Raw genomic sequence first — 106366 nt, 5'->3', positions numbered from 1 at the left:
TGAACTACCAGCCCGAACCAACGACGCAAACCGCGCCACAACAGCAGAATCCGGAACCCATTTCGACTCCACACAATCACCTAACCCATGTCAGGTGTTTCCACGACCGCTAGAAATCAAGATGTGCGAGGTATGGCAATAAGCCGCGTGAGTTAAGACAAAATTGCGGATACGCAATCGCGCTCGACGGTGGTCACGCTAGTCGGTGCGGGGTGTGGTTGAGGCTCCGCGCAGGTCGCGCACGCATCGGTTAGCCACAACCGGGGGCAGCGGATCTACATGTTGTGGTGGACATAGCTGTGGGCCACAAAGCGGGGCCTTGAAGGACTTGGTGGGTAGGGTTAAGGCCGCGTCCGAGGCTCGCGCGGGGGTACTAAATATGGCATGTCCCTTTTTTGATCTCCACAACATGATGTGGTGGTTCGTCTGGTAGATGTTTGCGGAACCGCAAACATGCAGGCCATATAAGAAATTCCTGCGAAGTTGGCGGTGTGAGGCCACCTGCTTGCCAGATTGCAGATCGGCAAACAAGACTATGTGTAGCGGAGTGCACTGCGTGGCCTAGCTACGTAGCATCCACTACACCGCCCCATTCCACTGCGATCGTGCCGACGAAGGAAAGGCCCATGTCCAGTAACTACACCACCGCCGACTATGAGGCGATCATCGCCAACTACACACCACACGCCGTGCGCTCTGAGCCGTGGAGCCACGTTGCCGACTTCACCCGCGAGTGCGTGCGCGCACTTAACATCACCCCGGATAACACCAGCCCCGACGCACTGCGCAACACGCTCAACTGCGTGTCCAAGCTCGCCGCCTGGGTCTGGGTGAGCTACGGCGTGGTGACTGTTGAGACCGTCTTCCACCCCGACATCATCGGCAACTACTTCCTTGCCGGAGATGGCGCAAAGCTCAGTCCGTCCACCGCTGGAACCCAGCGCTCACTGCTGTGCCGGGTGGCAGAAGCGATCAACGACGACTGGAACCCTGACTACCAGCACCCGATCGCTTACGAGCCAACCCTTGAACCCTATGACAGTTATGCCTGTGACCGGCTGTGGGACTGGGCCGAGTCGCAACCCACCGCTGCCCGCCGCCGCAACTTCACCACGGTATTAGCTCTTACCCTGGGTGCTGGGCTGCGCGCGGGAGAAATCTGCACGCTGCGCGGCAAAGACGTGCGCGTTGACGGCGATGGGGTGCTGCTGTTTCCGCACGGCTACCGCGGGGCTGGCCCGCGCGAGGTGCCACTTTTGAAGTCGCACATCGAGCTTATCCAGCCGGTCATTATGGCTACCCGCCCGGAGGACTACCTGTTCAGGCCGGGCCGGGGCAACGAGAACGTTAGCCAGCTCTCTGCCTACCTGCGCCGGGTAACACCTAGTTCGTCCCCGGATATGGTGCCGGATACCCGCAGGCTGCGCAATACGTGGATTATCGACCGTATTGCAGCAGGAGTGCCCACTGATGTGCTGTGTGCTGCGGCAGGACTAAAGTCTTTGCACCAGTTCGAGGACTATGTGGTTGAAGCCGGAGCTAACCGCCGCCATGCCTACCGGATTCATCTACCCATGGCACCCCAGGTGGAGGCCTGTACGTGCTGTAGCTCGTCTCACGGAGGCTCCCTGAGCTATCCCTGGCGATTGCATATCTGCAAAGTTAAATTGCGGATACGCAAAACTGGTCTCATGGCGCACAGAACCCACCAGGGACGAACCACCCTGTGACCTGCGGGTTTGCTCATGGCCTGAGGTAAGAAGGCACCGCCACCTATTTCGTGGTGTAGGTGTGCTCACCTCTCTAGCCATGAATGACACGCCTGTAACTAATACCCGACTCACCAGTGTTGGAAACATGCAGTTTCCAACACTCGGGTCACTGACTGCCGTATCGGTTGCTGCGATGGTAAGGCCACAAGGCCTTGCCTGTAGTGACCTCGATATTGGCAATGACACGTCCCGTCGGGATCATCTCGCCGCGGATGATTCGGGTGATGGTGGAGGCGGGGATACCGCAGGCATCAGCCAAGTGCTTGGCACTGGGGTAGCTCCCGTTCAGGGTGAGCTGCTGGACGTTGCGGGCAAAGTCCTGCAATTTCCGCATGACCGGATCGTGGGCCTCGATATGGGCATTAGGCCAGTTGGCGTAACGCCTGACCGGAGCTTCGGCGGGAAGGTCGGAAGCCACGAGACCACTTCCTTTGAACCAGATGAAAAAGACGAACCACCTCAGTCTAAATACAGTGAGGTCTACGCTGTGATCGACACACTGACGACACGCGGATTACTCCCACCCACAACTCCTACCGTTGAGCGCAACCGCGAGCGAGTACTCGCGACATACTTTTGCTACATGCGCGATCGCTGGTACGACGACATCGACGTGGATGGTTGCATCTACCTGCTGCGCGATGGCGGGAAGATCCGCACCTACCTACAAGCCCGTACAGAAGATTTATCCAAGCCCAGCCTCAACGCCACCCGTCGGATCCTTAACCGCTGCGCAAGCCATGTCATTGGCCTCAAAGGCGCACTGGAGTGGGCAGAAGAATTGCCGGAGGTCTTTTATCCGGCAGCTAAGGCCCCGCGCCGCGCCTACAACGCCAGCGAACTTATCCGCATTGATGATTGGGTTCACTCCCGCCCGCGCCGCTCGTCGCGGCGCGTGGCCTGCATCATCGTGTCACTGGCCCTGGGTGCTGGCATGTCCACCGAGGAAATCTATCACTGCCGCTATGGCGACTTCACCGACTTTGGCGCGGTACTAGCAGTTCGTGCTCGTGGTGGTCGTGGTATTACGCCGCGTACCGTTCCGCTCACGGCACCTTTTGACGACCTCATGCGCCAGGTGCTTGATGGTGTGGGCGAGGATCGCAGGGACGAACCACTTGTCAAGCCCAACTCAGCGCGCCGCCGCAATGACGCCACAGGCCCGCACCTCATATCTGACTTCATTCACAAAACCAGCGAAAACCCATCGAGTACCGGCCTTGCCCCGACACTTCCTAGGCTGCGCTATACCTGGATCGCCGACCATGCCGCCGAGCGCGTTGACTTTAACCACCTGATCTATGCCACCGGAAGCATCCAGCCGTTCACCCACACTTTTCGGAACATGATAATCGAATCCGGCGCACTGACTGAGGTCGAGTACCGCGAGTGGGCCAAGGGCAACAGGGACGAACCAGACTACCCGCCGCTTCGAGTCGTCGAACCGAGAGCAGGAGGCGAAGTCTAGGTGGCCCACTTCAACACCACACCCACCCCGCTGCTTCGCCTGGACGGAGCTAGCGTCTCTTGGGCATTGACCATCATCGACCGCACCGACATATGCCACCATCTTGACACCTGGCGGCGCGTAGACGGCTACGACCCCACCAAAGGAGGCAGGCCCAAATCCGTTAACGACCGCACCATCCTCGCGCTCTACCTGATTCTGGCGCGCTCTGGTCAACCCATGCACTTGACCACCATGACGACGCTCCTGGCCTCGCCTGATACGACAGACAAGGCTTTAGAACTCCTTAACCTGCCCAGCCGCGATAGGGCACGACGGGTAGGTGACTCTTACGCAACCCAGCACAACAACTGGTACCACCGCCTGTGGCGCGCGCTGCACAGCTTCCTTGATGTCGTTGATCCATTCGACAACATCCCGCATCGCGCCAGGCTTACCCGTGCTGAATTCAACCGGCTGATGGACGAACAAGACCCTGAGCGCCGCGAGGAAAAATGGCAGCGCGCCACCTACGTGTTCAATGAGCTGGTTATGGCTAGCACTCAGGACATGCCCGAAGAATACCGAGCCAACTGGCAGGGAGACCTCACCCTAGACGGAACACTTATTCCAGGCGTGCGCCGTGGAAACAACCGCTGGACGAACAGGCCGGACGATCTCATGTCCTCCGAGCCGGAGGCAGGCTGGTACTCCCGTGACGAGCGACAGGAAACACATGGCGAATCAAAGCGTCGGAGAAACGCCAAGCATGTCTGGGGCTGGGAGGCCACACTTGTTGCCGGAGTCATCCGCGACCAAGGCCCCTATGCTCAACCGCACCTGATTATGGGCATGGCTTTCGACCGGCCCAGCCACAACCCTGCGATCCGTGGGTTGGAAGCCATGCGGCATTTAGCGGAAGATCCTGAGACACCTAAGGGCATAGCGGTGGGCGATCGTGCGTACTTCGCGGTGGCTAAGACCAAAGACTTCCATGAACCACTGCGTAAAAAGGGATACACGCTGGTGGGAGACTACAAAACCAACCAGCTGGGAAAGCGCGGATCCTATGAAACCATGGGGTTAGTTGAAGGTCACTGGTATTGTCCTGCCATGCCGAAACCTCTGGTGGAAGCCACCGAAGACTTCTATGCCGGACGTATTGATGAGGCCACCTACAACCAGCGGATCAACGAGCGCCGCGCCTTTGCCATGCGGCGAAAAGGCAAGGTTCTCCCCGGTGAGAGTCAGAGGTTTATGTGTCCAGGACGAGGTAAAGGAAAGACACTGGCATGTCCCTTGGTGGAAAAGAGTCAGCGCCAGGACGCGAGAGACAGAGGACTACCCTCTATCTCCGGGCCAAATCTATCTACTGCGCGCAAGGCAAAAGGCAAGTGCTGCACTAATAAGGACTCGGTAACCATCCCTAATAAAGAGGGAATGCGCTACCGACAGACTGGCCCTGCTTTTAAGACACCGGAATGGAAGAAAGTGTATGGCACGTGGCGCAACGTGATTGAAACGCGCAACGACTATGTGAAGAACAATCGCGGCGGTGCTGCTATTGGTGACCATACGAGAAGACCTGTACGCGATTTTGCTGCGGCCTTCTTCTATACAGCTCTTGGTGTGGTTGCGGCCAATGTATCTATGATTCGGCGTTTTCTTGGCCGGGTGGAAAGGGACGAAAAGACCCCGCCACCTGGCACGCGAGATCCGCATCCGCCGCGCGATCCGGCGCGCGAGAAGGCAAGCCCGAACGCACCGCCTGCGCGCGAGGCGGCTTAAGACCAACTGAATACTTTTATCCATCTAGCTCGGAAAACCGATAAAGGGTTCCGGGCTATTAGTCGTTTTAGAGGGGACGAACCATGCTGTGTTTGTTATTGGTCAACGCCTGGATCAGAGCGAAAACGACTAAACCCACCGCATCTAAGCGGTGGGTTTATCTGTCGGAGACGGTTTCACAAATGATTTAAGCTAGATTCGCAAAACCGTCGCGGGCTGTTGGTCGGGATAACAGGATTTGAACCTGCGACCTCTTCGTCCCGAACGAAGCGCGCTACCAACCTGCGCCATATCCCGGCGTTCCGCCTTGAAAAGCGGTACCTGGATACTTTAACGCAAGCTGAGCATAATCAACAAAACGGCAGGTGGCTGGGTTTAGTCCACCTCGGTGATTTTCAGCAGAGTGGCGGAAGGGCGGCAGAAGATGCGTACCGGGGCGAATTTGGAGGTGCCCAGACCATTGGAAACATGCATCTTCATCGGGCCGAAGTCGTGGAGGCCCTGCACGCGGTCGCGGTCGATGCCGCAATTGGTAACCAGTGCGCGGGAGCCGGGCAGGCAGATCTGGCCGCCGTGGGTGTGGCCGGACAGGGAAAGTTGGTAGCCATCGTCCGCAAACTTTTCCAGTACGCGGGGCTCGGGGGCGTGGAGGAGGGCCAGCGACAGATCCGCGTCCTCGTTGGGCGGGCCGGCGATTTCGGAGTAGTCATCCAGATCGTGGTGCGGATCGTCCACGCCGGCGGCGGCAAGGCGGACATTGCCCACCTTGAATTCATGCCGGGCCTGGTTGGCATCGCGCCAGCCGTGCTCCAAGAAGGCGGCGCGCATACCGCGCCACGGCAAGTCCACATAGGAGGGCTCGCGCTTTTTGCCCAGCAGGTACTTGAAAGGGTTGACCGGCTGCGGTGCCCAGTAATCATTGGTGCCGAAGACGAAGAGGCCGGGGCGGGCCAGCAACGGGCCGAGGGCACGCAACGTATCGGGAACGGCCTGCTGATCGGAGAGATTATCGCCAGTGTTGACCACGAGGTCCGGCTCTAGGGCGTCGAGGGCAGAAACCCAGGCAATCTTGGTCTCCTGGCCGGGGATCATATGCAGATCAGACAGATGCAGCAGCCGAAATTCTGGCTTGCCACGCAGCGTGCCCTTGGGTAGGAGGGGGAGCGTATATTCCTTGAGCTCGAATTTGGTCAGTTCGCTATAGCCCCATGCCGCGGCGCCCAGGCCGGCAGCGGTGAGGCCGCCAAGAATACGTAAAAGTTTCACGGCTACCACACTACCTGGCGTACATTGATAGGCATGAGCGAGCTAAAGCAAACCATCCGTGCAGATCTGAAAACCGCAATGAAGGCCAAGGAGAAGCAGCGCACCAGCGCCATCCGCGCCTTGCTGGCTGCCATCCAGGCCGAGGAGACTAATGGCTCCCGGCATGAGCTGGAGGACGCCGATATCCTCAAGGTGATTGCGCGCGAAATCAAAAAGCGCCGCGAGTCCGCCGAGGTCTATGAAGAAAATGGCCGTCCAGAGTTGGCTGAAGCCGAACTTGCCGAGGTCCCCTTCTTCGAGGCCTACCAACCCCGCCAGCTGGACGAGTCTGAGCTTAAGGCCCTAGTGAAGGAATCTATCGCGGAGGTTGAGACCGAAAACGGCGAAGCACCCACCATGAAGCAGATGGGTGCAGTAATGAAGGTGGCCAATGCCAAGGCCGCCGGCCAGGCAGATGGCAAGCGCCTGTCCGCCGAGGTCAAGTCCCAGCTGAGTTAAAGCGGGCCAGACCGCAATGGGCGAGGCCTAGCGGCCAAGGAGGCTGCGGACGTCGTTGGCAAAGCTATCGATGTCCTCTTGGCGGATGCCAAAGTCTTCCGGCGAGAACCCGCCACCGGTACCGCCACCGCCGTTGCCCGTTTCGTCGCCTGTGCCGCCAGTCGAGCGGCCCGGGCTCGTAGCACCGTCGGCATTACCGCCGCCGGTGCTATTTTGTGCGCCGGTGGAGTTGGCGTCGGCCACGCCGGAGGAGGGGGATTGGGAGGCCCCGGCGCCGTCGGAAAGCTGCAGCGTAATCTCCGCGCCCTTCTTCTTGCCGTCCTTGCCGGTAATCGCGCGAACCACGCGGCCATAAGGAACATTTCCGCCAATGACCCGGGAGGTCTTGACCACGTAGCCCTTGGACTCCAAGGTCTGGCGGGCCTCGGCCTCGGACTTGCCGCGCAGGCTATCAAGGGTCTTATCGGCCGTGGTGCCGTTGTCGTACTTCTTGTTGTAATTCGGCAGCCCGGCCTTGGTCGCTATCGGCAGCTGCGTAGCCATGCTGAAGAAGGTCTGCGCCGGCTCCAAGCCGCCGTAGAGGTTGCCCCAACCCGCGCACTGGCGCACCGGCCCGGTACATAGCGGGACGGTGGAGGTGCCATCGTTATAGATATACGGCGCGGCGGAAATACCCTCGTTGAATCCCAAGAATGCGGAGGACTGGTTGGACTCGGTGGTACCGGTCTTGGCCGCGATTGGGCTGGAGTAACCGGCCGCTTGGGCGGCATCCTTGGCGGTGCCTTGCTTGGCGTCCTCAGACAAGGCATTGCTCATCGCGCGGGCTACGTCCTTATCAACGGCCTGCTCACACGGGGTTTCCTTGAGATAGACCTCGTTGCCTTCCTTATCCGTGACCTGGGAGATGGGGTTGGGCTCGCACCACTTGCCATCCGCGGCCAGCGTGGCACCCACATTGGAAAGCTCCAGCGGGTTGACCTGGTCCGGGCCCAAGGTGAAGGAGCCGGAGTTGGCCTCCTTGGTGTGCTGGGCAATCGAGGTGTCTTTATCAAAGCTGCCCTTGTCCTCGTAGGAGCGCAGGCCCAAGCGCACGGCCATATCGACGATGGGTGCCACGCCTACCTGCTCCGTGAGCTTGATAAACGGCGTATTGGGGGAGTGTGCCAGCGCTTCCTGCAGCGTCATCGTGGCCTTATAGGCACCAGCGTTTTCCACGCAGTAGCGGTCCGCCGGGCAGCCGGCGGCGCCACCATGACCCAGGCCCTCCGCCTCGTAGCGGGTGGGCACATCCACGGTGTTTTTGATGCCATAGCCCGCTTCGAGCGCGGCCGCGGCGGTAAAGACCTTGAAGACGGAACCTGCACCGTTGCCCACCAAGGAGTAGGGCTGCGGCAGGATGGTCTCATTTTTATCCAGGTCCAGGCCGTAATCGCGCGAGGAGACCATGGCCAGTACCTTGCGGTCCGACCTGCCGGGCTTGATGACGTTCATGACTTCAGCCACGCCCGGGGCATCAGGATTGGTATGGCTTTGGACGGACTCGAGGGCCTTATCCTGCACCGTTGGGTCCAGGGTGGTCTTGATGGTGTAGCCACCGCGCGCCAGCTGCTCCTCGCTAATGCCCTTCTTATCCAGGTATTTCAGCACATAATCACAGAAGAAACCGCGGTCGCCGGCGCCGATGCAGCCATTGGCTAGCGTATTGGGCTTCTTGCCGACGCCCAGCTTCTCCCCCTTATACTTATCCGCTTCCTGTTGCTTGATATAGCCGTTATCCGCCATGGATTGCAGGACCAGGTTGCGCCGGTCGGTTACTTCCTCGGCGTTGGTATAGGGGTTGAGGCGCTCAGAGGATTGGACCATGCCGGCCAGCATTGCTGCCTGCGGCACCGTGAGTTCAGAAGCGTGCGTGCCGAAGTAAGTGCGGGCCGCCGCTTCGACGCCATAGGCATGGTTACCGAAAGACACCAGGTTGAGATAGTTGGTGAGGATGTCATCCTTTTCCAATTCCTCGTCCATCTTGGTGGCCATGCGCATCTCGCGCAGCTTGCGGGCCACGGATTGTTCGGTGGCCGCGGCGCGCTCTTCATCGGTGGTGGCAGAGACTAGCAAGAGGTAGTTCTTGACGTACTGCTGATCGATGGTGGAAGCGCCCTGGGAGACGCCGCCCGACGTCAGGTTGGTCCACAGGGCGCGGAAATTGCCTTGGAAGTCCACGCCTTCGTGATCATAAAAGCGCTCGTCTTCAATGGAGACGATGGCGTTTTTCATGGCCTTAGAGATCTTCTTGCTTTCCACCGGGTGGCGGCGTTGGCTGAAGACATAAGCCATGTCCGTGCCCTTGGCGTCTTTGATCGTGGTGACGCCTGGAATATTGCCGGCAGTCAGATCTTGCAGGTCAGATTGCATGGTTTCGTTAGTGCGGGCAATCGCCACGCCGGAAATGCCCGCGAAGGGGGCAAGAGCCAGGGCGATGAGCGCGCCTACCAAGACCGTAGACAGGGCTATCTTGGCCAAAGATTTGATGACAGTCACGCCCCATACCCTACGTGGTCGCCCTTGGTAGGTGGAAGATCACTCGCACCCCCTAAAGTGTGACGTGTTAGACAATCTTCTACCTGGATGAATAGACTTAGATGCGTTACATAGTATTCCGTCTGGGAAGGAGCACACTCACCCATGACCGTTCGTGTGAAGACTGCTGGAATGTCTAATACAGCCCGAAATCCCGAGCGTGGTGAGTGGGTCACCCAGGCCAAATGCCGCAAGGGCGACCCGGATGCCCTCTTCGTTCGCGGTGCGGAACAGCGCAAGGCGGCCGTCATTTGCCGCCACTGCCCGGTACTGACCGAATGCCGCGCTGATGCCTTGGATAATCGCGTCGAGTTCGGTGTATGGGGCGGGCTGACCGAGCGCCAGCGCCGAGCCCTGCTGCGCAAGAACCCCCACATCACGGATTGGGCTCACTACTTGGCCCAAGGTGGCGAGCTCGTCGGGATTTAGGAATTTAGACGGCGTGGGGCGTATTTAATAGTTAGAATGGGCCCATGACTAAATGGGAATACGCAACCGCACCTGTTCTTACCCACGCCACCAAGCAGATCCTCGATTCTTGGGGTGAAGATGGCTGGGAACTGGTCACCGTCACCCCGGGTCCTAACCCGGAAAACGTCGTGGCCTACTTCAAGCGCGAGGTGGCAGAGTAAATGGGCTTTCATGCTCGCTTGCGGGAGCTGGGGTATGAGCTACCGGGCGTCGCCAAGCCGTTAGCTTCCTATGTGCCGGCCGTGCGCGTGGGTGATCAGGTCTGGACCTCTGGCCAGCTTCCCCTCGTGGAAGGCGCCCTGCCGCTCACCGGCAAGGTTGGCGCCGAAGTCACCACGGAACAAGCCCAGGAACAGGCACGCATCGCGGCGCTGAATGCGCTTGCCGCTATCGATGACGAAGTTGGCCTGGACAATATCTCCCGCGTGGTAAAGATCGTAGGGTTTGTGGCCTCCGATCCGTCCTATGAGGAGCAACCGGCAGTAATCAATGGTGCCTCCGATTTCATCGGTGAGGTCTTTGGGGATGCTGGAAAGCATGCTCGCTCCGCTGTGGGCGTGGCCGCGTTGCCTAAAAACGCCCCGGTAGAGATCGAACTAATCGTAGAAATTACTGCTTGATCGGATAGGCTAGTAACTATGGAGCACCCCGCATATAGTCAATTGCGTCCCGTCAGCCAATCCGTTGGCGTAGTCCTTTGTGATAACCCCAGCTACACCGCCCTTGAGGGTACGAATACGTGGATTATTCGCGCCGCTGAAGACTCTCGGGCGATCGTCGTAGATCCGGGTCCCGAGGATGAAGGCCATCTCAACGTTGTGCACCGCAACGCAGGTGAGGTGGCTTTGATTTTGATTACCCACCGCCACGATGACCACGCTTCGGGCGCACAACGCTTGCGGCAGATGACCGGCGCCCCCATCCGCGCCTTCGATCCGAGCTACTGCAATGGTGCCGAGGCCCTTCAGGACGGCGAGCACATCTCCCTCGATGGCATCACCCCAAGTCTCGAGGTCGTGCACACCCCAGGCCATACTGCGGATTCCACCTGCTTCTTTGTGTGGAGCGAGGAGGTAGGAAATTCCCGCCTCGAAGGCATTATCTCTGGTGACACCATCGCCGGCCGCCACACCGTTCTCCTTTCGGAGACGGACGGTAACTTGGCCGATTACCTGCACACCCTCGACACCTTGGAAGAGCGTGGTAAGGATATTGCGCTGTTCCCAGGACACGGTCCGGACTTGGATGACACCTCTCAGGTGGCCCGCAAGTACATTGACCGCCGCCACTACCGTCTTGACCAGATTAAAGAGATCCGCTCCCGCCTAGGCGATGATGTGGATTTGAATACCCTGGTCAACGAGATGTATGACGATGTGGACCCAGTGCTGCGCCACGCTGCGGAGCAGTCCACGCGCACCGCGCTGAAGTACTTGGACGGCGAGGCTAAATAAGCCTATCTCAGTTTGCCCCTCTTCCTCTTTGGTGGGAAGAGGGGCTTAATTGTGCTGTGGGCTGAGGCAGGAGGCGCGCAGTGCCGACGTACGGCCGCGGTGGGGCCCGCAGGCGGTGCGGAGTGGAGCGTACCGTGGCCACAAGTGCGGTGCGGAACTGGTTAAAAGGGGGTAAAACCAGCGAAACCCCGCCGGAGCGGGGTAGCGAACTGGCGCGGTCTTAGCGAGCGCGGCGGGCGAGGTGCTCGGTATCGACGATGAGCACGGACTTGCCCTCGAGGCGGATCCAACCGCGGTGCGCGAAGGTGGCCAGCGCCTTGTTGACGGTCTCACGGGAAGCGCCCACCAGCTGGGCAATCTCTTCCTGGGTCAGGTCGTGGTTTACGCGCAGGGCGCTGCCTTCCTGAACACCGAAGCGGTTAGCCAGCTGCAGCAAGGTCTTTGCCACGCGGCCCGGAACGTCAGTGAAGATGAGGTCAGCCAGGTTAGCGTTGGTGCGGCGCAGGCGGCGTGCCAGCACGCGCAGCAGCTGCTGGGCGATTTCGGGGTGGTCACCAACCCACTTCTTGAGCAGCTCGGAGTTCATGGTGGCGGCCTGAACCTCGGTCACGCACACGGCGGAGGAGGTGCGCGGGCCCGGATCGAAGATGGACAGCTCGCCAAACATATCGGATGGGCCCATGACCGTCAGCAGGTTTTCGCGGCCGTCCGGGGCGTGGCGGGCGAGCTTAATCTTGCCCGAGGTGATGATGTACAAGCGGTCACCGGGCTCGCCTTCGTCGAAGATGGTGGTTCCGCGCGGGTAGCGCACGGTCTCCATCTGCTCGATAAGGTGCTGCACTGCAACGGGATCAACGCCTTGGAAGATTCCGGCGCGGGAGAGGATGTCCTGTACGCCTTCCACGTTTTACTCCTTGGATGTCGACTGCGAAAGTCCATAGATGAGCCTGTGCCACATCTGGGTGCGGTCTTTCATGCACTCGACAATGCGGAACAAGCGGGGTCACTGTGTACCGCGTTTCATCTTACAGTGTAATTGGTCACTTTTGGTACTTCACAGAAATTTTGTCACACTATAGAAACTCTACTCGTGCTAGTGCACGGTTCAGGCCAGCAGTTTTGCGGCCTAGTCAGCAAAAACGACTGCCTCGAGCTTTTCCATCAGGAGGGCGAAAAGGGCGATGGCAAGTGGTACCAGAATCACGAGTGAAATCATGTTTTCCTAGTCTACTAAGCTAAACCCCATGAATTCAGCACTGTCAGCGGCCAGCGCGCCGGAGTTGCGCGCACCGGAGGTAAATCGGCGTTTGGCGCAGGAGTACCCGGATGCACGGTGTGCCTTGGATTATGACTCCCCGCTGCAGCTGCTCATTGCCACCGTTCTTTCCGCACAATGCACGGATGAACGCGTGAATTCGGTGACCCCTGAACTCTTTGCCCGCTACCCCGAGGCGGCGGATTATGCGGCCGCGCAGCGTTCGGACTTGGAGAGCATCCTGCGGCCGTTGGGCTTTCAGCGCGCCAAGGCGGGACACCTTTTGGGCATCGGGGAGAAGCTGGTGGCAGATTTTCAAGGCGAAGTCCCGCGCACGGTCAAGGAACTGACCAGCTTGCCCGGTGTTGGTCGCAAGACCGCACTGGTGGTGCTCGGAAATGCCTTCGGGATCCCCGGACTGACCGTGGATACGCACTTTAGCCGCCTCATGCAGCGGCTCGGGCTGACGGGGGAGAAGACGCCGGTAAAGATTGAGCGGGACATCGCTAAGCTCGTGCCAGAAGAAGAGTGGACGATGTTTTCACACCGCGTCATCTTCCACGGGCGCCAGGTATGTCATGCGCGCACGCCGGAGTGCGATGCATGCGTTCTGCGGGATATGTGTCCAGCCGCTCGTGGGCGCTAGGCTAACGGTATGAAGAACTACGTCCTTGGCACGGTGATTGCCGCGATCCTCATCGCCGTCATTGCGGTAGCTGGGGTCTCGCAGTTGCGGGGCGGGGACGGATCCGAGGAGGCGTCGCCAAGCGAGGCTCCTTCGCAAGAAGTCCCGCAGCGCCCGGACTGCCCGGCCGGCACCGTGGCCGGGGTGGAGCTGGAATGCTTGGGCGGTGCGGCCGCCGGAAAGCCCGCCGATGAGGGCATAGCCGTGGTTAACGTGTGGGCGTGGTGGTGCGAGCCGTGCCGCGCGGAACTTCCCTACCTGCAGGATGTGGCGGAAGCGCATCCGGACTGGCAGGTCGTGGGCGTGCACGCGGATAAGAACGCGGGAAACGGTGCAGCTTTCTTGAATGACTTGGGCGTCGAGCTGCCGAGCTTCCAGGATTCGGATAATAAGTTTGCCGGTGAGCTGGGCCTGCCGGGCGTGGTGCCGGTGACGGTGGTACTCAAGGACGGTGAGGTGCGCAAGCAATTTGCGCAGCCGTTTAGCTCCGCAGCGGAGATTGAAAAGGCCGTGGAGGAGGCGATTGCGGCATGAGTCAACTCCTTCCCGAGCGCACGCCAGAATGGCTCAAGCCGGCGCTGGGGGTAGACCCCAGCCAGGTGCAAGAGCTCATTGGCAACCGCCAGGCTTCGTCCCTCAATGGCACTAATGTGCAGGTGCCGGTCAAGCGGGAAGCAGCCGTGCTCATGCTGCTGAGCGGCCAGAGCGCGGAGGAGGCCAGGATTTTGCTCACGCATCGCTCGCCGTCCATGCGCTCGCACTCGGGCCAGATTGCCTTTCCCGGCGGACGCCGGGATCCCGCCGATACCTCCTTGGTGGATACCGCGCTGCGGGAAGCCTGGGAGGAAACGGATCTGCAGCGCAACTCCGTGACCCCGCTGGAGCAGTGGGAGCAGCTGCATATCCGCGCCACCGGCAATCCGGTGAGCCCCATTTTGGCGCATTGGACCCAGCCGGGGGAGGTCTATCCCGCCAGCCCCGATGAAACCGATGACGTGTTTCTCGTGCCTATCCGGGAGCTGGTCGATACGCGCAACCGCTTCATGGTGGGCTTTAGAAAATGGCAAGGACCAGCATTTCACGCCAATGGTTACGTCATTTGGGGCTTTACCGCCGGCGTGCTCTCGGCACTATTGCAGCACGCCGGGTGGAGCGTTCCATGGGATAACAATTCAGTCATGGACCTGCGTGACTCCCTCACAAACTCCCGCAATAATGAGAAGATGTCCTAACCGCTGGTGCCGCGGTACGTATACGTCTTAAACCCCAGATAGAAAGAACCCATAGCCATGACTCCTGCGCTCATCGTTGACGGCCTGATTGTGGTCGCCGTCCTCATAGCGCTCCTGAGCGGGTGGCGCAATGGCGCCCTCGCGGCGGTATTGGCCTCCATAGGTGTGGGCGCTGGGGTAGTGCTAGGCATTGCCGTGGCCCCGGCCGCCCTGCGCCTGGTGGATCAGCCCTCGCTGCGCTTGCTGCTATTGGTGGGAATCCTGGTGCTTTTTGTGGGCATCGGGCAGCTCATTGGATCTTCGTTGGGCGGCAGCGTGCGCGATCGCATGAAGGCGCGCAAGACGCAGCGCCTTGATTCCGCCGTGGGTGCGGTTTTTCAAGCCTTTGCCGCCTTGGTGGTTATTTGGCTCATTTCTATCCCTGTGGCCACCAATTTAGGCGGTGCGGCCGGCCAGGGCCTGCGCGATTCCCGCATCTTGAGCAACCTCAATTCGGCCGCGCCAGCGCGGGTAGCGGCGTTGCCCAATGGCGTGGCGGCGATGCTCAATGAGTCCGGCTTGCCGCCGCTGGTCTCGCCGTGGCAAAACTCGATTAGCACCGAGGAAGTAGAAGAGCCGGACCCAGACGTGGAGGATCCGGAGATGGTGCGGCGCATGCGGCCGTCTATCATTCACGTGCTTGGCGACGCCGAAGAGTGCTCCCGCCGCCTCATGGGTTCCGGCTTCGTGGCGGCCGATGACTACGTGATCACCAATGCTCACGTAGTGGCCGGCACGCAGACCGTGCGCTTGGATACCAAGGTGGGCCTCAAGGACGCGACCGTGGTCTACTACAACCCGGATGTGGATGTGGCGGTGCTGCACTCGCGCGACCTGGGCATCGATCCGCTGCCCTGGGCCCAGGCCCCGGCCCAGACGGGCGATGATGCCATGGTCATGGGCTTCCCGCACTCCGGGCCTTTCGACGCCGAGATGGCGCGCGTGCGCGATCGCATCACCATTTCCGGCCCGGATATCTACTCGCATGGTCGCGTGGAACGCGATTCCTACACCGTGCGCGGCAAGATCCAACAAGGAAATTCCGGCGGACCGCTGGTCAACACGGCCGGCGAGGTCCTCGGTGTGGTCTTTGGCGCCTCGGTGGATGATTCCGAGACGGGCTATGCCTTAACCGCCGATGAAGTCAACGCCCAGATCGGAGACATCACGCAGCTTACCCACCCGGTTGATACCGGGGAGTGCGTGGCGCACTAGCAGTGTTCTTGTAGCCAGGCCGCTAGCGTGGAAACGAAATCCGCCGGTGCTTCCAGGTGCGGAAGGTTCTTCGCGCCGGGGATGGTCGTGGTGGTAAATCCGCGGCGGGCGCGCGAGGCGGCGCGGCGGACCACGGGGTTCCACAGTCGCTGCTGGGCGTGGATGAAGAGCACGGGGCGCTCTACTGCTAGTTCCACCCAGGTCAAGGGAACCACGGCGGTGCGCATGCGGTGGTTCCACAAGATTCCACGGCGGACGCTGCCGATGCGGGAGGCGCGCAGGCGGAGATCGAGGATGCGGTCTAGGGTAGCGTCGGCAAGCGAAGGCCCCGTATCCAGCTCCAGCTCTTTGCGGTAGGCGCGCGGGCTAAGTAGTAGGTTCTGGGCGCGGGTAACGCGCGGCAGGCGGCACAGCAGCGAGCGCAGGTTAATCCAGCCAAAATCCCACGGCCGGGCGGCAATCGCGCGGCGCAGATCCACCGGGTGGGCGGCGGAAATGGAGGCCAGGCCGCGCACCCGCTCAGGGCGTTCTGCGGCCAAACACCATGCCACGGCGCCACCCGTATCGGCGCCCACCACAAAGGCATCGTCATGGCCCAAGGCCTGAATGAGCCCGCTAATATCGCCCACCAAGGTGCGGATATCCTGCCCCGCATCAATGGGCGGCTTATCGGACATGCCAAAGCCCCGCATATCCACGGCCGCGACGTGGAAGCCACGTTGGGCAAGCGGCGCTACGACGTCCTGATAGTCGAACCACCCGCCAAAAGCGCCGTGGATGAGCACCACGAGTGGTTGCGTGCTATCGCCCGCCGTGGCGACGTGCAGGCGGATGCCGCGGGTGTGGACGAACTCATGCGCATAAGGTCCATCCAGCTCCACCGTTGAGGGAGGCAGGGGTGCGAAGGCCATGGTGCCGCCTTTCTATAGTTGGGGCAGAAACGGTAGAGAAAAGGGGGAGGAAGTACACAAAATCCGCCCCAGGCTAGCTAGGGCGGATAGAGGGGTGCACGTACGCGTGGCGCCTGCCGGTTTAGGTGTAGAGGCCGTGGGTGTTCTTACGGTCCAGGGACTTCTGCGCCTTGCCCGGAACCAGGTTCTTGAGCTCCTTGGTGGAGTCAATGGTCTTTTGCGGGGCCTTGACCTGCTTGACGTTCTTCAGACCAACGAAAGCCAGGATGCCGGCGAGGACGATCATGATCAAGAAGACGATCAGGAACGCAGCCCAGCGGTCCAACCAGACGGCGAGAAGCTCGGCCAGGAAGAAGAAAAAGAAGAAGGAGCTATACAGCGCGATGGTGCCTGCGCCGCCGAAGAGGCCTGCACCGATGCCGCCCTTCTTAGCGGACTCTGCCAGCTCGGTCTTGGCTAGCTCCACCTCGGAGCGCACGAGCTGGGACATCTGCTCGGTGGCGTTGGAGACCAGCTGGCCTACCGAGGTCTCGGACGAGGACGTATCCACGTCACTCAAAGGGATAGAGTTCACCTTCGGTGCAAATTGATCAGTACCGTCGGTAAAAAGTCCGTCGTTGCTCACGATTAATTCTCCTCGCGTTTATCTAAACCTTGTAATGTCCCCAATAATAATGGAATCACTATTATCCCATGGTGCCACGCATACTTAGGGACTTCCACGGCTATCCTAATGGATATGTCAGAAAATGACGCGTTATCCCCGCTGTTTCGCCTGCCGGGGGTGAAAGAAAGTGCAGAAAAGGCCGCCGCTGCCATTGCCCGCGCACACCGCCGACCTGCAGGATTGCGCAAGTTTGAGGTCATCTCTGCGGAGTCCCTCATGCGCGGCGCCCGTGCCAGCGTGGCGCTGGACGGCCACGTCATCCCCCCACATCCGGGACCGGAAGATATGGAAGAAGGGCCGCTGGCCAGCGCTGTCAGTGCCTATTCCGTGGCCGCCCCGGAACTCTTAGATGCCACGGTGCGCTCCTTTGCCCGGGCACCGCTGCAGGTGCTGGCCCGCATCGATGTCGCGGCCGGCGGTACCGGCATTCCGGCCGGCGAGAGTGCGCGCTTGCAAGGGCTGGGCCGGCTCATCGCGCAGGGTGGCGGTCCTGCCTTCGATCTCTTGCTGCCGAGTGTGGTCCATGCCGAGATTGCCGCCGGCGAGTTCTTTGGCCCTCGCAGTGGCCTCGTCGCCCGCGTTGCCTCCCGCCTCGCCGCGGTGCATACGGGCTTTGACCCGCGCGGTTTCGCCGTGCCCGAGGTTTACTACACCCGCCACCGCGCCGAGTATGCCGCCGCGGTGGGCAATTACCGCACCGCGCTTGCCGACGCCCTCTTAACCCACCTCGCCGCCTGGACCGCCGGCGGCCAAGAAGCCGACGCGATTGCCCGCGCGGCCTAAGAGACGCGCCGTGGGCCCCGCTTGGGCGGGCCGGGGCGGCCCGGGTGCTGGGCGAGCCACAGGCCAGCGCCGATAACTGCCGCGGTACCTGCCAGAACGGAGGCGCCGATTCCAATTTCTTTGGCGGTCGGTGCAGGCAGGAGCGGCACTGGGTCCTTAAAGAGGCGGATCTCCCACTCGTGGGCGAGGGCGTGGCGCTTTAGTTGCTTGTCCGGGTTGACGGCGACGGGGTGGCCTACCTTTTCCAGCATCGGGATATCCGTAGCGGAATCCGAGTAGGCGTAGCTGGCATGAAGGTCGAGGTTTTCTGCCGCTGCGGTCCGCTCCAGTGCCTCTGCTTTAGTAGGACCCTTGCAATAGAAGAGCACCTCCCCGGTAAAGCGCCCGTTCTCCTCTGCTAATTCGGTGGCGATGACGTGCTCGACGCCGAGTTCCTCTGCGATGATGTCCACCAGCACGGCCGCGGAGGCAGAGACGATGACCACGTGGTGGCCAGCGGCGCGGTGGGCGCGGATAAGCTCGCGGGCCTCGGCATAAATGGAGGGCGTGACCACGTGGTGCATGGTCTCGCGGGCGATGGCGCGCACCTCGTCCACGGACCAGCCCGTGACCAGTGCGGTGAGCTGGTCGCGGGTGGAATCCATGCCTTCGCTGGTTAGACCAGAAAACATATAGGTGGCCTTAGCAAGTGATAGCTGCAGTGCTTCGGCCGGCGAGATGAGCCCGTTGTGGAGGAATTCGCGACCAAACGCATAGGCCGAGGAGGTGGCGATGATGGTCTTGTCCAGATCGAAAAACGCCGCGGTGCGTGCGGGGTCGCCGCCAGCGCGGGTGGTGTCGGCGCGGCGGGGATGACGGGGCTCGCGGGAAGTAGTCATGATGTGCTGCCGAGTGTAGCCGCCCTCAGCGCTTGCTGGTGTAGAAGTGGCTGACGTTAACGGTGATTTGTATGCCACTAATGTGGGATTGGGAACCCGCGTGGGGGTGGCGCTGAGTGAACATGCATTCGGTGCAGGTCAGCGCCGTGACCGTGGAAATCTGCTGTTAGCTGTTGTGATTGGGTGGCGAACATGTCATAATAATGCGTGCAAGGCCCCGATATACTGTGCGGCCTGCCCCGGCTCACCCCCCCGAGGCCGGGTTACTGACGGCCCGCGCGCACACCCCCCCGATGCGCGGGCCGTCACCTATATCTACCGCCGTGCGGTGCCGGTTATCCACAGAATTTTGGTTGAAACGACAACCAAATCGCGCCTACATGGTGACGTCTGGCGGGTTATCCACAACGCTGCTGCCAGAGCCTCGCTGCGGTTGCGCGACTGCTTCAGGCTATGAGGCATGAACGCATTACACCCTGATTCCGCCGTCATCGTTGTCGCCATTGGTGACGAAGCGCTGCGCGCCGAGGCCGTTCACGCTGCGGCTGCGACCAGCCACGATGTGCTGACCGTAACTGATCCCCGTGATATCCCGCGCAGCCTGCCCGGGGCCTATGCGGTGCTGGTTGATTCTTTGATGGCCCGCGTGGTGGCAGCAGCGCGGCGCACCCATACCGCGCCTGCGCCCGTGCTTTTCTTGGCCGCGGACCCCGGACCGATTGACTACGAGGCGGCGCTTGCCTGCCACGCGGAGAGCGCCTTTATTATCCCCGCCCAGGTGAAGGAGTTGCTGGCGAGCATTGCCGCGGCGGGCGCGCCGCAGGAAGCGCGGCCGGGCAGTGCGACCATCGCCGTGGTTGGCGCGAGCGGTGGGGTGGGTACTTCGACCTTCGCGGCCGCGCTGGCCCGCACCCAATGCGCAGCCGACGGTCGCGCCCTGCTTGTTGACGCCCACCCATACTCCGGCGGCCTCGACCTCCTGCTCGGCGTAGAAGCGGAACCGGGGGCGCGCTGGCCGGAGCTTACCGTGGGCGATGGCAGCATCGATGCCGCCGATCTCTACCGCGCGCTGCCATCCACGCCTGATGGGGTAGCAGTGCTCTCGGCCGCGCGCAGCACCGTCGCGGATCCCTTCCGCTTGGACAAGGACCTGCTTGCCCGGGTAGTAGGGGCGGCCCATGCGGGCGAAGGGATATGCGTGGTGGATTGCACCCCGGAGACCATCCCGGATGCCTGTACCCACGTGGTCATTGTGGTGGCCGCGGAGGTGCGATCGGCCGCGTCGGCCGCACAACTTCTGGTGCGTCTCGATGCCGCGCGGCGCAGGTGCGTGGTGGTGCTGCGGCAACGCCAGTGGGCGTCGTTAAGCGCGGCGGAAATAGAACGCATCGTCCACAGCACGGTGCTGGCAGAATTGCCGACGCTCCGGGGCCTCACCCGCGCGGTAGAAATCGGCGGCCTGCCGCAGCGCCTCCCCGCACCCCTGCGCAAGGCCGCCCGCGCGGTTCTCGAGGAGGTCGGCGCATGAGCGAACACACAGCAGCACAAGAAACGCTAGAAAAGATGCAGCGCATCATCGCCGCCGAGCCCAACTTGGTGAATGATGCGGCAGCCCTGGCCCGGCGCATTCGCGCGGAAGCTGGCGTGATTAGTGACGTCGCGGTGCTTGATCTGCTGCGCCGCCTGCGCCAAGACGCCACCGGCATGGGCCCGCTCGATGCGGTGCTGGGGCGCGAGGGCGTTACAGACGTCGTAGTCAACGGGCCACACGCGGTATTCATGGACCGCGGCGAAGGCCTTGAGCGCACCGATATCACCTTCCGCGATGATGCCGAGGTCCGCCAGCTGGCCAGCCGGCTTGCGGCAGCCTCAGGCACGCGCCTCGATGATGCGCAGCCCTTTGCCGATGGCCGCGTTACTCGCCCCGATGGTGTCGTGCTGCGCGTCCACGCCTTGCTAAGCCCGCCCGCGGTTGCCGGGACTTGCCTGAGCCTGCGCGTACTGCGCCAAGCGCAGACCACCCTGCCCCAGCTTGTAGACAATGGCACGCTGCCTGAAGACATCGCGGCACTGCTGCGCGCCGTGGTGGACAAGCGGATTTCCTTCCTCGTCATCGGCGGCACCGGTTCCGGCAAAACCACCCTGCTCTCCGCGCTTTTGGGAACCGTCTCCGAGCGCGAACGCATCCTTGTTATTGAGGACACCGCCGAGCTCTCCCCGCACCACCCGCACTGCGTCAGCGTGGTCTCGCGCCGGGCTAACGCGGAGGGAAGCGGCGAGGTCACGATGTCACAACTGCTGCGCCAAGCGCTGCGCATGCGGCCGGACCGCATCGTGGTGGGCGAGATTCGCGGCCGCGAGGTGGTGGATCTCCTCGCCGCGCTCAACACCGGCCACGACGGCGGCGCCGGCACGCTGCACGCCAATTCCCTCTTTGAAGTACCAGCCCGCATGGAGGCCCTCGCCGCCCTCGGCGGCTTGGACCGCGCGGCGCTGCACTCGCAATTGGCGGCGGCTGTGCACATGGTGCTGACCATGGAGCGCACCCCGCAGGGCCGCCGCCTCGCCCATATCGGTGTGCTCGAGGGAAACCCAGTGACCCCGCGCATCATCTGGAGCGCTGAAGATGGCCCGGCAGACGGCTTCGCGGAATTCTCCGCGCAGCTGCTGGGAGAACATGCCGGGGAGGCCAGCCATGCTTAGCTACCTCTTCCTTGCCGCCGCGCTCCTTATACCCGCGCCCTCGAGTGCCGGCCGCTTGGCCTCAGCCACGCGCCGGGCACAGACCAGCTCCGTGGTTATCCTAGGTGCAGTCTTTTGCGGCAGCCTGGTCTTCTACTCAGTGGGCCGCATCAGCATCGCTTTCGCCGCCGCCATTATCGCGTGGTGCGTGTCCTGGTACGTCAAAGACCTAGTGGCCGCGCGGGCAGAGCGGCGCGGCCGCGAGGGACTGGCCGCCTACCTGGGCGTCGTCACCGCGGACCTGCGTGCGGGGGCGACCCTGGCTGGGGCGCTCGCCCGCGGCGTGGAGTCCTTGCCAGCCACCACCCCGCGCGAGGTATCCACAGCACTAGAGTCCACGGCCGCCCTCGCCGCGCGCGGTGCGCCGCCGCACATGGCGCTGATAGAAGCGCAGGGCGGCAAGGCCCTGCCAGAGCTTCACCGCTTAGGTCACTTATTAGAGCTTTCCACCTACCACGGCATTGCGGTGGCCAGCTTGCTCGACCAAGCACAAAGCCGCCTCGACGCTTCCCGACGCCACCAGCAATCCACCGCCGCTAGCCTGCAAGGTCCCCAAGCCACCGCCACGGTGCTCGCGTGCCTGCCCATAGCCGGCATCGCCATGGGCGGCGCTATGGGTGCTAACTCGCTCGGCTTCCTTTTAGGCGGTGGAGTAGGCGGCATTCTCCTCGTGGTGGGCGTGGCGCTGGCCTGCGGCGGGTTCGCCTGGTCGCGCGTCATTATCCGGAAGGCGGCCGCATGACCCCGCTCATCTTTATCGCCCTCGCCGCCCTCATTGGCCTGCCGCCGCACACCGCCCGCCTGGCACCTGCCAGCGCAACCGAGACCACCGCCAAGACCCCGCGCGATGGCCCGACCGCGCGCGGGGGACTGATAAGCAAGCTCAAGCCGGCCGCACCGCTGGACCCACTGGCAGTAGCTGGCGACGTCGAACTTTTCGCAGCATGCCTGGCCGCAGGGCTATCCGTGCACGGCGCCACCACCGCGGTGGCCCGCACCGCGGATGCCCAGACCAAGGAGCTGTGGGAGACCGTCGCCGCGCTGCTCGGCGTGGGCGTTCCCGCGCAGTCCGCGTGGGGCCACATGAAGGGCCATGCGGGGCTGGAGGACTTAGCGCAGCTTGTCATCATGTCGGGCCAATCCGGCGCTACCATCGCGGCCGGATGTCAACGAATCTGTACTTCTTTGCGCGCGGAAGCATCCGCCCACGCCACGGCGCAGGCGGAGCGCGCAGGAGTATTTATCGCCCTCCCGCTGGCGGTGTGCTTCCTGCCAGCATTCATCGTTCTAGGCCTTGCGCCCGTAGTCATCAGTTTGGGCGCACAACTTCTCTAAACCTCATGTGAAAGGACACTAATCATGCACGCACTTAATAAGTATTCCCAGCTCATCCGCAATGACGAGGGGATGAGCACCATCGAATATGCCATGGGATCTCTGGCGGCCGCCGCGCTTGCCGGGGTGCTCTACATGGTCATCAACGGCGGCGGGGTGGTCGATGCCATCGAGGGCATCATTACCGACGCCCTCTCGAACACCCCGAGCTAGCGCCGCTCTTTAACCGCGGCCGGCGGGCCCAGCCTGCCGGCAGAAAGGAGGAAAGATGCACAGGGTATTTGATGACGATGGCTCCGTGACCATCGAGGCCGCCTTGGCTTTAAGCTCCCTGGTCTTGGTCGCGGCGGGAATCGTGGGTGCCATTGCCACGCTGGCATCTTATATCGCCGCGGTGGACATGGCGGGCGCGGCCGCGCGTTCGCACGCCATCGGCGTCGAATACCATCCCCCGCGCGAGGATGCCCAGGTCAGCGTGGAAGAAAGCGGTGGGTTGGTGAGGGCGTCGGTAAGCGTCGATGCCCCCGTCGGCACCATGCGCTCCGAGGCGGTATTTCCGGCCGAGGTGGGCGGAAATGAGTAGGCCGCAGCGCTGCGGCGAGGAAGGCTATGCCACCATTGCCGCGGCCGGCATCATCGTCGCCATCGTGAGCCTGCTGCTTATCGTGGCGGCAGTGGGCTCGCGGGTGGCCGCGCGCCACGAGGCTCAGGTGGCGGCCGACCTCGCGGCGGTTGCCGGTGCCTGGGCCCTCGCTACGGGTGAAGATGCTTGCACCGCCGCGCGCGATACCGCCGCGCTTAACGACGCCGCCTTAGAAACCTGCACCGAATCCGGCCGCGACGTCATCGTCACCGCCACGGTCCGTGGACGGTCCACTCAAGCGAAGGCCGGGCCGGTATGACCTGGCAAGAAGCAGTAGTGCGCCTTATCCCCACCGCAGTGGCAGCCGTAGCAGGCTTTATCGCTTGGCGGGAATACCGCCGAAAGGTACGCGAAGAAATCAAATCGGATCATAGGCGGGAACAAGATAGATGGTGGGGAATTGTGCAGTGGTGTATCGATAAGACTGACTCGGCGGAAAGCGCCGAAAGAATTACTGGATGGTATTTTCTCCCCACAATTCTGGGATTATTATCGGACGTTGAAGGAGATTCCCCTTTTATCAACACGCTGTGGGACTTTGCCCAAGAGTTTAGAGAGGGTGAGCTCGACAAATCTGCCCCGAAAGAAGAAAGAGGCGATGCTCCATGAGGCATCCGCAAGGCTCGCCTTTTTATGAGCCGAATCCGGAAGTGCGGCGCACTCGCGCACGTGCAGCGGCGGAAATTCAGCGCATCATATTGGAGCGGTTTCCTCATCGGCGTGAGGAGCTATTGCAGCGCAGCGCCGACTATGAATACGCGCGGGCGCAGCGAGTAAATGAAGAAGAAGGCAAAACCGCTTAAGTTGAGGCTAGCCCTGCGTCATGGTGACCAGCGCACCCAGTAGCTTGATGGCGCCGTCCTTGCTCAGCGGATTGTTTCCGTTTCCGCACTTGGGCGATTGCACGCACGACGGGCAACCGGCTTCGCACGGACAAGAGCGCACGGCCTCGAAGGTGGCAGCGATCCATTCGGGGAAGCGGCGGAAGCCTTCCTCAGCAAAACCGGCGCCGCCGGGGTGGCCGTCGTAGACAAAGACGGTAGGTAGCTGCGTATCGGGGTGCAGTGCGGTGGACACGCCGCCGATGTCCCAGCGGTCGCAGGTGGCGATAAGCGGTAGCAGGCCAATGGCGGCGTGCTCGGCCGCGTGCAAGGTGCCGGGCGTATCGGAGGCGGTAACCCCCATCGCGGAAAGCGCCATCGGATCGATGGTGTAGGCCACCGCCCGGGTGACCAGGCGTTGTTCGGGGAGATCGAGGGGGATATCGTCGCCAATGGTGCCGTCGGCAAGCCGCACCTGGTAGCCGGTGACGCGGTCGGTGACCTCCACCTCCACGTCCGCCACCCACAGCCCTGGGGAGTAATTGACCAGGTTATCGGCCTCGCGCAGGATGCGGATATCCGTGGTGGAGCGCGGAGTCGTGGAATAGTCTGGGGTCTCGGGCCGGGCCAGGGCCAGGTAATCGCTGAGGATGAGCTCCTCGATGACAAAACTCTCGCCTTGGTGCAGGTACACCGCGCCGGGGTGGACCTGGCTGGTAGCGCGGGCGGCGTCGATGGTGCCGAGCAGGCGGCCGTCGGAGGAATCCACAATCATGACTTCCTCGCCCGCCCCGCCGCGCAGCGAAACCGCGGTATGCGCCGTTTCGGGCGAGAGTTCCTCCGGCGCATGGGCGGGGATGGGCACGGCGAACCAGCCGCGCTCGCGGCGGCGCAGCAGGCCAGACTCGGCCAGCTGGTGAACCACATCCTGCGCACCCCAGGCGGCAATCGTGGCATCATCCAGCGGCTTTTCCACCGCGGCGCAATAGACGTGGCCGAAGAGGATATACGGATTGGCCGGGTTGAAGACGCTGGCCTCCACCGGCCGGCCCAGCAGGGCCTCGGGGTGGTGGACCAGGTAGGTATCCATCGGCTCATCGCGGGCAACGAGCACCACGAGCGAGCCCTGCCCGCGGCGGCCGGCGCGCCCGGCCTGCTGCCAAAAACTCGCGACGGTCCCCGGGAAGCCGGCCGTGACTACGGCATCGAGCCCACCGACGTCGATACCCAGCTCAAGGGCGGAGGTGGTGGCGACGCCGAGCAAGGAGGCGTCGTCAAGCGCGTGCTCCAACTTGCGGCGGTCCTCGGCCAGGTAACCGGCGCGGTAGGCGGCGATGCGCTGGGCAAAATCGGGCCGGCCAAGGCTACCGGAGAGCACCTCGGCCGCGCGCATGGCCACTACCTCGGCCGAGCGGCGCGACCGCACAAAGGTCATGGTGCGCGCGCCCTCGGCGATGAAGGAGGCCATCATCTCGGCCGCCTCGGTGGTTGCGGCGCGGCGCACCGGCGCCCCGTGCTCGCCCTCGGCCCCCTCGATAAAGCCCGGCTCCCATAGCGCCACGGTGCGCGCGCCGGTGGGGGCGGTGTCCTCCGTAATCGCGCGGGCGGGCCGGCCGGTAAGGCGCTGCGCATGCCGGCCCGGGTCCTTCATAGTGGCCGAGGCATAAATTACCGTCGGCCGCGAGCCATAGTGCGCGCACAGGCGCAGCAGGCGCCGCAGCACCAGCGCCACGTTCGCGCCAAAAACGCCCCGGTAGGAATGGCATTCATCGATGACGATGAACTCCAGGTGCCGCAGCAGCCGCGCCCACCGCGCATGCGCCGCAAGCAGCGACATATGCACCATATCCGGGTTGGAGAAAATGAACCGCGAATGATCGCGCACGCCCGCGCGGGATTCCTGCGGTGTATCGCCGTCATAGGGCGAGGGCACCACGCCCTTGAGCGCCGGAATGCCCCGGCACAGCTCGAGCACGGCTTGCAGCTGGTCCGATCCCAGCGCCTTGGTGGGGGTGAGATACAGCGCGCAGGCGGTCGGCTCCTGCGCCAGCCGGCTCAAAATGGGCAGCTGGTAGCCCAGGGACTTTCCCGAGGACGTACCGGTAGAAATCACCGCATCCTCGCCGGCCCAGGCCGCCTGCGCCAGCTCCGCTTGGTGGCTATACAGCTTGCCGACGCCCCCTTCGACCAGCTTGTCCTTCAATTCCGGCAGCACCCATTCGGGCCACTCGGCATACTGCGCGCGCTGCGGCGGCAGGGTGGTGTGAAATGTGAGAGTGGACTCATCGAGGCGGCGCTGGATGAACTCGAGCAGCTCTTCTCCCAGGGGATTATCCGTTTCCGGGTGAGCCAATTTTTACCCCCTCGTGAGTTAGGCCTATCGCTTTGGCGTGGAACGTGTCACACTGATATGAGGCCAATGATGTCTTGGTGCGGTGTTTACACTTTAAGGTACTGCTAAAGGACGCATTTACCGAACCCCTCGGCGCGGAATCGCCGCACCGCCAATTAAGAAAAGGACTGCACACCATGGCACAAGGAACCGTTAAGTGGTTTAACTCTGAAAAGGGCTACGGCTTCATCGAGCGCGCGGACGGCGAAGGCGATATCTTCGTCCACTACTCCGAGATCCAGGGCAGCGGATTTCGCACCCTAGAGGAAAACCAGCAGGTCACCTTCGAAGTAGGCTCCGGCCCGAAGGGCGAGCAGGCCCAGTCCGTGTCCGTCATCTAGGCGGCCGGCTTCCTCGCTCAGGCCTTCCCGCTTTGGCCTTTCTGCTACGGCGTTTCGGCGTAGCCGCGGCGGGTATCCCACCACTCGGTGAACTTATTCTGCAGCTTCTGCAGGCCCACGCCGATGATGACGGCGGCGATGATGCTGACCACCACGGCCAGCACGGGCGAATTGGAAAAGGCCATGCCGCCCAGGTAGCCAATGGCGAGCGCCTCGGCTGCCCAGAGAGCGACGCCGATGGTGTCGAAGAAGACAAAGACGAGCCACGGGAAGCGCATCGACCCCAGCAGGATGGTCATAAACAGGCGCGCTGAAGGAATGAAGCGGGCAATAATAATGGCCGCACCGCCGCCGCGACGCATATTGCGCTTGACCCAGTTGAGCCCCTCGTAGGCCTTCGATCCCTTAGGTACGCGCTGAAGCAGGGGCATGAAGCGCGTGCCCAGCAGGAAACAGAGATTATCGCCCATCATGGCGGCAATGAGCGCCACGAAAAACATGGTGGGCAGGTGCGGAAAGCCCTGGGAGCCGGACCAGGCGCCGGCCATATTGAGCGGGATTTCAGAAGGCAGCACGGGGAAGAAGCAGTCACCAAAGATCAGTACGCCCACCAGCGGGTAGATCCACTCTGTGGACATGACGGTTTCGATCCACATAGTGATGGTGTCAACCATGAATCCTCCGCGGGCGTTGTCTTGGGTGTGCTATCGTGCCCCACAATGCTTTCACAGCTACTGGGCGTTCTAAGTAGGCCAGTATAGACCCGTTCCGTGGGGGTACATAGTGCCCCTGAAAACGGCCTTTTGGCAGAACCGCGTATATGGTGCGAGAAAGGAAACGCAGATCAACTGTGTACGCTAGGGGCGATTGCTGAAAGCGTGCAAACCTTATTGTTCGCATCATCGAAAGGGATGAAGTCGAAGTGGCAGAAGCAGCCGGGCCGGGAAAGACCTTGGTGATCGTCGAGTCGGCGACGAAGGCGAAGAAGATTCAGCCTTACCTCGGAGATAACTACATCGTGGAGGCCTCCGTGGGCCATATCCGCGATCTTCCCCGTGGCGCTGCGGACGTGCCGGCTAAGTATAAGAAGGAATCCTGGGCGCGCCTCGGCGTGAACCCGGAGGATGACTTCGCCCCGCTGTACGTGGTGAGCCCCGATAAAAAGAAGAAGGTCGCGGACCTCAAGTCCAAGCTGAAGCAGTGCGACCAGCTCTACCTCGCAACAGACCCTGACCGCGAGGGCGAGGCCATCGCCTGGCACCTGCTCGAGGTGCTCAAGCCCAAGGTTCCGGTGCGCCGCATGGTCTTTAATGAGATCACCAAGTCCGCGATCCTGGAGGCCGCGGACAATACCCGCGACCTGGATTACAACCTTATCGACGCCCAGGAAACCCGCCGCATCCTCGACCGCCTCTACGGCTATGAGGTCTCCCCGGTGCTGTGGAAGAAGGTCATGCCGCGGCTTTCTGCCGGCCGCGTGCAGTCGGTGGCCACCCGCGTCATCGTCGAGCGCGAGCGCGAGCGCATGGCGTTCATCCCGGCCGACTACTGGGACCTGGCCGCCACGCTAGATACCGGCGCTGCGGACGCGGACAACCCCGCTACTTTCGACGCCCGCCTCACCGCCGTCAATAGCAAGCGCGTGGCCTTGGGCCGCGACTTTGATGACCGCGGAAACGTCAAGAGCAAAGACGTCATCGTCATCACCGAGCCGCAGGCCAAGGCGCTAGAAACCGCGCTGCGCGGTGCGGATATGCAGGTCGCTGGGGTCGAACACAAGCCCTATACGCGCAAGCCCTATGCGCCGTTTATGACCTCCACGCTGCAGCAGGAGGCCGGCCGCCGCCTGCACTTTACTTCTGAGCGCACCATGCGCATTGCGCAGCGCCTGTACGAAAACGGCCACATTACTTATATGCGTACGGACTCCACCTCGCTCTCTAAGCAGGGCTTGTCCGCCGCGCGCAATTCCGCTACCAGCATTTATGGCGCAGAGTACGTCTCTGATTCCCCGCGCGTATATGACCGCAAGGTGAAAAACTCCCAGGAGGCCCACGAGGCCATCCGCCCGGCCGGCGAGTCCTTCGCTACCCCGGGCCAGCTCTCCGGCCAGTTGGATGCGGAGGAGTTTAAGCTCTATGACCTGATTTGGAAGCGCACCGTCGCCTCCCAGATGGCCGATGCCAAGGGAACCTCCATGAAGGTCACCGTGGCCGGCACCGCCGCCACGGATAAGGGCAGCTATGACGTGGAATTTTCCGCCACCGGCCGCACCATTACCTTCCCCGGCTTCTTGAAGGCCTACGGCGCGGACGACGCCAAGGGTGACAAGAAGGGCGAGACCCGCCTGCCGCACTTGGAGGAGGGCCGCGGCCTGACCGCCAAGGAGGTCTCCGCCGAGGGACACTCCACCAACCCGCCGGCGCGCTATACCGAAGCCAGCCTGGTCAAGAAGATGGAGGACCTGGGCATCGGACGCCCGTCTACCTACGCGTCCATCATCAAGACCATCCAGGACCGCGGCTATGTGGTCTCGCGCGGCAATGCGCTGGTGCCATCCTGGGTTGCCTTCGCCGTCGTAGGCCTATTGGAGGAAAACTTCACCGAGCTGGTGGACTATGACTTCACCTCTTCCATGGAAGACGAGCTAGACCAGATTGCCACCGGTATCGAGGACGGTACCGCCTGGCTAAACGGTTTTTACTTTGGCAACGCCGAGGCCAACGAGCAGAAGGCGGCTTCCATTGCCCGTCACGGCGGCTTGAAGTCGCTTATCGACGTCAACCTGGAAGCCATCGACGCCCGCAAGGTCAACTCCCTGCGCCTTTACACCGACACCGAGGGCCGCGACGTCTTTGTCCGCGTAGGCCGTTACGGCCCGTACATCGAGCGCGCCGTTGGCACTAATGACGACGGCAGCATCGAGTATCAGCGCGCTAACCTGTCCGAAACCGTCACCCCGGATGGTTTGAACGAGGAGCTGGCGGAAAAGCTTTTCGCCACCCCGCAGGGCGGCCGCGAGCTGGGCGAGAACCCAGAAAACGGCCGCATGATCGTGGCCAAGGAAGGCCGCTTCGGACCCTATGTCACCGAGGTCGTCCGCGAGGATGAGCGGGAGAAGGCCGAGGGTGAGGCCGAGGAGATCGTCGCCAAGGAGCGCGCTGAGGAGGACAAGCAACGCGCCGAGGAAGGCAAGCGCGCCAAGAATTGGGAAACCAAGACGGCCGCGAAGCAGAAGGAAAAGCGCGTCAAGGAGTACATCGAGAACAAGCTCAAGCCGGGTACGGCTTCGCTGTTTAGCTCCATGGAACCCTCCACTGTGACTTTGGAGGAGGCCCTCAAGCTGCTTTCTCTGCCGCGCGAGGTGGGCGAGGACGACGGCGTGATGATCACCGCGCAGAACGGGCGCTATGGCCCGTACCTGAAGAAGGGTACCGATTCGCGCTCGCTGGCTAAGGAAGAGCAGATCTTCACCATCACCTTGGACGAGGCCCGCCGCATCTACGCCGAGCCGAAGCGTCGCGGCCGCGCCGCGGCCCAGCCGCCGATTAAGCAGCTGGGCGATAACGACGTCTCCGGCAAGCCCATGACCGTCAAGGACGGCCGCTTCGGCCCCTATGTCACCGACGGCACCACGAATGCCTCCCTGCGCCGTGGCGATGACCCGGAGCAGCTTACCGACGCTCGCGCGAACGAACTCCTTTCTGAGCGCCGCGCCAAGGAAGCTTCCGGCGAGACCAAGAAGAAGTCCACCAAGAAGTCCTCTAAGAAGACGACGAAGAAGAAGGCAACCAAGAAGGCCACCAAAAAGTCCACGAAGAAGGCTGGCAAGAAGGCAACTAAGAAGCCCTCGCCCGGCACGAAGAACGTGGTAAAGGCCGGCTCGCGCAAGAAGTAACCGCGTAAGGTGGCGGGCATGAACGATTTTCTTGCCCGCACCCAAGAAGGCGCCGCGGCCCTGCGGCGCGCCGTCACCATCAAAACGCGGCCGCAGCTTTTGGCCTCGGTACGCGAAGAGCCCGCCGTTGGCGCCGGAGTCTTAGCCGGGGCTATCGCCCAGGTGGAAAAGGCCCGCACCCTGACCCGTCCTTCGGTGCTCGGCGTGGCGGCCGTAACGGCGAGCCATGCCGCCTATGCGTGGAGCCTGTATCGCCGCGGCGCGCGCAATGATGCTCTGGGTTGGGGCCTGCGCGCGGCCGCGTGGGGCGCGGGCGTTGCCGCCACTCGCACACAGCCGACGGCCGCTGCGGTCGCGGTGGGCGGCGCGGCGGTGCTTGCCACTTCGGCGCTGGCGGGAGATCCAGCGCTGCGCACCGATGCTGGCAAGGGCATGAGCCACGGCGCCAACCTGCTCGTCGCGGCCGAGGGGCTGACGGCCCTGCGCGCGGCGCTCGCGCAGCACTATCGCGGTAAGCGGAAGCAGGGGGCGCGCCTCGTGGGCGCGGCCGAGGCGGGCGCCCTAGTTGTCGGCCACCTGCTGCTTATTGATGGCCTGTGCCGCACGCGGTAGCTGCGGCTGCATCGTCGGACCGTAGGACAGGCGGCGGTGCACCGCCTCGAACGGCCCGCGGAGGTCGAAGACTTCCAGCACGCAAGCCCCGATAAGCGTGGCCAACCACACCGCGAAGGCCAGCGCGGCCTGGCCGAAGGCGCCCAGATCGTGGCCGAAGTTCAGCGTGAACGGGTGCACGAGGAAGAAAAAGAGAATGGACTGCCCCACGTAGCCGCTCATGGAGCGCTTGCCCAGCGCCGCAAAGGGCCACAGCATCGCGGGCAGCGGCGCGCCGGCCGAGAGCCGCTCCTGCACCGGCTGCAGCAGCAGCGCGAGCCCGGCCAGGATGCCAGGTCCGGTAAAGACTCCGATGAAAGCGTTGGCATTATTGGCCGCATTGGCCCAGCGCTGCTCGATGACCCCCAGCGTACTCAAAGACCACAAAGTACCGATAACCACGGTAATGGCCACCGCAATGGCGACCCAACGCATGAGGGTGGGGCGGTGAGAGGGGACGTCGGCAAGCACGCCCTGGCGCGCCCACACAAAGCCCACCAGCATGACGGGCAGGTACATCAGCACAATGATCGGCGTGGCAACGGCCTGGCTGCCCAGGGTAATAAGCTGACTGAGCAGCAGATCTGGATAAGACTCGATGGTGCCAATGCCCTCCGTGGCCACCACGCCGAGGGGATCCATAGCGCCGGAAATGAAGGCTACCACCCCGCCCAGCGCGCACAGCGCAAATAAAATATAGGCAATGAGCATGAGGGTAGAATCCCGTTTGCGCAGCAGGAATGCGATGATAATTCCCGCCACGCCATAGAAGAACATAATGTCGCCCCAAAACAGCAGCACCAGGTGCACCGCGCCCATCACCGCCAAGAAGGCATAGCGCTTGGCGATGACCCCGCGCGCCGCCCGCACCGGAAACCCGCGCCGCCACAGACTCATCGCAATGAGCCCCACGCCAAAGCCGAGCAGGGTAGAAAACATGGGCAGGCCGCGGTTGTGGACAAAGAAGGCGCCAAAGACGACGGCCGCCTTATCCCACGCGCTGCCATCGATGATGCCGCCGAAATAGCTGCCCGGCCGGTCGGTGGTGATGATCCATGCCGTGGTCATATTGGCCATGGCGATGCCTAGAAGGGCCATGCCGCGTGCCACATCGGGCACGATCATGCGGGGCCGGGGAGCTGAGCTCACTTAAAAACCTCGTTATACCTCGGAACGTTCTGCCAGGGTAGCGCGGATAGGGCGAGCCAGTTGGGTCATGCGGTGACGCCCGCGCAGCTCAATGGATTTCATCATAGTCCAGCGGGCCTGCTCGGCCTCATTGGCGGTCTTGAGCGTGGCGGCGTTGGTAAGCACCTGGCCCGGGGTGTCCTTAGCGAGCTCGGTCAGGCGCGCGGCCTCGTTCACGGCGTCACCGATGACGGTGTATTCGAAGCGATCCGCGCCGCCGATGTGCCCGGCAACGACGTGCCCCGCCGCCACGCCAATGCCCGCCTGCAGCTCCAGCCCGCGCAACTCGCCGCGCAGCTCGCGGGCGGCCTGCAGGGCCATGGAGGCGGAATCATAAACGTTGAGCGGCGCGCCAAAAACGGCGAGGGCGGCATCGCCTTGGAACTTATTAATGATGCCTTTATTGCGGTGCACCACCTGGACAACGTGCTCGAAGAACTTATTGAGCTCCTCCACTACCTCCTCGGGGGAGTGGTTGACGGCGAAGGTAGTAGAGCCGATGACGTCAATGAAGAGCACCGCGACCTTGCGGTCCTCGCCGCCCAACTCGGGGCGCTCTTCCAGGGCGCGCTGCGCCACCTCGGCGCCGACGTAGCGGCCGAAGATATCGCGCACGCGCTGGCGCTCGCGCAGGCCGCGCATCATCTCGTTGAAACCGGCCTGCAGTACGCCCAGCTCGGAACCGTCATAGATATCGACCTCGACATTAGTCTCGCCGCGGCGTACCCGGTTAATGGCGTCTTGGAGCTCCACGATCGGGTCCACCACGCTCATCACCGCGAAGCTAGTACCGATAAACCCGGTGCCTAGGGCGGTAAGTGCGAGGGCTGTGATGGCGGGAACCAGGTCTCCTGCGGTGCCGGAGAAGAGCCCGGTGCGCTGGGCGATGAGTACGAGCAAGATGCCCACCAGCGGCACGCCGGAGGTCATCAGCCAGGTCGAAATGAGGCGGTACTTGATGGGCGGCTCCAGGGTGGCATCCTCGAAGCGGCGCGCCACGGCTTGGGCGGCCACCGGGCGCACCAGGCGCTCTGCCTGCAGGTAGGTCAAGATGACCACCACAAGGCCGGCCAGGGTGGCGGATACACCCACGACGAGCCCGAGGCGGCCGGATTCCCGGCCGGAAATCACCACGGCCAGGATGATGCCGATGAGCCATACCGCGGCCGCCACCACGGATTGGTAGACGGGGATGCGCAGCACTAGGTTGCGCACCATATTTGGGTCGTGCTCGTCCGGGTTGCGCTGCCAGTCCAGCACCGGGCGGAAAAGCAGCAGGGTGACGGCGATGCCGATGACCACGGCAAAAATGAGATATACCGCGGCGACGCCCATCAGGCTGGGCAGCTCGGCGGCAAAATCCTTAATCTCCGGCATCGGTAGGAAATAAAGGACAAAGGTCATGATCGCGATGGCACCGATGAGGTTCGCGCCAAGGACTAAGGCGGCGTAGACCGGCCATTGGGTACCCATGAGCCATCGTGCGCCGCGCAGTAGTCTGTTCATGCTTTCATACTTTAGTAAGACCAGTAGGCTAGGGCGAGTGAATACCGGAAGCGTTGCGCAAAGATTGGCAGATACCCCAGGTGTGGCCCGCACTATCCTGGGCGCCGCCCGGGCAGCTCGGGGGATGCCGGGGGCAGACCCGCGGGCGATGAGCCATTCCTGGCTATTTACCGGCCCGCCGGGCTCCGGCCGTTCCTTGGCCGCCATCGATTTTGCGGCCGCGCTCATGTGCACGGACCCAGAGGAACCGGGCTGCGGCCGGTGCGAGGCCTGCCGCGCGGTGCTAGAAACCAAACAGCACACCGATCTGGTCCTCGTGGATCCGCAGGAGGTCATCATTCCCGTGGATACGGTGCGCGAGGTCATCGGCCGCGCGGCGAGCCTGCCCACGGTGGCGCCCTGGCGCGTGGTGATCTTCAACAACGCCGACCGCCTGAACAATAACGGCGCGAATGCCCTACTCAAGACGGTAGAGGAGCCGCCGGCGCGCACCGTGATCATTATGTGCGCGCCTTCCGACGCCCCCGAGGACTTCTCCCAGACCCTCCGCTCGCGCTGCCGCCACCTCTACATTCCCTCCCCGTCGGTGGAGAGCATTACCGCCCAGTTGGTCAGCGAGGGCGCCTCGGATCACGACGCCCACTTGGCCGCCCTCACCTCCCTTCGCCACGTCGGCCGGGCGCGGCGCCTGGTCAACGATCCGGCGGTGCAAAAACGCCGCGCGGTGGCCATCAACTTGGCAGAGGACGTCTTCCACGGCTCCCAAGGCTTCCAGGCGGTGACCTCGCTATTGAAGCTGGTGGACGCGGAGGCGAAGGAGTCGCATAAGGAACAAGAAGAGGCCGAGCTGGCGAAGCTGGAACAGACCCTCGGCGTGGGTGCGAAGGGCAAAGGCGCGGCCAAGGCGCAACGCGACGCCCGCTCCGCCATCAAGGATCTGCAGGACCAGCACAAGAAGCGGGCGAAGCGCCGCGTGATCGACAACCTGGACCTCGTGCTTGTTGATCTCTCCGGCGTCTACCGCGATGCACTCATGCAGAAGGTGGGCGCGCAGGTGGATCTCACCCACCCGGATTTTGCTGGACTTTCTGGTGAGATCGCGCAGCGCGTGAGCGAGGAAGGCCTGCTGGACTGCCAGGCGGCCATTACGCTGTGCCGCGAGCAGCTGACCCAAAACGTCGGCACGCAGATTGCCTTCGACGGGCTGGTGGGCCGCCTGCGCCGCGCGTGCCTGTAGGTGGGGCCCGATTTCTATTCCGCGGCGCCCCTAGGTTAAACTCTCTCTTGCTGCACTGGCGCATGCCGAGCAGCGCGCCGCCTTAGCTCAGTCGGTAGAGCATTTCACTCGTAATGAAAAGGTCGCGAGTTCGATTCTCGCAGGCGGCTCCACAATGGCCGCAGGTGTATAGCCTGCGGCCTTTCGCGGTTTTAGGGAAAGCGCGTTGTGGGGGGCGGCGTGCTAAGCCTCGCCGTGGTTATTGAGCAGGCGCGGGACCACCTTGCCGGTGGCGTTGCGCGGGAGCTTGGCCAGGAAGTGCACGTCGCGCGGCACGGAGTGATCGGCGAGCTTGGTGCGGACCCAGTCGCGGATGGCGTCGGCGGTGAGGGCCTTTCCGGCGGCGTCGGCAGTAGGCACCGCCCACACGGCGATGCGCTGGAAGGTCTCGCTATCCTCCACGCCGCCGGCATGCACCTCGTGGATGCCGGGCATGGCCTCGAGAACCTCGGTGACGGACTGCGGGTGGACGTTTTCGCCGCCGACGATGATCATGTCATCGGCGCGGCCCACCACGTGCAGGAAGTCGTGCTCGTCGATGTAGCCCAAATCGCCGATGGAAATGAGCCCGTCTACCTTATTGAGCCGCAGGTTTGGGTTGGTGTAACCGGTCATTGCGGTGGAGTTGGTGAGGTAGATCTCTCCCACCTCGCCGCGCGGAACCGGGTGGCCCTCCTTATCGAGGATGCGCAACTTCGTGCCCGAGGCCACGCGCCCGGCGATGGTGGGGTTGGCGGCGACCTGATCCATGGTGGCGGTCGTCGCGAGCGCGAGTTCGGTGGATCCGTACACGTTGCACAGGATGGCGCCAAAGCGCTCATTGGTCTCCTTGACCACCTCCGGGGTCAGCGCATTGCCGGCCGAGGCGATGAACTGCAGGCTCGAGGTATCAAACTCGCCAGCTGGGTCCCGCTCCACCAAGCGCTTAAAGAAGATGGGGGAGGAAATCATGCCATCGAGGCGGTAGCGCTGGACGTCGTCAAGCACCTGCTCCGCGTCGAATACGCGCCGGGTGACGATGGTATTGCGCAGGCCCAGTGCAATATTGATGCAGGCCCAGCCCCAGGTGTGAAAAATGGAGGCGGTCAGTTGCAGGCGCTGGTCGGCGCGCCACGGAATCGTATCCACGATGGAGGCCAGCACCACGGGCAGGGTAGGCTCCGGCCGCACAATGCCCTTCGGAATGCCGGTGGTGCCGGAGGACATGAGCACGATTGCGCCGTGCTTGGGGAAGCGCGGCAGCTCCGCGGCCGGTGGGTTCTTCACAATTTTATCGAGTTTCGGCAGATCGCTTGCGCCCGTATCGTGCGCGATGATGACCGGGATATCGGTGTCCACGCGGTCAATGAACTCGTCATCTACAACCAGCACGTTGATGCCGTTTTCCTCGATGCAGCCGGCCAGCTGCTCCGGGGAGGAGCCCACGTTGAGCAGGTAAATAGAAGCGCCCACATATCCCTTGGCACCGAGCGGAATGATGATGCCGCGGCCGTTGCGCGCCATCACGCCGAGGCGAATCTCGGGCAGGTCCAGCGAGCGGAGGTAGCGGGCGAAGCCTTGCGTGTGGGTGCGCAGCTGGCGGTAGGTGAGGGTGCCGTCGTCGTCGATAAGCGCCAAGCGCTCGGGGCAGGCAAGGTAGCCCTGTTCGATCTCGCGCGCGGTGGTGAAGCGGTAGCGGGCCAGGTTTGGCAGCAGATTGATCTGGGCCTTCGTGCCGCCTTGGTGGCTGACGAGTCCGGCGTTGAGAAGCGCCGGCACGAACCGGCCGAGGGCTGCGGCGTGGAACTTGAAATCAGAGAAATTCACGGTTGGGATAGCTCCAAATAAGCAAAGATAACAAAAAGGTAACCATGGACGATATCGTGAGAGAGGCGGGCGGTGTTGCCGCCAACTCGAAATATGTTACAGAAGTGACTACAGTTACCTGAAGTTACTGGTGTTTCTAGAAAAGGATCTCATGAAATCTCTGCAGCTCAAAGTCCTCTCCGTGGTGGCGTCCGCGCTGGCCGTCGTAGGCGTGGCTGTCGCACCGCAGGCCACCGCCGCGGAGCGCAACCTGGTAGCCTTCGGCGATTCCGTCTTGGCGGATCCAGACGCCGGCTCCTACCTCGCCCACCGCTACGACCCCTCTAAAGGCGTGGGCGTAGATTGCCCGACCTCCAATAACTACGCCAAGCGCGCCGGCGCCAAGCTGCGCCTTCCGGTGCGGGACTTCTCCTGCTCCGGCGCCGTGTCCATGTCCCGCGGCCCGCAGATCTTCCAGCAGGTGGATGCGGCCATCCGTACCGGCGCGCTGAGCCCGGCCACTAACCGCGTGGTCATCACCACCGGCTTTAATGACACCTACAACCACCGCGATATGAGCCTGCCGCAGATTCGCAAGGAGTTCGCGGACCGCACTGCCCCGCAGATTGAGCGCATTAAGCGCGCTGCCCCGAATGCCCGCGTCCAGATCGTGGGCTATCCCACCATCGGTTCTGGCCCGTACTACTGCCTATTCCACTTCGGCCCGCGCCCGGCCGATTCGACCTTCCTGCCGGGCATCCAAGACTTTGAGAATAAGGCCCAGTGGATGCAGGTGGACTTGGCGGCGCGCACCGGCGTGCAGTTCTTGGATATGAAGCCTTCCACCCGCAATAACGGCATGTGCGCCGATGCAAACCAGCGCATGTGGGCTGGTCTGGTGGACTTTACTGCTGGCGATGGCAACCTTCCCATCCATATGAACCAGCGCGGCCACGAGCACACGGCCAACGTCATCGCCCGCTCCTAAAAAGAGTTTTCAATAATGCGCCGATTTTGAAAATATCGGTACGCTCGGGCGCATGACTGTAAAAGCTGTTATCGCCCGTTCCAAGGGCGCGGAAGTCGAAACCGTCAATATTGTCGTTCCCGATCCCGGCCCTAACGACGTCATCGTGCGCGTCCAGGCCTGCGGTGTATGCCACACCGACCTTGCCTACCGCGATGGCGATATTGAAGACGCCTTCCCCTTCCTGCTCGGCCACGAGGCCGCAGGCGTAGTAGAGACCGTAGGTTCTGCGGTCACCCACGTGGAGGAAGGCGACTTCGTCATTTTGAACTGGCGCGCCGTGTGCGGCGAGTGCCGCGCCTGCAAGAAGGGCGAGCCAAAGTACTGCTTCAATACCCACAACGCCTCCAAGAAGATGACCCTCGAGGATGGCACCGAGCTCACACCTGCGCTGGGCATCGGTTCCTTCGCTGAGAAGACCCTGGTCCACGAGGGCCAGTGCACCAAGGTAGAAGACACCGACCCGGCTGCCGCTGGCCTGCTGGGCTGCGGCATCATGGCGGGCCTCGGCGCGGCCGTGAATACCGGCGATATCCAGCTCGGCGAGTCCGTTGCCGTCTTCGGCTGCGGCGGCGTTGGCATGGCCGCCATTGCGGGCGCCAAGCTGGCGAGCGCGGCCAAGATCATTGCTGTGGACATCGACGAGTCCAAGCTGGAGACCGCCTGCGAGTTCGGCGCGACCGACACCATCTGCTCCAAGGATCTGTCGGAGCAGGAGGTTATCGACGCCGTCCGCGAGCTCACCGGCGGCTTCGGCACCGACGTCTCTATCGACGCCGTGGGCATCCAGCCCACCTGGCGCCAGGCCTTCTACTCCCGCGACCACGCCGGCCGCATGGTCATGGTGGGCGTGCCGAACCTCACCGACCACGTGGACATTCCGGCCATCGACCTCTACGGCCGCGGCGGCTCCATCAAGCCTGCGTGGTACGGCGATTGCCTCCCAGAGCGCGATTTCCCCGCCTACGTAGCGCTGTCCAAGGCCGGCAACTTCCCGCTGGACAAGTTCGTCTCCGAGCGCATTGCGCTTGACGACGTCGAGCAGGCCTTTACCACCATGAAGTCCGGCAAGGTTCTGCGTTCCGTGGTGGAGTTCTAATGCGTATCGATAGCACGGTTACTTCTGGCAAGTTCCGCCTCGATGGCGGCGAGTGGGACGTGGACAATAACGTCTACGTCGTGGGCGATGACTCCAGTGTGTACGTGGTGGATCCCTCCCACGATCTCGATGCGGTAGCAGAGCTCGTTGGCGATCGCCGCGTGGAAGGCATCTTGCTCACCCACGCGCACAATGACCACTGCGAGCTCGCCCCCGAGGCCGCCAAGCGCTTCGATACCGAGGTCTACCTGCACCCGGACGATGACATGCTGTGGCAGGAGTCCAATGGCGATGCTCCGTACACGCCATTGGCGGACCGCGGTCAGTTCGATATTGGCGGCGAGAAGATCACGGTCTACCACACCCCGGGCCACTCGCCGGGCTGCGTGGTGCTGCACGTGGGCGAGACGCTGCTGTCGGGCGATACGCTCTTCAACGGCGGCCCTGGTGCCACCGGCCGCAAGTACTCCGACTTCGATGTGATCATCGAGTCGCTGAAGAACGTCGTCTTCACCCTGCCGGAGGACACCAAGGTCCTGCCAGGGCATGGCGATGCCACCACGGTGGGCGCGGAGGCCGCGCGCATCGACGAATACATCGAGCGCGGCTACTAGCCTCTAGTACGCCCGCAGGTACTCGCCGTAGCCGGACTTAAGCAACGGCTCGGCGAGTTTTTCTAGCTGGGCGCGGTCGATGAAGCCGGCTTCGAAAGCGGCCACTTCTGGTGAGCCAATAACGATGCCGGTGCGTTTTTGCATCACCTCGACGTAGGCGGAGGCCTCGCTCATCGAGTCCACCGTTCCCGTATCGAGCCACACGCTGCCGCGGTGCAGGCGCTGCACATTGAGCTCGCCGCGGCGCAGGTACTCCTCGTTTACCGCCGTGATCTCCAGTTCACCGCGGCCGCTGGGCTGGATGCCCTTGGCTATCTCCACCACCGAGTTGTCATAAAAGTACAAGCCCACCACCGCGTGGTTCGACCGCGGTACTTCCGGCTTTTCCTCGATGCTCAGTGCATGGCCTGCGGCGTCGAATTCCACGACACCATAGCGCTGCGGATCCGAGACTTCGTAGGCGAAGATGATGCCGCCCTCCGGATCTTGGCAGTGCGCGAGCTCGCCGCCGAAGCCGTGGAAGATATTATCGCCGAGCACCAGCGCGACGCTGTCGTTTCCAATAAACTCCTCGCCGATCAAAAAGGCCTGCGCGAGCCCCTCCGGCCGCGGTTGGACAGCGTAATCGATCATGAGTCCGAGCTGCGATCCATCGCCAAAGAGGCGCTGGAAGGCCCCCGCATCCTCCGGGGTGGTGATGATGAGGATTTCCCGAATACCCGCCTGAATGAGCGTGGTGAGCGGGTAATAAATCATCGGCTTGTCATAAATGGGCATGAGCTGCTTCGAGATGCCCTTGGTAATCGGGTAGAGCCGCGTGCCGGAACCGCCGGCCAGGATGATGCCTTTCATTTAATCCTCCGGGTACAGCGCCAAGTACAGGGCAAGGGCCGCGCGCCAGTTCTGCGGCTTGAAGCCCGTAGCCTCGATTTTATCTAGCGCAAGCGTCGACTCCTTGGGGCGCGGCGCCTCGGGGCCCGCGATCTCGCGGTACTGCTCGGTGCTTACCGGGGTAACCTCGGCCGGGTCGTGGCCGAGCCCGATGAACACGGCCATGGCGATCTCATCGCGGCCCACGGTATCGCCCGAGTTGGAGAGGTTATACACGCCGTACTCCGCGTCGGAATTGAGCAGGTGGACGATGCCCTTGGCCAGGTCCTCGGCAAACGTGGGCCGCCCGCGCTGGTCATGGATGACCTTCGGTTCCACGCCCTTAGTGGCCAGCCGGCGCATGGTGGACATGAAATTCTCACCATCGCCAAAGACCCAGGAAGTACGGATGACGTAGTGCTGCGGCGCGGTCTGCGCGGCGGTATCGCCCGCGGCTTTCGACGCCCCATACGCACTCAGCGGCGACGGCAGCTCCTCCTCGGTGTGGACCTCGTTAGTGCCGTCGAAGATGTAGTCGCTCGACACATGCACCAGCGTGAGTTGGTTCTCCGCGGCGATGCGCGCCAGCCGTGCGGGCGCTTCCGCATTGACGGCCCAGGCGGCGGCGCGGTCGTTTTCGGCACCGTTGACGTCGTTATACGCCGCGCAATTGATGATGGCGGAGTACTGCTTCCAATTCCGCTCTGGTGGGTCGGTGATGTCGAAGTCGGCGTGGGTGCACAATTCGGCGTCGGCAAGCAGGCGTTTGAGCGCACGCCCCAACTGCCCGTTCGCGCCGGTGACGAGGATGCGCCGGGCGGGCATCGGGCTCACCTCCGCAAGAGCGGGGTGCTGCTTGTCCTTCTCCGAAACCTCGGTGGGCTCCAGCGGCCAGTCCACGATGTTGAGGTTCACCGCGGCGTAGCGAGCCTCGGCCGACCAGTGCTCATTCACCAGGTAGCAGTAGGAGGTTTCCTCCAGCGCCTGAAAGCCATTGGCGACGCCCCGTGGGACAAACACCGCAGTCTCCGGCCCCACCTCGTGGGTGACGACTTCGCCAAAGCTATCCGACCCCTCGCGCAAGTCGCACCATGCGCCGAAAATCTTGCCCTGCGCCACCGAGACGAGCTTGTCCCACGGCTCGGCGTGCAGGCCGCGCGTAGCACCGGCGTGGTTGAAAGAGATATTGTTCTGCACCGGCTGGAAGCCCGCGAGCTCGGGTGCGAGGCCGGTGAATTTTTCGCGTTGCCAATTCTCTTTGAACCAGCCGCGGTTATCGCCGTGCACGTCGAGGTCGATGATGAGCAGCCCCGGGATGGCGGTTTCGGTAATACGCATATCTACTGTCCTTGCTGCTTGTAGCGGGCTTCCACGTTTTCTTTCTCGGGCTTCCACCAGCTTTCGTTCTCGCGATACCACGCGATGGTGTCTTCGAGACCGGCGCGGATATCCGTGAACCGCGGGGTCCACCCCAGCTCGCGGCGCAGCTTGGTGGCGTCCATCGCATAACGCTGGTCGTGGCCGGGGCGGTCCGCCACGTGTTCATAGAGCGCGCGCCCATTGCGGGTGTGGCCCATGATTTCGCAGATCAGCTCAATGACCTGCTTATTATTAATATCTTCTTGGTCCGCGCCGATATTGTAGGTCTCGCCGATGCGGCCCCGCTCGAGGATGGCGAGCACCGCCTCGTTGTGGTCATCGACGTGGATCCAATCACGCACCTGCTCGCCCGTGCCATAGAGCTTGGGCGAGTGTCCGGAGAGGATATTGGTGATTTGGCGGGGGATGAACTTCTCGATGTGCTGGTAAGGCCCGTAATTATTGGAGCAGTTTGAGATGGTCGCGCGCAGTCCGAAGGAACGCACCCATGCCCGCACGAGGTGGTCAGACCCCGCCTTGGTGGCCGAGTAGGGGCTGGAGGGAGCGTAGGCGGTGTCCTCAGTAAATTTGGTCGCTGCTCCTATCTCGAGGTCGCCGAAAACTTCGTCGGTAGAGACATGGTGGAAGCGCGTATCGTGCTTCCGGCATGCCTCCAAAAGGGTGAATGTGCCTACGAGGTTCGTGTGGATGAAGGGCGAGGGGTCGCGCAAAGAATTATCGTTATGGGACTCGGCGGCAAAATGAACCACTGCATCGGTAGCGGCGACGAGCGGTTCTACGGTGGCGGGATCGGCGATATCCCCCTCCACGAGGTCAATATCGAGGCCGGCGAGGTTGGCGCGGTTTCCGGCGTAGGTGAGCTTATCGAGCACCGTAACGCGGGTATCGGGGCGCGCCTGGCATATTAGGCGCACGAAATTGGCGCCGATAAAACCGGCGCCGCCAGTGACGAGCATCGTTTGCATGGTTATCCAGTGTAGGGCAGTCGGGCGCGCGGCTGTGGCAGGCCGCGGGCCCGGTCAGGCCGCGCCCGGGGGCGAGGGTGGTGGCGAAGGCGGATCGGTGAGCCTGCGGGCCGGGGCTTGTTCTGCGGCGGGGTGGTCGTTGACCTCCACGGTGGGCGATAAGCCGTTGGTGTGGGCGGCCCGATAGCCTACCCGGCCCGTGTCGGGGTCTCGTTCGGCGTGTCCCATTCCGTTGCGGCCATCGCGGTAATCGTTATTGTCCACGTGGTGCCGGCGGCACAGGAGAGTGAGGTTCTTGAGGTCGGTGGCGCCGCCGTGGGACCAGGCCTGGAGGTGGTGGACGTCGCAGTCCTGCCACGGGCGGTTGCATTCTGGGTGGGTGCAGACGAGTTCGGAGGCTGCGAGAGCGAGCTTCTGCCAGAGGGACGCGGTGCGCTTGGTGCGGCCAAGCTCGAGGGGGAAGCCCTTGTCGTCCACGGCACAGAAGAAATCGTGCCGCGCGCCGCCTAGGCGGAGGAGGTCGAGCGGGGTGAGCTCGATGCCGGTACTGGTGGCGAAGCGGGTATCGCCGCCCATTGCCTCCAGTTCTTCCAATGTGGTGGCGACGAAGAAGGAACCGAGGCCGTCGGAGTTATTTTGGGTGGCGGAAAGATAGCTCGATAGCGCAGCGGTCAATTGGTCCGCCATGCGTTGGGCATAGGTGCGGGTATCGTCCTCGGCACTGAGGTCCGCGCTGCCCTTATTCTTTGCGGGCGCGAAGGCGCTGGCGAGGATGGCCGCTGCGGAGGCATCGAGGTAGCCGGAGATGTGCACGCCGCCATCGGCGTCTTGGCGGGAGATGCTAAAGCGGCGCTTGCGGGTAGCGGCGTGCGGATCGGGCTCGCCGGCTGGGTTTAGGGCGTGCTTATTCGCTTTGCGGATGGCCTTGCGCAGCCACTCGCGCAGGGAATCGAAGGAACGACGCTTGGCCTGCTCGAGAGCCTGGTTGCGCAGTTCGCTCGGGCCGGGGATGGCGTACTTGCTGAGGCTGCGCAGCTCGTTCTCGATGAGGTTGAGGATGCGCTCGGGGATAGGATCTTCCTCAAAGAGCTTCTTGCGACGCTTCTCCTCTTCGCGGCGCTCGCGGTCGGCGCGGCGGCGGGATTCCTCCTCGGCTCGGGCGCGTGCGGCATCGTCCGCATCGGGGTCCGCAGGGGGAGCCGGCTCCGGATCGGGGATGGGTGCGAAGAGGTTGCGTCCATTGCGGAGGCGGGCGGCGGCCTCGGCATCGGTAAGGCCTAGGCGGGTGGTCAGGTAGTCCTTGGCCTTGGAAGAACCAACGCGGCGGCCGGCGTCATCCCGCTCCGCGATGAAAGCGAAGGCGGCGTCGATGGTGGACTTATTGCCTAGCGCCCGCTCCAAGTGTTCGAAATGCGAATGAAGAAGCTCGAAGGACAGATCGGAAGGATCCTGCATGAGGCTGCGCAGCTGGGTGAGGCCAGTGGCAACCTGTGCGATGGCGGAGTCTATCTCCGCGTGCTTGGTGGTCGGCATGATCCCTCCCTTCCGTATCGTTTACATGTTCTATCTTACCCAGATAAAACACCCCGTCAACAGGAAAGAAGGAATTGATCAATAGATTAGACATTCCCCAAACAAACGCAGTCAAAACCCCGCAAATCGGGGCCAAAACCACTAATTCGGGAAGGGAGGAAGGGCCTTCTGGTTAAGCCAGGCGTCTACGGTGGCGTCGAAAAGCGCGGCGTCAGGAGCGGCGGCGCGGAAGGCATTCAGCAACATGGAGGGCTCTACCACCGAGTGTTGGTGCTCGGTGAGGTAGCTGCGGAGGGTGGTAAAGAAGGCGTCGCCAAGCAAGCGGTGGATGGCGTGCACGGTCAAGGCCCCGCGCTTATATACGCGGTCATCGAACATATCGCGCGCACCCGGATCGGAAACGGTGAGGTTCTGAGCCTTGCGTCCCAGGACGTTGTAGTGGGAACGCGCCGCCTCGCGTGCGGTGGTCTCGCCCTTGTGCTCGCCCCATAGCCACTCGCTGTAGCAGGCAAAACCCTCATTGAGCCAGATATCCTTCCACTCGCCCAGGCCCACTGAATTGCCAAACCACTGGTGGGAAAGCTCATGGGCAATGAGGCGCTCGAAGGCGTGGTCGCCCTTGATGTGGTTGGAGCCAAAGATGGACAGACCCTGTGCCTCCAGTGGAATCTCCAGCTCATCTTCCGTGATGACTACCTGATAATCCGCAAATGGATAGGGGCCATAGAGGGAGGAGAAGAAGTCCACCATTTCCTGCTGCTGGGCAAACTCATTCAGCACGCGCTCGCGCAGCGCGGCCGGCGCCCAAGCGCGCGTGGAAGGGCCCAAATCAAAACTAGAGAACTCTCCTACCTGCACCGTAGCCAGGTAGGTGGCCATGGGCTCGCGGGTGCGGTAGTGCCAGCGCGTGGTGGAACCGCCCGCCCGGCGGGAGACAAGGTCACCATTAGATACCACGATAAAGGGATCATCGGCCGTAATGATGATGTCATAGTGTGCCTTTTCAGACGGCGTATCGTCACAAGGGAACCAACTCGGCGCGCCGTTGGGCTGGCTGGCCACCAGCGAGCCGGATTCGGTTTCTTCCCAGCCAATCTCGCCCCAGGTGGTGCGGATCGGCCGCGGGCTGCCGCCATAGCGAATAACAAGCTCAAATTCCGTACCAGCGGCAATCTCCTCAGCAAAACGCAGGCGCAGCTTGCCGGAAGACTGACGGAACTTAGCCACCCGCGGCGCACCCTTTGCGGTCACGCGCCGAGCCACCATCGCCCCGCCCAGATCTAGGGTCAGGGACGCCAAATCTTCATCGGCCCGGATGGCCAAAGTAGCCTCGCCGTGGAGCAGGTTGGGTTCCACGCGGTAGGTCAAATCCAGCGTGTAGTGGGAAACCTCGAAACCGAGGTTAAAATCCACGCCGGTATAAGGATCAGTGTGGGCACGCGAAAGGGCGGTAGGAAGCAACTTCATAATGCTGCAAGCCTACCGCCCTTTTAGCCGTGGAAAGAAACGAGCTTATTTATTGAAAGCGCGCTCGAAGACCGGCCAAGAATCCTTAAGGTCCGCAATCCAGTGCGGCCAGGAGTGGGTGCCGGTATTGCGGAAGTTGTAGGTCGCCGGGATGCCAGCCTGGTCCAGCTTGGCCTTAAAGTTGTGGGTGCAGTAGTTCACGCCAGCCTCGATAGCGCCGCCTTCAACCTGCAGCTTTGCAACGCCACGGGCTGCGGCCAGTGGATGAACTCCCTGATTCGTATAGTAAGAATACGTATCGGTTTCTCCGGCCAACCCAGAACCGGAGGAGATGTACAGCTCCGTGCCACGCAGCTTCTCGTGGTTCATCATCGCGTCGTTGTAGCGGTTGGTGGGGGAGCCGAATGGGCCCCACATCTGCTCCGCGGTCGCACCACCGCGGTTAACGGTGAGCTCAACGGCCTTGTGCTCTACCGGGTAAGCGGTAGCCGCGCAGCCGGCGTAGGAGCCGACGGCGTCGTAGAAGCCCTGGTTGTGTTCCGCCATCAGCAGGGAGGAAGTAGCGGACATGGACATGCCCGCGACAGCGCGGTGGTTATCGGCCTTGATGTGGCCCTCGATGGCACCCGGCAGTTCCTTGGTAAGGAAGGTTTCCCACTTCTGCGGGCCCTTGAGGTACTGAGAGTTCGGCTCGGATACCCAGTCGGTGTAGTAGGAGAAAGCACCGGCCTGTGGGACGACCACGTTGACGTTCTTGGAGTGGTAGAAATCGACGGCGTCAGAAAGCTTCAGCCAGTCCATGTCCTGCTCCGCGCCGCCTGCACCGTTGAGCAGGTAGATGGTCGGGCGGTTCTCATCCGTTGCGCGAATGACGGCCAGCGGAATCTTACGGCCGTTCATGGCAGGGGAGGTGGCCTGCAGCTTTTCGACGCGCGGATCGTCCTTGTACTTCTGGTACCAGGTCTGCTGCTCCAGCTCTGGGGTGACCTCCAGTGGGGCCAGGGTGGACTGGGCGGCGTTGCCCGCTACCTGTTGCGGGGTGAGCTGTGCGGCTCCCGCCATTGGGGCGCAAGCCAAGCCTGCGCACACTGCGGTGCCGGCAAGGATGGAGCTAAGGCGCTTCATAGTGCTTCTTTCCTGTAGTTAATGAATTCCTGATTATTCGGCAGCGACGGCAGCCTCGGCGGCCGCTGCAGCCTCCGCAGCGTTTGGAGCCGCTGCGCCCTCTGCGTCCTTGCCCTCGACAAAGTCCTTGTCTGGGGACTGGTCAGCGGCGCTCGGGGCGTCCTTAACCTGCGCATCTTCCTCGGCCTGCGGTGCCTCGATGGAAAGCTCGTTGGGCTTTACCTCCGGCTCGGCCGGTGCCTCTGCAGCGTCCTTGGCAAAGCCGCGCTCGAAGGTTGCCCAGGAGGTGAAGAGGTCATTGCGCCAGCCCGGCCAGGAGTGGGTGCCGGTATTGCGGAAGTTCCAGTCCGCCTTCATGCCCTGGGAGTCCATCTTGGCCTTGAGGTCATGAGTGCAGGAGTTCATCGCGGCCTCGATGACGCCGCCCTCAACGATGAGGGTGGAAGACCCCGGAACGCCCCAGTCATTGGCGCCGCCCAGACCGGAGTTGACCGAAACATAGGTCTCGGACTTGCCCAGGTTATTCGGGTTAGCGTTCACCAAGGCATCGTTGTACACGTTGTACTCGCTGCCCATAGCGCCCCACATCTGATCGGCCGAGCCACCGCCGCGGTTGACGGTCAGCTGGGTGTATAGGCGCGGCAGCGGGCGAGAGGTGGAAGCGCAGCCAGAGAAGGAGCCCACGGCGTTGTAGAAGCCCGGGTTGTGCTCCGCCAGCAGCAGGGAGGAGGTGGCGGACATGGACATGCCGGCAATCGCGCGCTTGCCATTGCCGCCGATGTGCTCTTCCAGTTTGCCCGGTAGCTCCTTGGTGAGGAAGGTTTCCCACTTCTGCGGGCCCTTGAGGTAGCCGCTATTCGGGGAGGATACCCAGTCGGTGTAGTAGGAGAAGGCGCCGGCCTGCGGGATGACCACGTTGACGTCCTTGGACGTGTAGAAGTCCACCATGTCCTGCACGCCCTCGGCCTCAGGGTCGATGTCGTGGTTGGCGGTGGCGGTCAGCCAGTCCATGCCCTGCTCGGCGCCGCCCGCGCCATTGAGCAGGTACAGGGTGGGGCGCTTCTTATCAAAGTTGCCGTCCGGGGTGATGACCGCCAGCGGAACCTCGCGGCCGTCCATGGCGGCGGAGGTGGCGGTCAGGGCCTTAACGTGGTTGCCGTAGTGCTTGCCTTGGCCGCTCTTGTGGCCGAAGGCATAGCCCTTCCACTTGTCCTTATCTTTCAGCTTGGCAATATCCACCACGCGGTTTTCGCCTTTGGTGGTGATGGCGTAGTTGATGTTTTCCGCATCCGCCGAGTCGGTGAGGTTAACCTCGCGAATGGTGGACGGGGTGGCGTCGCCCTGGATCTCGGCCGGCTCGACGGCGGAGGCGATAGGGGCGGAGAGGACTCCTGCCGCGATGGCGATGCCTGCGACGCTGGAGCCGATAGAGCGCAAAGTATGCATATTTTAGCTTCCTCGAGTTAAGAGAATCTTCTCAGTAGGTATCGTTCCGCAAAGCGGGAATGTTAGCAAGACTCTATGCCTTAATAGCCCTTTTAATGTAGCAAAACCTGTGACGCATGTGGTTTGTGTGTCATAATTCTGAACGCGGCGCGTATGTAACGGTGACGCTACAATCTCCGCTAGTACTAAACGTGTGAATAATGCGGTCCCCATCCGCGGACCCATCCCTCGCTCTAGGCAAGTAAAAACACAGAAAGAAGCATAATGAACGTTTTCGATTCCATCCTCGTAGCCATCAACGAAGTTCTGGGCCAGTTCCTGCACACCGGTTCCTCCATGTCCTCCGCCGCTGCACTGGCTCTCGGCCTGTTCTAAAACACCGAGCCCTTAGCCCTGCCTGGGGGCGTCGCGCGCTTGCCGACGCCACCGTGCAGGGCCTTTGCGCGTTTTACCCCCGAAGCGTGGGGTACTCGGGCACAAGAGTGTGACCCAATGCGCGACATGGAGGGGAAAGTTACGTATCCTAAAGGGCGTGACTAATGAACATTATGACGTAGTAGTACTCGGCGCGGGCCCTGGCGGCTACGTGGCCGCCATCCGTGCAGCTCAGCTTGGTAAGAAAGTTGCCGTAATCGAGAAGCAGTACTGGGGCGGTGTCTGCCTCAACGTAGGCTGCATCCCTTCCAAGGCGCTGCTGAAGAACGCTGAGGTTGCCCATACCTTCAACCACGAGGCCAAGGACTTCGGCATTTCCGGCGATGTCTCCTTCGACTTCGGTGTTGCCCACAAGCGTTCCCGCAAGGTTTCCGCGGGCATCGTCAAGGGTGTCCATTACCTGATGAAGAAGAACAAGATCACCGAGATCAACGGCCTTGGCTCCTTCAAGGACGATAAGACCATCGAAATCACCGATGGTGACGACAAGGGCAAGACCGTCACCTTCGATGACTGCATCATCGCTACCGGCTCCGTGGTCAAGTCCCTGCCGGGCGTAGAACTCGGCGGCAACATCGTCTCCTACGAGGAGCAGATCCTCAACGATGAGGCCCCGAAGTCCATGGTCATCGTCGGCGCCGGCGCCATCGGAATGGAATTCGCTTATGTTCTGTCCAACTATGGCGTGGACGTCACCATCGTGGAGTTCATGGACCGCGTCCTGCCGAACGAGGACAAGGACGTCTCCAAGGCCATTGCCAAGGAGTATAAGAAGCTCGGCGTCAAGCTGCTGACCGGCTACAAGACCACCTCCGTGAAGGACAATGGCGATAACGTCACCGTTGAGGTTGAGTCCAAGGACGGCTCCAAGCAGGACACCCTCACCGTGGACCGCGCCATGATCTCCATCGGCTTTGCACCGCGCACCGAGGGCTTCGGCCTGGAGAACACCGGCGTTGAGCTCACCGAGCGCGGCGCCATTGCCATCGATGACACCATGCGCACCAACGTCGACCACATCTACGCCATCGGTGACGTCACCGCGAAGCTGCAGCTCGCCCACGTTGCTGAGGCCCAGGGCGTTGTCGCCGCAGAGACCATCGCCGGAGTGGAGACCCAGCTGTTGGGTGACTACATGAATATGCCGCGCGCTACCTTCTGCAACCCGCAGGTCGCTTCCTTCGGCTACACCGAAGAGGCTGCCAAGGAAAAGTTCGCGGACCGCGACATCAAGGTCGCTACCTTCCCGTTCTCCGCTAACGGCAAGGCTGCCGGCCTCAATGAGACCGCGGGCTTTGTCAAGCTCATCGCGGACGGCGAGTACGGCGAGCTCATCGGCGGCCACATGGTGGGCTCCAACGTATCCGAGCTGCTGCCGGAGCTGACCCTGGCGCAGCGCTTCGACCTCACCGCTGAGGAAATCGGCCGCAACGTTCACACCCACCCGACCCTCTCTGAGGCCATGAAGGAAGCTGCCGAGGGCATCGGCGGGCACATGATTAACCTCTAAGCAGAGCTGCTTGCCGACGTCGCCTTTGAGCGCGACGCCAGCGGCACCGCACCGTTCGCTCCCTCGTGGGAGGGAGGCGGACCGCGGTGCCGCTTTTTTATGTGCGTTCCACCTGGGCGGCAGCGCGTTAGTACGGTGCCACGGCGGAGCGGTGGGCATCGACGTTGATGACCTCGTTGATCGGTGGGAAGGCGCGCTGCGCGCAGTTCTCGCGCGGGCACGTGCGGCAGCCGGAGCCGATGGGGGTGGCAGTGGAGAGATCTGAGAGATCGAGGCCCTCGGCGTAGACGGTGCGGTCGGCGTGGCGGGCCTCGCAGCCTAGGCCGATGGCAAAGAGCTTATCGGTATCGCCAAAACGCCCCTGGTGGTGCTGGACCGCGCGCGAAATCCACAGGTAGTTGCGGCCATCGGGCATTTGGGCCAGCTGGCGGGAGATAATGCCGGGCTGGGTGAAGGTCTCGTAGACATTCCACAGCGGGCAGGTGCCGCCGTTATTGGAAAAGTGCACGCCGGTGGCGGATTGGCGCTTGGACATATTGCCTGCGCGGTCGACGCGGACAAAAGTAAAAGGAATGCCGCGGAGGTTATCGCGCTGCAGGGTGGATAGGCGGGAAGCTACGGATTCATAGCCCACGCCGAAGACCTGGCAGAGGTATTCCACGTCGTAGCCGGAGCGCTCGGCTTCGGAATGCATCAGTGCATAGGGCATCACGGTGGCGGCGGCGAAGTAGCTGGCCAAGCCGCGCCGTGCGAGGTTGCGCGAGGCGTCCGAGGTAAACGGCTCCTCCTCTACTAGGGAAGCGATGTCGTCCCCGGCCTCGAGGAAGCTCAGCTCCGCGGCCATGCGGAAGGCGCGCTGGCCTTCGCTCAGGCGCGACGCGAGCCGGAACTCGCCGGTCTCGCGGTCAAAGCTGTGCAGCGTGCCGTCCATCTGTGAGGTTATGCGGATGTCCACGTTGTGGCGATCGCGCAGGTGCTGGGCCAGGGCATGTTCGGTGTCGCGAATGCCGAAGTGGGTGACCGATAGGGCGTCGGCAAGCTGCTCTGCATGGTGGTCCAGGTTGTCCAAGTAGTTCTGGCGAGCGTAGAAGAAGTCGCGCACCTCGTCGTGCGGCATGGATAGGGCCTGGGTGGCCTCGGTGGTGCGGCGGGCATCGGTGGCCAGCGAAAGCTTATCGCGCACATTGCGGTAGCGGCGGTGGACGTCTACCAGTGTGCGAGCCACGGTGGGGTGGTTATAGACCAGCTCGGAGAGCTCCTGCAGCTCGACAGGGGAGGGGCAGAGCTCCTTGTCCTGGATGACGTCCTGGATCTCGGCAAGAAGGCGGGAGTCGTCATCACGGGAGAAGAAGGTGGCATCGACGCCGAAGACCTCCGTGATGCGCAGGAGCACCGGGACGGTGAGCGGCCGGACGTCGTGCTCGATCTGATTGACGTAGCTGGCGGAGAGCCCCAGCGTCGCAGCAAGGGAGGCCTGACTGAGATCGCGCTCACGGCGAAGCTGGCGAAGGCGAGATCCCACATACGTCTTACTCATGCCGGCAAGGTTACTGGCTGGCCTGCGGGTGTGCACCTTAATCGCAAAGATCTTGTGAAGAATGTTCACCCGCCTGTGGGCTACATGTGGGTTTCATGCGAAAGTTTGACACATAAAGGGGTGAGAGGATCACTCCTGTAACACTGGGTGACCAAGTTCACATGTGGGAAACAATTTACGCAACGTCAATATTGCGGAATTCCGAGCAGCCAAGGTAGTGACGTTTTGCCCCAAGGCTTCTAAGGCAACCCTTACCTAAAAGAATTATGACTTTAACCGTACCGCCGTACCGTTAGGTGAAACGCCGCAGGAATTGACTAGTAACCAGCGGTTAAGCCCAGTTAAAGTGAGGGCGACAATGGAGGTGTCATGACTTTAAGAAATCCGGACCGTGAGGCAGTAACTCACGGCCACATTACTAACGAACCAATCCGCCAGAAGCCGGGAGTGCCCTCCTGGGTTCTGAAGCTCATCATGGCCGTCACTGGCCTGCTCTTCGCCCTCTTCGTTGTTGGCCACATGGCCGGCAACCTGAAGTTGTACTTGCCGGCGAACGGCGGCGAAGAAGCACTAGATGAATACGGTGCATTCCTGCGCTCCATGGGCGAGCCGTTGTTCCCGCATGAGGGCGCATTGTGGATCATCCGCGCCGTCCTGCTGGTTGCCATCCTTGCCCACATCTACGGTGCGATCGCTTTGACTGCCCGCTCCAAGGCATCCCGCGGCAAGTTCAGCCGCAGCAACCTTATGGGTGGCCTAGATTCCTTCGCCACCAAGACCATGCTGGTCTCCGGCCTGGTTTTGCTGCTGTTCATCATCTTCCACCTGCTGGACCTGACTATGGGTGTACAGCCCATCGCCCCAGGTGACTTCGCAGAGGGTGCGGTGAAGGCCAACATGATTGCTACCTTCAGTCGCTGGCCGGTCACCATCGTGTACGTGATCGCCATGTGCTTCCTGTTCCTGCACCTCACCCACGGCATTCGCCTTGCCGCCTCTGACCTGGGTATCACCGGTGCGAAGTGGCGTCAGACCTTCCTGATCTTGGCGTACGTCATCCCGGCCGTTGTTTGCATCGGCAACATCGTTATGCCTTTGTCCGTTGCCCTGGGCTTGGTCAGCTAAAGGAGTTAGAAACCCATGACTAATACTGAACTCAAGCGCGAGCACCCCAAGTTCTCGCACCCACAGTCCATCGTTCCGGGCGTATCCGCCGGCAACATTCTGGAATCCCACGAGCCGCACGGCGTGCCAATGAAGGACATGTGGTCCCACCAAAAGGACCACATGCAGCTGGTTTCCCCACTGAACCGCCGCAAGTTTGAGGTCCTCGTTGTCGGTACCGGCCTATCCGCCGGCGCCGCTGCGGCCGCACTGGGCGAGCTGGGCTACAAGGTAAAGGTATTCACCTACCACGACTCCCCGCGCCGCGCGCACTCCATTGCCGCGCAGGGTGGCGTCAACGCCTCCCGTGCCAAGAAGGTGGACAATGACTCCGCCTACCGCCACACCAAGGACACCGTTAAGGGCGGCGACTACCGCTGCCGTGAGTCCGACTGCTGGCGCCTGGCAAACGAGTCCGTTCGCGTTATTGACCACATGAACGCCATCGGCGCCCCGTTCGCTCGCGAGTACGGCGGCACCCTGGCTACCCGTTCCTTCGGTGGTGTGCAGGTCTCCCGTACCTACTACACCCGTGGCCAAACAGGTCAGCAGCTGCAGCTGTCCACCACCTCTGCGCTCTACCGCCAGATTGGTTTGGGCAATGTGGAGCTCTTTGCCCACAATGACCTGCAGGACATCATCGTCTACAACGACAATGGCAAGAAGCGCGCTGGCGGCATCGTTACCCGCAACCTGATCACCGGTGAGCTCAAGGCCTTCACCGGCCATGCAGTCGTGCTGGGTACCGGCGGCTACGGCAACGTCTACCACATGTCCACCCTGGCTAAGAACTCCAATGCCAGCGCCATGATGCGTGCGTATGACAGCGGTGCCTACCTGGCCTCCCCGGCCTTCGTGCAGTTCCACCCGACGGGCCTGCCGGTCAACTCCGATTGGCAGTCCAAGACCATCTTGATGTCGGAGTCCCTGCGTAACGACGGCCGCATTTGGTCCCCGAAGAAGGAGGGCGACGACCGCGACCCGAATACCATTCCGGAAGAAGAGCGCGACTACTTCTTGGAGCGCCGCTACCCGGCATTCGGCAACCTGGTTCCGCGCGACGTTGCTTCCCGTGCCATCTCCCAGCAGATCAACGCCGGCCTAGGCGTTGGCCCGCTGCACAACTCGGTGTACCTGGACTTCCGCGACGCCATCGAGCGCCTGGGCAAGGACAAGATCCGCGAGCGCTACTCCAACCTCATCGAGATGTACGAAGAGGCTATCGGCGAGTCTGCTTATGAGACCCCGATGCGCATCGCCCCGACCTGCCACTTCACCATGGGTGGCCTGTGGACCGACTTCAATGAGATGACCTCCATCGACGGCCTCTTTGCCGCCGGTGAGTGCTCCTGGACCTACCACGGTGCTAACCGCCTGGGTGCTAACTCCCTGCTTTCGGCTTCCGTCGACGGCTGGTTCACCCTGCCGTTTACCATCCCGAACTACTTGGCTGACCACCTCAACGAGGAGAAGCTGGCCGAGGATTCCCCAGAGGCACAGGCAACCCTGGCGCAGTCCCAGGAGCGCATCGACCGCCTCATGGGCGTGCGCGGTGAGAACCCGCACGGTCCGTCCTACTACCACCGCCAGCTGGGCGATATCCTCTACCACGGCTGCGGCGTCTCCCGTAACGTCGAGGACCTCAAGACCGCGATCACCAAGATCCGCGAGCTGCGCGAGGACTTCTGGGCTAACGTCCGCATTCCGGGTGAGTCCAACGACATGAACCAGGTGCTGGAGTACGGCCTGCGCGTTGCCGACTACCTGGACTTGGGCGAGCTCATGTGTGTTGACGCTCTGGACCGCGATGAGTCCTGTGGTGCTCACTTCCGCGAGGACCACCTCACCGAGGACGGCGAGGCAGAACGCGACGATGAGAACTGGTGCTTCGTTTCCGCATGGGAGCCGGGCGCAAATAAGAACGAGTTCATCCGCCACGCCGAGCCGCTGTACTTTGATTCGATCCCGCTGATGACAAGGAACTACAAGTAATGAAACTGACACTTGAGATCTGGCGTCAAGCCGGACCGACCCAAGAAGGCCACTTCGAGACCGTCCAGGTGGATGACGCCTCTGAGCAGATGTCCATCCTGGAGCTGCTGGACCACGTCAACGAGGGCTACATTGAGCGCGGCGAAGAGCCCTTCGCCTTCGCTTCCGACTGCCGTGAGGGCATCTGCGGTACCTGTGGTTTGACCGTCAACGGCCGCCCGCACGGCCCAGGCCAGAACACCCCTGCCTGCCAGCAGCGCCTGTTCAACTTCACCGATGGCCAGACCGTCAAGCTGGAGCCATTCCGTTCCGCTGCCTACCCGGTCATCAAGGACATGGTCGTAGACCGCGCGGCTCTGGATCACGTCATGGAACAGGGCGGCTACGTCTCCATGGATGCTGGTACCGCTCCGGATGCGGATACCATGCACATCAACCACGAGACCGCCGAGTACTCGCTGGACCACGCTGCCTGCATTGGCTGCGGTGCCTGCGTTGCTGCCTGCCCGAACGGTGCGGCCCACCTGTTTACTGGTGCGAAGCTGGTACACCTCTCCCTCATGCCGCTGGGCAAGGAAGAGCGTGGCCGCCGTGCCCGCAACATGGTCGACGATCTGGAAGCCAACTTTGGCCACTGCTCCCTCTACGGTGAGTGCGCCGATGTCTGCCCGGCCGGCGTTCCGCTGACTGCAGTTTCTGCGGTTACCCGCGAACGTGCACGTGCTGCTTTCCGTGGCAAGGACGACTAAGCTAAGGTTATTCCGTAGGAATACTAGGAACGAGAGAAAGACAGAAAGACTCCGCCATGAGCGATAACACCCACGCAGTCGCTGACTACGCCAGCGAGACCTACCCGGAGTTCTCCGGCAAGATTCAGGACACCTACATTGAGGGCTACGATCCAGTATCCTTCGGTGCTCCTCACTCTTCCCTTCTGCGCACCTCCACCTGGGTGGGCATGGGTCTAATCCTGTCTTGCCTCCCGGCCGCCGGCATCCTCATCTGGGGCCTTGGCGTGTGGGACAACCCCATCGGCACTGCCGGTGAGGGCAACTACTCCCTGACCATCATCATCGGCATTATCTCCCTGGTGGTTGTGGCCATCGCCGCCTTCGGCACCGTCCACTACGGCCGCCGCTACTACCGCAAGTACCGCAAGGAAACCGGCCGAGCCAACTAAATCGTTTCTTTAGTACGCAACCCCCGCTTCCACCAGCATGCATGACATGCAGGGAGGCGGGGGTTGTTGCATATCTGCTCCTTCCAGCGACAATTTGAGTCTGGTGGCTAAGTCCAGAAGCTCTTCAGGAATATCTGCGGGCCGTTGTTGAGACAGATTTCTTTGTGCTGCGCGCACAAACTTAGCGAGTATGCCGGCGTCGCGGGCCAGTGGGGAAGTAGCAGACAACTCCGCTTGTATTACCTGCAGGTGCTTGGCGGCACTGTTGGCGGTGTCTAGTGCGTACTCGTAGTCTCCAGTATCCCCGTGCGCCCCAATAAACAAGGCACACAGGTGCGTGTCCTGGGCTTCATGCACAATGCCAGCCATTCCTTCCCCCCTCCCCTTAGCCTCCGACCAACGACAACGCGTGCTTAACCCCAACATTAGACATATTCTTTATGAATGGGCTACGGCAAAAATACACCTAGCAAGAAAACGCACTAAGAGACCTTTCCCAAAAAGAACAAACAGCACCTCTCCAGAGCATTTCGACGTGGCTCCGCTTAAAAGGGAAAACTCTCGTCAAAATTTCGACGATGGTGCGTCGACCCTGGGACGACGCTCCTTGCGCCCATAATCGCGGGTCTTATCTTTATGCTGGTGCAGACTTGGGCCTCTGACAAACAGGCAGACACAGCACTTCGTGGGTTGATCCGCATCAGACGGACAATCTGGCTCGGTGGGCCGTCCGTGAGGGGTTTGAGTGCACGATGCATAGGCTTACGCATTCGGATGTGGCGATTCGGCGCAAGAATGTGAATGTGGGTTTGGAGGCGACGAGTCTATGTCCGGTGTCACCGGAAGCGCTGGAGGAGATGGTGACTAGGGCAGTGCGGTTAAGGCCGTAAACAATACACAGCTCTCTTGCCTGTTTTGGCAGTAAGGTGTTCTAGGAGTACTCCTTCCTTTGAATCCACTGGTTGCAAATGTTGCTGTCTGTGGGGTGAATTGAACTGTTCGCTTGTTTAAGGTATTGTTTAGATCAAAGGAAGCTAGAGATAGAGACTCCAGCCGGTTCATGTCCGGGAGCTTTCACGGAAAAAGGAGATCTGGGTTCGATTCCCAGCCCCCTTACGGGGTGTAGCTTAACGGTAAAGCGCCCTTTTTTCATATCTACCACTGGGCTCTAGTCCAGTGGCCTTCTTCGCGAGCAACTGTTTCCAGTTGATTTAATCCTTTGGGGAAAAGTCTTTTCGTTAGCCGCTCGAGGCTTCTCTTCCATCCGTCGCTGTTCTTTTGTTTGCTTGTGGAGCGAACAAAGTGTTCTATAGATACTTTTGCGAAGTACTCTTCGGGCATGACTTCAATAAAGGATCTTTGAGCTAATCTTCCTAACTGTTTAATGACGCTGAATTCAGTGAATATATGTTCCGCAGTGAGGGAGATTTTTCCGTCATTCCCTTGGATATCCTGAGGGGTTTTCCCTTGGTTTATTTTTTTCCAATGAGAAAGGGCGTCCTCACTGAGCGAATCCATATCATTTTGGATTGATGAGCTGACTCGTCCGCCACTGTGGGTGTTTGCGTTTCTTATTCTCCTGAGAAGATGGAAAATTTCTAGCATTGAAGATCGTGAGTCTACATCGCTGGTAGCTCTCCCTACGTGCACATCACAGGTGTGGAAAAAAATCTCATGGAGGTTGGAAGCGTTGAGCCTGTTAGTTGGCGCGCCTTCAGGATGAGAAAGGTCCAGTCCGTGATCCTGTAGAACCTTAATGGTTCTTTGGAGATGATCTTCTTGTAGAGATTGTGCATAAGGAATCGCTAGATTAGCTAGATGCCTTTCTGCATCTAAAAGGATGTTTCGTGCATCCTCTACGACAAGATTGAACCGCTCGACATGCGTTACTGCTGGAAACATTTCAGATAAGGGAACCTGTGACCCTTGGGAAAGCTGGAGGGCATTTGTTGCGAGCCGTGATCCTGCCAGAAGTCCGACTATCGCGTTATTGGCTTCAATTCGACGTTGATCAAACTCTGAGTATTCAGGGTAATGATATTTACCTATGGAAGGCTCACTTGAGTGCATAACTTTACACTACCCGTAAGGAATAGGGTTTCGTACGGCTATGATAAATGTAAATATGCGTACACTTCTCCGCTACAGTGGAGTTACATTCTCGACCTCCTGCCAACAGCGATGGCGGGAAGATTGGCGGTAGTAAATTGCGCACTTCCATCAAAGGCGGAGAAAGATGCGGATTTGTACACGAACTTATTCGGAGACAATGTGCATAAAAGACACTGCTACCCTCAGCCTAGGTATACAAATTCTGGAGCTTTCACTGTAAACGGTGATCCGATTTAATATGTTGGGCGAAACTCTTCTTTTTACAACTTACTTCCTCGCTCGAGAGTCTGACCTTGAACAATTCCATAAGCAGTATTTAAAAAGGGTGGATAAGGCTCGAGATATCACAGAGATACTCTATGTAACTGACGAAATTACACATGGGGGAGACGAAGTAATTCGCGAAGTCATGATGCAAGATTTCCGTAGGGATATGCGAGACTTTGGAACTTACCCATTTGATGAATCTGAATGGGGTTTGTATAGCCTTTCATGTGTGGCTAAAGACGTTGACGAACCCGCGATGGAAGGGGCTGGTGTCTCTCGGCTATGGCGTGATTTGGCATTAGGTGAAGAGACAGTACCTAGGGAATTTACCAGTCATGTAAAAGCCGTTAATGTGTCGAGCGATGGCAGAGGGTTCCCTCTGGGATCTATTTGTGCTTGATTGTGATCCAGAAATTCAACGGAATATCCATATGATAAATGCCGTCACCTCTTGATTAAGGCAGAGGGTGTACCAGTGTGGTACACCCCACTTTTACAATAAGGTACATGTTTGAATTTCGCGTATATTCGCCGACTTTAAAGACAACGTTCTTCTACGGTAGGGAGCCAAGCTTTGAGCAGGCCTGGGACAAGGCCGTGGTCTACATTTTGAATGATGCCCGTTGGAAAGACCAAAGCAATATCATTGATGCCATAGCTGCAACGGAGACAAAGTCAGAACATGCCACAAATGGGTGGATAGACGTCAGCCTTGGCCGGAATATGCAAAATGTTTACGAGCAACACGAAGTTGCGGTCATGATTGATAAAACTGCACGTGTCATGAACAATTTAGGACACTGAGTTAAGTCGGTTAGGGTACACCACGTTACGAGATAATCTTCCAACTCTTGCTCAAGCAGTCAGTCCGGTAGAAGTGATAACTCACGTCCCCTCTACCAACCGCAGTCCCGGACGCGACCGTGGGGCACTTGCTAGTGCCCTCAATTCTGCTCTCGGTCATATATCCGAAATCGTCTCACACCAGCGGCTTTAGAATCTTCAGGTGATAACACCGGCGCGTCCCACACAATAAGCCCAGATCGTTTTTCAGTGATAGATCCTGCTGCAGTCGCCGGTCGGCACGTGCTGCTAGTGGAGGACACTTGGGTCAGCGGAGCCAGTGCGCAATCAGAAGCGGTATCTCTGCACCGAGCAGGCGATCACCATGTCACTGTCATGTGTATCGCCAGGATGCTGAAAGCCAAGTGGGAAGACGGGACTTACTTGGCATCTCAATACGCCACCTTGCTGCCTCCACAGCAAGACACTACAGTTTTCAATCCTTAAACAAGGAGATCTGAACATACTTTTAGACGGCGCTGTTGCAAAGTTGGGCCAGGGCACGATGTTTACCTACGGGCACCCGAACCCAGACGCGGTGATCGTCAGCCGGATATTCGAGACAGCTTAAGCACCCCGGAGCAAGGACAACTAATGTCTTGAGGGTAGGCTTTTCGACCCTGGCCCAACTTTGCAACAGCACCGCGTAGGTAAAATAACGGGTTAAGTGACAATTTTCGATTATGTGACCTTGGATGACTGTGTCGTTTTGAGGAGTCGTCTGCACGGATTTCAGAAGTCCTCTGCACTATCGCCATCCACTCCGGAGAGGCCGCGGGCGTTCGTCCACTTCATCTGGAACGCGACTCGACAGAGCGCATTCAATCGGATGGTCTCTTTCTCCCTGCGAAGGATGGGGGCACTTTAGGGTGCCAGGGTGTTGACCAGATCGAGGAATTCCTCAGCGTAGGCAATTTGCTTGCGTAGCTTTTCGTAGCGGGTGCGCGTCTCCTCACGAATGTCGGCAAGGGTGGCCTTGGCATTACTCCGTGCCTGCTGTGCGGGATCACTGTCCTGCCCGCCATCTGAACTATGAAGAATCTCCGCAGCTTCCAGGAATTCTCGCATCTGATCCAGAGTAAACCCCAGCGGTTTCATCCGTCGCACCAGCAAAACACGACGTACATCAGCCTCACTATAAAGCCTGAACCCACCAGGGCTACGCCCCGATGGGGTAATCAGGCCGACGTTGTCATAATAACGCAAGGTGGGAATCGACAACCCAGTCTGGTCAACGACCTCGCCGATCTTGAAATTACTGTTTTGCATTGCCTGTTCTCCTTCACGGTGATGTTGCCCACGGGTTCCTGTGCCTGGGTTGGCGGTTGAGTAAAACTCCCGCTACCATGACCACCATCACCAAACCTAAAGTTACTAGAGGGTTGGATTCCTTTCGGGCGTTCGCCCAGTTACCTATCCCCTCAAAGATTGGACATCTATGACTGAAACTAGCACGGCGGCCCCCCGCCCCCTCCTGAGTCCAGACGGCGCTGATGCCCCTACCGGGATCATCGCATCCTTCCGTTACGCATTTTCTTCCCCCGCCCGTATCCGTATAGAGATTCTGGCCGGACTGGCGGTATCCCTGGCGCTGATCCCTGAGGCCATTGCCTTTTCCATCCTTGCCGGTGTTGACCCAGCCATGGGTCTGTTTTCCTCGGTAGTCATGGCCATTGCGATCGCCTTTACCGGTGGCCGCCCGGCAATGACCACCGGCGCCACCGGGGCTATTGCCCTAGTCATTGCTCCTGTGGCGCGTGGTTACGGGATGGATTATTTCATCGCCACCGTCTTGTTGGGCGGTGTCCTACAAATCGTGCTCGGAGCCCTCGGTGTGGCGAAACTTCAGCGTTTTATCCCCCGATCGGTGATGCTGGGTTTCGTCAATGCACTGGGCATTATGATTTTCACCGCCCAACTCGAACACCTCATTGATGTGCCTTGGATGGTCTACCCACTCGTCGGCTTGGGTGTGGTGATCATGATTTTCTTCCCCAAGCTCACCAGTGTGATCCCCGCCCCGCTGGTCACGATTATCGTGCTCACCGGTTTGGTCATTGCCGCCGGTTTGACTGTCCCGACGGTCTCGGACATGGGCAAGATGCCGGAGACCTTACCGTCCCTGTTTATTCCGAACGTGCCGTGGACGTTGGAGACCCTGCAGATCATCGCGCCTTATGCCCTGGCCATGGCCGTGGTCGGTCTCATGGAATCGTTGATGACCGCCAAGCTCGTCGATGACATCACCGACACTCATTCCGATAAAACTCGCGAATCCTGGGGACAGGGGGTGGCTAATATTGCCTCCGGTTTCTTCGGCGGCATGGGCGGCTGCGCGATGATCGGTCAAACCATGATCAACGTCCGCGAATCCGGGGCACGTACCCGCCTATCCACCCTGTTAGCCGGTGTGTTCCTGCTGGTCCTGGTCCTGGCACTGGGCGACATCGTTGGCATGATCCCGATGGCTGCGCTGGTGGCAATCATGATCATGGTCTCGGTCGGCACCATCGACTGGCACTCGGTGCATCCACGCACCCTTAAACTCATGCCGGTCTCTGAGACCATTGTTATGGCCGTGACGATTATTGCGACCCTAGCCACCAGCAACCTGGCCATTGGTGTGGTGCTGGGTGTGGTCACCGCGATGATCATGTTCGCCCGTCGGGTGGCACATATCGTTTCCATTGAAAAGGTCTCCGATATCGACGGCGACGGCGATGGCGAGATTGATACTCGTACCTACCGGGTGCATGGCCAGTTGTTTTGGGCATCAAGCAATGACCTGGTTTATCGCTTTGATTACACCGATTCTGCCCGTCATATCACTATTGATCTCACTGAGGCGGAGATCTGGGATGCCTCCACGGTCGCGACCTTTGACGCGATTACGCAGAAGTTCCAGGACAGAGGCAAAACCGTGTCCATTATCGGGCTCGACGGTCCCAGTCAGGACCGGCTGAACCGCCTGTCTGGCCGGCTTGGCACCGGCCACTAACATCCCCCGACTCGAGCACATCGACTTGGCGCCCCAACTTATAACCGGGGCGCCAGTTTATTGGTGCTGTTGCACAGTTGGGGCAGTAGGAAGAGTGACGTGAAATAGTCACAGCCATGGGTATCTTCTCCGGTCGTCATTTCCCCCGTGACATCATTCTATGGGCAGTGCGGTGGTACTGCCGCTACGGGGTGAGCTACCGCGATCTGGAGGAAATGATGACTTCAGCGGGGCGTGCCGGTCGATCACACCACGATCTACCGCTGGGTCCAGAAATACGCCCCTGAGCTGGACAAGCAAACACGGTGGTACCGGCAGGTACCTGACTGCCAGGCCAGTTCCTGGCGGGTCGATGAGACCTATATCCGAGTCGGCGGCAGGTGATGCTACCTCTATCGGGCGATCACCGCCGGTGGCCAGACCGGTATAGGATAGTCGCTTTATAGGTCCATGCTGATTCGCGCTCTGGGGTACACCCTATTGTTACGCCGGTGTGCGACAGAATGTTTACTGTAAAATAGGGCCGTTCCTAGCATTGTTTTACACGTTTCTAGCGGGGTCTAGGCCTTATGTTTACAGAAAGTGGTGAGTGTGGTGTTATCGTCGGATGGTTTCCATATTGAAAGTCATATTGACTCTGTGCCCGCGTTGGCGCGGGTGAAAGATCTGCATGGTGGGTTGTCGTCGGGGCAGCAGGCGTTGGGCAGGATTGTGCAATCTTTGCTCGCTGACGCTGATGGTCTCGATGGTGTTCAGCTTTATGCCCTCTCGGATGCAATCGAGTCGTATCGTGATGTGGTCATTGCCCAGAGAATGCTGCCTTTAACCCTTCGCGGGGCGAAGACTAATGGGCAATGACTCTGGTTCGCATGGGCAGCGGGTGGGCTATATCCGTGTCTCCACGGTGGAGCAGCATAATCAGCGCCAGAAAGAACTACTCAATACGTCTGGAAGTATTGACCGGTTCTTTGAAGATAAGATTTCCGGCCGCACCAAGACTGCCCGCCCTGGGCTTGTCGAGTGCATGGCGTATGTGGGCGACGGGGACGAACTCGTCGTGTCGTCGATTGACCGCCTCGCCCGATCGCTTACAGATCTTCGCGGTATTGTAGATGAACTTACCGGCAAAGGTGTGACTGTTACTTTCCTGCATGAGAATCTTGTCTTTGCGAAAGACACTACAGATCCGCGCGCGGATTTAATGCTGGGTATTTTGGGTTCGTTTGCAGAGTTTGAGCGGGCCATTATCCGGGAACGCCAGGCGGAAGGGATTGCGTTGGCGAAAAAGGCCGGCAAGTACAAAGGTCGCAAGCCTGCTCTTAGCCCGCAGCAGGTGGCGGAGATTAAGCGGCGCACACTGGCGGGGGAGTCGAAAGCAGCCTTGGCGCGGGAGTTTGGGGTGACCCGTCCTACGGTGTATCGCGCGTTGAAAAACGCCTAAAGCGGCGCAGTCGTAACGGTAAATCAGCGTGCCCGTTAGTCCTGTCATATGTCTTGTCATATGGCGGGACATATGTTTAGGAATATGTCATAGCGTATGTTCCGTCATATGCTAAAGCATATGTTTCCGATAATGTAGAACTACCTGCACGTTCCCCATCTGAATGACGTTCGTCGAGCAAAGAAAAAGAGCGCCCCACAATCGAGAGCGCTCCTATTTTCCCTTTTTAGACGGGGAGTTTGAGACCGGGGATAAGGCCCGCGAAGGCTGCACCGCCAATGGACAATGCAATGGCGAGTACTGCGCCGATAACACCGGCGATAATCCCAGCAGTAGAAGAACCACCACTAGCCACAGGGGAAGAAGGCTTATCATCATTTACAGGGGACGACGGATTAAAATCGTCGTTTCCAGGGCGCACAGGATTATCGATGTTCTTGGGGGCTTTTTCTGCCCACACATCGCTGGTGACAATCTTAGAGGTTCCGTCAGAGAAAGTTACCTTGTAGACAAACTCCCCGTTTCCCTCGACCGGAGGAGTGACAGTAAACGCATTTCCCTCCTGTTTTACATTCCAGTCTTCGGGCGGCCGCAATAGGGACACCGTGGCAGAGGACGGAATTTCTGAAACCTCCAGGCGGGTGTTCTGACCTACCTCAATGAGGTTATTTTTGATTTCAGGAAGGTATTGGTGCCTTTCCGCTGGATTAATAGTGAAAGTATGTGTAACGACCTCAGTTGATCCATCGGGATAGTTCACCGCAAGATCAATGGTTTTCTCAAAAATTTTGTCATAGCTTCTATTTTCCGGAAAGATCTGGAGCCAGAAAAATGATGAGAAGACGTCGATAAGTAACTTGTTTCCCCCCTCCATCATGTCGGACAAGGGTGCTGAGTTAATCCTTTCTAGCGTTGTCCCCTCGGGAACCCCAGAAAAGTAAACTTTTTCTACAGTTTTATCGTCATTGGTTCCGAATGGAGTGTGTAGTTCAGGGAAAGTGGGCTGGTATTGGTCAGCCATTGTCTTGTTCGCGGTTGCGGCCTGGGCCGTAGCGACTGGGGCAGCAACAGCTGTTGTTGAGGCGGTAGAGAGGCAGCATAGAGCAGCGACGAGTGCTCGCTTTTTCATGAGAAATCTCCTTGAGAGAACAGGGGATGGAAGAATTTTATAATACCCCGGCATTGCGCTTTTCTTTACTGCTCACCCCCAATTCCACCCGTTAAAAGAAAGCACATCCCAACAAGAAACCGAACAGCCTTGAAGCAGAAACTATGTAAAGCCGAGGGACGACTTATGCACATATTTCAGGCCGCTATATGGCAGGACATATGCTTTAGCATATGTCCGTCGGTACGTAGTGTCATCTGCTGGTTCTTACGTTTAGGCGAAGGCCAAAAATAGTAGTCCACAGGACTAGCAGCCCGAGGGAAATAATTAGCGCGGTGAGAATTAGCGGAAGCTTTGCGAGGGTGAAAAGGATATAGGCTCCCAGGATCATGGCCACGCTTGTTCCGCCTCCAATCGCAGCGACTCGCATACGGTTTTGCGGCTGTTCGCGGCGGATGGTCTGGACGGCCAGGACGGCGGCACACACCAGTGCAGCCAGGACGATGATTATGTACATTGCTTCTCCTTTCTGGCGCTGGCGCTCATCTTATCGGGAGGACGCGCACGGCTTGTGTACTGCATTTTCCAAGAGTCAGGGTGTGTTAGTGTTACCTCTCGTAAGATCCTGATGCGCAAAACGCACAGTCTCAGTAGGAAGTCTGAGCGATAACACTAGCTAGTGCTATCCGTCGCTTTAGCTCTTGCTCTCATGAGAGCTAAGGAATCCAGCGTCGTCAGGTCCGCTTTAGCGTACCTGGAGACAACTATGCCTGCTCAATTCACCCTTTTCCACGATGGTCAATTTTGGTGCGGAGTCTACGAGACTTCCAGCAACAACCAGCTCCGCGCCGTCCGAGTAGTTTTCGGTCCAGAACCTAATAATGCCGAACTCTATGAGTGGTTACTCGTCAATGGTTCTTCCCTAGTCAAACGGGCCCATCGTTCCGTACCTATATCTGGCACTATTGAAGCGCCACAGCGAGGAAATCCCAAACGCCTGCAGCGGAAAGTCAATAAGGAGCAACGTAAGACTTCAGGTGTGTCCTCGAAAGCCCAAGAAGCAACAAAGTTAAATTTCGAATTAGCTAACGCAAACAAGAAGAAAGCTTCTCGGATCGCTCGGCGCGAAGAAGCACAACGGAAATTTCAGATCCGTGCCGCTAAAAAGAAGGCCAAACATAAAGGCAAGTAACCGAAGGCGTCAAAGCGAAGTTGCCATACTGCGGGAGTAAAGCTGTGTAGCCGCCTATCAAGCTATACGCAGTCGTCAGGCCTGCCGTATGGCGCAACATATGTCCTGCCGTATGCCTCAACATATGCTTTAGCATATGTTTAATTACATATAGTTCTACCTGCATTTATATAGTCCTACCGAGAAATAAGAATCACTCCGCGAGAGGGATACGAGCGTTCTCCACTACGCGCATAAAGCAGAAAAGCAGATCCCTGAGGGCGCTTTTAGGATTGGAGAAGATTTCTTCGAAAACGGAAAAACTTCTCGCGCGGTTGGGTTTTGTTTTGAATAATGGCGCTATGGACATGGACAAGGTGCAGAAGATAAAAATCGGAGTTTTGCTCGCCTTGGCGGTTGGCTCTTTGGCGCTCTTCGTTTTGTGGCTGACTGATGTAATAGGGCTCGGCTTAGCGGTTGTTCTCGTTATTGTTCTGACTGCTGCTTCTGTGGGAGTGCGTGTGTGGGCAGAAAACGCAGGGCGCAAACCGGAGTAAGCGAGATACCGCAGTGGTAATAGATGCGCCCCCTTTTTCTTCTACAACCACCACAAGACGCGGGGTGTGGGCGCGACAGCTCCGCAGGCGACCACACCCCTTTTTTCTAGTTGTCCTCGCCCAGAAGGGTTTTCACGGCTGTGTTCATCGGCTCGGTGATCCCGGCCTTGGCGAGAGCGTCGCGCACAAGTCGGCGGTGTTTCTGGAAGCCGTAGTTTCCCGCGTCCACTCCGGCTGCGACTTCCTCGGCCCTGGAGGCGAGGTCAACCAGCTGCATGTGCAGTGGATCAGCTGGGGAGAATTTCGGGATTGGCAACCGCCACACATTCTTGTCAATATGCCTACCGCCGAACAGTCCACGGGATTGGTACTCCGCCGTTAACTCGCTTGTCACCGGTGCGTTAAGGACTGCGGTGAGGTATTTCGCTTCATCCTCCCCACTAGCGGGAAGCCAGTACAGAGCGTGCTCTGTCAGCGCGCGGGGATTAACGAGTCGTGCTGCCGCAATAGCATTTCCCGATGCTGTGTAGACCACCCGATGCTTTACGGCATTGAGCTGCTTTGACAGTTTGCGCTGGTAATCTAGATTCTCCAGCAATGACAGCTTGGATTGCTTGGTTTTGTTGGTCTCCCAGCGTTGGGACACGTCACGCCACCAGTCCCGCATACTGTTATCCGCGTTGTTGATCTGCTGCTCGTCCATCAACTGCTGGCGATCAATAGGCAATACGGCTCGCCACGGTTCTAGCAGGCCAAATGGGATGGTCGTGGAGCCAAGATGAACGTCGAAAACGTACCTGCTGGGCAGGGTCGCTGACCAAGATGGTTGGGACTTCCACGGTTCTTTTTCCAGCGAGGTGCGGTAGGACTCCACTGTGGTGGTTCCCTGCGTTCTGCCTAGCCGGGAGGTTGTTTGGGTCTGCTCCTCGACGAAAAACAGCATTCTCGGGAAGATCGTGGCTCCGTTGACGACGAGGTCGTTGTAGGGGGAGCGATCACCAGGGTCAGTGCTCAGTTCGACGTTTTTTACCTCGGTGATGGTCAACGCCTCGTAGGTGGCCGGCCAGTCGTTGCGGACTCGCAGGCCTGACAGCACCTTCTTGGTTGGCGGGAACCCGCAGGCGGGTTCTTCGCTGCTCTTGGTGGGGTCATGGAAGGTATGCCGGGTGCCAAAGACCACTGCTGATGGGACAGGGAAGAACCCGCGTGGGCGCATCTTGTCCAGGTCCCAGGTTTCGGTGAACTCACCGCGTAGATACGTCCCCCATCGACCGGCCCGGAAGCCTTCGTAGGCTTTCCGCGACAAGACAGCCAGTGGAGTGACGAAGCCGAAGGTTCCACCGTCGTTGAGGTACTTGGCGACACTGCGGGTGACAAACAGTCCCACCAGGTCTTGTTGGGTGGCGACTTCACCGCCGTGCCATAGGTTGTAGCGGTCGGCGAAGGCTCGGTATTTATCTTGAAGGTCAGGGGTCATGTACCGGTAGGCCACCCACGGTGGATTGCCGATGAGTACATCGACTCGCCTGCTGGGCATGGATAGCCACAGGGGGCGGACTTGGTTGCGGATGTAGAAGCCCCAGATACTGTCGCGGCCTTCGGCATTAAGCTCACAGAGGGTGGTGAAAGTTTCCGCCAGTAGGCTGTAGTCCTTGCTGCTCGGGGTGATTCCGAACTTCTTGAGGACCGAATTAATCTCGGGTCGCGGTGCTGTGGGGTCGGTGTGTTCTTTCGCCCGATCGGTCATGGCGGTGACCAGCTGGTCGAAGGTGTCCGTGTCGCCCATTGAATCTAGGGGGAAGGTCAGGGTGCGGGCGATGGAGAACAAGGTGGCGTTTTGAACATCGGCAAGGTCAACGCCTTCGGTGTTGATGGTGACGACGTTTTCCTCGTGGTCGCCGGGTTGGTACCACTGCATCGAATCCCCCAGGTGTACCGGTACCCACACGTCCCCGCGGTCGTGGAGGTGCTCGCCGAGCGCAAGTAAGTAGGTTACACGGGCTAAAAGTACGGACACGGGGTGGATGTCGAGGCCAAAAACGTGGCTTTGGACGTGCTCGACGATTGTGGGAGAGTCCCACCCGGCGGCTTCGGCGGCAGTGATAATCCGCCGGATTGCTTGGAAGAGGAACGTGCCTGATCCGCAGGCCGGATCGAGGGCGGATTGTTCCAACGGTTTATCCAGCACCTTGGCGGTGACCCCTTCGGCCAACCAGTCGGGGGTGTAGTACTCGCCCATGCCTTTACGCACATCGGCGTTGATTACCGACTCGTAGAGGATTTTCAGCGCATCGTGGTCAATGCCTGACCAGTCGAACATTTGAATGCGTTTCACGATGCGGGAGAGGTACTGCTTACCTCCCTCGGCAAGAAGAATCCAGTCGAAGAAGCCGGACTCGATAACATTATAGATCCCGGCCTGTCGGAACTCGTCACCACTAAGCAGGCGCTCGGGGTGTTGGAGCAAATCGTCGAGGGGAAGCTCCATCACGGCGTGACCGATCACAGAGGCTTCAACCACCAGCAGGGTGTGATCAATGAACAGTTTGTCGTTGTCCGTATCGAAGCCGGTACCCAGCGCACTGCGCAGCAAACGTGCCCACAGGTCGCGTTTCAATCCCACAGTAGGGTTGGTGCGAACTTGGGCATACAAGTCCAACAGGTAGGCCACGTCCTGGCCGTAGGCGGGAGAGGAGGCTCCGAGCAGGCTTTCAATGTTGGCGTGGGTGGGGGTGATATTGCTCCGAGTAGCCAGCACGGCTTGGAGCCATTCAATAAGACCGACCCCGGTGGCTCCAGGGGCAAGCTCGAAGGTGCTGCGCCGAGCGAAGGAACCATCGGCAGGGGACTGCTCGAACAGCCACCAGGTTTTCCCGTCGGTGAGGATTCCGTTGTAACGGGAACCATCTTGACTCATGCGGGTAGTGACGTAGCCAGCGAGTTGGTTGATGTAGTCCGCGTCGGCACTCTCATTGGTGAGCCGCTTTTTTACTTCGATAACAGTGGCGCCGGTGGCGATGTCGATTCGTCGGCGAGAACCATCACCTATCTGCTCTTCCAACCGTGGGGTGTCCAGGTCGAAGTCGGCGGTAATCAGTAGGGTCTTAATGTCGGACTGAATGTCGGCTTCAGTGCGCCCCGTGGCGTCTGGAGACGCCAGGCGAGTGATCAGGGATTCTGGTGTAGTCATGGCTTTCTAAGGTGGGTAGGTAAGTCTTAGTTGTTAATTCTTTCACGACGTACCTGTAATGAAGGGCGTTTGGTGGCAACCAAATCTATTGATTTGGGCGGCAGCCTAACGAGCCGTTAGGCCAGGCCCAATAATTGCTTGGCAAGGTCAATGGCGTCAATGAACGGGAAGAACTCGTCCGTGGCATCGTCGACACCGGACGTGCGGGCTGTTTCCGTGAGGATCAATTTTGAACTCGAAGAGGGCATTGACAGGCGTCCATAATTAATGAACCGAGTTCTAGCGAAAATGTGGTTTCCTGAACCCCTAGGTACTCTAGGACGCCTTCCAAGGAACCTGACTTCAGGATGATGCTCACATTCTTCGTTCATAAACTTAACTACTGAAGGCAGAGGTCGAGTGCTTTTAAATACGCACTAGGCTTAATAGCCGAAATCCGAATGCACCTTCCCAACCCAAGGAGAACTCATGACGCACCGCGCGGACGAAGGCCTCGAATCCGCAGCCGCATCGGCACTGGAGCCGGCATCGTCGGGTGCTGCTCCCGTGCCGCAGGCTGGCAATCAGGAGGCTCGGCGTGCGGACCTGCGCCGGTGGAAGGCGATTGCGCTGTCGTTCCTGATTGGTGCGGCGGTGATCTTTTTGGGGTGTTCGTGGTGGCAGGCGTCGGAAAGCGGGGCTCCGGTATGGGTGGGCTACGTGCGTGCAGCGGCCGAAGCCGGCATGGTGGGTGGCCTGGCGGACTGGTTTGCGGTGACCGCGCTATTTCGCCGGCCGATGGGTCTTCCCATCCCGCACACGGCGCTGATTCCGAATAATAAGGACCGCGTGGGCGATGCCTTAAGTGACTTCGTAGAGGAGAATTTCCTGACCGCGGATGCGCTTAGCGCCAAGGTGCGGGAGGCGGAGCTGCCGCTGTGGCTGGCACGCCAGGGCGTGGAGCCCGGCAAAGCGGAGGAGGTCTCCGCGTGGATTGGCGAGCGTGCCGCCAGCGTGGTGGAGGACCTCGACCCCGAAGAAGCAGAGCAATTCATCCGCACCCAAGTCATGGACCGCCTGGCCGAGCCGGAGTGGGGTCCGCCGCTGGGCAGGTTGCTGGAGGGCTATATTGCTGACGGCAAGGCTCGTCCGCTGGAAGACGACCTCATTGAGTGGGCGCATGGCAAGATTCTGAGTATGGAGCCCACCGTGGTCACCGCCATCGACGAGCGTATGCCGGGGTGGGCGCCGCGCTTTGCCCGCGAGATGGTGGGGGAGAAGGTCTATACCGAGCTCGTGGAATTCGCCGATGAGGTGCGCCGCAATGGTAACCACGAGGCTCGCCTGGCCATTCGCCGCAACCTGTCCAAGCTGGCCGCGGACCTGCAATGGGACGAGGACATGCGCGGGCGCATTGAGGGCATCAAGCAAGAGATGCTCGCCTCCGACCAAGCCCAGCAGGCACCGGCGGCCATGTGGCGCACGGTATCCACCACGCTCATTGACCAGCTCAATGACCCAGAGTCTTTCCTGCGCCAGAAGATTACGGCCAAGGTAAAGGAGCTGGCGCACCGCCTGCTCGAGGACTCCGAATTCCTGGCCCAGGCCAATGCGCTCGTGGACAAGGCCGCGCGCTACGCGGTGGAGAAATTCGCCCCGGAAATTATCGCGATTATCCCGGAGACCATCAAGCGCTGGGATGCGGAGGAAGCCTCCCAGAATATCGAGCTCATGGTGGGCAAGGACCTGCAGTTTATTCGTTTGAACGGCACTATCGTCGGTTCCCTGGCAGGATTGGTGATATTCGCGATCAACCACCTTATCTTTGGTGCATAGACAAAAGGAGAAATGAGCAATGAGCGATAATAAGAAGATTTTCGATTCCCTGAAGGATGCCGGCAGCGCTGCTTTTGAGGTAGCCAAGGACTTCGGCGGACGCCTGCAAGAAGAGCGCACCCAGCACGCTCAAGGTGCGCAGGCACACAGCCCCTACGGCGCCACCGGCAAGGATGGCTTGGTGGACAAGGCCACCGCCACCGCGAAGGAATTTGGGGCTTCCTTGAAGAAGGCCGCGGACGGCACCCGCGAGTCCGCGTCTTTCGCTGATGCCAAGGGCAAGTTCACTACCGCCTATAACGAGACCCGCGAGGGCGTTATGGACGCCTATAATTCCGCCCAGGCCCGCCGCGCGGAAAAGAAGAACGGCCCGCGCCCCGGCCAGAATTCGGCTCCTTCGCAGGGCGATAATATTATCGATGGCGAAGTAATCGACACCGACGACCCACAGAATTAATCTGCATGTATTTCCTTTATGAACTTGCCTGGAATCTAGACAGCTACATCTTCCGAATCCTCACCCTGACCGCCATCGTCGGTGCGGTGCTCGCTGCTATTACGCGCGAGGATGCCTTCCGCGCCGGCGACCGTCAGGGCAAGTGGGTGTGGGTTGGCCTGCTGGCGGGCTCGGCGGTAGCGATGGCCACCGGCATGCCATTCCTGTCCTGGATCGGCACGGTCATTACCGGCGTGTACTGGTTTGATGTGCGCCCGCAGCTCAAGGCCATCATCAACGGCGATTACAGCTACTAATGCTTAACCTGCTTGCTGCCCCGGCCGCGACGGTCAAGGACCGCGCCGCCGATAACACCGTCGTGGTCTCCCCGCACCATGTTTCCATTGCCGCGGGGGCCGGCGCGGCCGATATCATCTCCGTCGCCGGCTATCCCACCGGCCGCCACCACACGCTCATCAAGGCCTCTGAGGCGCGCTTGGCCATCCAGTCGGGCGCCAGCGAGGTGTGGGTCAGCCTTGATGAGACCGTGACGGATGCCAATGCCGTGCTCTCTGAACTCATCGCCATCCGCGAGGCCTGCCCGGATCCGGCCCGCTTAGGCCTCATCGTCCCAGACGCCCCGCTTGCCGACGCCGCCCTCAACGCCGCCCACCAAGCCGGCTACCAGCGCCTCATTGTGCGCAGCTCCGCGGCCGCAGGCGCGGACCGCGCGGAATCCGGTGCCGGTGAAGAAGGCATGAAAAAAGGACCGGCGTTGGCCGCTGCCACGCTTCCGGTCCTCGAGTTTCCCGCTGCTTTGGTTTAGGCGGCTTCCGTCTGCGCGTCTTGCTGCGGCGCGCCATTGTTGGCCCCACCATTGCCGGTGGCGCCCTCGCCACCGGCCAGTTTATCCATGTCGTTCATCGGAACATCGGTGCCGGTAATGGTGAGCTTGAGTTCGCCATCGAGCACCTCTACGGTATAGACGTTGATGTCCGAGGCCACGAACTTTGCCGACTTGCCGTTTTGTAGCGCGGAGGAGATGGCTTCGGTGGCCTGGTCCGGCAGCTCGAGGCCGAAGATAGAGGCCTCGGTGGCGCGGATATCGAGCTTTCCATCGTGGGCAGTGGGCTCCAGCGACAGGTTGGCCAGGCCGCCGGCGAACTTCACGTCCAGCACATGGTCCTGTTCATTGGCGGTAATCTCCGTGACCACCATATTGCCCACCTTGTCGCTGCCGGCTTGCTCGGAAATGCCCTTCTGGAAGGAGGCCAGCAGGTAGTCATCCGGCACGGTGGTAGAAGCGCGCAGCTTGCCGGCCACCGGATTGTCCTGGTCGGTGCTCATGTCTTCCACGTGGATCTCGGAGGCAGGTTGGCCTTTGATCTCGGTGCCGTCGATTTGCAGGGTGGACGGCGTGGTCATATCCATCTGGGAAATGGAGCCCTTAAACAGCCCCAACAGGAGCGGGCTGCCGCCGAAGCTGACGGAGGGGTCCTCTTTGACCTGAATGCCCTCTTGCTCAGCGGCCTCGTTGAACTGCGAGGTCATCTGGTGGCCGATGAACCAGCGCAGGCCGAACTCGGCCAGCAGGATGAGCACGAGGAGTGCTACGAGGATGCCAATGATGATTTTCCAGGCGAGCGAACCCGCCGATTTCTTCGAAGCCATGCGTACCAGTGTGGCGCATGAGACGGCGCGGGGCAAAGTCTGCGGCGAAGTTAGCAGGACATTTTTAAGCTTGCGGCGTCACCGATTCCCAGTCCACGGTGAGCACATTATCGCGCAGGCGCCGGCGGACGGGGTGGATGTTAAAGGGGGCGTCGGCAAGCATGGCGCGTGCCCTACGCCAGCGCACGCGCGGGCCGTAAGGCGCCCAGCCGGCAGCGCGATCCCAGGCCTCGTCGGCGGCCTGAAGCAGCTCGTGGATGGGCTCGCCGGGCACGTTGCGGTGGATGAGGATTTTGGGCAGGCGCTCGGCAATATCGGAAGGGCGCGCCACATCGAACGGATCCCACGCCAGGGTGAGCGTCCGCGGACCGTGGGCATCGAGCAGCAACCAGGCCGCGCGCCGGCCCAGCTCATCGCAGGTGCCCTCCACAAAGAAGCCGCCGGGTGCCAGCCGAGAACACACCGTCTGCCAGGCCTCTTCCACCTGGTCCACGTCATACTGGCGCAGCACATTAAACGCGCGCACCAGCTGCGGCCGGTAGCCTGCCAGCTCAAAACCGCCCAGCTCGAAGCGCACGCCATCGCGTGGCGGCAGCACCCGGTCCGGGTGGATCTCCAATCCGCACACGTCTACCCGCGGATTCGCCCGGCGCAGCCACCCTGCCCACTCCACGGTGGTCGCATGCGAGGCCCCGTAGCCCACGTCGAGCGCCAGCGGCGTATCCACATGCCGCAGCAGCGCGGAAATCTCCGGGTGCGCGAGCATCCACCTATCGCAGCGCCGCAGCCGGTTGTGGTTGGTGGTGCCGCGGGTAATAACGCCAAAAGGCCGACCCGCAGCTGCGCTAGCGCGCAGATTATGTGCGTGGTCGGCCATAGATATTGGGTTTTGAGAACTTAGGCGTTCTCAGAGATCCACTGTTCGGTCAGCTTGCCCTCGTTATCGAAGAGCTCGCCCAGGGACTCGCCCACCTTCGGCTCGATGGCGGCGCCCATCATCGGAATGTTGACGGAAATCTCGTTGACGTAGGACAGCTTGGTCATCTCGCCCTCGCCAGCCAGGGAGATATCGCCCTTGAAATCAACCGGGGTGCCCTTGACATCCGCGGTGTAGTTGACGTCAGCAGCCTCGCCGTTGAGCTCGCCCACGGTAACCACGCGCTTGACCTTCAGGTCCTGGGAGACCATGGCGCGCACTGCCTCTGGCAGTAGGGTGGTCGGCAGAACCTCGAAGAGGGTGGCTACGTTATCGCTGAAGTCGTGCACCTGGCCCGCCTCAGGGGAGAGGTTGGCCACGATGTACTCCCAGTATTCCTTGGTGAGCAGCGCCTTGTGAACCTTTTCGATGGGCTGATTGATGGTTACGGTGTTTTCACTACGGGTTGACATGCCTAACAGACTACCTTGGTAGGCGTGCTTGATAAATCTTTGACGCAACAGCTCACAGCGATCGACGGGGTAGAACTGGACCCCACCGCCACCTTCGCGGACCTGACTACGCTGCGTGTAGGCGGAAAACCGCAGGCCGCACTGCGCTGCTCGCAGCCAGAGGCCGCCGTTGCCGTGGTGCGTGCCCTTGATCACGCCGAAGTGAATTTCATCGTCGTTGGCGGCGGCTCCAACCTCTTGGTGGCCGATGGCGCAGTGGATCTCGTCGCGGTGATCCTCGACTTCGACGAGGTCTCTATGGACACCGAAACCGGCGTGGTGCGTGCACAGGCGGGCGCCGTCTGGGATGACGTGGTGGCTCGCTCCGTGCAGCTCGGCCTAGGCGGCATCGAGTGCCTCTCCGGCATCCCTGGCACCGTGGGCGCGGTCCCCGTGCAGAATGTGGGTGCCTATGGTGCGGAGATCTCCGAGGTCCTTAGCCGCGTGCGCCTTTATAACCGCCGCACCGATACCGATGAGTGGGTCCCCGCCTCCGATCTAGAGCTGGCCTATCGCTATTCCAACCTGAAATTCACCGGCCGCGCCGTGGTGCTGGAGGTGGAGCTGCAGCTCGATACCGAGGGTCTTTCCCGCCCGCTGCGCTTTGGCCAGCTCACCCAGAATCCGGGTGAGCGCCGCCCCGTGGCCGAGGTCCGCGAGGAGGTCCTCAAGCTCCGCCGCGGCAAGGGCATGGTGCTCGACCCCACCGACCATGACACCTGGTCCGCCGGCTCCTTCTTCACCAACCCGGTGGTGGACTCCGCTCTTGCCGACGCCGTCCAGGCCAAGGTCCGTACCTCGCTTGGCGACGCCACCGCAGACTCCATGCCCCGCCACCCCTCTGCCGAGGCCGGCCGGGAAAAGCTCTCCGCCGCCTGGCTCATTGACCGCGCCGGGTTTGCCAAGGGCTACCCGGGCTCCGGCAGGGCCACGCTCTCGACGAAGCACACGCTGGCGCTGACCAACCGCGGCGAGGCCACGGCCGCCGATATCGTGGACCTCGCCCGCACCATCCGTGACGGCGTCCACGAGACCTTCGGCGTGGAACTCGTGCCCGAGCCCGTGTGGATCGGCCTTTCCCTCGACGCCTAGCGCACGACCGCGCTGTCGCTCCGAGTCTCTGGGGCAAAAACCTGCAAAGCAGCCACGATTGCGCCCTTAACCGCACGGTTTTCGGGTCTATCGTGGCTGCTTTTCAGTTCGACGCCTAGCGCGCCGGCGACTTGCTTAGGCGGCCATGACCTGGAGCCACTCATCCTTAGCGCCCAGGAATGCGCGGGCCGCCTCCTGCGCGCCCTCCAAGCTGTGGTGCGCACCCCAACCGCACTGCTCTTCGTTGGCGGCCGGTACCTCGGTAGCGTTAAGAATATCGTTGAGCGCGCCTTCCACCGCGCGCAGCAGCTCATCTTGCTCCATGCCGTTGGTGATGGCGTAGAAGCCGGTGCGGCAGCCCATCGGGGCGAAACCGATGAGCTTATCGGTGTAATTGCGCATGAAGTTTGCCATCATGTGCTCCACCGAGTGCAGCGCCTTGGTATCCAGATGATCCTGGTTGGGCTGGCAGAAACGCAGATCGTACTTAATGATTTCGACGCCGCCGCCCAAATCCGTGCGGTCGGCTACGCGAATATACGGCGCGCTGACGAGGCGGTGGTCGAGTTCGAAGGACTTAACGTTGAGCTTCTTTTCATCCTGTTCAGTCATGCTTCTCCAGTGTAATCACAGCTGAGTGTCACTTCCTGAAATAGATTCTTTACCGCATACGCTGGGATAATATGAGCACTCTCGACGACGCCGCCGAGGCCCCCGGCGCCGCACGCACCCCTGGGGACTTGCCTTCTGCCGTACAGCCTGACGGTGAGCGGCCCGCCGGCGAGCAGCCCGCCGGCCGCCAGCCTGCCGGCACTCCGTCGAGCGCCGCGGCCACTCCGGTGAGCGAATCCGAGTACGAGGGGGCGGATAAGATCGTGCCCAGCACCGCGCCCACCGTGGTCAAGATTGCGGGCCATACCGAGGAAGTAGATCCCCTGGCCCGCGGCAACCGCTTGCGTAAGGAAAGCTGGGGGCTGGTGGTGCGCCGCGTGTGGGCCGATTTCTTTCATGATGCCTTGATGGATCGTGCGGCCACGATGACGTACTTCACGCTTATGGCCTTTGCCCCCACGGTGCTGGCCGCCTATTCCATCGCCACGCTCATTTTCTCCTCGCGGCGTGCCGAGGTACACGAATTAACCTCGCAATTCATTGCGGACTACGTGCCCAGTTCCATGACGGAGCAGGCCGAGCACCTCGTGGGCTCCATCATTGGCTCCACAGCCCAGGGCACCTTCGCGCTGGTGGTTTCCGTGCTGATTTCGCTCTTTGCGGCCTCGGCCTATGTGCGCGCCTTCTCGCGCACGGCCAATACCGTCTATGGGCGAGTGGAAGGCCGCGGAATCATCCGCACCTGGGCGCTGATGTGGGGGCTTACCATTGTTCTCGTCATCGGTGCGGTCATCGTGCTCTTTGCTAACCTGCTGCGCGATACCATCGTGAGCGGCGTTATCGATCCCCTCGCGGGCAAGCTGGAGATGCAAGGCACCGCGGACTTTCTAGGCGGAATCTTCATGCCGGTGTGGAATTGGCTGCGCTTCCCGCTCACCGTGGTGATCGTGCTGAGCTTGATCGCTATCTTGTATCACTTTTCCCCGAACGTGCGGCCGGCGCGCTTTCGGTGGATAACCCTAGGCTCCGTCGTAGCGCTGAGCACCAATGTTGTGGTGTGGGGAGCATTTGCGCTGTATACCCAGCGCTTTGCCGGCGCCAGCGTCTACGGCGCCTTCAGCCTCATCATGGCCGTATTCATGGCCGTGTGGCTATCTAATACGATGCTCATCCTGGGTATCAAGCTCGATGCGGAGATCCTGCGCGCCAAGGAACTGCAATTGGGCCTGCACGCCGCGCGGCATATCCAGGCCCCGCCGCGTTCCGACGCCGCCGCTAAGTCCCAAGCCCGCGCCCAGCACGACCTTGAGGAGCGTTCTGAGCGCATCTACCAACAGGCGGTGCGCCGGGGAGAGCGGGAAGAAGGCTAGCCCTGGCTGAGCAGGGCGAGGAGATCGCGCTGGACATCGCGGCGGCGCAGCTTGCCCAGCTGATCGCCGGCGAGCTCATCCATGGCAAAGAAGCGCTGCGGGACCTTATAGCGCGCCACCAACCCGCGGCAATGGTCGCGCAAGGCGGACTCGTCGAGCTGCGCGCCGGGGGCAAGCACCACGCAGGCGGCTACATCCTCAGAACCATCGGAGCGAGGAAGGCCCACGACCGCGGCCTGGGCGATGTCGGGATGGGAGGTTAAAGCCTCCTCGACCTCGCCGGGATAGACATTGAAACCACCGGTGATGATGATTTCCTTGATACGGCCCACCAAGCGGATATGGCCGTCAGGCTCGCGCACGCCCATGTCCCCGGTGCGGAACCAGCCGTCATGGAAGGCGGCGGCGGTGGCGGGGGCGTCGGCAAGGTAGCCGCTAAAGACTTGCGGGCCGCGGGCGAGGATCTCGCCGGCCTCGCCATCCGGCTGGGTGCGGCTGAGGTCGTGAGGATCGCCGATGCGCAGCTGCGTATCCGGCAGCGGCAGGCCGATGGTGCCGGCGCGCCGGGTGTCATCGAGGGGATTGATGGTCAGCACGGGAGAGGTCTCCGTAAGCCCATAGCCTTCCACCAGCATGCCGCCGGTGCGCGCCTCCCACGGCTCGATGATGCGCGAGGGGAGGGAAGCCGCGCCCGAGATGGAGTAGCGTACCCCGCCGAGATCCGTAGGCGCCTCAGAAGCGGTGGTGGCTGCGGCCGAGGGCGTGGCCGCCATGGCGCGCTCGTAGATGGTGGGCACGCCCGGCATCCAGGTGGGGCGGCGGGCGGTAAGCGCCTTGGTCACCGCGTCGGTGTGTGGGGCAGGCAGCAGGATGATCTCGGCCGCGCAGCGCACCGCGAGGAGCACGCTCATCGTCAAGCCATAGGAATGGAACATGGGCAGCGCGGCCAGAAAGCGCTCGTGGCCAGCGCGCAGCGGGGCCTGGGTTTCCAACTGCAGGCAGTTGGCCGCGAGGTTGCCGTGGGTTAAGACCACGCCCTTGGGGCGGGCGGTGGTGCCGGAGGTGTAGAGGATAAGGGCGGCGTCGGCAAGCGTGGCCGGGTACGGCTCCACCGGGGTGCCGTTTAGCGGAAGCGGTGCGCTCAGGGAAACGGAAATGGTGGTCTCTACCTGCGCGGAGACGGTGGGGGCAATGTCCTCCCAGGCAATCGCCACGCGGGCGCCATGGTGGGCGAGCAGCGGGGTGAGCTCGTGCGCGGTATAGCGCGGATTGTGCTCCACCACCACCGCACCCAGGCGCAGAATGGCGAAGAATGCCACCACATGCTGCGGGCAATTGGGCAGCAGGAGCGCCACGCGGTCACCTGGGCGCACGCCCATCTCGTGCAGGGCCCCGGCCGCGGCCGCTACTTGGGCATCGAGCTCGCTATAGGTTAGCGTGTGGCCGGCGAAATAGGTGGCCGGGCGCTGTGGAAACTTGGCGACGGCCGCCATAAGGAAATCCGTCAAGGTAGCGCCATAGTGAATTTCTGCCATAGCCGATAAGTCTATGCCTTTGCCTCCAGCAGCTCGAGTAGGTCCTTGCGCACCTGGTGGCGGCGGATTTTGCCCAGGTGGTCGCGCGCCAGATCTTCGAAGTGGTAGAAGGTGCGCGGCACTTTGTAGCGGGTTAAGCGCTCGCGGCAGAATTCCTTCAGGCCTTCTGGATCGAGCACGGCGCCATCGCGCAGGGTGACGCAGCCGACGACATCCTCGGAGCCATCCTGGCGCGGGCGGCCCACGGCGGCGACATCCACGACGTCGGGATGCTGGGCAATCGCCTCTTCCACCTCGGCGGGGTAGACGTTGAAGCCGCCGGTGATGATGATTTCCTTGATGCGGCTGACCAGCTTGATATAGCCATCCGGTTCCATGAGTGCCATATCGCCGGTGCGGAACCAGCCATTGTGGAAGGTCTTTTCGGTAGCGGCGGCATTGCCAAAATAACCCTGGAAAATCTGCGGGCCGCGCGCGAGCATCTCGCCCGGTTGGCCATCGGGTTGGGTTTCATCCAGATTCTCAGGGTTGGCAATGCGCACCTCCGTATCCGGGAAGGGCACACCCACATAGCCGGGGCGGTGCTTGCCGTTCATGGGATTGGCTGTAAGAACCGGGGAAGTCTCCGTCATGCCGAAGCCCTCCACCAGCCGGCCGCCGGTCAAGGCTTCCCAGCGCTCCACAATCTCTACGGGCAGCGTGGCGGCACCCGAGAAGGCATTGCGGATGCCGCTTAAGTCGACGTCCTTTTCTTCTGCCGCGTCCATGATCTTCTGATACAGCGTGGGCACGCCGGGCAGCCAGGTAGGCGTGCGCTTCTTTACGATGTCCATAATCAGCGGCATCTGCGGGGAGGGGACCAGGATGAGCTCGGCACCAAGGTAGATGCTGAAGATGCACAGCGTGGTCATGCCGTAGGCGTGGAAGATGGGCAGTGCCGCGAGGAAACGCTCTTGTTGCTTGCCCATCTGCGGCACCCAGGCCTTGCCCTGAATGGCATTGGCAATGAGGTTACCGTGTGAGAGCAGGGCACCCTTGGGCTTTCCGGTGGTACCGGAGGTATAGAGGATGAGCGCGATATCGTCCTGGGAGATCTCAGGGACGTCGAGGTCCGAGCCATCGCCGCCAATCGCCGCGCCGATGAGGGTGGACCACTCCACGGTATTGGGCGCGGGGCTGGTGAGCTGTTCGCGCTTGGCGGCCAGCGGTGGGAGGGGCAGGTGCAGTGCGAGGCGCTTGAGCGGTGGCATGGCATCGACCATGTTGACGGAGACGATGGTCTCCAGCGGGGTGGTCGAGCGCAGCTTTTCCAGCGTGGAGGCGGTTTTATCCCAGGAGATGGCCACGCGCGCGCCGTGGTCATTGAGCAGGCCTTCCAGCTCCGGGGCGGTATAGAGCGGGTTGTGTTCGACCACGGTGGCGCCAAGCAATTGCACCGCGTAGAAGGCTGCGACGTGCTGGGGGCAGTTAGGCAGCACGATGGCGACCTTGTCACCGGGGCGAATACCAAAAGCCTTGAGCCCGGCCGCGGCGGCACGCACCTGGGTATCGAGCTCCGCGTAGGTCTGCGTCTTTCCAAAGAAGTAGGTGGCGGATTTATTGGCGTTGACCCGCAGGTTATTGCGGTAGTAGTCGACGATGGTTTTATCGCCGTAGTCCAGCGTGTGTGGGGTCCAATCGCTGTAGTGCTCGAGCCAGGCTCGGGAGGTGGAAGCGGACACGCGAAAAACCTTTCGTTTGGCTACAAAAACTATTTCTGAGGGGATAGCATATCCCAAATATGAGGAATCCCTCTAGTTTTCTTCTAGTGTCAGCAAAAAACGTTTGGCTTTTAGACCGCCCGCATAGCCGCCGAGCCCGCCGTCGCTGCGCAGCACACGGTGGCATGGCCGTACGATGAGCAGGGGATTGGCGCCGCACGCACTGCCCACGGCCCGCGTCGCGCCGGGCCGGCCTAGCAGCTTGGCGACGTCGCGATAAGTGACCGTCTCCCCATAAGCAATCTTCATCAACTGCGCGTGGACTGCGGCGCGAAAGTCCGTCGTTCTGGGCGGGTCTAGGGGCAACTCGAAGGCGCGGTGCCGGCCAGCGAAATACTCCGCCAGCTGTGTCTGTGCCGCATCGAGCACAGCTGCGCTGTGCTTTTCGGAGTCCCCTTTAACCGCGCTGTCCGCCGCTTCCTGCAGGGCGCCGGTTGCGGTGAATTCCACACGGGAAAGCCCCCGCGGGCTCGCCTGCAGGCGCAGGGGTCCGAGGGGGCTATCGATGAGGCGGAACATGCTAGTTCTTTTCGGCCTGGAGGCGGCGGATAAGGTCTGCCTGGACCTCGCGGCGGCGGATCTTGCCCATCTGATCCTTAGCCAGCTCTTCAAAGTGGTAGAAGGTGCGCGGGACCTTGTAGCGGGTAAGGCGTTCGCGGCAGTATTCCTTGAGGCCCTCTGGGTCGAGAGCGGCACCATCGGCCAAGTCGAGGCAGGCTACGACGTCCTCGGAGCCGTCCTCGCGCGGGCGGCCGACCACGGCGACGTCATCAATGCTTGGGTGCTCGCGCAGGATTTCTTCCACCTCGCCCGGATATACGTTGAAGCCGCCGGTGATGATGATCTCTTTGATGCGGCTAACCAGGCGAATGAAGCCGTCTTCTTCCATGACGCCCATGTCTCCGGTGCGGAACCACTCGCCGTGGAATGCGGCCTCGGTGGCCTCTTCATTGTTGAGGTAACCCTTGAAAATCTGTGGTCCCCGCGCCAAAACTTCGCCTTCGGTGCCATCGGGCTGGGTTTCATCGAGGTTATCCGGGTTGGCAATGCGCACCTGGGTATCCGGGAACGGAATACCCACGTAGCCGGGGCGGCGGTCGGTGCTCATGGGGTTGCCCACGATAATCGGCGAGCACTCGGTGAGGCCGTAGCCTTCCACCAAGAGGCCACCGGTATAGTTCTCCCACTTCTTGACCGTGTCCGAAGGCAAGGTAGAAGCGCCGGAGAAGGCTGCGCGCACGCCCTTGATAGGGATCTGCTGCTCGTCGGCGGCTTTGACGATTCGCTCGTAGAGCGTCGGCACGCCCGGTACCCAGGTCGGGGTGTGTTTCTTCATCAGCTGCATAATGAGCGACATATCCGGCTTCGGCAGGAGGACCAGCTCGCCGCCGATGAACTGCGCAAGGGTGACGTTCATGGTCAGGCCATAAGCATGGAAGAAGGGGAGGGCGGCGAGCATGCGCTCGGGCTTATCGCCCAGGCCAGGAACCCACGCCTTGCCCTGCATCAGGTTAGAAAACAGGTTGCCGTGCGAGAGCATGGCGCCCTTGGGTTTTCCGGTGGTGCCGGAGGTGTACATGATGAGCGCGATGGTGTCCTTATCCACGTCCTCTGGCGTGGTGATATCGCTGCCGTCGCCGCCGATGGCATTGCCCACCAGGGTCTCCCACGGCACGGTATTGGGCGCCGGGGACGATAGCTGCTCCCGCTTGGACTTCAGTGGTGGGATGGGCAGGCGCAGGGCGGCGCGCTGCAAGGTAGGCATGGCGTTGATCATGTTGATGGACACGACCGTTTCCAGGTTGGTGGTCGCGCGCAGCTTCTCCAAGGTCGGCGCTGCCTTATCCCAGGCGATGGCGATGCGCGCGCCGTGATCCTGGAAGAGACCCTCCAGCTCGTGGGCGGTGTAGAGCGGGTTGTGCAGCACCACCTGGGCGCCCAGCTTCAAGATGGCGTAGAACGCCGCGATGTACTGCGGCGAGTTCGGCGCCACGATGGCGACGCGGTCACCGGGGCGCACACCGAAGGCTTTCAAGCCAGCGGCCGCAGCGCGCACCTGTCGGTCCAGCTCCGCATACGTTTGGGTGCGGCCGAAGAAGTAGGTGGCCGATTTATCGGCGTTGACCTCAAGGTTATTGTCGTAGATATCCAGCAACGTGGTGTCGCCGTACTCGAGGTGGTGCGGTGTCCATTCCGGGTAATACTGGAGCCAAGCCTGTGATTCGTATGCGGACAAAACTTTACCTTTCGGTGGCGTAGGTTTCTGGCAGGGGCCAGTATAGCGTCGGTAGAATTGAGCGCCATGCGCATCGCCATGATCTCTATGCATACCTCGCCGATTGAACAGCCCGGCTCGGGGGACGCCGGCGGCATGAACGTCTATGTCCTCAATAGTGCGCGTCAACTGGCTCGCCGGGGAATCGAGGTGGACGTCTACACTCGCGCGACGCGGCCTAGCCAGGGCGAAATCATTGAGGTTGAGCCCCACCTGCGCGTCATCAATATCGTCGCCGGGCCGTACGAGGGCCTAGATAAAGAGGATCTGCCTACCCAGCTGGCCGCCTTCGCGGGCGGCATGGTGCAATTTGCCAAGTGGCAGGGCAAGAAATATGACCTTATTCACTCGCACTACTGGCTCTCCGGCCAGGTGGGCTGGCTACTGCGGGATCTCTGGGGCATCCCGCTCATCCACACGGCCCATACCCTCGCCGCGGTGAAGAACGCTTCCCGGACCGCGGACGACACCCTAGAGTCCGAGGCCCGCCGCATCTGCGAGCAGCAATTGGTGGATAACGCGGACCTGCTCGTGGTCAATACCGAGCAAGAGGCCCGCGACTTGGCCGAGCACTACGACGCCGAGTGCGACATCATTCGCGTGGTCTCGCCCGGCGCCGACGTCGAGCTTTTTACCCCTGGCACGGACCGCAATACCGAGCGCTCCCGCCGCGAGCTGGGCATTCCACTGCACACCAAGGTGGTGGCCTTTGTGGGGCGCCTGCAAAAATTCAAGGGCCCAGAGGTCCTCATCCGCGCCACGGCCGAGCTCTTCCGCCGCGAACCGGCCCGCAACCTGCGCGTGGTCATCTGTGGCGGACCATCGGGGGCCAATACGGCGCCGGAGGCCTATAGGGAGTTGGCGCGTGAGTTGGGCGTCGATAAGCGCGTGCGCTTTTTGGGCGCCCGCCCGCCAGAGGAGCTGGTGGGGGTCTACCGCGCGGCCGATATCGTGGCGGTGCCTAGCTATAACGAGTCCTTCGGCCTGGTGTCGCTGGAGGCCCAAGCCTCTGGCACGCCGGTGGTAGCCGCGGCCGTTGGCGGGCTGCCCATCGCCGTGGCCGAAGGGGAGACCGGCCTGCTGGTGCACTCGCATGACCCATCCGACTGGGCCGATGCTCTAGCCCGCCTGCTTGACGACGACCCCATGCGCATCGCCATGGGCGAAGCCGCCGTCGCCCACGCCGCGCGCTTTAGCTGGGCCAGCTCCGCCGCCGCGCTCGCAGAAATCTATGACGAGGCCAGCCGCATCGAGGTCCCGGATTGCCATCAACGGCGGGCGATTGGGGATTAAACCCTGACGCCGGTAATAATTTCGTGGCATGCTGGAGGCATGACTAACGGAAAACTGATTCTTCTTCGCCACGGCCAATCTAAGTGGAACGAGTCCAACCAGTTCACTGGCTGGGTTGACGTAGATCTGACCGAAAAGGGCGAGGCGGAAGCCAAGCGCGGCGGTGAGCTGCTCGCGCAGGAAGGCATTCTGCCCGATGTCCTCTATACCTCTCTTCTGCGCCGTGCCATCCGCACCGCAAATATCGCACTCAACGCCGCCGACCGTCACTGGATCCCAGTAGTGCGCGATTGGCGCCTCAACGAGCGCCACTATGGCGCCCTGCAGGGCCTGAACAAGGCCGAGACCAAGGAAGAGTACGGCGAGGAAAAGTTCATGGCATGGCGCCGCTCCTATGACACGCGCCCGCCGGAGCTGGCCGATGACTCCGAGTACTCCCAGACCAATGACCCGCGCTACGCGGACCTGGACAAGGTCCCGCAGACCGAGTGCCTGAAGGACGTCGTCGCCCGCTTCGGGCCGTACTTCGAGGAAGAAATCCTCCCACGCGCTAAGAAGGGCGAGACCGTACTTATCGCCGCTCACGGCAACTCCCTGCGCGCACTGGTCAAGCACCTGGACAATATCTCTGATGACGATATTGCCGGCCTGAATATTCCGACCGGCATCCCGCTGGTCTATGAGATCACCGAGGACGGCTCCGTGGTAAACCCAGGTGGCACTTACCTGGATCCGGAAGCCGCCGCTGCCGGCGCCGCCGCCGTTGCTGCGCAGGGCGGTAAGTAAGAAACTGCGCTAAAGTCCCCGGGGAGTATTCCCTGGGGACTTTGTGGTGGATAGGGTAGACACGTGGAATTGATTCTTTCCTTTGCCGCCGGCGTGGTGGCCTGCGGATTGGCGCTGCCGGTGATTTCCTGGTTGCGCGGGCGCATTGCGCGCTACCGCCAAGCCACCGATGCCGAGGCCAACCAGGTCACGACGGTCAGCCAGGTGCTGCACTTGGCCGTGCAGGGCTCACCGACGGCCCTGGCGGTGTTGGACCGCAACCAAGAAATCGTCATGTCCAATCCCGCCGCCCACGAGATGTCCCTGGTTCATGACCGCGCCGTGAACCCAGACGTGTGGCAGACCGCGCAGGAGGTCTTCGAGGACAAGGAGACCCGCACCGTCGACCTGGCCATTCCCAAGCGCCGCACGGGCCACCGCGTCACCCAGTTCAAGGCGGTCATTAAGCCGCTGACGCTTAACGACGGCCGCTTTGTCATCATCTACGGCACCGATGAGAGCGAAAACGTCCGCATGGAATCCGCCCGCCGCGACTTCGTGGCAAACGTCTCCCACGAGCTCAAGACCCCCGTCGGCGGCATTGCCCTGCTGGCCGAGGCCCTGCTCCAAGACCCCGGTGACCCGGAAACCGTGGAGTACTTCGGCAACAAGGTCTACAAGGAAGCCAACCGCATGGCCGATATGGTCAGCGAGCTGATTTCCTTGTCCAAACTGCAAGGCGCTGAGGCGCTGCCAGAGATGGAACCGTTGGCCGTCGATGACCTCATCGAGGAAGCGCTCTCGCGCAACCAACTGGCTGCGGAGGCTCGCTCCATCGAGCTCAACCGGGGTGCCTCCGTCGGCGTGCAGGTCAAAGGAGATAGGTCCCTGCTGGTTACCGCACTGTCTAACCTCGTCTCCAACGCGATTAACTATTCGCCGGAGAAAATGCCGGTATCGGTCTCCCAAAAAGTGGTGGATGGCGGGGTCGTGCTCATCCGTGTCACGGACCGCGGCATCGGTATCGCACCGGATGATCAAAAGCGCGTCTTCGAGCGCTTCTTCCGCGTAGACCAAGCCCGGTCGCGGCAGACCGGAGGCACTGGCCTAGGATTAGCAATTGTTAAACACGTGGTGGCCAACCATGGCGGCAACATCAAACTGTGGTCCCGGCCCGGTACGGGTTCTACATTCACCATTGAGTTGCCTATCTACAGGGAAGAAAAGCCAGCGCCGGATGCTGGCATGAAGGATAATGAGAAAAAGGATGCCGTCACTGCGGCGGCGCCTGGGCTCCCGCGTGCGGTAGCACGCGTTGCAGCACGTCGAAAGGATAAAGCACAATGACCACCATCCTCATCGTTGAAGATGAAGAGTCGCTGGCAGATCCGCTGGCATTTCTCCTCCGCAAGGAGGGCTTCGAGCCGATCATCGCGCACGATGGCCCCACCGCGTTGGAAAAGTTTGCCGCTAACGACATCGATATCGTTCTTCTAGACCTCATGCTGCCCGGCATGTCCGGCACCGAGGTATGCAAGCAGCTGCGCACCACCTCGTCCGTGCCGGTCATCATGGTGACCGCGCGCGATTCCGAGATCGACAAGGTCGTCGGCCTCGAGCTGGGCGCCGATGACTACGTGACCAAGCCCTATTCCTCCCGCGAGCTCATCGCCCGCATCCGCGCGGTCCTGCGCCGCGGCCACGATTCCGGCGCCGGTGCCGATACCGAGGCGGAGGAAGAAGTAGCCGAGCAGATCCTCGAGGGCGGCCGCGTCAAGATGGACGTGGAACGCCACACCGTTACCGTCGCGGACGAGCCGGTATCCATGCCTCTTAAGGAATTCGACCTCTTGGAGTACCTGCTGCGCAACGCCGGCCGCGTACTCACCCGTGGCCAGCTCATTGACCGCATCTGGGGCGCCGATTATGTTGGCGACACCAAGACGCTCGACGTTCACGTCAAGCGTCTGCGCTCCAAGATTGAGGAACAGCCCTCCCGTCCGAAACACTTGGTTACGGTGCGCGGTCTGGGCTATAAGTTCGAGCTCTAGCTCTCCGCCCGTTGGTTTTCTGCCTGTAGGCTCCCGGCCTTCACGCTGGCCGGATGCTGCGTGAGCTGGACGCCGTGCTCGGCCGCCGCGGCGCGGGCCTTGCAGTGCGCGGCCAGAATCTCATAAGACTCTCGGCCCATGAGCGCTACCAGCTCGTCCTCGTGCGACTGCCACATCGGCAGCGGGTTGGCATGGCAGGCAGCATCGGCCGAACAATACCAATCAAAGTCCTCGCCGCCATTGCCCCAACCGCGGCGGTCATACTCGCCGATCTGCGTGCGCAAAATCTCCTGCCCATCCGGGCGCTCTTCATAGTCTTCGTACCGGCGCAGCGGCAGCTGCCAGCACACCTCGGGTTTTACCACCGTGAGCTCCTCGCCGGTATCGACAGCCCACTGGTGTAGCGCGCAGCCCGTACCCGTTGCCCAGCCGGCGCGGTTGGCAAAAATGCACGCGCCATCCACAATTGGCGTCTTTAGGGCCGGTTCCGGTTCGCCGTCCTCGCCGTCGAGTTCGTCCCACTCCAGCCATGGCTCCAACTCGCCCGTAGCGTCCTGCGCGAGGAACTCATCTACCCCCGCTGGGCGCAGCTGCCAATACTTGGCGGGCATGTGCGAGACGGCGTCGTAAAGCTGATCGCGGTCTTCCTCATCGGCCATATAGGCGCCATGCACGCAGCAGCCCACCTCGGGCTGGCTCTTATCGATGCCCCGGCATGCCGACGTCCCAAATTGGCAGCTGTAGTGCGATTCCACCCATGTCAGGTCGATGGAAAAGACGTGGTGCGGGTCGTTCGGGTTGGTAAATTCGAACCACTCCCGCGGGAAATCGGGGGCCTCTTCGCGGCCCGCTCTTATCGACGCCGCCGCGGGCGAGCTCGCGGGAAAACCTAGGTATACCGTGTCAGATTTTGGGCGATTCACACCTAACCACGGTAGACCTACTACGCTATTAGTGTGCGATTAGGTGTATTAGACGTCGGAAGCAATACCGTCCACCTCGTTGCGGTCGATGCCGCGACGGGCGGACGGCCCACTCCGATGAGCGATTGGAAGACCCCGCTCCGGCTGGTAGAACAGCTGGACAAGAAGGGCAACATCCATGAAAAGGGTGTAAAGAAGCTGGTCAGCGCCGTAGCGGAGGCGAGCGAGCTGGGCGATAAGCTGGGCTGCGCGGAATTTATCGCCTTTGCTACCTCGGCGGTGCGCTCCGCGCCCAATTCCGAGGCCGTGCTCGATGAGGTGGAAAAGCAGACCGGCGTACGCCTGCAGATCCTCTCCGGCGTGGAAGAAGCCCAGCTGACCTTCCTCGCTGCCCGTCGCTGGTATGGCTGGTCCGCCGGCCGTATTACCAACCTGGACATCGGCGGCGGCTCGCTAGAGCTGTCCACCGGTACCGACGAGCACCCCGACCTTGCCTTCTCCCTCGACCTGGGTGCTGGCCGGTTGACCCATAATTGGTTCGACACCGACCCGCCAGAGAAGAAAAAGGTAAGCGCGCTGCGCGATTTCATTGATGCAGAGCTTGAGGACGCCGCCCAGCAGATGAAGGCCATGGGCCCCGCTGGCCTTGCCGTGGGTACCTCCAAAACCTTCCGTACGCTGGCGCGCCTGACCGGTGCCGCACCCTCGTCTGCCGGCCCATACGTCAAGCGCACGTTGACTGCACCGGGTCTGCGCCAGTTGATTTCCTTCATCTCTCGCATGACTGCGGCAGACAGAGCGGACCTAGAAGGTGTAAGTTCTAACCGATCGCACCAAATCGTTGCCGGCGCTCTAGTGGCCGAGGCATCCATGCGAGCCTTGGACATCGAGAAGCTGGAAATCTGCCCGTGGGCGCTGCGTGAGGGCGTCATTTTGCGCCGGACCGACAAGGGATTGGAATAGGAAGAGATCATGGCTGACAAGAACAAGTTGACCGTGGCAGAGCTGCTGGCTCGCGATAAAAAGGCCCGCGGCGAGAAGGGCGGCAAGGACGACAAGCGTTCGCGCCGCCACCGCCGCAGCCTCGATGAAGGCGGCATCTCCGTTGCCGAGCTAACCGGCAACCTCAAGAAGGTCAAGGCTTCGCCTGCAGAGGCCAAGCACACCTCCGTCTCCATCGACGAGGACGCTCCCGTCATCCGCGCCCCCAAGGCTGCCGACGCGACCGATGCCGACGCCGCAAAGAAGTCCACCGACAAGCCAAATTCTCAGTCCGCAGCCACGACCGCCGCTCAGCCTGCCGCGCCGAAGGCTGCACCCAAGGCTGCACCAAAGACCGCCGCAGAGGCAGCACCAAAGGCTGCTCCTAAATCCGCGGACAAGCCCGCAGCCAAGTCTGCTGCCGCTGCGGCACAGGAGGCGCCGAAGAAGAATCAGCCTTCTGCGGATGACACCGCGGTAATCCAGCGCGTGGGTAAGGCGAAGGAGGAGGATGCCAAGACTGCTGCCGCCAAGCCTGCCGGGGCTGAGGCAGCTGCCGCGAAGCCCGTTGCCGAAAAGCCGAAGGCCGACAAGGGCGCGAAGGTGGCCGGAGCGGGAGCTGCGGCAGCTGGTGCTGGAGCGGCCGCTGCAGCGGCGGTGCCGGCGTCTAAGAAGGCGGGCGTCGCTAAGAATGCCGAGGAAACCGGCAACCTGCCCAAGGTCGAGGACGACGAAGAGTGGATCGAGGAAGAGCACGAGAAGCTCAACCCAGTTTCCATCCTGCTGATGATTGTCGCGGGCATCCTGCTGGCGATTGTCATCTTCAAGGGCTTTGAGATTCTGTGGGATAGCTTCCCACGCCTGGTCGTCGCCATCCTGGCGCTGTGCGTCACCGCAATTATGGTGGGCGTGACGCACGCCCTGCGCACCGCGCGCGACGGGTTCTCTATGTTCCTGGCCGGCTTTACCGGCCTCGTCCTTACCTTCGGCCCGCTGCTGTTGGTTATGCTCTAAGCCCCCGCTTGTCGACGCCCCGGTTACCCCACGTGGTAGCCGGGGTTCCGCATTTTTGGCATGGTGGAGGCTATGACAAAGATTGCAATTTTAGGCGGCGGACAAATCGGTGAGGCTTTGACCTCGGGACTCGTAGCATCGGGTTTTGCGGGCTCGGATATCACGGTCACCAACCGCACCGAATCCCGCAGCAAGGAACTTCAGGATGCCTATGGCGTCACCACCACCAGCGATAATGCGGCGGCGGTGGACGGCGCGGACTATATCTTCGCGTGCGTGAAGCCCTACGCCATCCTGGACCTGCTCGAAGGCCTTGAACCGGCCAAGGATGCCGTGGTCGTGTCCATGGCCGCAGGTCTGACGCTGGAGCAGCTGCAGGGTGCGGCGGGCGAAGGCGTGCCGGTGGTGCGCGTTATGCCCAATACCCCCATGTTGGTGCGCCGCGGCATGTGCACCTGCGCGGCCGGTGAGCACGTGAGCGATGCCCAGATGGACGGCGTGCGCGAGCTGCTGGAGGCCGTCGGCGAGGTAGCGGTCATCCCGGAGAAGAATATCGACGCCGCCACCGCACTGGCGGGCTCCTCGCCGGCCTATTTCTTCCTCGTGGCAGAAGCGCTTGTCGATGCCGGCGTGCAGCTCGGCCTTCCCCGCGACGTCGCCGAGAAGCTTGCCGCCCAGGCTGCGGCCGGCTCCGGCGAGATGTTGGCCAGCTCTGGCCGTTCGGCCACCCAGCTGCGTGCCGGAGTGACCTCGCCGGGCGGCACCACCGCGGCCGCTGTCCGCGAGCTGGAGGAGTCCGGCCTGCGTGGAGCGTTCTACCGCGCGGCAGAGGCCTGCTCCGACAAGGCTAAGGAGCTTGGCTAAAGCTTCCGTGCGCGACCTTCCCGTGGTGGGGGTGTACCCGCCCGGGAGCGCTGGGGCGGGTGTTAAGCAGCGCTTTCGGGGTAAACCCTAATGAATGCTGTGAAGAAATTTGGCACTTGGGTCGCATTAGTCACATGTTTCACGATAGGCTAGGACAAGCACGTGCGTGAAGTCCTGTGGGAGGGGAAGCCTACAGCGCGTAACGAGCTGAAGGGTTAGATATATATGGCAAATGAAGAAAAGGGAACCTTTCTGACGATCGCGGAGGTCGCCGAGATTATGCGCGTCTCCAAAATGACCGTCTACCGTTTGGTTCACGCAGGCGAAATGCCGGCTGTTCGCGTCGGACGCTCCTTCCGCGTTCACGAGTCTGCCGTCAACGAGTACTTGGAGGCTTCCGTTTACGGAGCCTAGGCTCGCGCCGCACAGACAGCGCCCACCTCTGTTGGCCCTCGAGGTCAGCGGTGGTGGGCGCTGTTGTTTCGCATAGGCCCTTTTTGGTCACGGGCTGGGTGCTGGGTAAGATGGTGTGCATTCGTGTCGGCTCGCTGATGTGGCCCGCGGTCCGTGTGGCCACGGCGGCAAGAGTGCACCTTCGCCGTTTTAGCGCTGACAAGTTTGACAGTACGTACTACACGAAAGTGAGGACTCCATGGGTTCCGTCATTAAGAAGCGCCGCAAGCGCATGTCCAAGAAGAAGCACCGCAAGATGCTGCGCCGCACCCGCGTGCAGCGTCGTAAGCTGGGCAAGTAAACCCCAGCCCGCTTCTTGCCCTCCGCCATTGTGCGGAGGGTTTTTGCATGCTTGCCGACGTCCCCCCAGCGCCCGCTACCGCCCTTGCTACCGCCGGTAGTAGCGCCAGCCGCCATAGGAGAAGGCGGCGGTGGCCAGCGCCGGCAGGCCATAGGTGCGGATGGCGCGGCGCACGGAGCGATAGTCGCGCACCAGCCAGCCGCGGTCGCCAGCAATATCGCGCAGCTTGCGGTCTGGGTTAATGGCCACGGCGGTGCCGACCATGGACAGCATCGGCACATCGTTGGCCGAATCCGAATACGCGGTGCAGCGCGAGAGGTCGAGGCCCTCGATGGTCGCGAGCGCGGCCACGGCGTGCTTTTTTCCGGGCCCGTGGAGGATATCGCCGACCAGCCGGCCGGTGAATTTGCCGTCCTTGACCTCCGCGACGGTGCCGAGCGCGCCGGTAAACCCGAAGCGCCGGGCGAGCACCTGTGCCAGCTGGACCGGCGTGGCGGTGACCAGCCATACCTGCTGGCCGGCGGCTAGGTGCATCTCCGCCAGCTGCGTGGTGCCAGGATAGGCGCGGCGGGCCAGCGATGCGTCCACAATCTCCTCGCAAAGCTCCACCAGCTCGTCGACGCTGCGGCCTTTGACAAACTCCAGCGCCTGCGCGCGGCCCACGGCCACGTCCTTGGCATTTTCGCTGCCGGAGACGCGGAACTTGAGCTGCTTCCATGCAATCGGCAGGATTTCAGAAATCCGGAAGTAGCGCTTGCGCGCCAAGCCAAAGGCGAATTCCACGAGGGAAGAGCCTTGGATGAGGGTGTTGTCGACGTCGAAAAACGCTGCCGCGCCCACATCCACCGGCACGTCCGGGTCCTGGGCGGTGATGCGCTGCGCGCCAGCCGCGTCATAGGAGCCGGTCACCGAGTCCACGCCGGAGGCAAAATCCTCCAACTCCAGCCCGAATTCCTCCAGCGCCGCGGCGGCCGCGGCTTCACCGGCGGTGCGCTGCGATTCCTCGTCCAACGGGGCGAGCGCCTGGGTCTCCAAGAAATTGCGCAGGTTACCGCGCGAGGCGGTCCAATTGGCCAAGAAGTCGCGGGGGGATTCGGGGAACCCTGGGGGAGTGGTAGCGGACACGAGTGGGACAAACAGCTTTCGCAAACGCGGGGTGGACTAACGTGTCCATAGTAATGGTTTCGACCGCCGCCGTCCTTGTGAGGAGAAAATGTCCCAGCATCTCGTCGAGCTCATGGTGCGCACCACCTGCGGTTCTTGCGCGCGCGTGAGGGAGCAAATCACCCCCGTCGTCAAGCGGGCAGGCGCGGAGCTTGCTGTGCGTAACGTGGATGAGGACGCGGAGCTGGCCATGGAGTTCGGTGACCGCGTGCCCGTTGTGGTCATCGACGGCGAAGAGTTTGCTTGCTGGGAAGTAGACAACGAGGAGTTAGCGGCCGAGCTGGCTGGTTGATTCGGGATCCGCGACACCGACGGGTAGTCTTTTGGAGGATTAAAATCAATCAAAGGGTTGAGGAGTGTTGTGCATGAGCGTGCTCGTCGTGGGCATGTCCCACCAGTCGGCGCCGGTGGCGCTGCTGGAAAAGCTGAGCATGGATAGTGCGGTCCAGGATTCCGCCTGCGGGCAACTCGTGGCGGCCGAGCCACTTTCAGAGGCCATGATTATTCCCACCTGCAACCGCATGGAGGTCTACACCGTCACCAACTCCTTCCACGCTGGCGTGCAGGAAGTCGTGCGCGTGCTCACCCAGGTTTCGGGCGTGGGAGAGCAGGAGCTGCGCAACTACCTCTACGTGCGCTATGCCGACGCCGCGGCCGAGCACCTGATGTCCGTGACCTCCGGCCTGGATTCCATGGTGGTGGGCGAGCAGCAGATCATCGGCCAGGTGCGCAGCGCCTACCAGTCCGCCTCCGAGCAGGGCACGGTCGGCCCGCGCATCCACGCGCTGGCGCAGGCCGCGCTGCGGGCGGGCAAGCGCGTGCACTCCGAGACCGATATCGACGAGGCCGGCGCCTCCATGGTGTCCTTCGCCTTCGACCAGGCCCTGCAGCGCCTCGACGCCGCGGACCTGACCGGCAAGACCGCGCTAATCCTTGGTGCGGGCGCCATGGCGTCCCTCGCCGCCACCCACGCCGGCCGGCTGGGCGTCAAAGAGCTGGTGCTGGCCAACCGCACCCGCGAGCGCGCCGAGCGCCTGGCCAGCCACGCCGAGGAGGCGGGCGTTGCCACCCGCGTCGTGGACTTTGCTGAGCGCGCCGCCGCGCTTTCCGACGTCGACCTTGCCATCTCCGCCACCGGCGCCGATAACTTCACCATCGAGGCCGCCGACCTCCCCGCCGGCCGCGATCTCATGCTCATTGATCTCTCCCTGCCGCGCGATATCGACGATGCCGCCGCCGCGGCCGAGGGCGTGGACTTGGTCAATATCGAGCGCCTGAGCAAGTCGCTTTCGGCCGCCTCCACCGATCTCGCGGCCGGCACCAGCCCGCACGCGCAGGCCCGCCACATCGTCGACGAAGAACTCGCGGCCTATACCTCGGCCCAGCGCGTGCGCGACGTCGCCCCAGCCGTAAGCGCCCTGCACCGCCGCGCGGCCGATCTCGTCGAGTGCGAGACCGCGCGCCTGCAACACAAGCACCCCGAGCTCGCGGGCAAGCAACTTGAGGACGTCCAGCGCGCCCTCAAGCGCGTGGCCGATAAACTGCTGCATGAACCGACGGTGCGGGCGAAGAAGCTGGCGGCGTCGGAAAGCAGTGTCAGCAGCGAAAGCGCCCTGCAGGAGCTCTTTGGCCTGCAGCTGGAAGGCTCCGGGGTGTCCGTGGCCGTCAATGAACTGCCCACCATGACTAAGGAGGCCTAAATGTTTCAGATTGGTACCCGCGGCTCCAAGCTCGCCACCACGCAGGCCGGCCATGTGCGCGATTGGCTTATCGACGCCGGCTTTGACTCCCAACTCCACATCGTCACCACCGCCGGCGACGTCAACATGGCGCCCGTCGAGCGCATCGGCATCGGCGTATTTACCCAGGCGCTGCGCGAGGCGCTCTATGCCGGTGAATGCGATATCGCCGTGCACTCGTTTAAGGACCTGCCCACCGCGCCCGATGATCGCTTCCGCCTCGTCGTGCCGCAGCGCCAGGATTCCCGCGAGGCGCTCGTCGCCCGCGATGGCCTGAGCCTGGCGCAGCTGCCGCAGGGCGCGCGCGTGGGCACCTCCGCCCCGCGCCGCATCTCCCAGCTCGCCGCCCTCCGCCCGGACCTGGAGATTCGCCCTCTGCGCGGCAATATTGATACCCGCATGTCCAAGGTCACCGACGGCGAGCTCGACGCCGTCCTGCTGGCCTACGCCGGCTTGCTGCGCGGCGGCTACGCGGACCGCGCCACCGAAATCTTCGAACCCTCCGTCTTCATGCCGGCGCCGGCCCAGGGTGCCCTCGCCATCGAGGCCGTGGCCGGCACCGAGGCCGCCGCGGCGCTAGACGCCATTGTCGACGACCGCGCCTCGGCCGCCGCTGCTGGTGAGCGCGCCGTGCTGGCCCGCCTCGAGGCCGGCTGTACCGCGCCGGTGGCCGCCACTTCGCGCTGGGACGGCGACCAGCTCACCGTGCGCGGCGGCGTCTTCGCGCTCGACGGATCCCGCCAGCTCACCGCCACCGCCTCCGGCTCCGCGGCCGAAGCCGCCGATCTTGGCGCGCGCATCTCGGACGAGCTTTTCGCCGGTGGCGCGGCCGAGCTGCTGGGCAAGTAATTTCGCCTTTAGCCGCTAATAATTTAAGGTGTAGATACCACAGATCATTGTCCCGCAATGATCCGGCCCCCTTTAAGGGCATCCCAGGACGCAAGGCCTGGGATTTTGGCCGTTAAGACCGTGTCACCCACCGCCGGCGCGGGGAACCACACCGCATGCGATCATGTCCGTGCGCGGTGCCGCGCGCCCGATTTTAGAAAAGAACTTTATGAGCAATGCCGCGCCAGACACCCAATTGGGCAAGATCGTCTTTGTGGGCGCTGGTCCAGGTAATCCCGACCTGCTGACCGTCCGCGCCCGCGAGGTTCTGGCAAATAGTGCCATCGCCGTGACTGATCCGCAGGTCATGCAGGGCGTGCGCGATGCCGTCGCCGCCGCGCTGCCCGTTCCGCAAGAGCTTCTCGACGCCGCCGAAGCCGAATACGCCCAAATGTGCGCCGATGCCAAAGCCAAGGGCGCGCGCCGTAAACCGCCGCGCCCCGCGCCGCCAACGGCCGCGGTGTTGTACGAGCCGGCCGAAGATATCGTCGGCCAGCTGCGCGAGTGTTTGGTCGAGGCCGATGGCGAGGATGTCATCCGCCTGGTCACCGGCAACCCGCTGCACCGCGAGTCCATTAAAGCCGAGATCAACGCCGTGGCGTCTGCCGGCCTGGAGTTCCAGGTAGTGCCGGGCATGTCCCTGCCGTCTACCGTGCCGTCCTTTGCCGGCATTGCGCTCGGCTCGACCTATACCGAGGCCGACGTTACCGACGGCGCCGATTGGGACGCGCTGGCCAATGCCACCCAGCCCATCGTCCTGCAGGCCACCAAGGAGGACCTGCCGGTCATCTCCGATGAGCTGCAGCAGCGCGGCATGCCGGCCGAGACCGAGGCATTTGTCACCGTCCACGGCACCACCCGCCTGCAGCGCACCTATGAGACCACGCTGGGCACCATGGGCAAGCTCGACGCGGACCTCACCGGCCCGCTCGTCGTCACCCTCGGCCGCAGCATCGACGACCGCACCAAGTACTCGTGGTGGGAAAATCGCCCGCTCTATGGCTGGCGCGTGCTCGTCCCGCGCACCAAGGAGCAGGCCGGCCCGATGTCCGCGCGCCTGGCCGGCTACGGCGCCATCCCGCAAAACGTGCCCACCATCTCCATCGAGCCGCCGCGCAACCCGGCGCAGATGGACCGCGCCATCAAGGGCATCGTCGAGGGCCGCTACAAGTGGATCGTCTTCACCTCCGTCAACGCCGTGACCGCGGTGTGGGATAAAATCGCCCAGCTCGGCCTCGACGCTCGCGATTTCGCCGGCGTCCACCTTGCGGCCGTGGGCACGAAGACTGCGGCCGCCATCCGCGCCAAGGGTATGGTTCCGGAGCTCCTGCCACACAAGAAGAAGCAGAACGCCGAGGGCCTGCTCGATGTCTTTCCCAACTTCGTAGAAGATATCGACGCCGTCGGCCGCGTCCTGCTCCCGCGCGCCGATATTGCAGCCGACACCCTGGTTGACGGGATCAAGGCCCTCGACTGGGAGGTCGACGACGTCGTGGCCTACCGCACCGTCCGCGCCGCCCCGCCCTCGGCCGAAATCCGCGACATGATCAAGACCGGCGGCTTCGACGCCGTCGCCTTCACCTCCGGGTCCACCGTGCGCAATCTGGTGGGCATTGCGGGCAAACCGCACCAGCGGACGATCATTGCGTGTATCGGGCCGTCGGCAAGAGCGGCCGCGGAAGAGATGGGCCTGCGCGTCGATGTGGTGCCCGAAGTTGCGGACGTGCCCGCGCTTGTCGACGCCCTCGCAGACCACGTCGCCGCCCTCCGCGCCGCCGGAAACCTGCCCGCGCCGCGCAAGAAACGCCGCTCGCGCAAGAAGGCTACTAAGGTCGACAAGGCATAAGTTTTAGTCTCGCTCTAAGGAGTACCCAATGAGCACCTTCCCAGCCCGCCGCCCACGCCGCCTGCGCACCACCCCGCAGATGCGCAACCTCGTGGCCGAAACCGAGGTCCGCCCCTCGGACCTGATTCTGCCCATGTTCATCGTGGACGGACTCGACGCCCCGCGCGAGATTCCCTCCATGCCGGGCGTCTACCAGCACACCTTCGATTCCCTGCGCCGCGCGGCCGAGGAGGCGCTGGAGGCCGGCGTTCCGTGCATCGACCTTTTCGGCGTGCCGCTCGATGAGGACAAGGACGATACCGGCTCCGTCGCCTGGGACCCACAGGGCATTTTGAACCGCGGTATTTCCTGCCTGCACGAGGAATTCGGCGATGACCTCATCGTTATGGCCGATACCTGCCTCGACGAGTTCACCTCCCACGGCCACTGCGGCGTATTAGATGACAAAGGCCGCGTGCTTAACGACGAATCCGTCAAGCTCTACCAAGACATGGCCCGCTCCCAAGCCCGCGCCGGCGCCCAAATCGTCTCCCCGTCCGGCATGATGGACGGCCAGGTTGCCGCCATCCGCGCCGACCTCGACGAGGCCGGCCACGAGGACGTGGCCATCATGGCTTATTCCGCCAAGTACGCCTCCGCCTTCTTCGGCCCGTTCCGCGATGCCGTCGGTTCCTCCCTGGAAGGCGACCGCCGCACCTACCAGCAGGATCCGCGCAACTTCCGCGAGTCCCTGCTCGAGGCCGAGCTCGACATCGAAGAGGGCGCGGACTTCGTCATGGTCAAACCCGGGCTGCCCTACTTGGACGTGCTCTCGGCCGTGGCGGAGACTTCTCCCGTGCCGGTTGCGGTCTACCAGGTCTCCGGCGAGTACGCGATGGTCAAGGCCGCGGCCGCCAACGGGTGGATCGATGGCGAGGCCATCATGCTCGAGTCGCTGACCGCATTCAAGCGCGCCGGCGCCGGCCAGATTCTGACCTACTTCGCTACCGAAGCCGCCCGCCTTCTCAAGTAAAGGACCCCTGTGACTGCTACGCCCCCGTCGCCCGCCCCTGCCCCTCGCGCGCAACGCCCGCCGCGGCAGCAGCAGCGGCCGGAGTCCGTGACGTACATGCTGTGGCTGTGGCTGGGCGCGCTATGCGGCGAGGCCGTGCACCAGGTGCTCAACGTGGTGCTCACGCTGCTCAACCACGACGTACTCATGTCGCAGGCCAAGGAGATGGCCAAATCCGCACCGGCCGGCGTGGATGAAGCCCAGCTTTCCGATGCCTTCCTCCGCACCGCCGCCTACGGCTCCGTCGCCCTTTCGGCGGCCGTTTCGCTTGCGATTATCGTGCTGCTGGCCTTCCTGTTGCGGTCCCTTGCAAACCGCAGCAAGCGGGCCGGCACCTCGCGCCGCGTGTGGTTCGCCTTCTCGCTGTACTTCGGATTCCGCATCCTGCTGGCCTTCATGGTCACCCCGGCCGGCGCGGACGTGCCCGATTGGCTCTTTGCCGCCGATGGCATGGTGCAGATCCTTGTCGGCGTCGCGGCGGTGCTCGGCCTGATTTTCTCCGTGCGGGCCGAGACCTTGGACTACACCGGCGAACTCGAGCAGATGCGCGAGCTGGAAAAGGAACTCGAGCAAGCGCAGCGCGAGAAGAAGCGCGCCGAAGAAGAGCGCAAGCGCTCCAAGGACGACCAGCGCGGCAAACGCGACGTCGGCAAGCGCGAACGCCCCGACCGCACCAACCGTGCCGACCGCGCTGACAGGGAGGATAAGCGATGAATAACACCGAGCGGCCCGGACCCCGCGACTATAACCGCGCGGCCCGAAACACCTCCGCCAAGGAGAGCCTCGACGCGTGGCCGCGGCCGCTGCGCTGGGCATATTGGGTGCTCGTCGTCAGCGCCGTGATCATGCTGGTCAGCGGCATGGTGGGCATCTTCGGCTCGGGTGGGCCACAGGTGGAGCCGCAGAATGCGCAGGTCGCCGAGTACCTTCATTCCAATCGCCTATTTGTCGCGGTGACCAATGCCGTCGGCGCCATCCTGCTCGCGCTCTTTGCGGCGCAGCTGGCCGGCGGGTCCAAGTGGGCGCGCCGCATCATTACCGTGGTCATCGCGTTCGCACTGTTTACCAATATCGCCGCCCTCGCGCTCGGCATCGGCGGGCTCGGGCTGCTGATTATCCCCATCACCTTGATCGTCGCCCTCGCGCTGCTTTTCCAGCCGCAGTCCAACCGCTTCATCAAGGACCGCAGCTTGCGTGGCTAATTAGCCCTCACTCCAACTTTTGATTCATAATTGGGGCATGTCTCGACTCAATCGTGCCCCGCTTATCGACGCCGCCCTCGGCCGCACCCCCTCCCGACCCCCAGTCTGGTTCATGCGCCAGGCCGGCCGCTCGTTGCCGGAGTACCGCGCCGCCCGCGAGGGGATTAGCATGCTCGATTCTTGCTTCATGCCGGAACTGCTGGCAGAAATCACCCTGCAGCCGGTGCGCCGCCACGACGCCGATGCCGCCATCTTGTTCTCCGATATCGTCGTCCCGCTTAAAGCCGCGGGCGTCAAGGTCGATATTGTGCCGGGCCGTGGGCCGGTGATGGAGCAGGCGGTGCGGAGTAGGGAGGACGTCGGCAAGCTGCCGCTGCTGGAGTCCGACGTCCCCGAGGTCACCGAGGGCATCGCCCGCATCCTGGCCGAGCTCACCGAAACCCAAGCGCTCATCGGCTTTGTGGGCGCGCCGTTCACGCTGGCCAGCTACCTCATTGAGGGCGGGCCATCCAAGAACCACGAGCGCACCAAGGCCCTCATGCACGCAGATCCGGAGACCTGGCACATGCTCATGCGCCGCCTGGTGCCGACCATCACCCGCTTCCTGCAGGTGCAGGTCGACGCCGGCATTGACGCCATGCAGCTTTTCGATTCCTGGGCCGGCTACCTCAACGAGCGCGACTACCGCGAGTTCGTGCTGCCGTACTCCCGGGAAATCCTGGCTGGCGTGGAGATTCCACGCATTCACTTCGGCGTCGGCACCGGCGAGCTTTTGCCGGCCATGTCGGAGGCGGGGTCGGAAGTTATGGGCGTCGATTATCGCGTGCCTATGGACGCCGCGGCCGAGCGCGTAAGTGCCCGCGTATTGCAGGGCAACCTCGACCCGGCCATGCTTTTTGCCGGCGACGACGCCGTGCGTCAGGCCGTGCGCACCATCCGCGGCGAGGTCGATCGGGCCCGCGAGCGCGGCGATATCGACGGCCATATCTGGAACCTCGGCCACGGGGTCTTGCCAACTACCGACGCGGAGGCCATCACCCGCGCCGTATCCATCATCCACGAGGAGGGCTAAATGCGTATTGCGATTATTGGTGCTGGCCTGGCGGGCTTGACGGCCGCCTACGAGCTGCGCGACCACGACGTTGAGGTTTTCGAGGCCGCCGGCCGTATCGGAGGCAAGCTGTACTCCGTGCCGTTTAATGACGGCCCCACCGACATGGGCGCCGAGGCCTTCCTCGCCCGCCGCCACGACGCCGTGGAATTCATCGAATCCCTCGGCCTGGGCGGGAGCTTGGTCGAGCCCTCCGGCCTGCATTCGCTGGTGTATTCCGGCGAGCTTAAGCCGCTGCCGCGCGGCGGGATGATGGGCATTCCTTCGCACTCGGAGCCGGTCGCACACCTGGTCTCGGCTGAGACCGCCCGCCGCATCGATAACGAGGAGCCTTTCGAGTGGACGGCCGGCAGCGACGTCTCCGTCGGCCGCCTGGTGCGCCAGCAGTTTGGCGACGACCTCGTCGACCACGTTATCTCCGCCCTCCTCGGTGGCGTGTACTCCTGCTCGGCCGATGACCTGGGTGTGCGCGCGACCATCCCAGCGCTGGCCGAGACGCTCGACGCACTCTCCGAGCGCGGCCCGGTCACCCTCTCGGCCGCGGTCCGCTCGCTGGAAGAGGCCCGTGCGGCCAAGCCGAGCAGCGGCGGACCCGTCTTTCAGACCTTCCGCGGCGGCTACGCAGAACTCTACGAGGCGCTGGCCGATAAATCCCGCGCCAAGATCTACCTCGATACCTTCATCTCCGGCATCACTCGCGAGGGCGAGAACTTCCGCCTGGCCGGCGCACCCGGCGACACCGCCGCCTTCGACCGCGTGCTGGTGGCCACCCCGGCCCCGACTGCAGCGCGCCTGTTGCCCAAGGTATCCCCGGGGGCGGCGGAGCGGTTGAAGAGCGTGAAGCTGGCGGCGTCGGCAGTCGTGGGCCTGAAGTTCGAGTCTGACACGGACCCGGCCGGAAACGCATTGCCGCAGAATTCCGGCATCCTCGTGGCCACCGACCAAGACGACGTGCACGCCAAGGCCTTCACCCTGTCCTCTCGCAAGTGGCCGCACTTGGCCGAGCGCGGTGGTGCCTTGGTGCGCGCCTCCTTCGGCCGCTTTGGCGACGACGCCATCGTCCGCGCCGAGGAAGATGACCTCGTCGACTATGCCCTCGACGACCTCCAGCGCCTCACCGGCTTCGACGGCCGCGCCGCGGGCGTTGCCGAGATTTTCACCCAGCGCTGGTTCGGCGGCCTCCCGCGCTTTGATGCCGGCCACCTGGAAACCGTGGCCGGCGCGCGCGGCGCCCTCGCGGCGACGCCGGGCATCGATGCCACCGGCGCTTGGGCCGGCGGGGTTGGCGTACCCAATGTCATCGCGGATGCCCGCGCTGCCGCGGCCCGCATCGCTCGCTAGCTGCGGGGCTCGCTAGCTGCGGGCATGCCAATGCGGCAGCAGGGCATCCTGCTGCCTGGCGGTTTAGGGGCTAGTGGGCCGGTGGCGGTGCTGGCGCGGTATCTGCCCAGGGCGGCTGCCACACCACGCGGCCTCGGCGCCGAACGAGGCGCCCGCGCACCGGTGGGGCATTAGGGTCATCGTCGTTGACGCCGTTGTGGTACGGGCAACAGGTCGCGAGGTTTGCCATATTGGTATCGCCGCCGTGCCGCCACGCCTGCAAGTGGTGTACCTGGCATTTATCCGCCGGATAGTTGCATTCGGCCCACGGGCATACCGGATTTTCCGCGGCGGCCATGAGACGCTGCTTCTCGTTGGCCATGCGTTCCGTGCGGTAGAGGTTGACCGCGCCCTCGAAGGGGTGAACGAGGGTGATAAGCCCGCGCTCTGCCAGCGTGCGCGAGACAAGTTCCGCGCCGGTGAGGCGGGCGCCGTTGGTGAGCTGGATGGTGATTTCCTCGCCGTCGCCATCGATGATGCGGTCAAGCTCGTCGAGCGTGATGATCGCGTTGGTCGTAATGGTTGGACGGGTGGCTGGGGCGGCGCCGGAAGGGGAGAAGAGCTCCGCAACGGAATCGAGCGGCGCGTTCTCGTCCAGGCTGGATTCCAAGTCCGCGATGAGTGAGGAAGGCCCGGTAATCGCGAGGGTCCACGGCGCGTCTTTACGGCGGCGGATACGCACACCGGGGCGCGGAGGGGCCGGGGGATTGAGCTCGCGCAGCTTCTTGCGCGCCAGCTTTTCCATCTCATCGGTATCGGCGGCGGTGCGGCACAGTTCCACGCGCAAGCGCCAGGCATCGCGCTTGGTCTTGGCGCGGGATGCGTAGCGCTCGATTACCTCCAGCGTGGGCAGCGGATGGGCGCGGTCGCGGGCTGCGGCAACCGCCTGGCGCTGCAGGCGGGCAAAGGAGGTGGGGGCAAAGAGGGCGTCGGCAAGCGTGAGCAAAGTGCGGGCCGTCTTATTGGGCGCACCGGCAGCGCGCAGCTGGTCTTCAGACATGCCGGCGCACCCGGCAACGATGTCGATGCCGGGCGCCAGGGCCGCGAGATAAGTCTGAAGAGCTGTCATGCCCCGCAGCCTAAGACACGGCGCGCAACCTATGCGAGGGCGAGCGCGCGAACCTGTGGATAACTAGGCTCCAAAGGGCGAATTTTGGCCCGCACGCCCGGCGGGCCTGTGGATAACTAGCCCTTATTGCGGAAGACGAAGATGGAGGAGAAGTCCTGATCGCCGTGGCCCATGGCCTGCATTTCCTCGAAGCGGCCGATGGCGGCGGTCAGGGCGGGCAGCGGCTTGGTGGAGGTCATCTCCATGAGCTTGGCGTCCTTGGCCAGGGCGTCGACGGTGAAATCGCCCGGGTCGGTATTGCGCTCGCCGGTGATAAACGGCGCCTTCATATTGGCGATGAAGGACAGGCCGGTGATATCGAGCATCTGCAGCACGACCTCGGAGTCCAGGCCCTCGGACTCGCCGAGTTGCAGGGCTTCGAGCAGGCCCTCGGCGGTGACGGCGAGCGCGAGGTTCGCCAGCAGCTTTCCGATGGCCGCCGTGGCCGCCGCCTCCACTCCGATGAGCTTGTCTTCGCCCGCCCAGGACTCGGCGAGGGACATGGCTTGCTCGCGGCGGGCGTCGTCAGGCGTGCCCACATAGACGCCGAGCTTGCCCTCGCGGGCCGGGCCGAGCGTGCCGACGACCGGGGCGTGGACGTAGGTTTCCACGGCGGCGGCGAATTCGCGGGCATCGTTGGGCGAGACGGTGGTGGTGTCGATCCAGGTCACGCCGGCGGGGATGAGCTGCGGCTCGACGACGACCTCGCGGACATCGTCAGGCCCGAAGAGAGAGGTAATAATGACCTCGGCGTTCGCTACGGCCTCGGTGGGCGAGGCGGCAAGCTCGGCGCCTTCCTCCACCAGCGGCTGGGCGCGCTCGGCGGTGCGGTTCCAGACGGTCAACTCGATGCCGTCTTGCTCGTTGAGCAGGCGGCGGGCTAGTTCGGTTCCCATGCGGCCAGTTCCAAGAAATGCAATCTTCATGGTTTCCTAGTGTGCCATCATTGGGTGCAGGTTCGCCGCGGCTTGCGCGAGCCCCGGACGAGGGAGCCGTACCCGGCAACGCGACAAGACGGCCAGGAAGCAGTTATGGCGTGGTTCATCTTGATTTTCTCCGGCGCATTCGAGGCCGTGTGGGCGGCGGCGCTGGATAGGTCCGCAGGTTTTACGCGCCTGTGGCCCTCGCTCATTTTCCTCGTGGCCTGCGCAATTTCCATGGGCGGGCTGGCGTGGGCGATGCGCAGCATCCCGGTGGGCACGGCCTATGCGGTGTGGGCGGGCGTTGGCGCATCGGTGGCGGTTATTTATTCCTTCGCGGCCGGACACGAGGCCGCCACGGTGTGGAAGGTGTTTTTCCTCGCCATGATCATCGGCGGCATCGTGGGGCTGAAAGCGGTGAGTTAGAGGCCCGGAATCCGCGGCGCGGGCGGCAGCGGCGGCGCAGGTGGCGGTGCGGGCGCAGGCATAGCGGGCACTGCCGGCATATCAGGCACCGCGTCCTCGATGCGCCCGCGGACTTCGTGCGGCGGAATATTGAGGTTCGGCAGGCCGCTTTTGTCCCGCGCAGGTGGGCGTGGGGCCGGCGCCGCTGGTTGCGGGCGGGGTGCCGGTGCGGGCGCTGGCGCGGGCCGCTGCTGGGGCGCGGGAGCCGGGGCAGGACGCGAACCAGGCGCAGACTCAGGCGCCGGCGCCGCGGGCGATGGGGAAGGCCGCTCGGTCGGCGGCGAGGGAACCGGGGCGTCCTCCCGAGGC

At 61.9% G+C, this 106366-nt stretch carries 105 protein-coding genes, 2 tRNA genes, 2 pseudogenes and 1 riboswitch; of the genes and pseudogenes, 69 read left to right on the top strand and 40 right to left on the bottom strand.

The features are described 5' to 3' along the window. The first annotated feature begins 626 nt into the window (after nt 1-626). Complete coding sequence (locus MHK00_RS07025; RefSeq protein WP_250410962.1) at nt 627-1730, top strand: tyrosine-type recombinase/integrase; 1104 nt, start codon at nt 627-629, stop codon at nt 1728-1730. A gap of 148 nt (nt 1731-1878) precedes the next feature. Here the strand turns inward: MHK00_RS07025 and MHK00_RS07020 are convergent, their stop codons facing one another. Then, entirely contained in the window at nt 1879-2190 is a 312-nt protein-coding gene (locus MHK00_RS07020) for a helix-turn-helix domain-containing protein (protein ID WP_167315508.1), read from the bottom strand. A 165-nt stretch (nt 2191-2355) separates the two neighbouring features. Here MHK00_RS07020 and MHK00_RS07015 point away from each other — a divergent pair, with 165 nt between their 5' ends. Both MHK00_RS07015 and MHK00_RS07010 read left to right on the top strand, forming a co-directional pair. Continuing rightward, nucleotides 2356-3240, top strand: a complete 885-nt coding sequence (locus tag MHK00_RS07015) for a hypothetical protein (protein ID WP_250410961.1) — start codon at nt 2356-2358, stop codon at nt 3238-3240. 66 nt (nt 3241-3306) lie between these two features. Continuing rightward, nucleotides 3307-5007: a hypothetical protein gene (locus MHK00_RS07010; protein ID WP_250410960.1), complete on the top strand. Its 1701-nt coding sequence runs from the start codon at nt 3307-3309 to the stop codon at nt 5005-5007. Nucleotides 5008-5227: 220 nt separating this feature from the next. On the opposite strand, the gene MHK00_RS07005 is transcribed toward MHK00_RS07010, so the two are convergent. Both MHK00_RS07005 and MHK00_RS07000 read right to left on the bottom strand, forming a co-directional pair. Continuing rightward, nucleotides 5228-5304 (bottom strand) — tRNA-Pro (locus MHK00_RS07005). Nucleotides 5305-5382: 78 nt separating this feature from the next. Beyond that, a complete protein-coding gene (locus MHK00_RS07000; protein WP_250410959.1) occupies nt 5383-6273 on the bottom strand; it encodes a metallophosphoesterase in 891 nt (296 codons plus the stop codon). A 33-nt stretch (nt 6274-6306) separates the two neighbouring features. Here MHK00_RS07000 and MHK00_RS06995 point away from each other — a divergent pair, with 33 nt between their 5' ends. Next, on the top strand, nt 6307-6771 hold the full coding sequence (locus MHK00_RS06995) for a GatB/YqeY domain-containing protein (RefSeq protein ID WP_250410958.1): 465 nt from the start codon (nt 6307-6309) through the stop codon (nt 6769-6771). Between the two features lie 27 nt (nt 6772-6798). On the opposite strand, the gene MHK00_RS06990 is transcribed toward MHK00_RS06995, so the two are convergent. Next, nucleotides 6799-9306, bottom strand: coding sequence for a transglycosylase domain-containing protein (locus MHK00_RS06990; protein WP_250410957.1), 2508 nt, complete (start codon nt 9304-9306; stop codon nt 6799-6801). 144 nt (nt 9307-9450) lie between these two features. Here MHK00_RS06990 and MHK00_RS06985 point away from each other — a divergent pair, with 144 nt between their 5' ends. Genes MHK00_RS06985 through MHK00_RS06970 form a run of 4 tightly spaced genes read left to right on the top strand, consistent with a single transcriptional unit; the run spans nt 9451 to nt 11270 of the window. Continuing rightward, nucleotides 9451-9774 (top strand): WhiB family transcriptional regulator, encoded by a 324-nt coding sequence (locus MHK00_RS06985; protein WP_005323132.1) that lies wholly within the window; start codon nt 9451-9453, stop codon nt 9772-9774. 44 nt (nt 9775-9818) lie between these two features. Continuing rightward, the gene (gene sp36 / locus MHK00_RS06980; RefSeq protein WP_005323131.1) at nt 9819-9977 is read left to right on the top strand and encodes a Sp36 family protein; all 159 of its coding nucleotides are present in this window, start codon (nt 9819-9821) and stop codon (nt 9975-9977) included. Further along, nucleotides 9978-10436 (top strand): RidA family protein, encoded by a 459-nt coding sequence (locus MHK00_RS06975; RefSeq protein WP_005323130.1) that lies wholly within the window; start codon nt 9978-9980, stop codon nt 10434-10436. A gap of 18 nt (nt 10437-10454) precedes the next feature. Next, on the top strand, nt 10455-11270 hold the full coding sequence (locus MHK00_RS06970) for an MBL fold metallo-hydrolase (protein WP_040424920.1): 816 nt from the start codon (nt 10455-10457) through the stop codon (nt 11268-11270). A 220-nt stretch (nt 11271-11490) separates the two neighbouring features. On the opposite strand, the gene glxR is transcribed toward MHK00_RS06970, so the two are convergent. Next, nucleotides 11491-12174, bottom strand: coding sequence for a CRP-like cAMP-activated global transcriptional regulator GlxR (glxR, locus tag MHK00_RS06965; protein ID WP_005323128.1), 684 nt, complete (start codon nt 12172-12174; stop codon nt 11491-11493). 340 nt (nt 12175-12514) lie between these two features. Between glxR and nth the strand changes: the two genes are divergently transcribed. From nth to MHK00_RS06945, 4 genes are read left to right on the top strand one after another with little or no spacing between them, the layout of a single operon-like run. Beyond that, nucleotides 12515-13171: an endonuclease III gene (gene nth / locus MHK00_RS06960; protein WP_250410956.1), complete on the top strand. Its 657-nt coding sequence runs from the start codon at nt 12515-12517 to the stop codon at nt 13169-13171. Between the two features lie 9 nt (nt 13172-13180). Beyond that, a complete protein-coding gene (locus MHK00_RS06955; protein ID WP_150851620.1) occupies nt 13181-13744 on the top strand; it encodes a TlpA family protein disulfide reductase in 564 nt (187 codons plus the stop codon). Next, entirely contained in the window at nt 13741-14442 is a 702-nt protein-coding gene (locus MHK00_RS06950) for an NUDIX hydrolase (RefSeq protein WP_250410955.1), read from the top strand. Before MHK00_RS06955 ends, MHK00_RS06950 begins: the two co-directional genes overlap by 4 nt. 57 nt (nt 14443-14499) lie before the next feature. Continuing rightward, nucleotides 14500-15696 (top strand): MarP family serine protease, encoded by a 1197-nt coding sequence (locus MHK00_RS06945; protein ID WP_179387294.1) that lies wholly within the window; start codon nt 14500-14502, stop codon nt 15694-15696. Here the strand turns inward: MHK00_RS06945 and MHK00_RS06940 are convergent. Together MHK00_RS06940 and MHK00_RS06935 are read right to left on the bottom strand one after the other, a co-directional pair. After that, complete coding sequence (locus tag MHK00_RS06940; protein ID WP_250410954.1) at nt 15693-16607, bottom strand: alpha/beta fold hydrolase; 915 nt, start codon at nt 16605-16607, stop codon at nt 15693-15695. The genes MHK00_RS06945 and MHK00_RS06940 overlap by 4 nt on opposite strands. Nucleotides 16608-16728: 121 nt before the next feature. Then, nucleotides 16729-17232, bottom strand: coding sequence for a phage holin family protein (locus tag MHK00_RS06935; RefSeq protein ID WP_005323120.1), 504 nt, complete (start codon nt 17230-17232; stop codon nt 16729-16731). A gap of 108 nt (nt 17233-17340) precedes the next feature. On the opposite strand from MHK00_RS06935, the gene MHK00_RS06930 reads away from it, so the two are divergent. Continuing rightward, a complete protein-coding gene (locus MHK00_RS06930) occupies nt 17341-18057 on the top strand; it encodes an oxidoreductase (RefSeq protein ID WP_250410953.1) in 717 nt (238 codons plus the stop codon). Here the strand turns inward: MHK00_RS06930 and MHK00_RS06925 are convergent. After that, the gene (locus tag MHK00_RS06925; protein WP_250410952.1) at nt 18054-18935 is read right to left on the bottom strand and encodes an HAD family hydrolase; all 882 of its coding nucleotides are present in this window, start codon (nt 18933-18935) and stop codon (nt 18054-18056) included. The two genes, MHK00_RS06930 and MHK00_RS06925, sit on opposite strands and share 4 nt — an antisense overlap. A gap of 460 nt (nt 18936-19395) precedes the next feature. On the opposite strand from MHK00_RS06925, the gene ssd reads away from it, so the two are divergent. The 9 genes from ssd to MHK00_RS06880 are packed head-to-tail and all read left to right on the top strand — an operon-like array spanning nt 19396 to nt 24458. Beyond that, nucleotides 19396-20463: a septum site-determining protein Ssd gene (gene ssd / locus MHK00_RS06920; RefSeq protein WP_250410951.1), complete on the top strand. Its 1068-nt coding sequence runs from the start codon at nt 19396-19398 to the stop codon at nt 20461-20463. Next, a complete protein-coding gene (locus MHK00_RS06915) occupies nt 20460-21638 on the top strand; it encodes a TadA family conjugal transfer-associated ATPase (RefSeq protein WP_250410950.1) in 1179 nt (392 codons plus the stop codon). Before ssd ends, MHK00_RS06915 begins: the two co-directional genes overlap by 4 nt. Beyond that, nucleotides 21631-22419, top strand: coding sequence for a type II secretion protein F (locus tag MHK00_RS06910; protein WP_250410949.1), 789 nt, complete (start codon nt 21631-21633; stop codon nt 22417-22419). The genes MHK00_RS06915 and MHK00_RS06910 overlap by 8 nt, the downstream gene beginning before the upstream one ends. Then, nucleotides 22416-23012 carry a type II secretion system F family protein gene (locus tag MHK00_RS06905; RefSeq protein ID WP_250410948.1) on the top strand — a complete coding sequence of 199 codons (597 nt, stop codon included), beginning with the start codon at nt 22416-22418 and terminating at the stop codon, nt 23010-23012. The genes MHK00_RS06910 and MHK00_RS06905 overlap by 4 nt, the downstream gene beginning before the upstream one ends. 24 nt (nt 23013-23036) lie before the next feature. Continuing rightward, nucleotides 23037-23225 carry a DUF4244 domain-containing protein gene (locus MHK00_RS06900; protein ID WP_005327144.1) on the top strand — a complete coding sequence of 63 codons (189 nt, stop codon included), beginning with the start codon at nt 23037-23039 and terminating at the stop codon, nt 23223-23225. Between the two features lie 55 nt (nt 23226-23280). Then, nucleotides 23281-23595 (top strand): hypothetical protein, encoded by a 315-nt coding sequence (locus tag MHK00_RS06895; protein ID WP_005323101.1) that lies wholly within the window; start codon nt 23281-23283, stop codon nt 23593-23595. Continuing rightward, nucleotides 23588-23914, top strand: a complete 327-nt coding sequence (locus tag MHK00_RS06890) for an Rv3654c family TadE-like protein (RefSeq protein WP_250410947.1) — start codon at nt 23588-23590, stop codon at nt 23912-23914. Before MHK00_RS06895 ends, MHK00_RS06890 begins: the two co-directional genes overlap by 8 nt. Next, nucleotides 23911-24264, top strand: a complete 354-nt coding sequence (locus MHK00_RS06885) for a hypothetical protein (RefSeq protein WP_250410946.1) — start codon at nt 23911-23913, stop codon at nt 24262-24264. The genes MHK00_RS06890 and MHK00_RS06885 overlap by 4 nt, the downstream gene beginning before the upstream one ends. Continuing rightward, nucleotides 24261-24458, top strand: coding sequence for a hypothetical protein (locus MHK00_RS06880; RefSeq protein WP_005327148.1), 198 nt, complete (start codon nt 24261-24263; stop codon nt 24456-24458). Before MHK00_RS06885 ends, MHK00_RS06880 begins: the two co-directional genes overlap by 4 nt. Before the next feature lie 7 nt (nt 24459-24465). Here the strand turns inward: MHK00_RS06880 and MHK00_RS06875 are convergent, their stop codons facing one another. Next, on the bottom strand, nt 24466-26829 hold the full coding sequence (locus MHK00_RS06875; RefSeq protein WP_250410945.1) for a Zn-binding domain-containing protein: 2364 nt from the start codon (nt 26827-26829) through the stop codon (nt 24466-24468). Nucleotides 26830-27005: 176 nt separating this feature from the next. Here MHK00_RS06875 and MHK00_RS06870 point away from each other — a divergent pair, with 176 nt between their 5' ends. Continuing rightward, a complete protein-coding gene (locus tag MHK00_RS06870) occupies nt 27006-27209 on the top strand; it encodes a cold-shock protein (protein ID WP_005323097.1) in 204 nt (67 codons plus the stop codon). 44 nt (nt 27210-27253) lie between these two features. On the opposite strand, the gene MHK00_RS06865 is transcribed toward MHK00_RS06870, so the two are convergent. After that, a complete protein-coding gene (locus MHK00_RS06865) occupies nt 27254-27883 on the bottom strand; it encodes a DedA family protein (protein ID WP_150851762.1) in 630 nt (209 codons plus the stop codon). 248 nt (nt 27884-28131) lie between these two features. Between MHK00_RS06865 and topA the strand changes: the two genes are divergently transcribed. Both topA and MHK00_RS06855 read left to right on the top strand, forming a co-directional pair. Further along, nucleotides 28132-31107: a type I DNA topoisomerase gene (gene topA, locus MHK00_RS06860; protein WP_250410944.1), complete on the top strand. Its 2976-nt coding sequence runs from the start codon at nt 28132-28134 to the stop codon at nt 31105-31107. A gap of 18 nt (nt 31108-31125) precedes the next feature. After that, nucleotides 31126-31719 (top strand): hypothetical protein, encoded by a 594-nt coding sequence (locus MHK00_RS06855; RefSeq protein WP_250410943.1) that lies wholly within the window; start codon nt 31126-31128, stop codon nt 31717-31719. On the opposite strand, the gene MHK00_RS06850 is transcribed toward MHK00_RS06855, so the two are convergent. Both MHK00_RS06850 and MHK00_RS06845 read right to left on the bottom strand, forming a co-directional pair. Further along, nucleotides 31669-32907 (bottom strand): DUF418 domain-containing protein, encoded by a 1239-nt coding sequence (locus MHK00_RS06850; protein WP_250410942.1) that lies wholly within the window; start codon nt 32905-32907, stop codon nt 31669-31671. The genes MHK00_RS06855 and MHK00_RS06850 overlap by 51 nt on opposite strands. A gap of 12 nt (nt 32908-32919) precedes the next feature. Then, nucleotides 32920-34452, bottom strand: a complete 1533-nt coding sequence (locus tag MHK00_RS06845; protein ID WP_250410941.1) for an adenylate/guanylate cyclase domain-containing protein — start codon at nt 34450-34452, stop codon at nt 32920-32922. Between MHK00_RS06845 and MHK00_RS06840 the strand changes: the two genes are divergently transcribed. Next, nucleotides 34451-35689, top strand: coding sequence for a DNA polymerase III subunit delta' (locus MHK00_RS06840; RefSeq protein ID WP_250410940.1), 1239 nt, complete (start codon nt 34451-34453; stop codon nt 35687-35689). The genes MHK00_RS06845 and MHK00_RS06840 overlap by 2 nt on opposite strands. A 76-nt stretch (nt 35690-35765) precedes the next feature. After that, a tRNA-Thr gene (locus tag MHK00_RS06835) sits at nt 35766-35841 on the top strand. A gap of 70 nt (nt 35842-35911) precedes the next feature. Here MHK00_RS06835 and MHK00_RS06830 read toward each other — a convergent pair. Then, complete coding sequence (locus tag MHK00_RS06830; protein WP_250410939.1) at nt 35912-37534, bottom strand: AMP-binding protein; 1623 nt, start codon at nt 37532-37534, stop codon at nt 35912-35914. Between the two features lie 151 nt (nt 37535-37685). Here MHK00_RS06830 and MHK00_RS06825 point away from each other — a divergent pair, with 151 nt between their 5' ends. From MHK00_RS06825 to MHK00_RS06815, 3 genes are read left to right on the top strand one after another with little or no spacing between them, the layout of a single operon-like run. Then, on the top strand, nt 37686-38501 hold the full coding sequence (locus MHK00_RS06825) for a GDSL-type esterase/lipase family protein (RefSeq protein ID WP_250410938.1): 816 nt from the start codon (nt 37686-37688) through the stop codon (nt 38499-38501). 52 nt (nt 38502-38553) lie between these two features. Beyond that, nucleotides 38554-39639 carry an S-(hydroxymethyl)mycothiol dehydrogenase gene (locus MHK00_RS06820; RefSeq protein WP_250410937.1) on the top strand — a complete coding sequence of 362 codons (1086 nt, stop codon included), beginning with the start codon at nt 38554-38556 and terminating at the stop codon, nt 39637-39639. Beyond that, complete coding sequence (locus tag MHK00_RS06815) at nt 39639-40253, top strand: MBL fold metallo-hydrolase (RefSeq protein ID WP_005323087.1); 615 nt, start codon at nt 39639-39641, stop codon at nt 40251-40253. Before MHK00_RS06820 ends, MHK00_RS06815 begins: the two co-directional genes overlap by 1 nt. A gap of 3 nt (nt 40254-40256) precedes the next feature. Here MHK00_RS06815 and rfbA read toward each other — a convergent pair whose 3' ends face one another. From rfbA to MHK00_RS06780, 7 genes are all read right to left on the bottom strand, one after another. Further along, entirely contained in the window at nt 40257-41105 is an 849-nt protein-coding gene (gene rfbA, locus MHK00_RS06810) for a glucose-1-phosphate thymidylyltransferase RfbA (protein ID WP_250410936.1), read from the bottom strand. Next, entirely contained in the window at nt 41106-42461 is a 1356-nt protein-coding gene (gene rfbD, locus MHK00_RS06805; protein ID WP_250410935.1) for a dTDP-4-dehydrorhamnose reductase, read from the bottom strand. It abuts the gene before it with no gap. A gap of 2 nt (nt 42462-42463) precedes the next feature. Next, nucleotides 42464-43468: a dTDP-glucose 4,6-dehydratase gene (gene rfbB / locus MHK00_RS06800; RefSeq protein ID WP_250410934.1), complete on the bottom strand. Its 1005-nt coding sequence runs from the start codon at nt 43466-43468 to the stop codon at nt 42464-42466. Between the two features lie 54 nt (nt 43469-43522). Beyond that, the gene (locus MHK00_RS06795) at nt 43523-45001 is read right to left on the bottom strand and encodes an HNH endonuclease signature motif containing protein (protein ID WP_250410933.1); all 1479 of its coding nucleotides are present in this window, start codon (nt 44999-45001) and stop codon (nt 43523-43525) included. 141 nt (nt 45002-45142) lie between these two features. After that, complete coding sequence (locus MHK00_RS06790) at nt 45143-46468, bottom strand: M1 family metallopeptidase (RefSeq protein ID WP_250410932.1); 1326 nt, start codon at nt 46466-46468, stop codon at nt 45143-45145. A 45-nt stretch (nt 46469-46513) separates the two neighbouring features. Next, nucleotides 46514-47593, bottom strand: coding sequence for an alpha/beta hydrolase (locus tag MHK00_RS06785; RefSeq protein ID WP_250410931.1), 1080 nt, complete (start codon nt 47591-47593; stop codon nt 46514-46516). Between the two features lie 33 nt (nt 47594-47626). Continuing rightward, a complete protein-coding gene (locus tag MHK00_RS06780) occupies nt 47627-49039 on the bottom strand; it encodes an alpha/beta hydrolase (RefSeq protein ID WP_250410930.1) in 1413 nt (470 codons plus the stop codon). A 532-nt stretch (nt 49040-49571) separates the two neighbouring features. Between MHK00_RS06780 and lpdA the strand changes: the two genes are divergently transcribed. Then, nucleotides 49572-50984 carry a dihydrolipoyl dehydrogenase gene (gene lpdA, locus MHK00_RS06775; protein ID WP_005327177.1) on the top strand — a complete coding sequence of 471 codons (1413 nt, stop codon included), beginning with the start codon at nt 49572-49574 and terminating at the stop codon, nt 50982-50984. A 127-nt stretch (nt 50985-51111) separates the two neighbouring features. On the opposite strand, the gene ramB is transcribed toward lpdA, so the two are convergent. Continuing rightward, nucleotides 51112-52521: an acetate metabolism transcriptional regulator RamB gene (gene ramB / locus MHK00_RS06770; RefSeq protein ID WP_250410929.1), complete on the bottom strand. Its 1410-nt coding sequence runs from the start codon at nt 52519-52521 to the stop codon at nt 51112-51114. Nucleotides 52522-52890: 369 nt separating this feature from the next. Between ramB and MHK00_RS06765 the strand changes: the two genes are divergently transcribed. The 4 genes from MHK00_RS06765 to MHK00_RS06750 are packed head-to-tail and all read left to right on the top strand — an operon-like array spanning nt 52891 to nt 56857. Next, nucleotides 52891-53646, top strand: coding sequence for a succinate dehydrogenase cytochrome b subunit (locus MHK00_RS06765; protein ID WP_005327183.1), 756 nt, complete (start codon nt 52891-52893; stop codon nt 53644-53646). A 15-nt stretch (nt 53647-53661) separates the two neighbouring features. Then, nucleotides 53662-55677, top strand: coding sequence for a fumarate reductase/succinate dehydrogenase flavoprotein subunit (locus MHK00_RS06760; RefSeq protein WP_005323075.1), 2016 nt, complete (start codon nt 53662-53664; stop codon nt 55675-55677). Then, nucleotides 55677-56426 carry a succinate dehydrogenase/fumarate reductase iron-sulfur subunit gene (locus tag MHK00_RS06755; RefSeq protein WP_150851429.1) on the top strand — a complete coding sequence of 250 codons (750 nt, stop codon included), beginning with the start codon at nt 55677-55679 and terminating at the stop codon, nt 56424-56426. The genes MHK00_RS06760 and MHK00_RS06755 overlap by 1 nt, the downstream gene beginning before the upstream one ends. 56 nt (nt 56427-56482) lie before the next feature. After that, nucleotides 56483-56857 carry a hypothetical protein gene (locus MHK00_RS06750; RefSeq protein ID WP_250410928.1) on the top strand — a complete coding sequence of 125 codons (375 nt, stop codon included), beginning with the start codon at nt 56483-56485 and terminating at the stop codon, nt 56855-56857. Between the two features lie 9 nt (nt 56858-56866). Here the strand turns inward: MHK00_RS06750 and MHK00_RS06745 are convergent, their stop codons facing one another. Together MHK00_RS06745 and MHK00_RS06740 are read right to left on the bottom strand one after the other, a co-directional pair. Then, nucleotides 56867-57226: a hypothetical protein gene (locus MHK00_RS06745; protein ID WP_250410927.1), complete on the bottom strand. Its 360-nt coding sequence runs from the start codon at nt 57224-57226 to the stop codon at nt 56867-56869. Nucleotides 57227-58012: 786 nt separating this feature from the next. After that, nucleotides 58013-58927 carry a hypothetical protein gene (locus tag MHK00_RS06740; RefSeq protein ID WP_239230179.1) on the bottom strand — a complete coding sequence of 305 codons (915 nt, stop codon included), beginning with the start codon at nt 58925-58927 and terminating at the stop codon, nt 58013-58015. 265 nt (nt 58928-59192) lie between these two features. On the opposite strand from MHK00_RS06740, the gene MHK00_RS06735 reads away from it, so the two are divergent. From MHK00_RS06735 to MHK00_RS06725, 3 genes and pseudogenes are all read left to right on the top strand, one after another. After that, entirely contained in the window at nt 59193-59636 is a 444-nt protein-coding gene (locus MHK00_RS06735) for a hypothetical protein (protein ID WP_204610393.1), read from the top strand. Nucleotides 59637-59743: 107 nt separating this feature from the next. Next, complete coding sequence (locus MHK00_RS06730; RefSeq protein ID WP_005531125.1) at nt 59744-60040, top strand: hypothetical protein; 297 nt, start codon at nt 59744-59746, stop codon at nt 60038-60040. A gap of 532 nt (nt 60041-60572) precedes the next feature. Beyond that, nucleotides 60573-60650: pseudogene (locus MHK00_RS06725) on the top strand (IS6 family transposase); the annotation flags it as partial. Between the two features lie 293 nt (nt 60651-60943). Here the strand turns inward: MHK00_RS06725 and MHK00_RS06720 are convergent. After that, nucleotides 60944-61348, bottom strand: a complete 405-nt coding sequence (locus MHK00_RS06720; protein WP_005531126.1) for a MerR family transcriptional regulator — start codon at nt 61346-61348, stop codon at nt 60944-60946. Between the two features lie 169 nt (nt 61349-61517). Here MHK00_RS06720 and MHK00_RS06715 point away from each other — a divergent pair, with 169 nt between their 5' ends. The 3 genes and pseudogenes from MHK00_RS06715 to MHK00_RS06705 all read left to right on the top strand — a co-directional run bounded on the left by MHK00_RS06715 (nt 61518) and on the right by MHK00_RS06705 (nt 64518). Continuing rightward, the gene (locus MHK00_RS06715; RefSeq protein ID WP_250410926.1) at nt 61518-63077 is read left to right on the top strand and encodes a SulP family inorganic anion transporter; all 1560 of its coding nucleotides are present in this window, start codon (nt 61518-61520) and stop codon (nt 63075-63077) included. A 116-nt stretch (nt 63078-63193) separates the two neighbouring features. Further along, a pseudogene (locus MHK00_RS06710) lies at nt 63194-63458 on the top strand (transposase domain-containing protein); the annotation flags it as partial. A 466-nt stretch (nt 63459-63924) separates the two neighbouring features. Further along, the gene (locus MHK00_RS06705) at nt 63925-64518 is read left to right on the top strand and encodes a recombinase family protein (RefSeq protein ID WP_250410925.1); all 594 of its coding nucleotides are present in this window, start codon (nt 63925-63927) and stop codon (nt 64516-64518) included. A 226-nt stretch (nt 64519-64744) separates the two neighbouring features. Here the strand turns inward: MHK00_RS06705 and MHK00_RS06700 are convergent, their stop codons facing one another. After that, entirely contained in the window at nt 64745-65647 is a 903-nt protein-coding gene (locus MHK00_RS06700) for a hypothetical protein (RefSeq protein WP_250410924.1), read from the bottom strand. Between the two features lie 232 nt (nt 65648-65879). Then, the gene (locus MHK00_RS06695; protein WP_250410923.1) at nt 65880-66143 is read right to left on the bottom strand and encodes a hypothetical protein; all 264 of its coding nucleotides are present in this window, start codon (nt 66141-66143) and stop codon (nt 65880-65882) included. A 249-nt stretch (nt 66144-66392) separates the two neighbouring features. Here MHK00_RS06695 and MHK00_RS06690 point away from each other — a divergent pair, with 249 nt between their 5' ends. Beyond that, a complete protein-coding gene (locus MHK00_RS06690) occupies nt 66393-66818 on the top strand; it encodes a YjdF family protein (RefSeq protein ID WP_250410922.1) in 426 nt (141 codons plus the stop codon). Nucleotides 66819-67090: 272 nt separating this feature from the next. After that, entirely contained in the window at nt 67091-67354 is a 264-nt protein-coding gene (locus MHK00_RS06685) for a hypothetical protein (protein ID WP_250410921.1), read from the top strand. A 106-nt stretch (nt 67355-67460) separates the two neighbouring features. Here MHK00_RS06685 and MHK00_RS06680 read toward each other — a convergent pair whose 3' ends face one another. Continuing rightward, complete coding sequence (locus tag MHK00_RS06680; protein ID WP_250410920.1) at nt 67461-70544, bottom strand: N-6 DNA methylase; 3084 nt, start codon at nt 70542-70544, stop codon at nt 67461-67463. Between the two features lie 116 nt (nt 70545-70660). Next, on the bottom strand, nt 70661-70792 hold the full coding sequence (locus MHK00_RS11915; protein WP_255712345.1) for a hypothetical protein: 132 nt from the start codon (nt 70790-70792) through the stop codon (nt 70661-70663). A 220-nt stretch (nt 70793-71012) separates the two neighbouring features. On the opposite strand from MHK00_RS11915, the gene MHK00_RS06675 reads away from it, so the two are divergent. Genes MHK00_RS06675 through MHK00_RS06660 form a run of 4 tightly spaced genes read left to right on the top strand, consistent with a single transcriptional unit; the run spans nt 71013 to nt 73621 of the window. Beyond that, a complete protein-coding gene (locus tag MHK00_RS06675; protein WP_250410919.1) occupies nt 71013-72359 on the top strand; it encodes a DUF445 domain-containing protein in 1347 nt (448 codons plus the stop codon). 19 nt (nt 72360-72378) lie between these two features. Further along, entirely contained in the window at nt 72379-72816 is a 438-nt protein-coding gene (locus MHK00_RS06670; protein WP_250410918.1) for a CGLAU_01105 family protein, read from the top strand. A gap of 5 nt (nt 72817-72821) precedes the next feature. Continuing rightward, on the top strand, nt 72822-73112 hold the full coding sequence (locus MHK00_RS06665) for a DUF2516 family protein (protein WP_005323061.1): 291 nt from the start codon (nt 72822-72824) through the stop codon (nt 73110-73112). Then, nucleotides 73112-73621, top strand: a complete 510-nt coding sequence (locus MHK00_RS06660; protein ID WP_005323060.1) for a beta/alpha barrel domain-containing protein — start codon at nt 73112-73114, stop codon at nt 73619-73621. Before MHK00_RS06665 ends, MHK00_RS06660 begins: the two co-directional genes overlap by 1 nt. Here MHK00_RS06660 and MHK00_RS06655 read toward each other — a convergent pair. The 3 genes from MHK00_RS06655 to MHK00_RS06645 all read right to left on the bottom strand — a co-directional run bounded on the left by MHK00_RS06655 (nt 73618) and on the right by MHK00_RS06645 (nt 75855). Continuing rightward, nucleotides 73618-74466, bottom strand: coding sequence for an LmeA family phospholipid-binding protein (locus tag MHK00_RS06655; protein WP_250410917.1), 849 nt, complete (start codon nt 74464-74466; stop codon nt 73618-73620). The genes MHK00_RS06660 and MHK00_RS06655 overlap by 4 nt on opposite strands. Nucleotides 74467-74530: 64 nt before the next feature. Further along, complete coding sequence (locus MHK00_RS06650; protein ID WP_250410916.1) at nt 74531-75343, bottom strand: class I SAM-dependent methyltransferase; 813 nt, start codon at nt 75341-75343, stop codon at nt 74531-74533. A 20-nt stretch (nt 75344-75363) separates the two neighbouring features. Next, nucleotides 75364-75855 (bottom strand): DUF2505 domain-containing protein, encoded by a 492-nt coding sequence (locus tag MHK00_RS06645; protein ID WP_179387320.1) that lies wholly within the window; start codon nt 75853-75855, stop codon nt 75364-75366. Between the two features lie 24 nt (nt 75856-75879). Here MHK00_RS06645 and MHK00_RS06640 point away from each other — a divergent pair, with 24 nt between their 5' ends. Further along, complete coding sequence (locus MHK00_RS06640; RefSeq protein ID WP_250410915.1) at nt 75880-76986, top strand: UDP-N-acetylmuramate dehydrogenase; 1107 nt, start codon at nt 75880-75882, stop codon at nt 76984-76986. Nucleotides 76987-77121: 135 nt separating this feature from the next. Here MHK00_RS06640 and MHK00_RS06635 read toward each other — a convergent pair whose 3' ends face one another. After that, entirely contained in the window at nt 77122-77598 is a 477-nt protein-coding gene (locus tag MHK00_RS06635; protein ID WP_250410914.1) for an S-ribosylhomocysteine lyase, read from the bottom strand. Between the two features lie 71 nt (nt 77599-77669). Between MHK00_RS06635 and MHK00_RS06630 the strand changes: the two genes are divergently transcribed. Beyond that, nucleotides 77670-78968: a YihY/virulence factor BrkB family protein gene (locus MHK00_RS06630; RefSeq protein ID WP_250410913.1), complete on the top strand. Its 1299-nt coding sequence runs from the start codon at nt 77670-77672 to the stop codon at nt 78966-78968. On the opposite strand, the gene MHK00_RS06625 is transcribed toward MHK00_RS06630, so the two are convergent. The 4 genes from MHK00_RS06625 to MHK00_RS06610 form a co-directional block, all read right to left on the bottom strand. Continuing rightward, nucleotides 78965-80503: an AMP-binding protein gene (locus MHK00_RS06625; RefSeq protein WP_250410912.1), complete on the bottom strand. Its 1539-nt coding sequence runs from the start codon at nt 80501-80503 to the stop codon at nt 78965-78967. The two genes, MHK00_RS06630 and MHK00_RS06625, sit on opposite strands and share 4 nt — an antisense overlap. A gap of 11 nt (nt 80504-80514) precedes the next feature. Further along, nucleotides 80515-82224, bottom strand: a complete 1710-nt coding sequence (locus MHK00_RS06620; protein ID WP_005323038.1) for a long-chain-fatty-acid--CoA ligase — start codon at nt 82222-82224, stop codon at nt 80515-80517. A gap of 72 nt (nt 82225-82296) precedes the next feature. Further along, nucleotides 82297-82782, bottom strand: coding sequence for a methylated-DNA--[protein]-cysteine S-methyltransferase (locus MHK00_RS06615; protein WP_250410911.1), 486 nt, complete (start codon nt 82780-82782; stop codon nt 82297-82299). Nucleotide 82783: 1 nt separating this feature from the next. Beyond that, a complete protein-coding gene (locus MHK00_RS06610) occupies nt 82784-84499 on the bottom strand; it encodes a long-chain-fatty-acid--CoA ligase (RefSeq protein WP_250410910.1) in 1716 nt (571 codons plus the stop codon). A 66-nt stretch (nt 84500-84565) separates the two neighbouring features. On the opposite strand from MHK00_RS06610, the gene mshA reads away from it, so the two are divergent. The 4 genes from mshA (at nt 84566) to MHK00_RS06590 (ending at nt 88647) form a co-directional block, all read left to right on the top strand. After that, complete coding sequence (gene mshA / locus MHK00_RS06605; protein WP_250410909.1) at nt 84566-85831, top strand: D-inositol-3-phosphate glycosyltransferase; 1266 nt, start codon at nt 84566-84568, stop codon at nt 85829-85831. A gap of 39 nt (nt 85832-85870) precedes the next feature. Further along, nucleotides 85871-86617, top strand: a complete 747-nt coding sequence (locus MHK00_RS06600) for a phosphoglyceromutase (RefSeq protein ID WP_250410908.1) — start codon at nt 85871-85873, stop codon at nt 86615-86617. Between the two features lie 63 nt (nt 86618-86680). Next, a complete protein-coding gene (locus tag MHK00_RS06595) occupies nt 86681-87943 on the top strand; it encodes a sensor histidine kinase (RefSeq protein WP_250410907.1) in 1263 nt (420 codons plus the stop codon). Next, on the top strand, nt 87940-88647 hold the full coding sequence (locus MHK00_RS06590; protein ID WP_005327214.1) for a response regulator transcription factor: 708 nt from the start codon (nt 87940-87942) through the stop codon (nt 88645-88647). Before MHK00_RS06595 ends, MHK00_RS06590 begins: the two co-directional genes overlap by 4 nt. On the opposite strand, the gene MHK00_RS06585 is transcribed toward MHK00_RS06590, so the two are convergent. Continuing rightward, nucleotides 88644-89570 carry a DUF3109 family protein gene (locus MHK00_RS06585; protein ID WP_250410906.1) on the bottom strand — a complete coding sequence of 309 codons (927 nt, stop codon included), beginning with the start codon at nt 89568-89570 and terminating at the stop codon, nt 88644-88646. The two genes, MHK00_RS06590 and MHK00_RS06585, sit on opposite strands and share 4 nt — an antisense overlap. 33 nt (nt 89571-89603) lie before the next feature. Between MHK00_RS06585 and MHK00_RS06580 the strand changes: the two genes are divergently transcribed. From MHK00_RS06580 to MHK00_RS06560, 5 genes are all read left to right on the top strand, one after another. Next, complete coding sequence (locus MHK00_RS06580) at nt 89604-90533, top strand: Ppx/GppA family phosphatase (protein ID WP_005327216.1); 930 nt, start codon at nt 89604-89606, stop codon at nt 90531-90533. 9 nt (nt 90534-90542) lie between these two features. Next, nucleotides 90543-91565 (top strand): Rv0497 family membrane protein, encoded by a 1023-nt coding sequence (locus tag MHK00_RS06575; protein ID WP_250410905.1) that lies wholly within the window; start codon nt 90543-90545, stop codon nt 91563-91565. A 72-nt stretch (nt 91566-91637) separates the two neighbouring features. Then, nucleotides 91638-92429 (top strand): pyrroline-5-carboxylate reductase, encoded by a 792-nt coding sequence (proC, locus tag MHK00_RS06570; RefSeq protein WP_239230458.1) that lies wholly within the window; start codon nt 91638-91640, stop codon nt 92427-92429. A gap of 225 nt (nt 92430-92654) precedes the next feature. Further along, nucleotides 92655-92843 (top strand): helix-turn-helix domain-containing protein, encoded by a 189-nt coding sequence (locus MHK00_RS06565; RefSeq protein ID WP_005276651.1) that lies wholly within the window; start codon nt 92655-92657, stop codon nt 92841-92843. A 238-nt stretch (nt 92844-93081) separates the two neighbouring features. After that, entirely contained in the window at nt 93082-93183 is a 102-nt protein-coding gene (locus MHK00_RS06560; protein ID WP_003855542.1) for a 30S ribosomal protein bS22, read from the top strand. Nucleotides 93184-93270: 87 nt separating this feature from the next. Here MHK00_RS06560 and MHK00_RS06555 read toward each other — a convergent pair whose 3' ends face one another. Further along, complete coding sequence (locus MHK00_RS06555) at nt 93271-94308, bottom strand: HAD family hydrolase (RefSeq protein WP_250410904.1); 1038 nt, start codon at nt 94306-94308, stop codon at nt 93271-93273. An 88-nt stretch (nt 94309-94396) separates the two neighbouring features. Here MHK00_RS06555 and MHK00_RS06550 point away from each other — a divergent pair, with 88 nt between their 5' ends. The 9 genes from MHK00_RS06550 (at nt 94397) to MHK00_RS06510 (ending at nt 103525) form a co-directional block, all read left to right on the top strand. Next, complete coding sequence (locus MHK00_RS06550; protein ID WP_198492452.1) at nt 94397-94639, top strand: glutaredoxin family protein; 243 nt, start codon at nt 94397-94399, stop codon at nt 94637-94639. 73 nt (nt 94640-94712) lie between these two features. After that, a complete protein-coding gene (locus MHK00_RS06545; RefSeq protein ID WP_250410903.1) occupies nt 94713-96047 on the top strand; it encodes a glutamyl-tRNA reductase in 1335 nt (444 codons plus the stop codon). Continuing rightward, nucleotides 96048-96935: a hydroxymethylbilane synthase gene (gene hemC / locus MHK00_RS06540; RefSeq protein ID WP_086588918.1), complete on the top strand. Its 888-nt coding sequence runs from the start codon at nt 96048-96050 to the stop codon at nt 96933-96935. Nucleotides 96936-97143: 208 nt separating this feature from the next. Further along, nucleotides 97144-98820 carry a bifunctional uroporphyrinogen-III C-methyltransferase/uroporphyrinogen-III synthase gene (locus MHK00_RS06535; protein ID WP_250410902.1) on the top strand — a complete coding sequence of 559 codons (1677 nt, stop codon included), beginning with the start codon at nt 97144-97146 and terminating at the stop codon, nt 98818-98820. Between the two features lie 28 nt (nt 98821-98848). Beyond that, entirely contained in the window at nt 98849-99832 is a 984-nt protein-coding gene (gene hemB, locus MHK00_RS06530; protein ID WP_005322998.1) for a porphobilinogen synthase, read from the top strand. A 9-nt stretch (nt 99833-99841) separates the two neighbouring features. Further along, nucleotides 99842-100585 (top strand): hypothetical protein, encoded by a 744-nt coding sequence (locus tag MHK00_RS06525; protein WP_250410901.1) that lies wholly within the window; start codon nt 99842-99844, stop codon nt 100583-100585. Continuing rightward, nucleotides 100582-101073 (top strand): tellurium resistance protein TerC, encoded by a 492-nt coding sequence (locus tag MHK00_RS06520; RefSeq protein ID WP_250410900.1) that lies wholly within the window; start codon nt 100582-100584, stop codon nt 101071-101073. Before MHK00_RS06525 ends, MHK00_RS06520 begins: the two co-directional genes overlap by 4 nt. Before the next feature lie 37 nt (nt 101074-101110). Continuing rightward, nucleotides 101111-102145 (top strand): uroporphyrinogen decarboxylase, encoded by a 1035-nt coding sequence (gene hemE, locus MHK00_RS06515; protein ID WP_250410899.1) that lies wholly within the window; start codon nt 101111-101113, stop codon nt 102143-102145. After that, on the top strand, nt 102146-103525 hold the full coding sequence (locus MHK00_RS06510; RefSeq protein WP_250410898.1) for a protoporphyrinogen oxidase: 1380 nt from the start codon (nt 102146-102148) through the stop codon (nt 103523-103525). Between the two features lie 70 nt (nt 103526-103595). On the opposite strand, the gene MHK00_RS06505 is transcribed toward MHK00_RS06510, so the two are convergent. Together MHK00_RS06505 and MHK00_RS06500 are read right to left on the bottom strand one after the other, a co-directional pair. Next, nucleotides 103596-104633: an HNH endonuclease signature motif containing protein gene (locus MHK00_RS06505; RefSeq protein ID WP_250410897.1), complete on the bottom strand. Its 1038-nt coding sequence runs from the start codon at nt 104631-104633 to the stop codon at nt 103596-103598. 116 nt (nt 104634-104749) lie between these two features. Further along, nucleotides 104750-105598 (bottom strand): NAD(P)-dependent oxidoreductase, encoded by an 849-nt coding sequence (locus MHK00_RS06500; protein WP_005327238.1) that lies wholly within the window; start codon nt 105596-105598, stop codon nt 104750-104752. Nucleotides 105599-105629: 31 nt separating this feature from the next. After that, a riboswitch (guanidine-III (ykkC-III) riboswitch) is annotated at nt 105630-105695 on the top strand. Between the two features lie 8 nt (nt 105696-105703). Here MHK00_RS06500 and MHK00_RS06495 point away from each other — a divergent pair. Then, nucleotides 105704-106018 (top strand): DMT family transporter, encoded by a 315-nt coding sequence (locus MHK00_RS06495; RefSeq protein ID WP_005322976.1) that lies wholly within the window; start codon nt 105704-105706, stop codon nt 106016-106018. A gap of 150 nt (nt 106019-106168) precedes the next feature. After that, nucleotides 106169-106366: hypothetical protein (locus MHK00_RS06490; protein ID WP_250410963.1), on the top strand; the 198-nt coding region annotated here is incomplete at its 3' end.

The sequence above is a fragment of the Corynebacterium tuberculostearicum genome (assembly GCF_022347385.1).
Classification (GTDB): Bacteria; Actinomycetota; Actinomycetes; order Mycobacteriales; family Mycobacteriaceae; genus Corynebacterium; species Corynebacterium tuberculostearicum_M.
This window is presented reverse-complemented; position numbering and strand designations above follow the sequence as displayed.

Coding starts and splice junctions, on each gene's coding strand:
- MHK00_RS06970 (WP_040424920.1), top strand. CDS start 10,455: ATGGAGCACCCCGCATATAGTCAATTGCGTCCCGTCAGCCAATCCGTT.
- MHK00_RS06535 (WP_250410902.1), top strand. CDS start 97,144: ATGAGCAATGCCGCGCCAGACACCCAATTGGGCAAGATCGTCTTTGTG.
- MHK00_RS06930 (WP_250410953.1), top strand. CDS start 17,341: ATGGATATGTCAGAAAATGACGCGTTATCCCCGCTGTTTCGCCTGCCG.
- MHK00_RS06695 (WP_250410923.1), bottom strand. CDS start 66,143: ATGTACATAATCATCGTCCTGGCTGCACTGGTGTGTGCCGCCGTCCTG.
- mshA (WP_250410909.1), top strand. CDS start 84,566: ATGCGCATCGCCATGATCTCTATGCATACCTCGCCGATTGAACAGCCC.
- MHK00_RS06665 (WP_005323061.1), top strand. CDS start 72,822: ATGTATTTCCTTTATGAACTTGCCTGGAATCTAGACAGCTACATCTTC.
- MHK00_RS06660 (WP_005323060.1), top strand. CDS start 73,112: ATGCTTAACCTGCTTGCTGCCCCGGCCGCGACGGTCAAGGACCGCGCC.
- rfbD (WP_250410935.1), bottom strand. CDS start 42,461: ATGCGTATTACCGAAACCGCCATCCCGGGGCTGCTCATCATCGACCTC.
- MHK00_RS06715 (WP_250410926.1), top strand. CDS start 61,518: ATGACTGAAACTAGCACGGCGGCCCCCCGCCCCCTCCTGAGTCCAGAC.
- MHK00_RS06565 (WP_005276651.1), top strand. CDS start 92,655: ATGGCAAATGAAGAAAAGGGAACCTTTCTGACGATCGCGGAGGTCGCC.
- MHK00_RS06680 (WP_250410920.1), bottom strand. CDS start 70,544: ATGACTACACCAGAATCCCTGATCACTCGCCTGGCGTCTCCAGACGCC.
- MHK00_RS06840 (WP_250410940.1), top strand. CDS start 34,451: ATGCTTTCATACTTTAGTAAGACCAGTAGGCTAGGGCGAGTGAATACC.
- MHK00_RS06815 (WP_005323087.1), top strand. CDS start 39,639: ATGCGTATCGATAGCACGGTTACTTCTGGCAAGTTCCGCCTCGATGGC.
- proC (WP_239230458.1), top strand. CDS start 91,638: ATGACAAAGATTGCAATTTTAGGCGGCGGACAAATCGGTGAGGCTTTG.
- MHK00_RS06755 (WP_150851429.1), top strand. CDS start 55,677: ATGAAACTGACACTTGAGATCTGGCGTCAAGCCGGACCGACCCAAGAA.
- MHK00_RS06820 (WP_250410937.1), top strand. CDS start 38,554: ATGACTGTAAAAGCTGTTATCGCCCGTTCCAAGGGCGCGGAAGTCGAA.
- MHK00_RS06590 (WP_005327214.1), top strand. CDS start 87,940: ATGACCACCATCCTCATCGTTGAAGATGAAGAGTCGCTGGCAGATCCG.
- MHK00_RS06650 (WP_250410916.1), bottom strand. CDS start 75,343: ATGGCCGACCACGCACATAATCTGCGCGCTAGCGCAGCTGCGGGTCGG.
- rfbA (WP_250410936.1), bottom strand. CDS start 41,105: ATGAAAGGCATCATCCTGGCCGGCGGTTCCGGCACGCGGCTCTACCCG.
- MHK00_RS06780 (WP_250410930.1), bottom strand. CDS start 49,039: ATGCATACTTTGCGCTCTATCGGCTCCAGCGTCGCAGGCATCGCCATC.
- MHK00_RS06795 (WP_250410933.1), bottom strand. CDS start 45,001: ATGCCGACCACCAAGCACGCGGAGATAGACTCCGCCATCGCACAGGTT.
- MHK00_RS06975 (WP_005323130.1), top strand. CDS start 9,978: ATGGGCTTTCATGCTCGCTTGCGGGAGCTGGGGTATGAGCTACCGGGC.
- MHK00_RS06950 (WP_250410955.1), top strand. CDS start 13,741: ATGAGTCAACTCCTTCCCGAGCGCACGCCAGAATGGCTCAAGCCGGCG.
- MHK00_RS06985 (WP_005323132.1), top strand. CDS start 9,451: ATGACCGTTCGTGTGAAGACTGCTGGAATGTCTAATACAGCCCGAAAT.
- MHK00_RS06855 (WP_250410943.1), top strand. CDS start 31,126: ATGAACGATTTTCTTGCCCGCACCCAAGAAGGCGCCGCGGCCCTGCGG.
- MHK00_RS06645 (WP_179387320.1), bottom strand. CDS start 75,855: ATGTCAACCCGTAGTGAAAACACCGTAACCATCAATCAGCCCATCGAA.
- MHK00_RS06760 (WP_005323075.1), top strand. CDS start 53,662: ATGACTAATACTGAACTCAAGCGCGAGCACCCCAAGTTCTCGCACCCA.
- MHK00_RS06655 (WP_250410917.1), bottom strand. CDS start 74,466: ATGGCTTCGAAGAAATCGGCGGGTTCGCTCGCCTGGAAAATCATCATT.
- MHK00_RS06890 (WP_250410947.1), top strand. CDS start 23,588: ATGAGTAGGCCGCAGCGCTGCGGCGAGGAAGGCTATGCCACCATTGCC.
- hemB (WP_005322998.1), top strand. CDS start 98,849: ATGAGCACCTTCCCAGCCCGCCGCCCACGCCGCCTGCGCACCACCCCG.
- MHK00_RS06915 (WP_250410950.1), top strand. CDS start 20,460: ATGAGCGAACACACAGCAGCACAAGAAACGCTAGAAAAGATGCAGCGC.
- MHK00_RS06510 (WP_250410898.1), top strand. CDS start 102,146: ATGCGTATTGCGATTATTGGTGCTGGCCTGGCGGGCTTGACGGCCGCC.
- MHK00_RS06740 (WP_239230179.1), bottom strand. CDS start 58,927: ATGCACTCAAGTGAGCCTTCCATAGGTAAATATCATTACCCTGAATAC.
- MHK00_RS06615 (WP_250410911.1), bottom strand. CDS start 82,782: ATGTTCCGCCTCATCGATAGCCCCCTCGGACCCCTGCGCCTGCAGGCG.
- MHK00_RS06600 (WP_250410908.1), top strand. CDS start 85,871: ATGACTAACGGAAAACTGATTCTTCTTCGCCACGGCCAATCTAAGTGG.
- hemC (WP_086588918.1), top strand. CDS start 96,048: ATGTTTCAGATTGGTACCCGCGGCTCCAAGCTCGCCACCACGCAGGCC.
- MHK00_RS06700 (WP_250410924.1), bottom strand. CDS start 65,647: ATGAAAAAGCGAGCACTCGTCGCTGCTCTATGCTGCCTCTCTACCGCC.
- MHK00_RS06995 (WP_250410958.1), top strand. CDS start 6,307: ATGAGCGAGCTAAAGCAAACCATCCGTGCAGATCTGAAAACCGCAATG.
- MHK00_RS06500 (WP_005327238.1), bottom strand. CDS start 105,598: ATGAAGATTGCATTTCTTGGAACTGGCCGCATGGGAACCGAACTAGCC.
- MHK00_RS06765 (WP_005327183.1), top strand. CDS start 52,891: ATGACTTTAAGAAATCCGGACCGTGAGGCAGTAACTCACGGCCACATT.
- ramB (WP_250410929.1), bottom strand. CDS start 52,521: ATGAGTAAGACGTATGTGGGATCTCGCCTTCGCCAGCTTCGCCGTGAG.
- MHK00_RS06630 (WP_250410913.1), top strand. CDS start 77,670: ATGAGCACTCTCGACGACGCCGCCGAGGCCCCCGGCGCCGCACGCACC.
- MHK00_RS06670 (WP_250410918.1), top strand. CDS start 72,379: ATGAGCGATAATAAGAAGATTTTCGATTCCCTGAAGGATGCCGGCAGC.
- MHK00_RS06750 (WP_250410928.1), top strand. CDS start 56,483: ATGAGCGATAACACCCACGCAGTCGCTGACTACGCCAGCGAGACCTAC.
- nth (WP_250410956.1), top strand. CDS start 12,515: ATGAATTCAGCACTGTCAGCGGCCAGCGCGCCGGAGTTGCGCGCACCG.
- MHK00_RS06825 (WP_250410938.1), top strand. CDS start 37,686: ATGAAATCTCTGCAGCTCAAAGTCCTCTCCGTGGTGGCGTCCGCGCTG.
- MHK00_RS06560 (WP_003855542.1), top strand. CDS start 93,082: ATGGGTTCCGTCATTAAGAAGCGCCGCAAGCGCATGTCCAAGAAGAAG.
- MHK00_RS06635 (WP_250410914.1), bottom strand. CDS start 77,598: ATGACTGAACAGGATGAAAAGAAGCTCAACGTTAAGTCCTTCGAACTC.
- MHK00_RS06910 (WP_250410949.1), top strand. CDS start 21,631: ATGCTTAGCTACCTCTTCCTTGCCGCCGCGCTCCTTATACCCGCGCCC.
- MHK00_RS06790 (WP_250410932.1), bottom strand. CDS start 46,468: ATGAAGTTGCTTCCTACCGCCCTTTCGCGTGCCCACACTGATCCTTAT.
- MHK00_RS11915 (WP_255712345.1), bottom strand. CDS start 70,792: ATGCCCTCTTCGAGTTCAAAATTGATCCTCACGGAAACAGCCCGCACG.
- MHK00_RS06520 (WP_250410900.1), top strand. CDS start 100,582: ATGAATAACACCGAGCGGCCCGGACCCCGCGACTATAACCGCGCGGCC.
- MHK00_RS06955 (WP_150851620.1), top strand. CDS start 13,181: ATGAAGAACTACGTCCTTGGCACGGTGATTGCCGCGATCCTCATCGCC.
- MHK00_RS06550 (WP_198492452.1), top strand. CDS start 94,397: ATGTCCCAGCATCTCGTCGAGCTCATGGTGCGCACCACCTGCGGTTCT.
- MHK00_RS06880 (WP_005327148.1), top strand. CDS start 24,261: ATGAGGCATCCGCAAGGCTCGCCTTTTTATGAGCCGAATCCGGAAGTG.
- MHK00_RS06865 (WP_150851762.1), bottom strand. CDS start 27,883: ATGGTTGACACCATCACTATGTGGATCGAAACCGTCATGTCCACAGAG.
- MHK00_RS06495 (WP_005322976.1), top strand. CDS start 105,704: ATGGCGTGGTTCATCTTGATTTTCTCCGGCGCATTCGAGGCCGTGTGG.
- sp36 (WP_005323131.1), top strand. CDS start 9,819: ATGACTAAATGGGAATACGCAACCGCACCTGTTCTTACCCACGCCACC.
- MHK00_RS07015 (WP_250410961.1), top strand. CDS start 2,356: ATGCGCGATCGCTGGTACGACGACATCGACGTGGATGGTTGCATCTAC.
- MHK00_RS06505 (WP_250410897.1), bottom strand. CDS start 104,633: ATGACAGCTCTTCAGACTTATCTCGCGGCCCTGGCGCCCGGCATCGAC.
- MHK00_RS06845 (WP_250410941.1), bottom strand. CDS start 34,452: ATGAACAGACTACTGCGCGGCGCACGATGGCTCATGGGTACCCAATGG.
- MHK00_RS06940 (WP_250410954.1), bottom strand. CDS start 16,607: ATGGCCTTCGCACCCCTGCCTCCCTCAACGGTGGAGCTGGATGGACCT.
- MHK00_RS06745 (WP_250410927.1), bottom strand. CDS start 57,226: ATGGCTGGCATTGTGCATGAAGCCCAGGACACGCACCTGTGTGCCTTG.
- MHK00_RS06925 (WP_250410952.1), bottom strand. CDS start 18,935: ATGACTACTTCCCGCGAGCCCCGTCATCCCCGCCGCGCCGACACCACC.
- MHK00_RS07025 (WP_250410962.1), top strand. CDS start 627: ATGTCCAGTAACTACACCACCGCCGACTATGAGGCGATCATCGCCAAC.
- MHK00_RS06705 (WP_250410925.1), top strand. CDS start 63,925: ATGGGCAATGACTCTGGTTCGCATGGGCAGCGGGTGGGCTATATCCGT.
- MHK00_RS06625 (WP_250410912.1), bottom strand. CDS start 80,503: ATGGCAGAAATTCACTATGGCGCTACCTTGACGGATTTCCTTATGGCG.
- MHK00_RS06575 (WP_250410905.1), top strand. CDS start 90,543: ATGGCTGACAAGAACAAGTTGACCGTGGCAGAGCTGCTGGCTCGCGAT.
- MHK00_RS06675 (WP_250410919.1), top strand. CDS start 71,013: ATGACGCACCGCGCGGACGAAGGCCTCGAATCCGCAGCCGCATCGGCA.
- hemE (WP_250410899.1), top strand. CDS start 101,111: ATGTCTCGACTCAATCGTGCCCCGCTTATCGACGCCGCCCTCGGCCGC.
- MHK00_RS06900 (WP_005327144.1), top strand. CDS start 23,037: ATGCACGCACTTAATAAGTATTCCCAGCTCATCCGCAATGACGAGGGG.
- MHK00_RS06545 (WP_250410903.1), top strand. CDS start 94,713: ATGAGCGTGCTCGTCGTGGGCATGTCCCACCAGTCGGCGCCGGTGGCG.
- MHK00_RS06945 (WP_179387294.1), top strand. CDS start 14,500: ATGACTCCTGCGCTCATCGTTGACGGCCTGATTGTGGTCGCCGTCCTC.
- MHK00_RS06905 (WP_250410948.1), top strand. CDS start 22,416: ATGACCCCGCTCATCTTTATCGCCCTCGCCGCCCTCATTGGCCTGCCG.
- rfbB (WP_250410934.1), bottom strand. CDS start 43,468: ATGCAAACGATGCTCGTCACTGGCGGCGCCGGTTTTATCGGCGCCAAT.
- ssd (WP_250410951.1), top strand. CDS start 19,396: ATGAACGCATTACACCCTGATTCCGCCGTCATCGTTGTCGCCATTGGT.
- MHK00_RS06730 (WP_005531125.1), top strand. CDS start 59,744: ATGTTTGAATTTCGCGTATATTCGCCGACTTTAAAGACAACGTTCTTC.
- MHK00_RS06870 (WP_005323097.1), top strand. CDS start 27,006: ATGGCACAAGGAACCGTTAAGTGGTTTAACTCTGAAAAGGGCTACGGC.
- MHK00_RS06690 (WP_250410922.1), top strand. CDS start 66,393: ATGCCTGCTCAATTCACCCTTTTCCACGATGGTCAATTTTGGTGCGGA.
- MHK00_RS06885 (WP_250410946.1), top strand. CDS start 23,911: ATGACCTGGCAAGAAGCAGTAGTGCGCCTTATCCCCACCGCAGTGGCA.
- MHK00_RS06720 (WP_005531126.1), bottom strand. CDS start 61,348: ATGCAAAACAGTAATTTCAAGATCGGCGAGGTCGTTGACCAGACTGGG.
- MHK00_RS06785 (WP_250410931.1), bottom strand. CDS start 47,593: ATGAAGCGCCTTAGCTCCATCCTTGCCGGCACCGCAGTGTGCGCAGGC.
- MHK00_RS06895 (WP_005323101.1), top strand. CDS start 23,281: ATGCACAGGGTATTTGATGACGATGGCTCCGTGACCATCGAGGCCGCC.